117 protein-coding genes, 2 pseudogenes and 1 riboswitch (2 of these 120 cut by a window edge) are annotated in these 115343 nt (G+C 39.5%); of the genes and pseudogenes, 98 read left to right on the top strand and 21 right to left on the bottom strand.

Features of this window, described 5'->3' with window-relative positions; all coding sequences use genetic code 11:
• Window positions 1-348, top strand: the 3' portion of a protein-coding gene (locus tag ACFQZ9_RS27795; RefSeq protein WP_198311789.1) for a hypothetical protein. Its footprint begins 279 nt before the window's first position; only the last 348 of its 627 coding nucleotides appear in the window; its start codon lies beyond the left edge, outside the window; its stop codon occupies window positions 346-348.
• A 38-nt stretch (window positions 349-386) separates the two neighbouring features.
• Window positions 387-773, top strand: a complete 387-nt coding sequence (locus tag ACFQZ9_RS27790; protein ID WP_198311788.1) for a VOC family protein — start codon at window positions 387-389, stop codon at window positions 771-773.
• A gap of 177 nt (window positions 774-950) precedes the next feature.
• Here ACFQZ9_RS27790 and ACFQZ9_RS27785 read toward each other — a convergent pair whose 3' ends face one another.
• Window positions 951-1514 (bottom strand): hypothetical protein, encoded by a 564-nt coding sequence (locus tag ACFQZ9_RS27785; protein ID WP_198311787.1) that lies wholly within the window; start codon window positions 1512-1514, stop codon window positions 951-953.
• Between the two features lie 307 nt (window positions 1515-1821).
• On the opposite strand from ACFQZ9_RS27785, the gene ACFQZ9_RS27780 reads away from it, so the two are divergent.
• The 30 genes from ACFQZ9_RS27780 to ACFQZ9_RS27635 all read left to right on the top strand — a co-directional run bounded on the left by ACFQZ9_RS27780 (window position 1822) and on the right by ACFQZ9_RS27635 (window position 31114).
• Entirely contained in the window at window positions 1822-2811 is a 990-nt protein-coding gene (locus ACFQZ9_RS27780) for a LacI family DNA-binding transcriptional regulator (RefSeq protein ID WP_498946594.1), read from the top strand.
• Window positions 2804-3682, top strand: coding sequence for a ribokinase (gene rbsK, locus ACFQZ9_RS27775; RefSeq protein ID WP_498946593.1), 879 nt, complete (start codon window positions 2804-2806; stop codon window positions 3680-3682). The genes ACFQZ9_RS27780 and rbsK overlap by 8 nt, the downstream gene beginning before the upstream one ends.
• A 1-nt stretch (window position 3683) precedes the next feature.
• Window positions 3684-4079, top strand: coding sequence for a D-ribose pyranase (gene rbsD, locus ACFQZ9_RS27770; protein WP_498946592.1), 396 nt, complete (start codon window positions 3684-3686; stop codon window positions 4077-4079).
• Between the two features lie 71 nt (window positions 4080-4150).
• Window positions 4151-5632 carry a sugar ABC transporter ATP-binding protein gene (locus ACFQZ9_RS27765; protein ID WP_498946591.1) on the top strand — a complete coding sequence of 494 codons (1482 nt, stop codon included), beginning with the start codon at window positions 4151-4153 and terminating at the stop codon, window positions 5630-5632.
• Between the two features lie 46 nt (window positions 5633-5678).
• Window positions 5679-6605, top strand: coding sequence for a ribose ABC transporter permease RbsC (rbsC, locus tag ACFQZ9_RS27760; protein ID WP_286180198.1), 927 nt, complete (start codon window positions 5679-5681; stop codon window positions 6603-6605).
• A 13-nt stretch (window positions 6606-6618) separates the two neighbouring features.
• A complete protein-coding gene (gene rbsB, locus ACFQZ9_RS27755; RefSeq protein WP_498946590.1) occupies window positions 6619-7536 on the top strand; it encodes a ribose ABC transporter substrate-binding protein RbsB in 918 nt (305 codons plus the stop codon).
• A gap of 189 nt (window positions 7537-7725) precedes the next feature.
• Window positions 7726-10080, top strand: coding sequence for a polyprenyl synthetase family protein (locus ACFQZ9_RS27750; RefSeq protein WP_498946589.1), 2355 nt, complete (start codon window positions 7726-7728; stop codon window positions 10078-10080).
• Window positions 10081-10173: 93 nt separating this feature from the next.
• Window positions 10174-10428, top strand: coding sequence for an autorepressor SdpR family transcription factor (locus tag ACFQZ9_RS27745; protein ID WP_026576224.1), 255 nt, complete (start codon window positions 10174-10176; stop codon window positions 10426-10428).
• 13 nt (window positions 10429-10441) lie between these two features.
• Window positions 10442-11089: an SdpI family protein gene (locus ACFQZ9_RS27740; RefSeq protein WP_198311779.1), complete on the top strand. Its 648-nt coding sequence runs from the start codon at window positions 10442-10444 to the stop codon at window positions 11087-11089.
• A gap of 129 nt (window positions 11090-11218) precedes the next feature.
• Window positions 11219-12685 carry a protein adenylyltransferase SelO gene (locus ACFQZ9_RS27735; RefSeq protein WP_498946588.1) on the top strand — a complete coding sequence of 489 codons (1467 nt, stop codon included), beginning with the start codon at window positions 11219-11221 and terminating at the stop codon, window positions 12683-12685.
• Between the two features lie 406 nt (window positions 12686-13091).
• Window positions 13092-13685, top strand: coding sequence for a class I SAM-dependent methyltransferase (locus ACFQZ9_RS27730; protein WP_198311777.1), 594 nt, complete (start codon window positions 13092-13094; stop codon window positions 13683-13685).
• Window positions 13666-14229: a Uma2 family endonuclease gene (locus ACFQZ9_RS27725; RefSeq protein ID WP_498946587.1), complete on the top strand. Its 564-nt coding sequence runs from the start codon at window positions 13666-13668 to the stop codon at window positions 14227-14229. Before ACFQZ9_RS27730 ends, ACFQZ9_RS27725 begins: the two co-directional genes overlap by 20 nt.
• Before the next feature lie 32 nt (window positions 14230-14261).
• Complete coding sequence (locus tag ACFQZ9_RS27720; protein ID WP_498946586.1) at window positions 14262-14984, top strand: hypothetical protein; 723 nt, start codon at window positions 14262-14264, stop codon at window positions 14982-14984.
• A 261-nt stretch (window positions 14985-15245) separates the two neighbouring features.
• Window positions 15246-15427, top strand: a riboswitch (cobalamin riboswitch).
• A gap of 130 nt (window positions 15428-15557) precedes the next feature.
• Window positions 15558-15944, top strand: a complete 387-nt coding sequence (locus ACFQZ9_RS27715; protein ID WP_498946585.1) for a (2Fe-2S) ferredoxin domain-containing protein — start codon at window positions 15558-15560, stop codon at window positions 15942-15944.
• Between the two features lie 52 nt (window positions 15945-15996).
• Entirely contained in the window at window positions 15997-17613 is a 1617-nt protein-coding gene (gene cobJ / locus ACFQZ9_RS27710; protein WP_498946583.1) for a precorrin-3B C(17)-methyltransferase, read from the top strand.
• Between the two features lie 48 nt (window positions 17614-17661).
• Entirely contained in the window at window positions 17662-18567 is a 906-nt protein-coding gene (locus tag ACFQZ9_RS27705; protein WP_498946581.1) for a sirohydrochlorin chelatase, read from the top strand.
• Window positions 18564-19343: a precorrin-6A/cobalt-precorrin-6A reductase gene (gene cobK, locus ACFQZ9_RS27700; protein ID WP_498946580.1), complete on the top strand. Its 780-nt coding sequence runs from the start codon at window positions 18564-18566 to the stop codon at window positions 19341-19343. The genes ACFQZ9_RS27705 and cobK overlap by 4 nt, the downstream gene beginning before the upstream one ends.
• A 34-nt stretch (window positions 19344-19377) precedes the next feature.
• Window positions 19378-20025 carry a precorrin-8X methylmutase gene (locus ACFQZ9_RS27695; RefSeq protein ID WP_498946578.1) on the top strand — a complete coding sequence of 216 codons (648 nt, stop codon included), beginning with the start codon at window positions 19378-19380 and terminating at the stop codon, window positions 20023-20025.
• A 3-nt stretch (window positions 20026-20028) separates the two neighbouring features.
• Window positions 20029-21132, top strand: a complete 1104-nt coding sequence (locus ACFQZ9_RS27690; protein WP_198311769.1) for a cobalt-precorrin-5B (C(1))-methyltransferase — start codon at window positions 20029-20031, stop codon at window positions 21130-21132.
• Window positions 21119-22324: a precorrin-6y C5,15-methyltransferase (decarboxylating) subunit CbiE gene (gene cbiE / locus ACFQZ9_RS27685; RefSeq protein ID WP_498946576.1), complete on the top strand. Its 1206-nt coding sequence runs from the start codon at window positions 21119-21121 to the stop codon at window positions 22322-22324. Before ACFQZ9_RS27690 ends, cbiE begins: the two co-directional genes overlap by 14 nt.
• A 2-nt stretch (window positions 22325-22326) precedes the next feature.
• On the top strand, window positions 22327-23028 hold the full coding sequence (cobI, locus tag ACFQZ9_RS27680; protein WP_198311767.1) for a precorrin-2 C(20)-methyltransferase: 702 nt from the start codon (window positions 22327-22329) through the stop codon (window positions 23026-23028).
• Window positions 23025-23801: a precorrin-4 C(11)-methyltransferase gene (gene cobM, locus ACFQZ9_RS27675; protein ID WP_198311766.1), complete on the top strand. Its 777-nt coding sequence runs from the start codon at window positions 23025-23027 to the stop codon at window positions 23799-23801. Before cobI ends, cobM begins: the two co-directional genes overlap by 4 nt.
• Window positions 23798-24919 (top strand): cobalt-precorrin 5A hydrolase, encoded by a 1122-nt coding sequence (locus ACFQZ9_RS27670; protein ID WP_498946575.1) that lies wholly within the window; start codon window positions 23798-23800, stop codon window positions 24917-24919. Before cobM ends, ACFQZ9_RS27670 begins: the two co-directional genes overlap by 4 nt.
• An 18-nt stretch (window positions 24920-24937) precedes the next feature.
• Window positions 24938-26317, top strand: coding sequence for a cobyrinic acid a,c-diamide synthase CobB (locus tag ACFQZ9_RS27665; protein WP_198311764.1), 1380 nt, complete (start codon window positions 24938-24940; stop codon window positions 26315-26317).
• A complete protein-coding gene (cobT, locus tag ACFQZ9_RS27660; RefSeq protein ID WP_498946574.1) occupies window positions 26314-27351 on the top strand; it encodes a nicotinate-nucleotide--dimethylbenzimidazole phosphoribosyltransferase in 1038 nt (345 codons plus the stop codon). Before ACFQZ9_RS27665 ends, cobT begins: the two co-directional genes overlap by 4 nt.
• Window positions 27352-27373: 22 nt before the next feature.
• Window positions 27374-28159 carry a uroporphyrinogen-III C-methyltransferase gene (cobA, locus tag ACFQZ9_RS27655; protein WP_198311762.1) on the top strand — a complete coding sequence of 262 codons (786 nt, stop codon included), beginning with the start codon at window positions 27374-27376 and terminating at the stop codon, window positions 28157-28159.
• A gap of 1 nt (window position 28160) precedes the next feature.
• Entirely contained in the window at window positions 28161-28730 is a 570-nt protein-coding gene (locus tag ACFQZ9_RS27650; protein ID WP_198311761.1) for a nitroreductase family protein, read from the top strand.
• A gap of 46 nt (window positions 28731-28776) precedes the next feature.
• The gene (locus ACFQZ9_RS27645) at window positions 28777-29631 is read left to right on the top strand and encodes a GHMP family kinase ATP-binding protein (RefSeq protein WP_198311760.1); all 855 of its coding nucleotides are present in this window, start codon (window positions 28777-28779) and stop codon (window positions 29629-29631) included.
• A 16-nt stretch (window positions 29632-29647) separates the two neighbouring features.
• The gene (gene bluB / locus ACFQZ9_RS27640; protein WP_198311759.1) at window positions 29648-30283 is read left to right on the top strand and encodes a 5,6-dimethylbenzimidazole synthase; all 636 of its coding nucleotides are present in this window, start codon (window positions 29648-29650) and stop codon (window positions 30281-30283) included.
• Between the two features lie 30 nt (window positions 30284-30313).
• Window positions 30314-31114 carry a HoxN/HupN/NixA family nickel/cobalt transporter gene (locus tag ACFQZ9_RS27635; RefSeq protein ID WP_498946573.1) on the top strand — a complete coding sequence of 267 codons (801 nt, stop codon included), beginning with the start codon at window positions 30314-30316 and terminating at the stop codon, window positions 31112-31114.
• Window positions 31115-31203: 89 nt separating this feature from the next.
• On the opposite strand, the gene ACFQZ9_RS27630 is transcribed toward ACFQZ9_RS27635, so the two are convergent.
• Window positions 31204-31686: a helical membrane plugin domain-containing protein gene (locus ACFQZ9_RS27630; RefSeq protein ID WP_498946572.1), complete on the bottom strand. Its 483-nt coding sequence runs from the start codon at window positions 31684-31686 to the stop codon at window positions 31204-31206.
• 16 nt (window positions 31687-31702) lie between these two features.
• On the bottom strand, window positions 31703-34639 hold the full coding sequence (gene fdhF, locus ACFQZ9_RS27625; protein WP_498946571.1) for a formate dehydrogenase subunit alpha: 2937 nt from the start codon (window positions 34637-34639) through the stop codon (window positions 31703-31705).
• Between the two features lie 310 nt (window positions 34640-34949).
• Between fdhF and ACFQZ9_RS27620 the strand changes: the two genes are divergently transcribed.
• Together ACFQZ9_RS27620 and fdhD are read left to right on the top strand one after the other, a co-directional pair.
• Window positions 34950-35297: a Na-translocating system protein MpsC family protein gene (locus ACFQZ9_RS27620; RefSeq protein ID WP_198311755.1), complete on the top strand. Its 348-nt coding sequence runs from the start codon at window positions 34950-34952 to the stop codon at window positions 35295-35297.
• Window positions 35298-35309: 12 nt separating this feature from the next.
• The gene (fdhD, locus tag ACFQZ9_RS27615) at window positions 35310-36107 is read left to right on the top strand and encodes a formate dehydrogenase accessory sulfurtransferase FdhD (RefSeq protein ID WP_498946569.1); all 798 of its coding nucleotides are present in this window, start codon (window positions 35310-35312) and stop codon (window positions 36105-36107) included.
• 91 nt (window positions 36108-36198) lie between these two features.
• Here the strand turns inward: fdhD and ACFQZ9_RS27610 are convergent, their stop codons facing one another.
• Window positions 36199-37035: an SDR family oxidoreductase gene (locus ACFQZ9_RS27610; RefSeq protein WP_498946568.1), complete on the bottom strand. Its 837-nt coding sequence runs from the start codon at window positions 37033-37035 to the stop codon at window positions 36199-36201.
• Between the two features lie 130 nt (window positions 37036-37165).
• Between ACFQZ9_RS27610 and ACFQZ9_RS27605 the strand changes: the two genes are divergently transcribed.
• Window positions 37166-38410: an aminopeptidase P family protein gene (locus tag ACFQZ9_RS27605; RefSeq protein WP_498946566.1), complete on the top strand. Its 1245-nt coding sequence runs from the start codon at window positions 37166-37168 to the stop codon at window positions 38408-38410.
• A gap of 71 nt (window positions 38411-38481) precedes the next feature.
• Complete coding sequence (locus ACFQZ9_RS27600; RefSeq protein WP_498946565.1) at window positions 38482-38958, top strand: hypothetical protein; 477 nt, start codon at window positions 38482-38484, stop codon at window positions 38956-38958.
• A 47-nt stretch (window positions 38959-39005) separates the two neighbouring features.
• Here ACFQZ9_RS27600 and ACFQZ9_RS27595 read toward each other — a convergent pair whose 3' ends face one another.
• Window positions 39006-39320: a DMT family transporter gene (locus ACFQZ9_RS27595; protein WP_198311750.1), complete on the bottom strand. Its 315-nt coding sequence runs from the start codon at window positions 39318-39320 to the stop codon at window positions 39006-39008.
• Window positions 39321-39322: 2 nt separating this feature from the next.
• Window positions 39323-39691, bottom strand: coding sequence for a DMT family transporter (locus ACFQZ9_RS27590; protein ID WP_198311749.1), 369 nt, complete (start codon window positions 39689-39691; stop codon window positions 39323-39325).
• 193 nt (window positions 39692-39884) lie between these two features.
• Between ACFQZ9_RS27590 and ACFQZ9_RS27585 the strand changes: the two genes are divergently transcribed.
• On the top strand, window positions 39885-40478 hold the full coding sequence (locus ACFQZ9_RS27585; RefSeq protein WP_498946563.1) for a class I SAM-dependent methyltransferase: 594 nt from the start codon (window positions 39885-39887) through the stop codon (window positions 40476-40478).
• A gap of 79 nt (window positions 40479-40557) precedes the next feature.
• Here the strand turns inward: ACFQZ9_RS27585 and ACFQZ9_RS27580 are convergent, their stop codons facing one another.
• A complete protein-coding gene (locus ACFQZ9_RS27580; RefSeq protein ID WP_198311747.1) occupies window positions 40558-40755 on the bottom strand; it encodes a cysteine-rich CWC family protein in 198 nt (65 codons plus the stop codon).
• Between the two features lie 153 nt (window positions 40756-40908).
• On the bottom strand, window positions 40909-42354 hold the full coding sequence (locus tag ACFQZ9_RS27575; RefSeq protein ID WP_498946562.1) for a DEAD/DEAH box helicase: 1446 nt from the start codon (window positions 42352-42354) through the stop codon (window positions 40909-40911).
• 434 nt (window positions 42355-42788) lie between these two features.
• On the opposite strand from ACFQZ9_RS27575, the gene desA reads away from it, so the two are divergent.
• The 7 genes from desA (at window position 42789) to ACFQZ9_RS27540 (ending at window position 50595) form a co-directional block, all read left to right on the top strand.
• Window positions 42789-43820: a fatty acid desaturase gene (gene desA / locus ACFQZ9_RS27570; RefSeq protein ID WP_498946561.1), complete on the top strand. Its 1032-nt coding sequence runs from the start codon at window positions 42789-42791 to the stop codon at window positions 43818-43820.
• Between the two features lie 70 nt (window positions 43821-43890).
• Window positions 43891-44403 (top strand): response regulator, encoded by a 513-nt coding sequence (locus ACFQZ9_RS27565; RefSeq protein ID WP_498946560.1) that lies wholly within the window; start codon window positions 43891-43893, stop codon window positions 44401-44403.
• Between the two features lie 150 nt (window positions 44404-44553).
• Window positions 44554-45885, top strand: coding sequence for a hypothetical protein (locus ACFQZ9_RS27560; protein ID WP_498946559.1), 1332 nt, complete (start codon window positions 44554-44556; stop codon window positions 45883-45885).
• Window positions 45886-45983: 98 nt separating this feature from the next.
• Entirely contained in the window at window positions 45984-47099 is a 1116-nt protein-coding gene (locus ACFQZ9_RS27555) for a mandelate racemase/muconate lactonizing enzyme family protein (RefSeq protein ID WP_498946558.1), read from the top strand.
• Window positions 47100-47112: 13 nt separating this feature from the next.
• Entirely contained in the window at window positions 47113-48237 is a 1125-nt protein-coding gene (locus ACFQZ9_RS27550; protein ID WP_498946556.1) for a M20 peptidase aminoacylase family protein, read from the top strand.
• 32 nt (window positions 48238-48269) lie between these two features.
• A complete protein-coding gene (locus tag ACFQZ9_RS27545) occupies window positions 48270-49748 on the top strand; it encodes an amino acid permease (protein ID WP_498946555.1) in 1479 nt (492 codons plus the stop codon).
• A gap of 37 nt (window positions 49749-49785) precedes the next feature.
• Window positions 49786-50595 carry a GNAT family N-acetyltransferase gene (locus tag ACFQZ9_RS27540; protein ID WP_498946553.1) on the top strand — a complete coding sequence of 270 codons (810 nt, stop codon included), beginning with the start codon at window positions 49786-49788 and terminating at the stop codon, window positions 50593-50595.
• A gap of 52 nt (window positions 50596-50647) precedes the next feature.
• Here ACFQZ9_RS27540 and ACFQZ9_RS27535 read toward each other — a convergent pair whose 3' ends face one another.
• Window positions 50648-50842, bottom strand: a complete 195-nt coding sequence (locus ACFQZ9_RS27535) for an alpha/beta-type small acid-soluble spore protein (protein ID WP_198311738.1) — start codon at window positions 50840-50842, stop codon at window positions 50648-50650.
• A gap of 140 nt (window positions 50843-50982) precedes the next feature.
• Between ACFQZ9_RS27535 and ACFQZ9_RS27530 the strand changes: the two genes are divergently transcribed.
• The 5 genes from ACFQZ9_RS27530 to ACFQZ9_RS27510 all read left to right on the top strand — a co-directional run bounded on the left by ACFQZ9_RS27530 (window position 50983) and on the right by ACFQZ9_RS27510 (window position 55900).
• Complete coding sequence (locus ACFQZ9_RS27530; protein ID WP_498946750.1) at window positions 50983-52098, top strand: NAD(P)/FAD-dependent oxidoreductase; 1116 nt, start codon at window positions 50983-50985, stop codon at window positions 52096-52098.
• Window positions 52099-52232: 134 nt separating this feature from the next.
• Window positions 52233-52487 (top strand): FeoA family protein, encoded by a 255-nt coding sequence (locus ACFQZ9_RS27525; RefSeq protein WP_198311737.1) that lies wholly within the window; start codon window positions 52233-52235, stop codon window positions 52485-52487.
• On the top strand, window positions 52477-53196 hold the full coding sequence (locus ACFQZ9_RS27520) for a FeoB small GTPase domain-containing protein (RefSeq protein WP_498946552.1): 720 nt from the start codon (window positions 52477-52479) through the stop codon (window positions 53194-53196). Before ACFQZ9_RS27525 ends, ACFQZ9_RS27520 begins: the two co-directional genes overlap by 11 nt.
• A complete protein-coding gene (locus ACFQZ9_RS27515; protein ID WP_498946551.1) occupies window positions 53171-54547 on the top strand; it encodes a nucleoside recognition domain-containing protein in 1377 nt (458 codons plus the stop codon). Before ACFQZ9_RS27520 ends, ACFQZ9_RS27515 begins: the two co-directional genes overlap by 26 nt.
• Window positions 54548-54709: 162 nt before the next feature.
• Window positions 54710-55900, top strand: a complete 1191-nt coding sequence (locus tag ACFQZ9_RS27510) for a MalY/PatB family protein (protein ID WP_498946550.1) — start codon at window positions 54710-54712, stop codon at window positions 55898-55900.
• Between the two features lie 113 nt (window positions 55901-56013).
• Here ACFQZ9_RS27510 and ACFQZ9_RS27505 read toward each other — a convergent pair whose 3' ends face one another.
• Entirely contained in the window at window positions 56014-56685 is a 672-nt protein-coding gene (locus tag ACFQZ9_RS27505) for a YdeI/OmpD-associated family protein (RefSeq protein WP_498946549.1), read from the bottom strand.
• Between the two features lie 58 nt (window positions 56686-56743).
• The gene (locus ACFQZ9_RS27500) at window positions 56744-57886 is read right to left on the bottom strand and encodes an SLC13 family permease (protein ID WP_198311732.1); all 1143 of its coding nucleotides are present in this window, start codon (window positions 57884-57886) and stop codon (window positions 56744-56746) included.
• A 315-nt stretch (window positions 57887-58201) separates the two neighbouring features.
• On the opposite strand from ACFQZ9_RS27500, the gene ACFQZ9_RS27495 reads away from it, so the two are divergent.
• Complete coding sequence (locus tag ACFQZ9_RS27495; protein WP_198311731.1) at window positions 58202-58366, top strand: aspartyl-phosphate phosphatase Spo0E family protein; 165 nt, start codon at window positions 58202-58204, stop codon at window positions 58364-58366.
• Window positions 58367-58456: 90 nt separating this feature from the next.
• On the opposite strand, the gene ACFQZ9_RS27490 is transcribed toward ACFQZ9_RS27495, so the two are convergent.
• Entirely contained in the window at window positions 58457-58855 is a 399-nt protein-coding gene (locus ACFQZ9_RS27490; RefSeq protein ID WP_498946548.1) for a hypothetical protein, read from the bottom strand.
• 170 nt (window positions 58856-59025) lie between these two features.
• Here ACFQZ9_RS27490 and ACFQZ9_RS27485 point away from each other — a divergent pair, with 170 nt between their 5' ends.
• On the top strand, window positions 59026-61509 hold the full coding sequence (locus ACFQZ9_RS27485; RefSeq protein WP_498946547.1) for a sensor domain-containing protein: 2484 nt from the start codon (window positions 59026-59028) through the stop codon (window positions 61507-61509).
• Window positions 61510-61566: 57 nt separating this feature from the next.
• Here the strand turns inward: ACFQZ9_RS27485 and ACFQZ9_RS27480 are convergent, their stop codons facing one another.
• The gene (locus ACFQZ9_RS27480; RefSeq protein ID WP_198311728.1) at window positions 61567-61707 is read right to left on the bottom strand and encodes a hypothetical protein; all 141 of its coding nucleotides are present in this window, start codon (window positions 61705-61707) and stop codon (window positions 61567-61569) included.
• A gap of 177 nt (window positions 61708-61884) precedes the next feature.
• On the opposite strand from ACFQZ9_RS27480, the gene ACFQZ9_RS27475 reads away from it, so the two are divergent.
• The 3 genes from ACFQZ9_RS27475 (at window position 61885) to ACFQZ9_RS27465 (ending at window position 64031) form a co-directional block, all read left to right on the top strand.
• On the top strand, window positions 61885-62388 hold the full coding sequence (locus ACFQZ9_RS27475; RefSeq protein WP_498946546.1) for a DinB family protein: 504 nt from the start codon (window positions 61885-61887) through the stop codon (window positions 62386-62388).
• A 121-nt stretch (window positions 62389-62509) separates the two neighbouring features.
• Window positions 62510-63283, top strand: a complete 774-nt coding sequence (locus ACFQZ9_RS27470; RefSeq protein ID WP_498946545.1) for an NAD-dependent protein deacylase — start codon at window positions 62510-62512, stop codon at window positions 63281-63283.
• Window positions 63284-63296: 13 nt separating this feature from the next.
• Complete coding sequence (locus ACFQZ9_RS27465) at window positions 63297-64031, top strand: SIS domain-containing protein (RefSeq protein WP_498946544.1); 735 nt, start codon at window positions 63297-63299, stop codon at window positions 64029-64031.
• A gap of 58 nt (window positions 64032-64089) precedes the next feature.
• Here the strand turns inward: ACFQZ9_RS27465 and ACFQZ9_RS27460 are convergent, their stop codons facing one another.
• From ACFQZ9_RS27460 to ACFQZ9_RS27450, 3 genes are all read right to left on the bottom strand, one after another.
• On the bottom strand, window positions 64090-64890 hold the full coding sequence (locus ACFQZ9_RS27460; protein ID WP_498946543.1) for a cytochrome c oxidase assembly protein: 801 nt from the start codon (window positions 64888-64890) through the stop codon (window positions 64090-64092).
• Complete coding sequence (locus ACFQZ9_RS27455) at window positions 64877-65371, bottom strand: DUF2243 domain-containing protein (protein WP_498946542.1); 495 nt, start codon at window positions 65369-65371, stop codon at window positions 64877-64879. Before ACFQZ9_RS27455 ends, ACFQZ9_RS27460 begins: the two co-directional genes overlap by 14 nt.
• Before the next feature lie 123 nt (window positions 65372-65494).
• On the bottom strand, window positions 65495-66394 hold the full coding sequence (locus ACFQZ9_RS27450; protein WP_498946541.1) for a DMT family transporter: 900 nt from the start codon (window positions 66392-66394) through the stop codon (window positions 65495-65497).
• A 510-nt stretch (window positions 66395-66904) separates the two neighbouring features.
• Between ACFQZ9_RS27450 and ACFQZ9_RS27445 the strand changes: the two genes are divergently transcribed.
• The 6 genes from ACFQZ9_RS27445 to ACFQZ9_RS27420 all read left to right on the top strand — a co-directional run bounded on the left by ACFQZ9_RS27445 (window position 66905) and on the right by ACFQZ9_RS27420 (window position 72933).
• Window positions 66905-67360: a hypothetical protein gene (locus ACFQZ9_RS27445; RefSeq protein ID WP_498946540.1), complete on the top strand. Its 456-nt coding sequence runs from the start codon at window positions 66905-66907 to the stop codon at window positions 67358-67360.
• Window positions 67361-67543: 183 nt separating this feature from the next.
• A complete protein-coding gene (gene ftsZ, locus ACFQZ9_RS27440) occupies window positions 67544-68767 on the top strand; it encodes a cell division protein FtsZ (RefSeq protein WP_498946539.1) in 1224 nt (407 codons plus the stop codon).
• A gap of 178 nt (window positions 68768-68945) precedes the next feature.
• Window positions 68946-70196 carry a flavin-dependent oxidoreductase gene (locus tag ACFQZ9_RS27435; protein WP_498946538.1) on the top strand — a complete coding sequence of 417 codons (1251 nt, stop codon included), beginning with the start codon at window positions 68946-68948 and terminating at the stop codon, window positions 70194-70196.
• 11 nt (window positions 70197-70207) lie between these two features.
• Complete coding sequence (locus tag ACFQZ9_RS27430; protein ID WP_198311719.1) at window positions 70208-70501, top strand: Dabb family protein; 294 nt, start codon at window positions 70208-70210, stop codon at window positions 70499-70501.
• Between the two features lie 111 nt (window positions 70502-70612).
• The gene (locus ACFQZ9_RS27425) at window positions 70613-71119 is read left to right on the top strand and encodes a hypothetical protein (protein ID WP_498946537.1); all 507 of its coding nucleotides are present in this window, start codon (window positions 70613-70615) and stop codon (window positions 71117-71119) included.
• A gap of 341 nt (window positions 71120-71460) precedes the next feature.
• Window positions 71461-72933: an efflux MFS transporter permease gene (locus ACFQZ9_RS27420; protein ID WP_498946749.1), complete on the top strand. Its 1473-nt coding sequence runs from the start codon at window positions 71461-71463 to the stop codon at window positions 72931-72933.
• A gap of 46 nt (window positions 72934-72979) precedes the next feature.
• On the opposite strand, the gene ACFQZ9_RS27415 is transcribed toward ACFQZ9_RS27420, so the two are convergent.
• Both ACFQZ9_RS27415 and ACFQZ9_RS27410 read right to left on the bottom strand, forming a co-directional pair.
• Window positions 72980-73399: a hypothetical protein gene (locus tag ACFQZ9_RS27415; protein WP_498946536.1), complete on the bottom strand. Its 420-nt coding sequence runs from the start codon at window positions 73397-73399 to the stop codon at window positions 72980-72982.
• A 22-nt stretch (window positions 73400-73421) separates the two neighbouring features.
• Window positions 73422-73994: a helix-turn-helix domain-containing protein gene (locus tag ACFQZ9_RS27410; protein WP_498946535.1), complete on the bottom strand. Its 573-nt coding sequence runs from the start codon at window positions 73992-73994 to the stop codon at window positions 73422-73424.
• A 228-nt stretch (window positions 73995-74222) separates the two neighbouring features.
• Between ACFQZ9_RS27410 and ACFQZ9_RS27405 the strand changes: the two genes are divergently transcribed.
• The 4 genes from ACFQZ9_RS27405 (at window position 74223) to ACFQZ9_RS27390 (ending at window position 79094) form a co-directional block, all read left to right on the top strand.
• Entirely contained in the window at window positions 74223-75422 is a 1200-nt protein-coding gene (locus tag ACFQZ9_RS27405) for an aminotransferase-like domain-containing protein (RefSeq protein ID WP_498946534.1), read from the top strand.
• Window positions 75423-75952: 530 nt separating this feature from the next.
• Complete coding sequence (locus ACFQZ9_RS27400; protein ID WP_498946533.1) at window positions 75953-77488, top strand: NCS1 family nucleobase:cation symporter-1; 1536 nt, start codon at window positions 75953-75955, stop codon at window positions 77486-77488.
• A 202-nt stretch (window positions 77489-77690) separates the two neighbouring features.
• Window positions 77691-78266, top strand: coding sequence for a spore protease YyaC (gene yyaC, locus ACFQZ9_RS27395; RefSeq protein ID WP_498946748.1), 576 nt, complete (start codon window positions 77691-77693; stop codon window positions 78264-78266).
• 150 nt (window positions 78267-78416) lie between these two features.
• Complete coding sequence (locus ACFQZ9_RS27390; RefSeq protein WP_498946532.1) at window positions 78417-79094, top strand: GntR family transcriptional regulator; 678 nt, start codon at window positions 78417-78419, stop codon at window positions 79092-79094.
• 71 nt (window positions 79095-79165) lie between these two features.
• On the opposite strand, the gene nadX is transcribed toward ACFQZ9_RS27390, so the two are convergent.
• On the bottom strand, window positions 79166-79972 hold the full coding sequence (gene nadX / locus ACFQZ9_RS27385; protein ID WP_498946531.1) for an aspartate dehydrogenase: 807 nt from the start codon (window positions 79970-79972) through the stop codon (window positions 79166-79168).
• Between the two features lie 609 nt (window positions 79973-80581).
• On the opposite strand from nadX, the gene ACFQZ9_RS27380 reads away from it, so the two are divergent.
• The 3 genes and pseudogenes from ACFQZ9_RS27380 to ACFQZ9_RS27370 form a co-directional block, all read left to right on the top strand.
• Window positions 80582-82030, top strand: a complete 1449-nt coding sequence (locus tag ACFQZ9_RS27380; protein WP_498946530.1) for a hypothetical protein — start codon at window positions 80582-80584, stop codon at window positions 82028-82030.
• Between the two features lie 130 nt (window positions 82031-82160).
• Window positions 82161-82856, top strand: coding sequence for an NAD(P)-binding domain-containing protein (locus ACFQZ9_RS27375; RefSeq protein WP_498946529.1), 696 nt, complete (start codon window positions 82161-82163; stop codon window positions 82854-82856).
• A 351-nt stretch (window positions 82857-83207) separates the two neighbouring features.
• Window positions 83208-83591, top strand: a pseudogene (locus ACFQZ9_RS27370) (transposase); the annotation flags it as partial.
• A gap of 394 nt (window positions 83592-83985) precedes the next feature.
• On the opposite strand, the gene ACFQZ9_RS27365 reads toward ACFQZ9_RS27370, so the two are convergent.
• Window positions 83986-85368 carry a hypothetical protein gene (locus ACFQZ9_RS27365; protein WP_498946528.1) on the bottom strand — a complete coding sequence of 461 codons (1383 nt, stop codon included), beginning with the start codon at window positions 85366-85368 and terminating at the stop codon, window positions 83986-83988.
• A gap of 424 nt (window positions 85369-85792) precedes the next feature.
• The gene (locus ACFQZ9_RS27360) at window positions 85793-86137 is read right to left on the bottom strand and encodes a hypothetical protein (protein WP_308913690.1); all 345 of its coding nucleotides are present in this window, start codon (window positions 86135-86137) and stop codon (window positions 85793-85795) included.
• Between the two features lie 325 nt (window positions 86138-86462).
• On the opposite strand from ACFQZ9_RS27360, the gene ACFQZ9_RS27355 reads away from it, so the two are divergent.
• The 31 genes and pseudogenes from ACFQZ9_RS27355 to ACFQZ9_RS27205 form a co-directional block, all read left to right on the top strand.
• Window positions 86463-86792: a 2Fe-2S iron-sulfur cluster-binding protein gene (locus tag ACFQZ9_RS27355; protein WP_198311708.1), complete on the top strand. Its 330-nt coding sequence runs from the start codon at window positions 86463-86465 to the stop codon at window positions 86790-86792.
• Between the two features lie 67 nt (window positions 86793-86859).
• Entirely contained in the window at window positions 86860-87630 is a 771-nt protein-coding gene (locus ACFQZ9_RS27350; protein ID WP_498946527.1) for a creatininase family protein, read from the top strand.
• Window positions 87631-87866: 236 nt separating this feature from the next.
• Window positions 87867-88598 carry an iron-containing redox enzyme family protein gene (locus ACFQZ9_RS27345; protein WP_498946526.1) on the top strand — a complete coding sequence of 244 codons (732 nt, stop codon included), beginning with the start codon at window positions 87867-87869 and terminating at the stop codon, window positions 88596-88598.
• A gap of 118 nt (window positions 88599-88716) precedes the next feature.
• A complete protein-coding gene (locus ACFQZ9_RS27340; RefSeq protein WP_498946525.1) occupies window positions 88717-90198 on the top strand; it encodes an aldehyde dehydrogenase family protein in 1482 nt (493 codons plus the stop codon).
• A 23-nt stretch (window positions 90199-90221) separates the two neighbouring features.
• Window positions 90222-90701: a GlcG/HbpS family heme-binding protein gene (locus ACFQZ9_RS27335; protein ID WP_498946524.1), complete on the top strand. Its 480-nt coding sequence runs from the start codon at window positions 90222-90224 to the stop codon at window positions 90699-90701.
• A 39-nt stretch (window positions 90702-90740) separates the two neighbouring features.
• A complete protein-coding gene (locus tag ACFQZ9_RS27330; RefSeq protein ID WP_498946523.1) occupies window positions 90741-91406 on the top strand; it encodes a chromate transporter in 666 nt (221 codons plus the stop codon).
• The gene (locus ACFQZ9_RS27325; protein WP_198311703.1) at window positions 91403-91933 is read left to right on the top strand and encodes a chromate transporter; all 531 of its coding nucleotides are present in this window, start codon (window positions 91403-91405) and stop codon (window positions 91931-91933) included. Before ACFQZ9_RS27330 ends, ACFQZ9_RS27325 begins: the two co-directional genes overlap by 4 nt.
• A 47-nt stretch (window positions 91934-91980) precedes the next feature.
• A complete protein-coding gene (locus ACFQZ9_RS27320) occupies window positions 91981-92685 on the top strand; it encodes a GntR family transcriptional regulator (RefSeq protein WP_498946522.1) in 705 nt (234 codons plus the stop codon).
• Window positions 92686-92723: 38 nt separating this feature from the next.
• The gene (locus ACFQZ9_RS27315) at window positions 92724-93071 is read left to right on the top strand and encodes a 2Fe-2S iron-sulfur cluster-binding protein (RefSeq protein ID WP_198311702.1); all 348 of its coding nucleotides are present in this window, start codon (window positions 92724-92726) and stop codon (window positions 93069-93071) included.
• A gap of 430 nt (window positions 93072-93501) precedes the next feature.
• Window positions 93502-93879, top strand: a complete 378-nt coding sequence (locus ACFQZ9_RS27310; protein ID WP_498946747.1) for a CidA/LrgA family protein — start codon at window positions 93502-93504, stop codon at window positions 93877-93879.
• Window positions 93863-94555 (top strand): LrgB family protein, encoded by a 693-nt coding sequence (locus tag ACFQZ9_RS27305; protein ID WP_498946521.1) that lies wholly within the window; start codon window positions 93863-93865, stop codon window positions 94553-94555. Before ACFQZ9_RS27310 ends, ACFQZ9_RS27305 begins: the two co-directional genes overlap by 17 nt.
• Window positions 94556-94624: 69 nt before the next feature.
• The gene (locus tag ACFQZ9_RS27300; RefSeq protein WP_498946520.1) at window positions 94625-95098 is read left to right on the top strand and encodes a DinB family protein; all 474 of its coding nucleotides are present in this window, start codon (window positions 94625-94627) and stop codon (window positions 95096-95098) included.
• Window positions 95099-95412: 314 nt separating this feature from the next.
• Complete coding sequence (gene gabP, locus ACFQZ9_RS27295) at window positions 95413-96822, top strand: amino acid permease (protein WP_498946519.1); 1410 nt, start codon at window positions 95413-95415, stop codon at window positions 96820-96822.
• A gap of 245 nt (window positions 96823-97067) precedes the next feature.
• Window positions 97068-98168 (top strand): ABC transporter substrate-binding protein, encoded by a 1101-nt coding sequence (locus ACFQZ9_RS27290; RefSeq protein ID WP_498946518.1) that lies wholly within the window; start codon window positions 97068-97070, stop codon window positions 98166-98168.
• Window positions 98158-98991, top strand: a complete 834-nt coding sequence (locus ACFQZ9_RS27285; RefSeq protein ID WP_498946516.1) for an alkaline phosphatase family protein — start codon at window positions 98158-98160, stop codon at window positions 98989-98991. Before ACFQZ9_RS27290 ends, ACFQZ9_RS27285 begins: the two co-directional genes overlap by 11 nt.
• Before the next feature lie 73 nt (window positions 98992-99064).
• Entirely contained in the window at window positions 99065-99910 is an 846-nt protein-coding gene (locus ACFQZ9_RS27280) for an ABC transporter permease (RefSeq protein WP_498946515.1), read from the top strand.
• Window positions 99907-100686, top strand: a complete 780-nt coding sequence (locus tag ACFQZ9_RS27275) for an ABC transporter permease (protein ID WP_198311694.1) — start codon at window positions 99907-99909, stop codon at window positions 100684-100686. Before ACFQZ9_RS27280 ends, ACFQZ9_RS27275 begins: the two co-directional genes overlap by 4 nt.
• A 2-nt stretch (window positions 100687-100688) precedes the next feature.
• Window positions 100689-101693: an ABC transporter ATP-binding protein gene (locus ACFQZ9_RS27270; protein ID WP_498946514.1), complete on the top strand. Its 1005-nt coding sequence runs from the start codon at window positions 100689-100691 to the stop codon at window positions 101691-101693.
• Complete coding sequence (locus tag ACFQZ9_RS27265; protein ID WP_498946513.1) at window positions 101690-102493, top strand: DeoR/GlpR family DNA-binding transcription regulator; 804 nt, start codon at window positions 101690-101692, stop codon at window positions 102491-102493. Before ACFQZ9_RS27270 ends, ACFQZ9_RS27265 begins: the two co-directional genes overlap by 4 nt.
• Window positions 102483-103481: a PHP domain-containing protein gene (locus ACFQZ9_RS27260; RefSeq protein WP_498946512.1), complete on the top strand. Its 999-nt coding sequence runs from the start codon at window positions 102483-102485 to the stop codon at window positions 103479-103481. Before ACFQZ9_RS27265 ends, ACFQZ9_RS27260 begins: the two co-directional genes overlap by 11 nt.
• A 250-nt stretch (window positions 103482-103731) precedes the next feature.
• Entirely contained in the window at window positions 103732-104745 is a 1014-nt protein-coding gene (locus ACFQZ9_RS27255) for a LacI family DNA-binding transcriptional regulator (RefSeq protein ID WP_498946511.1), read from the top strand.
• Window positions 104746-104755: 10 nt separating this feature from the next.
• Window positions 104756-106072 (top strand): ABC transporter substrate-binding protein, encoded by a 1317-nt coding sequence (locus ACFQZ9_RS27250; protein ID WP_498946510.1) that lies wholly within the window; start codon window positions 104756-104758, stop codon window positions 106070-106072.
• A 149-nt stretch (window positions 106073-106221) separates the two neighbouring features.
• A complete protein-coding gene (locus ACFQZ9_RS27245) occupies window positions 106222-107496 on the top strand; it encodes a carbohydrate ABC transporter permease (RefSeq protein ID WP_498946746.1) in 1275 nt (424 codons plus the stop codon).
• A 44-nt stretch (window positions 107497-107540) separates the two neighbouring features.
• Window positions 107541-108368 carry a carbohydrate ABC transporter permease gene (locus tag ACFQZ9_RS27240; RefSeq protein ID WP_498946509.1) on the top strand — a complete coding sequence of 276 codons (828 nt, stop codon included), beginning with the start codon at window positions 107541-107543 and terminating at the stop codon, window positions 108366-108368.
• A gap of 20 nt (window positions 108369-108388) precedes the next feature.
• Window positions 108389-109111 (top strand): ThuA domain-containing protein, encoded by a 723-nt coding sequence (locus ACFQZ9_RS27235; RefSeq protein WP_498946508.1) that lies wholly within the window; start codon window positions 108389-108391, stop codon window positions 109109-109111.
• 19 nt (window positions 109112-109130) lie between these two features.
• Complete coding sequence (locus ACFQZ9_RS27230) at window positions 109131-110177, top strand: Gfo/Idh/MocA family protein (protein ID WP_498946507.1); 1047 nt, start codon at window positions 109131-109133, stop codon at window positions 110175-110177.
• A 10-nt stretch (window positions 110178-110187) separates the two neighbouring features.
• Complete coding sequence (locus ACFQZ9_RS27225; protein ID WP_498946506.1) at window positions 110188-111210, top strand: Gfo/Idh/MocA family protein; 1023 nt, start codon at window positions 110188-110190, stop codon at window positions 111208-111210.
• Window positions 111211-111249: 39 nt separating this feature from the next.
• Window positions 111250-112218, top strand: coding sequence for a sugar phosphate isomerase/epimerase family protein (locus ACFQZ9_RS27220; protein WP_498946745.1), 969 nt, complete (start codon window positions 111250-111252; stop codon window positions 112216-112218).
• Window positions 112219-112278: 60 nt separating this feature from the next.
• Window positions 112279-113035: pseudogene (locus tag ACFQZ9_RS27215) on the top strand (SDR family oxidoreductase).
• A 486-nt stretch (window positions 113036-113521) separates the two neighbouring features.
• On the top strand, window positions 113522-114571 hold the full coding sequence (locus tag ACFQZ9_RS27210; protein ID WP_498946505.1) for a type 2 periplasmic-binding domain-containing protein: 1050 nt from the start codon (window positions 113522-113524) through the stop codon (window positions 114569-114571).
• Between the two features lie 109 nt (window positions 114572-114680).
• Window positions 114681-115343, top strand: the 5' portion of a protein-coding gene (locus ACFQZ9_RS27205; RefSeq protein WP_498946504.1) for an ATP-binding cassette domain-containing protein. 336 nt of this gene lie beyond the right edge of the window; 663 of the gene's 999 nt are visible here — the first part of the coding sequence; the start codon lies at window positions 114681-114683; its stop codon lies off the right edge, out of view.

Here is a 115343-nt window from a genome sequence, read left to right as displayed (position 1 = left end):
ACGACTGAACAATTTTTGGATATCGTAAGCCAAGAAAATGGTGGAATTGAATTTGATATTGATCTGAATGAAGTAATCGAGAACAGGTCGACTACTTTTCGATCATCTTGGTACGGAAATATTGTTTACCTTGGCGAGGATAAGGGCTATCCGATTTTCACTTTTACGGCTCCTTGGAATCTAGACGAAGTGGAATGGGAGAAACCTTCGCAATCCTATTTATCCACCATTATAAAAGGCCTGCGAAGTAATTATTCAAATAAGGAGATCTACGATTACATCCAAAATAAACCAGGCATAAAGGGTTTATATACTGGAGAAGAATTAATCAGTATTGTTTTTAAATAAGCCAAGGGGTCTGAACTCATAATAAGGGGAGATAGGCAATGATTAGTAAAATGGAACATGTGGCGATAATTGTTACGGATATGGATCGGTCGATTCAGTTTTACTCTGATATTTTTGGATTTAAAGTTCGCCTCCGGGGGACTAATCCAAATCGGGAAATGGCTTTTATCTATCTAGAATCGCAACCGGATATGGAGATTGAATTGATCCGTGATATTAAATTTTTAGGAGAATATAGTGACAAGGGAATTGTTAATCATCTTGCCTTCACAGTAACAAATATTGATGAGACGATTCAGTATTTAAAGAAAAAGGGAATCGAGTTTCCTGCTGATGAAGTCAAATCAACGCTTGAAGGCGGCCGGATGATTTTGTTCCCCGGCCCGGATCAGGAACTATTACAGCTTGTTGAGCGAGCAAAATAAATGTTTTTTTATATAAATAGAGGAGCCATTTCGTTATCGAAGGGGCTCCTCTTTTATTTTTCCTTTATAATAATTTGTTTACATACTTTATCCCATTTTTCAAGTAATTAAAAAGAATCCAATCGGGTCCATAAAATTAGTTTAGGCTTGGCGTATAAAACAGCCATTCCTACTTTGTTATTCAGCGTCTTTTTCTGTCGCCGATGGATCCATTTCTGTTGAAGGATTAATAAGAATGCCATTAATTTCATCTCTTAATACATCTCTGAACACAAAGGCTGCAACTTCATTAAAATTATTATAGAGGTCGGATATGTCGTCGTTAAAAAATTGAATGACACTCTGTGTGAATACAGGATACACCGAAGGAGTATCTGGAGAAAAAAGTTTTGTTTCAGCAAATTTAAAATAGCGATTTGAAGATAATGCATCATCAAATAAATCGACAAGACCCTCCGCAGTAAAGTTACGTCCATATGGTCTGACGATGGATTTTTCATAAATGACGATTGTATTCACCAAGATATTTCCTAATTCTTTTTGCAAGTTTAGAATCGTCGCCAATGCCCGAGCTTTTTTCCGACTGCTAAAAACAATGATAGGGATTAAATATCCTCCCTCTTGTGGAAACTCAATTAAATTAAGCACCTGTAAATTTGGATCATTGCCAATTGAATTTTTTAGTTCGTTAAAATAAGTATACTGTGGGGGGCTTAATTGAGGCAAATCTGATTGTGTCATTTGTATTCCTCCTTTTCATTCATTCGTATAGTATGAGACCGGTTTTTTTCTGAAACGGACAAATAACCATTTTGAAGAATTTTAATAGTTATTTCTTCCCGAGGTACAAATGTAGGGGTAGTCCCCCTGCGGAGTTCACCTTTTACCATACCAGGATACTGACCCAAGCCTTTAATTATTTTCAATGATGGGCACATTAAAGGTGATTGAAAAGATAACAAATTAAAAAGAATTTCTTTATTGCATATCTAAAATATCTGTGCTAATCTAAATGTGTAATCGGTTACACATAAGAGGTGAAACAAAAATGGCTACAATACGAGATGTCGCGAAAAAAGCTGGAGTATCTGTAGCGACGGTTTCAAGAGCCTTGAATGATAAAGGTTATATCCATGAAGATACGAGAAAGCTTGTCGAGAAAGCGATTCAAGAATTAAATTACAAACCAAATGAAGTAGCAAGATCGCTCTATAAGAAAAAATCTAGATTAATCGGCCTATTGCTTCCGGATATTCGAAATCCGTTCTTTCCCGAGCTAGCGCGCGGGGTAGAGGATGAGATGCAGGAACATGGTCTAAGGCTGATCATTGGCAACGCTGATGAAAAGCCCAAGAAAGAAATTGATTATATCGATACCTTTAAACAAAATAATGTAATCGGTATCATATCTGCAACCAATCAGACCGAAATGAGCTATTATGAAAATTTAGATTTTCCAGTCGTATTTATGGATCGGACAGCTAATGAACATCCATCCGTTTATGCAGATGGCTTGGCCGGTGGAAAACTGGCCGCACAGGAAATGATTAAAAGAGGTAGCAAGCGAATTACGCTGCTTCGGGGACCGATTGAATTAAGGACAGCACAAGACCGGTTTAAAGGCGCAATCAATGAGCTTTGTAATTATAATGTTAATTTTAATGTGATGACTACGGCTTCTTTTACCTTTGACGATGCAGATAAAATAGCGAAAGAATTATTTGAAAAGTTTCCGGAGACAGACGGAGTGATTGCCAGTAATGATCTTGGTGCAGCGGCAATTTTGCATGAGGCATTAAGAAGAGGGATTTCTGTTCCGGACGAATTGCAAATTATCGGATATGATGATATCCCGCTCAGCAGCTTATTGTACCCGGCTTTGTCGACGATTCGCCAGCCTGCCTATGATATGGGAAGAGAAGCAGCAAAATTATTGATTCAAATCATAGACGAAAAAAAAATGGAACATAAAAATATTCAATTGCCTGTTACATTTATTGAAAGGCAAACAACAAGAAAGGTTGAAGAAAATGGCTAAAATAACCGTTATTGGAAGTTCATCGATGGATTTAGTTGTTACAGCCCCAAGACGTCCAAATAAGGGTGAAACGATTCTTGGTGAATCTTTTAAAACTGTGCCTGGCGGGAAAGGAGCCAACCAGGCAGTTGCTGCTGCAAGATTAGGAGCAGAGGTTTATATGGTTGGATGTATTGGTGGCGATGTATTTGGAAAAACCATTCTTGATAATTTTAAAGAAAATGGCGTTTTTACCACTTATGTGGAACCGGTTACACATTTAGAAAGTGGAACAGCTCATATTACCCTTGCTGATGGTGACAACAGCATTATTGTTGTTAAGGGTGCAAACAATTATGTAACACCTGATTTCGTCGAAAAAGCGCTCGATGTCATTCGTAAATCAGATATTGTTTTGATTCAGCAAGAGATTCCTGAAGAAACAGTTGAATATGTTTGCGAAAAATGCCATGAATTCGGTGTTCCTCTTTTGGTAAATCCTGCACCGGCAAGGCCAATCTCTAAGGAGGTCATTGAAAAGGCAGCCTATCTTACACCAAATGAATCTGAGGCTTCCATTCTTTTTGAAAATCAAGACCTTCATACTGCCTTAAAACAATATCCAAACAAAGTGTTCATCACAGAAGGTAAAAACGGCGTTCGCTTCCACGATGGGGAAAAAGAAGTAGTCGTTCCTTCCTTTCCAGTAGAAGCAATTGATACCACAGGAGCAGGCGATACGTTCAATGCTGCCTTTGCCGTCGCGTTAGCGGAAGGAAAGAGCGTTGAAGAAAGTGTCCGTTTTGCCAATCGCGCAGCCTCTCTTTCAGTGACTAAATTTGGGGCGCAGGGCGGTATGCCAACAAGAAAAGCAGTAGAGGGGAGTTTGTAACATGAAACGCCATGGAATTTTAAATAGTCATATTTCCAAGGTTTTAACCGACCTCGGTCATACTGATTATATTGTCATCGCCGATGCCGGGTTGCCAATACCCGAAGGTGTAACAAAAATCGATTTAGCGATTAAACCCGGGGTGCCAACTTTTAAGGAGATTACCGATGCAGTTGCGGATGACATGGTGATTGAAAAATGTATCATCGCCACCGAAATCGAACAAGGCAATCCAGAAATAGAGCAATTTTTAAAAAGAAAATTTACCGGTATTGAAATGGCAAAGGTTTCGCATGAAGAGTTTAAGCAATTAACCAACAAGGCAAAAGCCATTATCCGAACAGGCGAAGTTACACCCTATGCCAATTGTATATTACAATCAGGTGTATTTTTTTAAGAGCTAAGATCGGGTTGGACGTTTTTGAAATGTCTCTCTCCATTTTTTCCAAATCGAATGAGGTGATATGAATGCGCATTTCGATGCAGAACATCTATAAAGCATTTGGTACCAATCAAGTCTTAACAGGTGTTGATTTTGAACTAATAGACGGGGAAGTCCACGCATTAATGGGCGAAAATGGGGCCGGAAAATCAACTATGATGAATGTGCTGACAGGACTTCATACGCATGACCAAGGCACCATCACCATTGATGGCAAGGAAACCTATTTTAAGAGCCCAAAAGAAGCCGAACAAAACGGGATTACCTTCATCCATCAGGAACTAAATATTTGGCCGGACATGACCGTTTTAGAAAATTTGTTTATCGGCAAAGAATTGAAGTCCCCGCTTGGTTTGTTAAAAACAAAAGAAATGAAAGCGTTAGCTAAACAGCAGTTTGACCGATTAGCCGTTTCGATTCCTCTCGATCAAGAGGCTAGTGGCTGCTCTGTAGGAGAACAGCAGATGATTGAAATCGCTAAGGCGTTAATGACGGATGCCAAGGTCATTATCATGGACGAACCAACGGCCGCTTTGACAGAAAGAGAAATCAGCAAGCTTTTTGATGTGATTGCTTCCTTGAAAAAAGAAGGAGTATCAATTGTCTATATTTCTCACCGTATGGAAGAAATCTTTGCCATTTGTGATCGAATTACTGTCATGCGCGATGGCAAGACCGTTGATACAAAGGCTATTCCCGATACAAATTTTGATGAAGTCGTGAGGAAAATGGTCGGAAGGGAATTAACAGACAGGTTTCCAAAAAGAACATCAAAACCAGGCGAAACGGTACTGGAAGTAAAAGGGCTAACCAAAAATGGAGTATTCCATGATGTGAATTTTTCTGTTCGATCTGGCGAAATCGTTGGGATTTCTGGATTAATGGGAGCAGGGAGAACGGAAATCATGCGGGCAATCTTTGGACTGGATTCCTTTAACAGCGGCGAAATTTGGCTGAATGGTAAGAAAACGGCCATCAAATCTCCTGACCAGGCTATGAAAGCAGGTATAGGTTTTATCACAGAGGACCGAAAAGATGAAGGGCTGATCTTAGATTTTTCGATCAAGGAAAATATGGTTTTGCCCTCCCTTTATAGTTTTGCTCCGAAAGGGATTATTAAAGAAAAAAGTGAAAAAGACTTTGTCAATCTGCTGATCAAACGCTTGACTGTAAAAACGGAATCAGCTGATATTGCAGTTGGAAGTTTATCTGGGGGGAATCAGCAAAAAGTAGTCATTGCCAAATGGGTTGGAATTGGGCCGAAGGTACTGATATTGGATGAACCAACGAGAGGTGTAGACGTTGGGGCAAAAAGAGAAATCTATCAACTGATGAACGAGCTGACGGATCGGGGAGTCGCCATTATCATGGTTTCATCGGAGCTTCCTGAGATTCTTGGAATGAGCGACCGAATTCTCGTGGTTCATGAAGGAAAAATAAGCGGTGAATTGAAAAGTGATGAAGCAACCCAGGAAAAAATTATGACATTGGCAACGGGAGGTCAGTGAGATGAACGCAATCAATGAAGGGACAAAAGCTGGCAAGGCAAATTTTATGAATACGATTACGCAGAAACTTGGACCGCTTCTCGGACTTATTATTTTAATTGTGATTGTTTCCATATTAAATCCAAGTTTTCTAGAACCTTTAAATATACTAAACTTATTGCGCCAAGTGGCCATCAATGCGTTAATCGCATTCGGTATGACCTTTGTTATTTTAACAGGAGGAATTGATTTATCAGTCGGTGCGATTCTAGCCCTATCCAGTTCTTTAACGGCAGGTATGATTGTATCGGGTCTTGATCCGATCTTGGCGATTATTGTCGGTTGTATTCTTGGCGGAATCATGGGAATGGTCAATGGTCTCTTGATTACAAAAGGAAAAATGGCTCCATTCATTGCCACATTGGCGACCATGACAGCCTTTAGAGGTTTGACACTTGTTTATACAAAAGGAAACCCAATCACAGGGTTAGGCGATAATTACTTATTCCAGTTATTTGGCCGTGGTTATTTTCTGGGAATTCCTGTTCCAGCGATTACGATGATTGTAACGTTTGTATTATTATATATTGTTCTTCATAAAACCCCATTTGGCCGAAAAACCTATGCCATCGGAGGAAATGAAAAGGCCGCGCTAATTTCGGGTATTAAAGTACCAAATGTGAAGCTGATCATTTACGGTCTTTCCGGTTTACTTGCTGCGTTAGCAGGAGCGATTTTAACATCACGATTGAATTCAGCGCAGCCGACAGCCGGTACTTCCTATGAACTCGATGCCATCGCGGCAGTTGTATTAGGAGGGACAAGCCTTTCAGGAGGGAAAGGAAGAATTTTTGGAACGCTGATCGGTGCGTTAATTATTGGTACATTAAACAATGGTTTAAATCTTCTTGGTGTATCTTCATTCTATCAACAAGTAGTAAAAGGGATTGTAATCATCATTGCTGTATTACTTGATCGGAAGAAATCAGCATAAGGAGAGAATTTTTATGAAAAAATTAGCTGTACTATTGATATCATTATCGCTCTTGCTTTTGGGCGCCTGTTCGATGCAGCCGCCTGAATGGGCTAAGCCGGCGAAAAAGGAAAATTTAAAAGATGTGAAGATTGGCCTATCCGTTTCCACCTTAAACAATCCGTTTTTCGTTTCTTTAAAAAATGGGGTCCAAAAAGAAGCGAAGGTATTGGGAATGGAAGTAAAGGTTGTTGATGCACAAAATGACTCTGCAAAGCAAATAAATGATGTAGAAGATTTAATTCAGCAGGGTGTTGACGTTTTGCTAATTAACCCGACAGATTCTGCCGCAATCTCAACAGCTGTTCAATCTGCAAACAATATTGGAATTCCTGTTATTACGCTTGACCGTTCTGCTGATAAAGGGAAAGTTGCAGCATTAGTCGCTTCAGATAATATCAAAGGCGGAGAAATGGCAGGGAATTACATTGTGAAAGAGCTTGGGGAGAAAGCAAAAGTTGCTGAACTTGAAGGTGTACCAGGTGCCTCCGCCACACGTGAACGAGGAAAAGGGTTTCATAATATCGCCGATCAGAAATTGAATGTAGTAGAGCAACAATCTGCTGATTTTGACCGGACCAAGGGATTAACGGTAATGGAAAATTTACTTCAAGCAAATCCGGATATTCAAGCAGTCTTTGCCCATAATGATGAAATGGCATTGGGGGCGATTGAAGCAATCAATAGTTCTGGTAAAAATATTATGGTCATTGGATTTGACGGGAATGATGATGCACTGAAAGCCATTAAAGCTGGAAAAATGGAAGCAACGGTTGCTCAACAGCCGGAATTAATCGGAAAACTTGCTGTTGATGCCGGCAGAGATGTGGTTCAGGGTAAAAAGGTAGCAAAAAAGATTCCAGCACCATTAAAATTTGTGACAAAAAACTAAATGAGTTCTTTCAAAAAGACCTGTTCCTGTAATGAGGGACAGGTCTTTTCAATTTCCTTTAAGGAAAAATGTATAAAGCCGTTGTTTTAGGACTATATATAAATATATTTTAATAGTTTAGAATGAAAACTTTTGTATAATTACTAGATATAGGATATTTTTTAAAAATAGAAAAATAAACTAGAGGGAATGTTTTCGATGAATAAGGACTTAATTTTTGATACAGATGCATGCTACCGACAAGCTGAAGAAAAGGCTGCGCAATATTTTCAATCACTGTTTATCCAGGTTCAGCAAAAGACTTTTGTCTCTGTCTTATCAAAAGACATTCAGTCCTGGAAACATAATCATATTCATCGTTATCCATCCCTCTCTTTTTTTTCACGTAAAAAAGAAAGAACAGGATATTACAATCATATCCGATGGCTTGATTATACAGGAAAACTAGATCCGTATTTAGATCGAAGTATCTCATATATATTTATGCGGGATTTGGGTAAAGCCTTGGATTCTCCTGACACACAAAAGAGAATCCGTCAGGTAGTTGATCACTTGAAAAATCAACTGACACAGCCTCTCAAAACAGAAATGTTTAGTTTGGCCGGAATGTATCGGTGGGGCCAGAAGGAGCGTATTGAATCTACGATTATCTGGTTGATCAATAAACTTAAGACGGTTTCCGAAACAATTCCAAAGGGGATGGACGCGGAGAATGCCCAGCGAAAATTAATAAAAATCATTGGCGGCGTCGTCATGCACGTGACGGAGGAGATGGACAAGGAGATTTCGCCGAAAGAACGTGCCCACAAACTGGATGAAGCGATTCGGTTGGGATATTCGTATGGGCTGACCTACCCTTTTATTGACGACCTTCTCGATGCCAAAGTCTTATCCGATGAAGAGAAAAAACAATATTCCAATCTAATCCGGACCACCCTTATTACTGGTAATGTGCCTGAGCTGGGGGAGTGGGCTTTTGCGATTGAAGACATGATTCGCCCGATTCATGCAGAACTTCGAGAAGCCTTTGAATATATTAAGGCCCATCAACGACCTAAAACATGTAAAAATTTTTTTGAGCAATCCTTTGTATTCTTTCATGCTCAGGAAGTGGACCGTGAAAAGAATCTATCCAATCCAAACTATACCAATGAAGAACTTTATCTTCCTATCATTTTAAAATCTTCTTTTTCCCGATTGATTGCCAGGTATGTTATTAGTGCCCCTGAGGACGAGGGTTTTGACAACCGTACCTTCTTTTACGGCATTTATAATCAGTTGGCGGATGATTTTGCTGATATGTTTAATGATTGGGAGGATGCTGCGGTAACTCCCTATACCTATTATCTAAAATATCATCAGAAGCGTAAGGATTTGATCAACCCCTTCGAGTTATACTGGACGGTTATTGCCAATTTAATTCATAACGTGTATCACTCGGATCTAAAGACCTGCGAAGTGATACTCGATCGCGCCATTAATGGCCTGAAACGTTTTAAAAAACGAATGGGTACAGAAAAATACAATGAAGTGTTGGGGCTATTTGCTTCCGGTGTACCAAAATTCAATCGACTGATTCAAAAAATGGTCCGAAAAGCAGCGGATGTAGATTTCTTTGATAAACTTCTTCGAGATCATGTAATTACGATTTTGAAAAATGAACGGAAAGAGCAGGATGAATTTTCTAATACGATTGAGAGTATACGTGAGCAGATGAATCGACTTTTGCCGATTCCCAAAGTTGAATTTCACGATTCAATCATTGAGGCTGCAAATTACAGTTTGAAAGGTGATGGAAAGCGGCTGAGACCCATTATTACTTGGGTGATGGGGGTTAACGCCTATGGATTTCATCCGCAAGCGATGGTACCGCTGTTAAAATCTTTGGAATATATGCATACTGCCTCGCTTATTTTTGATGATTTGCCATCCCAGGATAATGCATCTACCCGCAGGGGGCGTCCTACACTCCATCAGACATATAATGCGGCTATTGCTGAATTATCCGGCATCTTCTTAATTCAAAAGGCGACAGAAGAACAAGCCTCTCTTGACCAGTTTGATGCGAAAACAGTGCTGCAGTTGATTCAGTATTCTTCTCGTGTTACAGAGAGTATGTGTATGGGACAGGCGATGGACTTAGAGTCTAAAGGGAAACCAATGACACTCGAACAATTGAATACGATGTGCTTTTATAAAACGGGAATAGCCTTTGAGGCGTCACTCATCATGCCAGCGATTCTAGCCCAGGTTGAGGAAGATGAAATGACGGCCTTGAAAAATTTTGCCCGCCATGCCGGCATTGCTTTTCAGATTAAGGATGATCTGCTAGATGTGGAAGGGGATCGGGTCTTACTTGGAAAACCAGTCGGAATAGATGCTGAAAATAACCGCTCGACTTTCGTGTCTATTCTTGGGGCGGAGGGCGCTCGAAAAGCGATGTGGGAACATTATTGTCTGGCAATCGAGGCGCTGCAAGAAGTGCCGCGCAATATCACTTTTTTGAAGCATTTATTGAATTATATGGTAAACCGGGAACGTTGATTGAATGAAAAAGGCCATTTTGGTCTTTTTTTATTTCAAAAATATGGTATTTTATATTTAGATAATTAACTAAATATAAAAGGAGAGGCTTAAATGAACGAAGTTTTTAAGGCACTAGCCGATCCAACAAGAAGAAAAATTCTTGATTTGTTGAAAGAGCAGGATTTAACAGCGGGTGAAATTGCCGACCAATTCGATATGAGCAAGCCATCCATCAGTAATCATCTGAAAATCCTTAAATCTGCAGGATTAGTTCTTGATGAAAAAAAGGGCCAGTTTATCCTTTACTCGTTAAATTCCACTATTTTGCAGGATGTCATCAAGTGGCTGCTAGATAAAAAAAGTTAAGGGGGAGAAGCGCGTGAGGAAAAATAAGCTTTATTATATAACAATGGGAATTGCAATCATTACATTGCTGCTAAATCTCTTAGCCTATCCAAATTTACCGGCCAAAGTGCCTGTGCATTGGGGCATCAATGGCGACGTTAACCGCTATGGACCAAAACTGGAACTTGTCAGCCTTGGTGCATTGCCTATTATCTTATTCTTTTTCCTAAACTATTTACCAGCAATAGATCCGAAAAAGCAATCCTATAAATTGCATAAAAACGCCTACTCAATTATGAATCTGGTGATTATCCTGTTTTTATCCTGTATGAACCTAATTGCCATTGCAAGTGCACTTGGGCTTCATGTCCCTTTTCAAAAGGTAGTACCCATACTTTTTGGAATACTTTTCATTGTCCTAGGTAATTACATGGCGCAAATTCGCCATAATTATTTTATTGGTTTTCGATCACCATGGACACTTGCCTCCGAATATGTGTGGAAAAAAACGCATAGATTTGGTGGCTATGTTTTAGTCGCTATTGGACTTATATCTCTTATAGCAGGCTTGCTTGGTTCAATTGGAATGCAGCTATTCTTTGCGGCGTTAGTTTTTGGGATTGCGGGGATCTACTTATATTCGTTTTTGTTATTTAAAAAGAATTCTAACAGGGACGTGTAGGTATATTGGTTTTTGAGGAAGCGGACAATAAAAGTGTATTATAAATAAAGATGATTTAAATACACTTAAAAGAGGTGTGAAATCCACCTAATCAGCGAATGAAAAAACAATCTATTAAAAGGAGTTACCATGACAAATCAAAATGAAACAGGCTGGAATTTTGACAATAGTTATGCGCGGTTGCCAGAATCATTTTTTACCAGTCAAAATCTAAACCCAGTACGCTCACCTAATTTAATTATTCTTAACGGTCCATTATCGGCATCACTAGGGCTGGATGCCGATAAACTTCAATCAGGGGATGGCATCGCAGTACTTGCCGGCAATAGAATTCCCGAAGGCGGTTCCCCCCTTGCTCAAGCCTATGCCGGACATCAATTTGGGCATTTTACTATGTTAGGTGATGGCCGTGCGCTGCTGATTGGTGAACAGATTACCCCTCAAGGGGAACGCTATGATATTCAACTCAAGGGTTCAGGCAGGACTCGGTATTCCCGAGGGGGAGATGGCCGGGCAGCGCTTGGTCCAATGCTTCGTGAATATATCATCAGTGAATCCATGAATGCACTTGGGATTCCGACCACCAGAAGTTTGGCAGTGGTGGAAACGGGCGAGACCATTGCCCGCGAAACTTATTTGCCTGGAGCTATCTTGACTCGTGTGGCTGCCAGCCATATCCGAGTCGGCACTTTTCAATATGTGGCAAAATGGGGAACGGTTGAGGAACTCCGCACCCTCGCTGACTATGCAATAAAACGCCATTACCCAGACATCGAGGCGAATGAAAATCGATACCTCTCTCTGCTTCAGGAAGTAATTAAACGTCAAGCGTCGCTTGTTGCGAAATGGCAGTTAGTTGGCTTTATTCACGGTATAATGAACACTGACAACATGACAATTAGCGGGGAAACGATTGATTATGGTCCTTGTGCCTTCATGGATACATATGATCCAGAAACCGTCTTCAGTTCGATCGATGTTCAAGGACGCTATGCTTATGGCAATCAGCCATATATGGCTGGTTGGAATCTTGCGCGATTTGCAGAAACGCTTTTGCCACTGTTGCATGAGAATCAAGAAGAAGCTGTAAAAATTGCTCAAGATGCCATTTCCGGTTATATGGATTTATATCAGAAGAATTGGCTTGCAGGAATGAGAGAAAAGTTGGGGATTTTTAGCGAGGAAGAGCAGGATGCAACCCTTGTGGAAGAACTCCTCAGTATAATGCAGCAATACCATGCGGACTATACGAATACCTTCCGCGGACTAACGATCGATAAAATGAAAGATATGCCTCTCAATGGGACTCCAGAATTTACGCAATGGCATGAAAAATGGCAGGCAAGACTAGGGAGGCAGGAGGAATCCAGAGAATCTTCCCTAGAGTTAATGCGAAACAGCAATCCTGCAGTTATTCCGCGGAATCACCGGGTAGAAGAGGCGCTCGAGGCTGCGGTAAATGAGGGAGACCTAAGTGTGATGGAAAAACTGCTTAATGTTCTTTCAAGTCCTTATGTATACAGCACTGAACAAGAAGAGTTCTGTACATTGCCAGCACCATCAAATCTCCCTTACCGAACTTTTTGTGGTACATGATGGTGTTAGTTAAAAAACTAGGAGCAAAATAGTGATCCTGATAAGCCTTATTTCGTGAATCTTTTTAGTTAGCTAGCCAATAGTCGGTCAATGCAATAGGAAAAGAGAACAAGTGTAACAATCTCTTTTCATTTCGGCCGGCTATTTTTTTACCCGATACGAGAAATTAAGAACATATTTATCCATATAATCGGAAGGAGCAGTAAAATATATTACAATTTTGTGAAGGATTAAACGACTTGAACATTCTACAAAATGGGATGTTATAATTAAACAGTAATCTTATTAAATTCTACTCGACGTTCAACTTCCATTTACTTTCCTCAAATCTCCTGGATTTTCACCCTACTGTTTATTCCTATTTCTATCATTTATTCTTAAATCAGTTATAAGGAGCCATTTTTCCATGGACACTAGAACAAAATGGAATATTAAACATCAAGATCGCCTAAAAAAATTAGATGTGCACGCGCCAAATCCAAGATTAAAAAATCTATATCCCTATCTTCATGGCGGAACGGCCCTTGATCTTGCCTGCGGTCTAGGAGGAAACAGCTTATATCTCGCAAGTTTGAACTATCAGGTTCAAGCCATTGACATATCTGAGGTTGCGATTAACTATCTTCAAGAACAGGCTGCAAAGGATAAACGCAATATCATACCACAAGTATGTGATTTGACGGAATTGAACAATCTTAGATGGGAAGACAATTCCATTGATTTAGCGGTCATTACCTATTATCTAGATAGATCGTTATTTCCCATGTTGAAGAAGTTTATAAAAGAAGAAGGTTATTTGTTTTTTGAAACCTATTATCTTAAATCGCAAAACGAGAATCAGGGGATATCAAAACAATATAAACTAGAGCCTCAAGAGCTGCTAGAAGAATTTCGAGGCTGGAAAGTGCTTTTATTTGAGGAAAATGAACAAGAGGGACGGCAAACCATCTTTGCTAGAAAAGTAAAAGGAGTGGTAAATCATGACCCTATATCGGAATGATTCTATACCTGTAGAGGATTATTTTAAAATTCGAGAAAATTCAGAGGGAATTTTAGAATATATTGACAGATTTGTCTATATGTCACCTTCCCCTACGACAAAACATCAACGATTATCAAGAAAACTTCTTATCAAATTGGATCATTTCTTGGAAGGGAAGCCTTGTGAGGTATTTCATGCCCCATTTGATATCGAATTAAATAAGGAAGGGGTGGAAGGAACGAACATTGTTATCCCAGATCTCAGTGTTATATGTGATAAAAGTGGTTTTACAGAAGCACGCTATATTGGAGTTCCCAACCTCCTTGTCGAAATATTAAGCCCCTCTAATCAATCCCATGATTTAATTACCAAATTAAATATTTACATGAATTACGGTGTCAAAGAGTATTGGATTGTTAATCCAATGCTGAATTCTGTAACGGTTTATTCTCTTAATAGTGAAGGTATGTATGACCAGCACGATTTGAAAACGGAGCGCGGAACAGTTACATCGAAATTTTTAGATGGTTTTAGCGTGGATTTAAAAGATCTATTTTATTGAAAGGATTGGTTTACATGATGGAGATGAAAACTGTGGAGAAGATTATTGAGTTTGCACAGTCAGGAACAAATACAAAAAGTTTTCGGCCGGATTATCCTGTTTCTGAGGAGTTAAGGGAAAAGATGTTGGATACCTTTAGCGATTTTATGGACTTTACGCTAGATGCCTATTTTCATGAGGTTGCTCCCTTTTTAGAGGAATATGTAGAAGAACTTAAAACGAGGGAAGAGAAAAAAGATATTTTGCTGCATAATTTATTTTGGTGGCGAATTGTGTATGATGCCAACTACAATTATAGTGAAAGCTGCATTGCTGAATATTTAGCTGAAAAGGATCGAGGGTTGGATAGGGGACCTGTGATTGAATCATGGTTAAGGGAATATTGGAAGGCAATCCCTAAATTCTATTATGTTGGCTATAAATATAATGATCGTTTCTTTGTTGTAGTTGATATTTTAACAGAAAAAACAATTGATGTACTTGTGTGTGACCCGCTTGCAATCCCTCCTGAAAATGGGGAAGTTGTTGTGGGGACGCTAATCCCGTTAGGAGAAGGTTTACATGCTCCGATTGTTGATTTTTACCATTTTGATTATGAAGCAAGAATCGATATAGCCAGACATGTACACTACTATTATGAAAGATTTTCAAAAAATTCGACTCCACACGAAACTTTTCTTCACGTACTTTCCGCTATGCTGCAAATCGAAAGACTTATTTTCATAGAAACTCATGAAAAAAAACCTCCAAAATAATTCTTCTATTCCATAAAACTTTTTTGTTTTTTTTGTGAAAATTTATCCATCCAATTATAATCATCGGAAATTTATTGATGTTTTTTTAGGATAATATATCTATTTTGAGAAAATTTTGCTAAAAAAATCCTTGGAAAACTTGATATAGGGTGATTGATAGTCTATTATAAAAAATGTCCTTAAACAATCAAAATAAAAATTAATATCTTTTTTATTACAACCTCTTTTGTGAAATAAAGGGAAAAAGTTTTTTATAAAAATTGAATAGTAATAGGAAAAGGTGCGCTAAAACAGCGCTTAAAAGGGAAGTACGGTTAGAATCCGTCACGGTACCCGCCACTGTTATGAGGAGTTTCATTGCAAATGTCACTGAAGTTTTTTCGGGAAGACGTAATGAAATGATGAACCTGAGTCAGGAGACCTGCCTTGTCCTATTTGCTTCATGAAACCTACGGGAATATAGGTAGTAGTGCTGAAAAATACCAACATTATACTTTATTGTGTGTATTTAATCTGCACCCCTATATTCATAGGGGTGCTTTTTTGTCTTAAAAATCAAAGGGAGAGTGTTTTATGACGACCTGGAATTTAAATGGAACGAAACACCATGTACTTATTTGTAACGGCAGCAGCTGCATGAGAAAAGGGGGGGAGGAAGCAACAGTGGCCATTCGCAACGAGATTAGCAATCTGGATTTGGACGCATTCATACATACAACAAGAACAAGATGCAATGGTAGATGCAAGGATGCTCCAGTTGCCGTTGTTTATCCGGATGGAACCTGGTACAAGGATGTTACACCGGAAGTAGGCAGTAGAATTGTTAAGCAACATCTATTAGGTGGAGCCTTAATGCAAGATCATATCATTTATCAATTTGATGGGGAAGGATTTAAACAACCGGAGAATTCAGAATGCATTGAAGGAATCGTAAAGCCTGTAAAAAAGACAGTGTCATGAATTAGATTGAACGATTTCTAGGTCTTGAATTATGGAAAGGAGGAAGATCAGGATGAAAGGGAAATTGTTGGTTATCGGTTTTGGCCCGGGAGATTACAAACATATAACCGAACGAGCACGAGAAGCAATACAAGAAAGCGATATCATCATTGGATATAAAACATATGTGGATTTAATCAAGGGGTTATTAACAGGGCAACAACTTATTAGTACGGGAATGACAGAAGAAGTAAGCAGGGCTCAAGAAGCGCTCAAACAAGCAGAACAGGGAAAGAAAGTAGCCGTGATTTCGAGTGGTGATGCCGGTGTTTATGGAATGGCAGGACTCGTTTATGAAGTATTGATTGAAAAAGGGTGGAAAAAGGATTCAGGGGTGGAAGTCGAAGTCATACCAGGAATTTCCGCCATTAACTCCTGTGCGGCTTTACTAGGAGCTCCAATCATGCATGATGCTTGCACCATTAGTTTAAGTGACCATTTAACACCGTGGAAATTAATTGAGAAAAGAATTGAAGCAGCTGCACAAGCGGATTTTGTAATCGCTCTTTACAATCCAAAAAGCGGGAGAAGAACAAGACAAATCGTTGAAGCGCAAAGGATTCTATTAAAATATCGCTTGCCGGAAACCCCGGTAGGATTAGTGAAAAGTGCGTACCGAGACAGTCAAAATATTGTAATGACCAATTTACAAGACATGCTTGACCATGAAATTGGGATGTTAACCACTGTGATCATTGGAAACTCTTCTACTTTTTTCTATGATGACTTAATGGTTACCCCGCGCGGTTATCAACGGAAATATACATTAAATCAGGCTATTCAGCCCTTAAAACCGCATCAGCGTTTACAAAAAGAAGCTGAACCATGGGCGCTGGAACAAACTGATAATGTAAAACTAAAAAAGAAGGATCCCGTATTACTGTCTGACATAGAAACCTCGAGAGCATTGGCAGAAGAAGCACTACAATTGATTACTGGCGTGGGTGAAAACATTTCTCCTATTGTTAATCAGCCCATCCAGTCTATTTTTGAATTGGCAGTAAGTCCTGGTGTCACAAATAAAAAATTTACGCAAAAACAGATGCTTACTCTAGCCGAAATCACGGGGGAAGAAGGTGTGATGGAATACACGCCGGATCATTCTATTAAACTGCAGATTCTAACCTCCCAGCCAGATGAAATTGTGCAGAAATTAAAAGATGCAAACTTTTTGATTTCTCCGATTGGCGATGTTTTAAGTGTAAAAGCCTGCGATTTTTGTGATGGCGAAAAGAAGGACTCGATTCCATATGCCGAGGAACTGCATGAAAGGCTTGGAGGAATGGAACTTCCTAAGGAATTAAAACTCGGGGTAAACGGCTGTGGCATGGCATGTTACGGAGCGGTAAAAGAAGATATCGGTCTTGTATACCGTAATGGTGCCTTTGATTTATTTTTAGGGGCAAAAACAGTCGGAAGAAGTGCACACCCAGGTCAAATCGTCGCGGAAGGAATTGGACCTGATGAAATAGTCGGCTTGGTTGAAAGGATTGTTCAAGAATACAAGCAAAAGGCTCATCCAAATGAGCGCTTCTATAAATTCTTTAAACGTGTAAAGCAGGTTCAAGGCTTCACCTATCAAGATATTACACCGAAAATCAAAATTGAAGAAGCGGTATGCGGAGAATAGATTTGGAAATCTAGGGGTCCATTCTTTAAACAAAGGGGAGAAAATATTTTGAAAGCAATTTTATTTGTAGGTCATGGAAGTAAGGATCGCGAAGGAAATGATCAAGTTCGTCAGTTTATAGAATCAATGAGAAGTTATTGGGACAAGAGCATCCTCGTTCAGACGAGTTTTTTGGAATTTGAAAAACCTACAGTAAATCAGGGAATTGATGTATGTGTCGAAAAAGGGGCCGACCATATTGTGGTCATTCCGATTATGCTTTTGCAAGCAGGACATTCCAAAATTCATATTCCAGCTGCTATCGATGAGGCAAAGAAAAAATATCCGGTAGTACAGTTTACCTATGGCCGACCTATTGGTGTTCATGAGGAAACGTTTGAAATCTTAAAAACGAGATTAATCGAAATTGGCGAGAATCTGAATCAACCTGATCCCGATACGGCTGTACTACTGTTAGGACGTGGCGGAAGTGACCCGGATGCTAATAGCGATTTATACAAGATTTCTAGATTACTGTGGGAAAAAACCAACTACCAAATTGTTGAACCGGCTTTCATGGGGGTAACCAATCCTCTTGTAGATGAAGGAATTGGTAGGTGCTTAAAGCTTGGTGCGAAGAAAGTTATTATTTTGCCATACTTTTTGTTCACGGGAATTTTAATCAAACGATTAGAAGAGATGGTGGTGCCATTTCAACAACAATATCCAGATGTTGAATTTAAATTGGCAGGGTATTTTGGCTATCACCCTAAATTGCAGAATATTCTAGTTGACCGTGTAGAAGAAGCTCTTCAGGACGAAGTGAAAATGAACTGTGATACCTGCCAATATCGTGTGAATGCAATGGAGTATGTTCATCATCACCATCATCATGACCATGACCATGATCACCATCATCACGATCATGACCATCATCATGAACACGAAGTACAAAAGGCAGGAGAACGAAGATGATTTTAGTATTAGCTGGTACAAGTGATGCCCGAGCACTGGCTTTAGAAATCATGAAAGATGGCTATGATCTCCTTGCTACCGTTGTAACCGACAATGCTGCACATGAACTTGGGGAATCAGGTATTTCTGTCCAAACAGGAAGATTAACGGACGATAAAATGGTGAGCTTGATTGAAACTAAAGGAATTCAAGCGGTCGTCGATGCGAGTCACCCTTTTGCGGAAGAGGCATCCAAAAATGCGATAAATGCGGCAAAACAAGCGGGTGTCCCTTACATTCGTTATGAGCGTGAATCCCAAATCTTTCAATACGAGAAGATGACGGTTGTAGAAAGCTACGACGAAGCAGCCGAAATTGCTGCAAGCAAAAAAGGAGTGGTGATGCTGACTACGGGAAGCAAAACACTCCAGATTTTTACGGAGAAATTATTAGGAAAACCGGATATTCGGCTAATCGCTCGTATGCTGCCACGGGTTGATAATATGGAAAAATGCGAACAGCTCGGGCTGCCGCAAAAAAATATTGTCGCGATTCAAGGCCCGTTTACTAAGGAGTTTGACCAAGCGCTTTATAAACAATATGGTGTAACCTTAATGATTACCAAGGAGAGCGGCAAGGTCGGGTCGGTTGATGAAAAAGTTGAAGCGGCAAAGGATCTTGGGATAGAAGTTATCATGATTGGACGTCCAAAAATCAATTATGGGACGGTCTATTCTAATTTTTCAGATGTGGTTCAAGAACTACATAAAAAGATTGTTCCACAATTGGCCAATTAAAATTAAAACCTACATTTTAAAAGGAGTGAAGGAAATGGATTTTCATACCGAATTTAAACCATTAACGATTCAGCCAGAGCAAATTGAAGGAAGAAGTTTTGAAATGATTACTGAAGAAATTGGTGAGCATCCCTTTACTGAGGAGCAATATCCGATTGTTCAGCGGATTATTCATGCATCCGCCGACTTTGAATTGGGAAAAAGCGTACTTTTTCATCCGGATGCCATCCAGGCTGGAATACATTCAATTCGCAGCGGAAAAAAAGTCGTTGCCGATGTTCAAATGATTCAAAGCGGGGCAAATAAAGCCAGAATTGAAAAATACGGGGGAGAAATTAAAGTTTATATTTCTGATCCGGATGTTGTACAAGAGGCGAAACGATTAAATACAACAAGAGCGATCATTTCGATGAGAAAAGCGGTTAAAGAAGCGGAAGGCGGAATCTATGCGATTGGTAACGCCCCGACAGCATTACTTGAACTCATCCGCTTGATTAAAGAGGGGGAAGCGAAACCGGATCTTGTGATTGGGCTGCCGGTTGGCTTTGTATCAGCGGCTGAATCGAAAGAAGAATTAGCCAAACTGGACATCCCCTTTATCACGAATATAGGCAGAAAGGGCGGCAGTACGGTTACCGTCGCGGCGCTAAATGCCATTTCTATTCTTGCAGACCGGGTGTAGAACATGCAGGAAGTACCTAAAGGTAAGTTGCGTGAAGGATATACGACTGGGGCTTGCGCGACTGCAGCAACAAGTGCTGCACTAACAGCATTAATTACGGGTGAACCCCAAACAGAGTCAACCATCTTTTTGCCGGTTAAAAGATTTGCAACGTTTCAAACCGAAAGCTGTGAAGTCACTGGGAACATGGCAACCGCAAGTATCATTAAAGATGCCGGAGATGACCCGGATGCAACCCATGGGGCATTGATCATTTCTTCAGTTTCCTGGTCTGAAGAGCCGGGGATCATTCTCGACGGTGGTGTCGGGGTTGGCCGGGTTACAAAGGAAGGATTGCCCGTTCCAGTGGGGGAAGCTGCCATCAACCCGGTCCCTCGAAAGATGATCCGAAAGACAGCGGAAGGGATTTTAAGCGAGTTTGGCATCGAAAAAGGGATAAAAATCGTGATATCAGTACCAGCCGGTGAAGAAATAGCCAAAAAAACGCTGAACGGACGCTTGGGTATTATTGGAGGGATCTCAATCCTTGGTACGCGTGGTATTGTTGTTCCTTTTTCAACAGCAGCCTATAAAGCCAGTATTATTCAGGCCATCAGTGTAGCACGTGCAAGCGGGTGCGAGCATCTTGTCATAACCACTGGCGGCCGAAGTGAAAAATGTGCCATCAAACAATTTCCGGAACTTCCCGAGGAAGCCTTTGTCGAGATGGGCGACTTTGTGGGTTTTACACTGAAACAATGCAAAAAGCAAGGTATGAAAAGAGTTTCAATGGTCGGAATGATGGGGAAATTTTCAAAGGTTGCGATGGGGACGATGATGGTTCATTCAAAAAGTGCCCCTGTTAATTTTGAGTTTTTAGCGGAAGTAGCAGGCAGTGCGGGCGCAGATGCTGTTTTGATCGAGGAAATTAAACAGGCAAATACCGCTTCCCAGGTAGGTGACATGATGGCTGCCCGTGGTTATACTTCATTTTTTGAACAACTGAGTCGTAATTGTTGTCTCGCCGCGCTTAAGGAAGTGGATGGCGGGATTATGGTAGACACCTCCTTATATACGATGAAGGGGGAGTTTTTAGGAAAGGCGGAAGTAATGGATGGCATCGGTTAAAATGATTGGCATTGGGGATGAAGGGAAGTTAAGTCTGCTTCCCATGTATGAAAAGTGGATTGATGAGAGTGATATTTTAATAGGAGGAAAGCGTCAACTTGGCTTTTTTCCGGAATACCAAGGCGAAAAAATCGTAATTGAGGGCGGCCTTTCTTCGCTTGTTGACCGTTTGAAAACGGAGATGAAAAATGTTGTCCTTCTGGCATCTGGAGATCCGTTATTTTTTGGAATCGGCGGCTACTTATCTTCAAAAATCGATTTGGAAATTTATCCTCATTTAAGCTCTGTCCAGCTTGCGTTTGCCAAAATACGAGAAAGATGGCAAGACGCATACTTTACGAGTGTTCATGGAAGAAGCATGAAAGGGCTGGCACAACGGATTGATGGAAAAGAAAAAGTCGCCATTTTAACCGATATGGAAAATTCACCGAATAAAATCGCACAGTACTTGCTATCTTTTGCGATGGATGAATATAAGGCGTTTGTAGGAGAGAACCTGGGCGGCCAAAATGAACGATGCCGTTGGTTTAGCTTGGAGGAAATGCAGGATGCCGAGTTTTCACCGCTAAATGTCTTGGTTTTAAAGAAAACAGGTAAAACTCCACAATGGTCCATCGGTATAAACGATGAAGAATTTTTTCAACGAAAGCCGGATAAAGGCTTAATCACGAAAAAAGAGATTCGAACTTTAAGCATCAGTGCCCTTCATTTAAAAGAAGACAGTATTGTTTGGGATATTGGTACCTGTACTGGCTCAGTTGCGATTGAAGCAGCTAAAATCGCCAGGGAAGGACAAATCTTTGCGATTGAGAAAAACGAAGGAGATTTGGAAAACTGCACACAAAATCTAGTTAAGTTTCGTGTCGATGCAACGCTCATCCATGCGAAGGCCCCCGAAGGTTTGGACACGTTCCCAGATCCGGATGCCGTATTTATCGGCGGAACCGCAGGAGGGATGGGAGATATCCTTGATATTTGCTGCAGAAGACTTCGAGCGGACGGGCGCATCGTCCTGAATGCCGTTACAATTGAAAATCTATCGGAAGCCATGCATGCATTCAAGAAGCGGGGATTTGATACAGCGATAACTCTTGCACAAATTTCAAGAAGTAAGCCAATCTTGAATCTTACTAGATTTGATGCGTTAAATCCAATTTATATCATAGAAGCATGGCGCAAGGAAGGGGAATAAAGATGCTTGGTACATTATACGGCTTAGGAGTTGGCCCGGGGGACCCGGAGCTCATCACCGTGAAGGCATTTCGAAAATTAAAGGAATCACCTGTTATTGCCTATCCAAAGAAACAAAAAGGCAGTAAAAGTTATGCACATCGCATTATCGATGTTTATTTTCAGCCGCATGAAAAAGAAATGCTGGGACTTGTGTTCCCGATGACAAAAGATGCTAGTACATTGGAAAGAAAATGGACTGAAACCGTGGAAAGTGTTTGGGAGAAGCTTCAGGAAGGAAAAGATGTAGCCTTTGTAACGGAAGGAGATCCACTTTTATACAGTACCTTTATACATATGATGCGGTTAATGCAAGAGACACATCCGGAAGTACCCATTGAAGTGGTCCCGGGAATCTCTTCGATAAATGGAGCGGCTTCAAGGCTGGGAATTCCTTTAGCCGACGGTGACGAGCATGTGGCAATCGTTCCGGCTCGTGATGACTATGAAACCATGAAAAAAGTAATTGAGGACAATGATTGTGTTATTTTTATTAAAGTAGCAAAAGTAATCGATCTAATGCTTGAGGTATTACGAGATTTGGACTTAGTTCACAAAGCCTCCGTTGTCACAAAGGTAACATCAAATGAAGAGATTATTTGGCGGGCTGACGAGCTTGAAGGAGCAGAGCTTGAATACTTAACATTAATGGTGGTGAGAAAATGAAGCTATACATCATTGGGGCAGGACCCGGAGATCCGGATTTAATCACAGTAAAAGGACTTCAACACCTTCTGGAAGCAGATGTGGTTCTATATGCGGATTCATTAGTCAACGAAGAATTAATTGCCAAAGCAAAACCTTCTGCAGAAGTGATGAAAACGGCAGGTATGCATTTGGAGGAAATGGTTGATATCATGGTGAGTCGAATTCATCAAGGCAAAAAGGTGGTTCGTGTTCACACCGGGGACCCGGCTGTATATGGTGCCATAATGGAGCAAATGGTGCTTTTGAAAAAGAAAGGAATTGACGTTGAGATTGTTCCCGGTGTCAGCTCCGTGTTTGCAGCAGCGGCAGCGGCGCAGGCCGAATTGACCATTCCTGATTTAACGCAAACCCTCATTTTAACAAGGGCCGAAGGCAGGACTCCTGTACCGGAACGTGAAAAGCTTGCCGATTTGGCAAAACATCATTGTACAATCGCTCTTTTCTTAAGTGCGACCTTAACGAAAAAGCTGGTAAAGGAATTGACAGAGGCAGGTTGGAGCAAGGATACTCCGGTTGCTGTCGTTTATAAGGCATCGTGGCCGGATGAAAAAATTGTCAGGTCCACCTTGGAACGTTTAGATGAAGATATGCGGGCAAACGGGATTCGAAAACAGGCAATGATTTTAGCGGGTTGGGCACTTGATGAAAACATTCATGACCAAAATTACCGTTCGAAGCTCTACGATAAAACCTTTACGCACGGATTCCGCCGGGGGGTGGAGTCTAAATGATTGAGCTTCAAGAAGAAAAAGTGTCTGCAATTGAGCAGAAGGGTAATTATGCGATTGTTGCCATCACGAAGCATGGAGTTGAACTGGCACGAAAGCTTGGGTCTTCTTTTCAAAATGCAGATGTCTACTATATGAGCAAATTTGAAAAAGGGGATGAAGCGGCGAAGGACATTCAAATGTTTACCGGAAGTGTCCGCCTGCTGCTGCCATCCCTTTTCCAAGCTTATCAGGGACTGATTATTATTATTTCGCTTGGTGCAGTTGTCCGAATGATTGCGCCACTATTAAAGGATAAGAAAACCGATCCCGGTGTGGTTGTCATTGACGATAAAGGGGAACATGTAATCAGCGTCTTGTCGGGGCACATTGGCGGTGCCAATGAATTAACCAAAGAGGTAGCTGCCGCTCTTAAAGCACGTCCGATTATAACCACCGCTTCTGATGTACAGGGAACAATTCCAGTTGATTTGTTTGGGAAACGGTTTGGCTGGGTATGGGACTCCTCAGAAAAGCTGACCCCTGTAAGTGCTGCAGTCGTGAATGAAGAAAAGATTGCAGTCGTCCAAGAGTCAGGGGAAAAAGAATGGTGGCATTATGGACCTTCCATTCCGGAAAATATTAAGGTTTACGATTCAATTGATGGAGCCTTGGAAGCGGGACCGGATGCCGCTCTGGTCATTACACATCGGAAGCTTTCGGAAGAAGAACATGAGATTTTACATAATGGAGTGTTATATCGCCCGAAGGTAATTGTCCTTGGTATCGGCTGTAACCGCGGGACAACAACAGAGGAAATAGAAGCGGTTATTGAAGAAACATTGAAGGAATTACAGTTTTCAAAAAAAAGTGTTAAAGCCATTTGCACGATTGATATAAAAAAAGATGAACCCGGGTTGCTTCAAGTTGCTAGTAAAAACAATTGGGAGTTTATCTATTTCACAACAGCAGAACTAAATTCAGTTAAAATGGAAATGCCATCAGAAACTGTTTTTAAATATACAGGTGCATATGGAGTGAGTGAACCCGCTGCATTATTGTATAGCGGTGCAGAAAAATTAGAGCTGGTCAAAAAGATATCAGGAAATGTGACGATTTCCGTTGCAATCATTCCAAATTAAGTTAAGGGAGGGGATTTCATGTCTAGTTGCAGACTTGTCATTGCCGGAACAGGCAGCGGGGTTGGAAAAACAACCTTAACAATCGGGCTGATGTCGGCATTAAGAAAAAAGGGTTATATTGTTCAGGGGTTTAAATGTGGACCCGATTATATTGACCCGACATACCATACGGCTGTTACCGGGAGAATATCCAGAAATATTGATAGCTGGATGCTGGATCAAGAGATGGTAAAGGAGATTGTGATCCGGGCAAGTGATGGAGCGGACATTTCGATTATTGAAGGTGTAATGGGTTTTTATGACGGTAAAAACCCAATGAATAATCGTGGTTCGACTGCAGAAATCAGTATCATTTCGGAAAGTCCAGTAGTGCTTGTCGTCAATTGTTCCAGTATGGCCCGAAGCGCTGCCGCCATTGTAAAGGGATTTCAAGTATTTTTAGGAGAAGCTAATATTGTCGGTGTGATCGCCAATCGGGTTGGCAGTGAGGGGCATTACAAAATCGTTAAAACAGCCATCGAACAAGAATGCGGCATACCGGTCCTTGGGTATTTACAAAAGGATTCCAATCTTGCCATCCCCGAGCGGCATCTTGGCTTGATCCCCTCAGTGGAACGAGGAGAACTAGATTCGTTTTTTAATCAACTGGGTGACTTGGTTCTTGAAACAATCGATGTGGACTCCCTCTATGAAGTGGCGAAGGCTTCACCTTTGGAAATAAAAGAATCCCAGTTTAAGAGAAGGGGAAAGAATAAAGTACGAATCGCCGTTGCAAGAGATGCGGCATTCAATTTTTATTATCAGGAAAACTTTGAATTGTTAGAGGCATTCGGAGCAGAGTTAATAGAATTCTCTCCGTTAAAGGGTGAAACGATTCCGGACAATGTGGATGGTTTGTACATCGGCGGCGGCTTTCCAGAAGAATTTGCAGCAGTTCTTCAAGAAAAAACAAAGGTCAAACAATCGATTCGGACAGCGATTGAAAAGGGCACACCAACATTGGCTGAATGCGGCGGCTTTATGTATTTAACCGAGTCGATTGAAACTACGGATGAAAAAAACTATGAAATGGTTGGAATCATCCCGGGCAAAGTGAAAATGCAATCAAGGTTGGCTGCCTTAGGATATCGTGAAATCACACCGGAAGAAGGAAATTTCCTATTAGAGGGGAATTTGACAGCCAGGGGCCATGAGTTTCATTATTCAACCTTTCAGCCAACAAAGGAAATTCAGCATGCCTATCAAACAAAGGCAATGCGCGGCTTCAAACAAGAGGGGTATATGCACGGGAATTTAATTGCGGGTTATACTCACTTCCATTTTGGATCTTGTCCTCGCCTGGTAGAAAACTGGATTAAGAAATGTAAGGAGTTTCAAAACAGGAGGATATCACAATGATTGATACCATTTCCAAGACTCAGCCGTTAGATCAAGAAGCGGGTCAAAAGGTTCGTGAATATATTGATACGTTAACGAAACCTCCGGGGAGTTTAGGGAGATTAGAAGAAATGGCAGTTCTGCTGGCAGAAATGACCTCCGAACCATTTCCTAGTGTATCACCGCCAGGGGTGATTGTGTTTGCGGCGGACCACGGTGTAGTTGAAGAAAGGGTATCCGCTTTTCCGCAGGAAGTTACTTTACAAATGGTTATGAACTTTTTAAACAGCGGTGCGGCTATCAATGTCTTTAGCAAACAAATCGGCGCTGCCTTTGAAGTGGTGGATATCGGAGTTGCAGCAGATATTGAAGCAGAAGGTGTAGTAAATCGGAAAGTGAGGTATGGCACAGCGAATTTTTGCAAACAGGATGCCATGACAAGAATAGAGGTAGAAAAAGCGATTGCGGTTGGTTTTGAAAGAGCCGAAAACATGATTCAAAAAGGAAGCAAATGCTTAATTCTAGGTGAAATGGGAATTGGTAATACGACTCCAAGCAGTGCGATTTTAGCGGTATTAAGCGGTGAAGATGTCAGAGAACTTGTCGGCAGGGGTACTGGAATTGCAGCAGAAAAGGTTATCCATAAGCAAGATGTGATTGAACAAGCATTAAAAGAAAGAAAACCTGACCGGAACGATCCCATTGATATTTTGGCAAAATTGGGTGGATTGGAAATCGCAGGAATGACGGGTGCGATGTTAGCAGCAGCAGCAAATCGGGTTCCGATTCTTTTAGATGGGTTTATCTGTACGATATCAGCACTATTGGCAAAAGAAATTTGCAGCACAGCGAGTGATTATATGATTGCCGGGCATCGTTCAGTTGAACCAGGACACAAAAAAGCCCTTCAGTTACTGGGAAAGGAGCCTATTCTTGATCTTGATTTACGTTTAGGCGAAGGAAGCGGGGCAGCTGTTGCCTTTCCAATTTTACAATCAGCCACTTTGATGCTGAAAGAAATGGCCACTTTTACATCTGCAGGAATTTCTAAATAGTAACGGTAAAAGGAGATAGAACATGACAAAAGGAAAAGTGTATCTTGTTGGAGCGGGACCAGGAGACCCGAAGCTCATTACCGTTTATGGGGTGGAGTGCATCCAAAAAGCGGATGTTATTTTATATGACCGTTTAGTGAATGAGGCCCTGCTGCAATATGCCAAAGATGGGGCAGAGCTCATTTTTTGCGGAAAGCTTCCAGGAAAACATCAACTCATTCAAGACCAAATTCATGAGCTCTTGATTGAAAAAGCATCTGAAGGAAAGGTTGTTACTAGATTAAAGGGTGGCGACCCTTGTATATTTGGCCGTGTTGGGGAAGAGGCGGAAGTGTTAGCTAATCATGAAATACAATACGAAATTGTGCCAGGAATTACTTCTGGAATCGCTGCCCCTGCCTATGCAGGAATTCCCGTTACCCATCGCGATTATGCATCTTCGTTTGCAATCGTTACCGGTCACGGCCGGGCTGAAAAGGAAGAAGACCATTTAAATTGGAAAGCTCTTGCCCAAGGAATCGATACGATTGCTTTTTATATGGGAATTGGAAATTTAAATTATATTTGTTCTCAATTAATCGATCATGGAAAAAACCCTCTTACTCCAGCAGCCATTATTCAATGGGGAACAACTGCACAGCAAAAGACGATTACCGGAAATTTAATTAATATAGAGGAACTTGCTTCAAAAGCGGGTATCACCCATCCGGCTATTGTTTTAGTCGGTGATGTAGTTAAGGTTCGGGAAAAAATAAAATGGTTTCAAGAACAGGAAGAAAAAATCGAAGTGATTGCTGGGAGAGAGTAGAATGTCGATAATTGCAGAAATTAAAAATCGGAGAGCCATTCGGGATTATGCCCAAAAAGAAGTCGAAGATGAAAAAATTAACACACTATTAGATGCAGCAACATGGGCTCCAAATGATCGAATGAGAGAACCGTGGAGCTTTTATGTAATAAAAGGAGAAGCCAAAAAACGTTATGAAATTATGGCCACTGAATATTTGCAAGGGCGGTTTCCAACCAAACCCCATTTAGTAGAGAGTTCTTTAAAGGTATTGAAAACGACACCAGTTCACATCGTTGTGACAGCCGACATGGTACCAGGGGATGAGGAGGCATCACGGGACAATGAGTACGCGGTATGCTGTGCGATTCATTCCATGTGGCTTGCTGCAAGAGAATTGGGATTGGGTTTTGTTTGGAGAACAAGGGGCGTAGGACTGGTAGGGGATCACCGGATGTATGACTTTATTGGTTCACCGAAAAACAAAAAAATAATCGGAAATCTTTTTATTGGGTACCCGGATGATGAAGCCGTTAAAAAAATCAAGGTACCAGCTCGAACATCCTATCAAGAAAAGACAGTTTGGTTGTAAGAAAAATTGGAAGAATTAGTAGATTAGGTGTATGGGAGCTTTCTAAATGAGAATAGGCATAGGAAGTTGTCACGGAACGTTCGGAGAACTTGTTCAAGGAATGATCGATGAAAGGCCATTTTTAATTACGCTTCCCATCTCGCATTTGAAAAGTGAGGCTGTTTTTATCCCGAGTCTTACCGCTACTGAGATAACGGTGGTGGATTCAAAAGGAAAGGCTTTGAAAGCGGGAAAACTGCTGACTCAACAGTTTGATTTGCCTATCGGCGGCAGCCTAGAGATTCGTTCCAATATTCCTTCCGGCAAAGGAATGGCGAGCAGTTCCGCTGATATTGTCGCGGCTATAAGGGCTATTGCTGATAGTTACTCACTCCCAATAACAAAAGAAATGATCTCAGCAATAGCGGTGCAAATCGAGCCAACCGATGGAGTCATGTATGATGAGGTCGTTGCTTATGACTATATTCATGGAGAACTGATTGAAGGCTTTGGGACGCATCCTTCATTTCATCTCGTTGGAATCTATTTTGGGGGAGAAGTTGATACAGTTCAATTTAATCAATTAGAAAAAAAATATAAACGACAAGATCATGCGATTTTTATACAAGCATACGAATTGATTCGGGAAGGGTTTAGGAGGCGAGATTTTTCCTTGATTAGTAAAGCAATAACTCTGAGCGCACGTGTGAATCAAAAAATCTTACCAAAACCATTTTTTTATGAATTTGAAAAACTAGCTCAAGACTATCAGGGTGGGATTGTTGTTGCCCATAGTGGAACAGTAATGGGAATTTTACTAGATGGAAATCTACCAAATCAAAACGAGGTAATTTCACAAATATCAAGTCGAATTTCTAATATTGTTAAAAAAACAAAAATAGGAGTTTTTAAATTTGTATAAGGAGGGAGGAGCGTTTATGCAAAATGAAGAAAAAAGTGCAATTTATAATGTGATTTTTAAAAGAAGAGATGTTCGGAGTTTTCTTCCTGACCCTATTTCTCCTGAAATTATCGATCGTGTACTTACAGCGGCACATTATGCCCCATCAGTAGGATTTATGCAACCATGGAATTTTATCTTAGTAAGCTCAAAAGAAATAAAAGAAAGACTTGCCTGGGCAGCAGAAAAAGAGCGAAAAGCATTGGCCATTCACTATGAGGAAGAACGTGCCGGGCATTTTTTAAGTTTAAAGGTTGAGGGGATAAAACAAGCGCCATTGACTATTTGTGTCACATGTGATCCTACACGAGGCGGTTCTCATGTATTAGGAAGGAATTCAATACCGGAAACGGATATTCTTTCCGTTGCGTGTGCCATTGAAAATATGTGGCTTGCGACTTGTGCGGAAGGATTGGCTATGGGATGGGTTAGTTTTTATAAAAAAAATGATGTAAGAGACATCCTGCAAATTCCCCCGCATATCGATCCTGTTGCCTTAATTTCAATTGGCTACACAAATGAATACCCATCCTCCCCGATACTAGAGCAAGTGAAATGGGAAAAAAGGCGATCCCTTCAGCAATTAATCTTCCATGAAACATGGGGAAATTGAGGAAAAAGGAATAATCATTTGGAGGAAAATATGGAGACCTTTTCATTAATTCTATTAGTATTTGTACTGGGGCTTCGGCATGGACTGGATGCCGACCACCTGGCCTGTATTGATGGGTTAACACGGTATAATCTGCGTATGAATAGTCCGATTGCCCGCTGGGTAGGGACACTATTTTCTTTTGGGCATGGATTTGTTGTGGCAAGTGTGGCTGTTCTTTTAGGTGTATTTATCAAGGATTTTAAGATCCCTGCTTATGTAGATACATTTGTGACCTGGATATCGGTGTTGTCACTTTTTAGTATTGGTACATTAAATGTCTATAATTTATTGAAGACAAACAGAAAAGCGGATCAATATTTTCAGGTTAGTGGATTAAAAGGGAGGTTTCTCCCGCGCGCTGTAAAAGAAACGACGAATCCCTTTATTGTTATCCTTATTGGCGGATTATTTGCATTGGCTGCGGATACAGTTAGCCAAACATCCATGTGGGCCATCGCAGCAGGAAATTCAGGAAAATATATGCCTTTTATCCTCGGAATTGTTTTTATGGTTGGCATGATGGTAACCGATACGATTGACTCATTCGTTGCCTTCCGTATGGTCAACCAATCGAATCGGTTGGGGCAGAGAGCTTCCAGCGTGATGGGATGGATTATTGTTGCCCTGGCCTATGGTGTTTCCTTTTATGAAGCCTATACGTTTTTCTTCCCATTGGTGGAACTGGATTTTGAAATTGTAGGGATCATCATCTTTGTTTCAATGGTTCTATGTCTTGGGGTGATTACCATTAGAGTAAAAAGAAATGTAAACCTTACAATAAAAAATTAATGATTGGAAAAGAAAAAACTTGCAGCATGAAGTCATTTTGGACGGTTGCAGCAAGTTTTTTCATTAAAAATAAGCTAAATTCTATTATTTTACGATTCCTTTAAACTCTTTCCCATTCCTTTTAAAAAGTGAATCCCAAATCCAACCGCACGATTGATATCCGGGTCATTAAGAGCCTTCATGAGATCAAAAACTCCAACTTTTTTATTGCTCTGAACAAACTCCGTTCCTTCATCAATCCCCATTGCTAAACCGCTAATCAGCTTCTTTGTCTGTTCCGGCTGAAAATCGGTAAACGCCATCGACGCGCTCATAAAGTTATTAATAAAATTTGTCACCGGCTCACGGTTCACTTGGTGGAGCGCTATTTCAGCGATTTTTTCTTTTGCCTGAAGCATGGCATTAGCAGAATCTAGCATTCCGCTCTCATGCAGCTCACCGACTAAATCCATAAGCTTATTCAAAGCTTCTTCTTTTTCAGCTAACTGCGCTTGCAAGTTTGCTAATTTTTCACTTTCACGCTCTTCTTTCGTAGGAATCTCTTTTTTTATCATCGTAATGGGCTGTGCCACCTAAAATACCTCCTTGTTAATCGGTTAAATGAACATACCCTGGGCGATTCCATTTACGCTGAACTTCGACCCCAGCTTGCGGATTCCGTTGTTTATTTCGCGGGTTTGTATTTGGAAGCGGATTTTTTCCCTCTTCACGAATAAGCTCCATCCGCACCTTCATTTGTTTATAAGCAGGTGTATTCGTTCGTAAATCGGTTGTTGTACCGATTAAAAAGTTAATGGCCGAGTCCTTTTCCGTTGAATTCATCGGCAAATATAGTTCGTTTGCTTTCACGCGGTCCGTAACAAGCGCCGGTAATTTTAGTGCACCAAAAGGTGAAACAAGGCGGACAATGGAACCGTCCTGAACCCCTCGGTCTTTCGCAAGCTCCGGTGATACTTCTACAAAAATTTGAGGGACTTTTGCCTGGATTCCAAAAGATTTATTTGTTAAATTCCCTTCATGGAAATGCTCAAGCATCCGGCCATTGTTGATATGAAGATCATATTCATCCGGAAACTCCTCAGGAGCAACCCACTCGGAAAGCGAGAAACGAGCTTTTTTATCTGGAAAATTAAAACCATCTACATACAGAAGCGGTGTGCTAACCCCATCATTGCTTCCCCAAAGGAAACTGTTCCAGCCATCAAGGTCATTATAATTTGCTTGACTGAAAAGTGGGGAGAGGCTGGCCATCTCGGCAAAAATTTCACTTGGATGATTGTAGTTCCAATTGGCTCCTAAGTGATTGGCGATTTCTTTGATAATCCACCAATCTGGCTTTGATTCGCCAAGTGTTGGTAATGCTTGGTATAAACGTTGAACACGCCGTTCGGTATTCGTGAAGGTTCCTTCTTTTTCAAGAGAAGGCGCAGCTGGTAAAATAACATCCGCATATTGAGCCGTTCTGGAGAAAAATAGATCCTGCACTACAAAGAAGTCAAGGCTTGCTAACGCTTCGTGAACATGATTCGCATTTGCATCCACTAGTGCCATATCTTCACCAACCAGATACATTGCTTTTATTCTACCTTGTTTAACGGCTTTCAACATTTGAATGCTGTCAAGGCCTGGTAATCCATCAATCATGACACCGTAGGCTTTTTCAAATTTCGTCCGTGCAGCCTCATCGGTTACATGCTGATATCCTGGAAGCCAGCCTGGAAGTGTTCCCATATCACAGGCTCCTTGAACATTGTTGTGTCCGCGGAGAGGGTAGGCACCAGCGCCAGGACGGCGGTAGTTACCTGTTGCAAGAAGCAGATTAGAAATCGCAGCGGATGTTTCAGAACCGCCTTTGTTTTGGGTAACACCCATTCCCCAAAGAATGCAGGTACCGTCTGCGTCACGAATCATTTCAGCTACTTGAATGAGTGTTTCCTGAGTAATTCCAGTGATTTTTTCTGCATATTCCAAAGTGTACCTTTCAAGGACCGTTTTGAAGTCTTCAAAGAAATTGACGTTTTCTTCAATGAATTTTTGGTCATTCCAGCCCTGGTCAATTAAATATTTTGTTACAGCCATAAGCCATACTTGGTCCGTACCTTGCTTTGGACTGATGAAAATATCGGAACGCTCGGCCATTTCGTTTTTACGCAGATCGGCCACGATTAATTTTTGACCATGAAGTTTATGGGCACGCTTTATTCGGGTTGCCAAGACTGGATGTCCTTCTGCTGGATTAGCGCCAACAATGATGACCAGGCCTGCTTTTGCGATATCCTGAATTGTTCCGGCATCACCGCCCATCCCAACAGTTCGAAATAAACCGTCCGTTGCAGGAGATTGGCAATAGCGGGAGCAATTATCGACATTGTTTGTCTCAAATACTTGCCGCGCCAGCTTTTGCATTAAATAATTTTCTTCGTTGGTTATTTTGGAAGAGGAGACAAAACCAATGGAACCTTGCCCATTTTCTTCTTGAATGGATCCTAGCCTGTTGGCCACGAGGGCGAGTGCTTCCTCCCAAGTAGATTCAACAAATTCGCCATTTTTACGAATTAATGGTTTTGTAATCCGTTCGTTGCTATTGACGAAATCCCAGCCGAATTTCCCTTTAATACAGGTTGAAATGGCGTTAACGGGCGCATCATGAGAAGGCTGGATTTTAAGAATCTTTCGGTCTTTCGTCCAGACCTCAAACGTACAGCCCACCCCGCAAAAGGTACAAACGGTTTTGGTCTTTTTTGTGCGCGTTTCGCGCATGGAAGCTTCTGCTTCTGAGACAGCTAGAATACCAGAGTAACCCGGTTCCACTTCTTTTACTAAATCAATCATCGATGTCAGCAGTCCTTGGTTCATTCCGCTCATAAAACCGGCCTCACCGAGCATCGATTTTTCCATTAAGGCATTACAAGGACAAATGGTCACGCATTGACCACAACTGACACAGGAGGAGTCATTGATATTGACGCCATTGTCCCAAAGAACACGAGGCCGTTCTGCCTCCCAATCAATGGAAAGGGTTTCATTTACTTGGAGGTTTTGACAAACCTCAACACATTGCCCGCAGGCAATACATTGATTCGGGTCATAGCGATAAAATGGGTGGGACATATCCACTGCATTCGTATCTGTCTTTGGAGTGTAGGGATACTTTTGGTGCTCGATTTCCATTAAATCAACGGTGTTATGTACCTTACAGTTACCATTATTGTTATCGCACACGGTACAGTAGAGCAGGTGGTTTTCTAACAATCGATCCATTGCCTCCGTTTGCACATTCTTCGCACGCGGGGAAGAAAGTGAAATGTCCATCCCATTTGAAATTGTAGTTGAACAAGAGCGAACTAGCATTCCATCGACTTCGACGATACAGGTATCGCAGGTTTGAATCGGATCTACCTCTGGAACATAGCAAACTTGCGGATGGGGAATTTCATTTTGATTGATGATTTCTAGAATGGTTGAACCTTGCTTTGCTGTATAGCTATGATTATTTATTTTGACGGTAATCATTTTGTCGTTCATGTTTGACCTCCTTATAAAGAAATATAAAAAACTCCACCACGAACACAGCTGCCTTTTCGTTCCAGGCAGTATGTTTTGCATGGTGGAGTAGTTTAATAGCAGTCCTTGCAATTAGACCAATCCAATTTTTAAAATAAATAGAAAGACTCTATACAATCAATATATCGAGTCCATCAATGACACTATAATTATAGTGGTAATCATAAAAAATCGCAATATTTTAATTTCTCTCCAGTAAGTTTCTCTTTATTTTTAAAAACGAATCATTTAATATTTTAATAAAAGTTTGGAAGCACCGGAGGATTGTAAAATGTCAAAAGTAATTCATGAATTTAATGATATTATTCGCAAGCTTCGTAAAGATTTATTCGGAAAAGGGCCGGAAAGAATTCATACGGTATTTACGGAAAACATGGCGATTTCTACACTATACGGCAATTTGACTCCAACCGAAAAGTTTATTTGCCAATCAACGGATGGAACAGAAATGGTGCATATGGCTCGAACAAAAATGATTCAAAAAGTTTATTCTGAGAACCTTCCAGAAGGCTTAGAAGAGGTCGTTGGCGCGAAATTAATCCATCTTTTTTCTGACATAAAGGTAAAAGAAGACATTGCTGTTTCCGTTTTTGTATTTGATAAAAACATATCTTCATAGGGGGGAGTGTTCATGAATCTAGTTAAAAATAAGCGGGAGATTCTCCAGTTTAAGAATGGGCGTTTCACGAATGTATCGGACAGCATCGTAACGGAATTTCCCGTAACGGTAAAAATTAATGGCGAGGAGTTTGTGACACTTGTGTGTACCCCGGAGTACATCGAGGATATGGTGGTTGGTTTTCTCGCGGCTGAAGGAGTTATTCGCCAATATGAAGAGATTGACAACATGTGGATTCAGGAAAAAGAGGGAATCGTCCACATCGAAACCTCAAAAATAAATCCTTTTTATCAAAAGCTTCAAGGAAAGCGCTTTATTACTTCCTGTTGCGGGAATAGCCGGCAAGGGTTTGTTTTCGTGAATGATGCGATGACAGCGAAGAAAATGGATGACCACTATCATGTTAAAGTATCTGTTCACGATTGTTTTCGGCTTATTGAGGAATTGGAGAATGCTGCAGTTATTTTTCAAGAAACAGGTGGAGCACACACGGCTGCATTATGTGATGCAGGTGGCATTGTTTTAAGCCGGACTGACATCGGGAGGCATAATGCTCTGGATAAAATTTATGGATATTGTTTGAAGAATAATATTTCTGTTGCTGATAAAATCATTGTTTTTAGCGGCCGGATCTCTTCGGAAATTTTGTTAAAGGTTGCAAAAATTGGCTGTGAGGTGATTCTTTCAAAATCAGCACCAACAGAACTTGCCCTCCAGCTGGCCGAGGATTTGGGCATTACCACAATCGGGTTTATCCGCAATGAGTCTTTGAATGTGTATACACATCCGGGACGAATTGTTGGGGAATGATGATTTTTTAGAAGGACAAAATAAACTGGGATCCCTTTTATGGACGTTTTCTAAGTCCCTCACAAATTTTGTCCTTCAAAAAGGCAAGCTTCTACTGTTTAAGTTTTTTGATAATAAACGTTTCAAGTTTTTCCCATGGAAGAATATTCTTTAAAAACAAGTTTGATTTTACTCCTTTCCCAATAGGGTACCTTAGTTTAGGCGGCTTGACCTGGGTAGCAATTTCCGCCACTAATTTTGCTACTTCTATTGGATCTCCATAACCTGTTTTTCCATTATCAATTTCTTTCAAGATGCTTTTCATATAGTCAGTATAAGGGGAATCAGTATCGACCACCATGTCATCCACACTTGTCCAAATATTGGTTTGATAGGAACCTGGCTCTATTAAGGATACATCAATTCCTAAAGGTTTAAGCTCGAGCCTTAAACTTTCGCTATATCCTTCAAGCGCATGCTTTGAGGCAGAATAGGCAGATAACCCGGGGAATCCAAACCTTCCACTAATGCTGCTCATATTAATAATTCTTCCTCGGCCATTTGCCCTCATAAACGGAAGAACGGCATTTGTCAGAGAAATTACACCAAAGAAATTGGTTTCAAATTGCTTCTGATAGTCTTCGATTGAGAGTTCCTCACTAAATCCCCCGACAGCAAAACCCGCATTGTTAACTAACACATCGACCGATGGACACACAGATAGAAAACTTTTAAACTCATCAATTGACTCAGGTGAAGTCACATCAAGGTGATGGACATGAATGAAATCCACTACCTGCTTTTCTTTTGCCAATTCTAAAAGCTGCTCAGATTTAGTTAAATCCCTCATCGTTGCAATTACCGTAAATCCCTTTAAGGCTAATTCGATCACAGTCAATAAACCAAAACCGCTCGAGGAACCCGTTACAATTGCTGTTTTTTTCTCCATATATTTCTCCTTTAAGAGCCTTTTCATTTATTAAAACGTATTGTGAGAAGGGTTGTATAGAAAAAAGTATGAATTTTTTAATAGTATAGTATATTTATCTATATATACCTTTTAGAAAAGAGGGAATTTCATGAACAAAGATTTTTATGTGAAAAATCGCAATCATTTATATGAAAAGCTTGAAGATCGTTCACTGCTTGTTTTGTTTGCCGGGAAAGCCCCGCAAAAATCCGCTGATGAAGACTATAGGTTCATTCCGAACCGCAATTTTCTATATTTAACAGGTATTGATGAGCCAAATATTATTTTTTTCGCACATAAAACAAATGACGTCATACAAGAATATCTTTTTATCGAAAAATCAGATCCTTTATGGGAAAAATGGATCGGGAAGGCTATTACTAAAGAAGAGGCGGCAAAGGTCTCAGGAATCAGCAATATCCAATTCATCGAACAATTTGAATCCTTCCTATCGCGGACTCTTTTAACAAATGTCCTTTCAAATATTTATCTTGATCTGGAAAGAAGAGAGCTCGATAAAATTACGACAAAAGCACAGCAATTTGCTCAAAAAATTCAGGCGAATTATCCATACATACAAATGAAGAATGTTTACCCGGATATTTGCGAATTGCGTGTTTATAAAACACCGGAAGAAATCGAAGAAATTAAAAAAGCGATTGAGATTACGAATGAAGGAATTAAAAACTTAATGAGCCACGCAAAAGCAGGTATGAAGGAATACCAGCTTGAAGCCTATTTTGATTTTACGCTTAAATCGGAAGGGGTAAGGGATTATGCCTTTCCAACGATTGTTGCTAGTGGAAAGAATGGCACCATCCTTCACTATGAAAAAAATAATGCAACGGTTGAGGACGGGAGCCTTGTCCTGCTTGATTTAGGTGCTCAATATCATTATTATAACGGGGATATCAGCTACACCTTTCCGGTAAACGGTAAATTCACGGAAAAGCAAAAAACATTTTACAATATTGTTTTAAAAGCTTTAAGAGAAACTACTGCGCTAATCAAACCAGGTGTGCCACATGCAAAACTGAATGAACATACAAAGAAGGTTTTAGCCGAAGAGTGCATCAAAGTAGGGCTGATTAAAGAAGAAAGTGAAATCATAAAATATTATTATCATGGTGTGAGTCATTTTCTTGGTCTTGATACCCATGATGTGGGCGATTACAAGGATTTGATCTTAAAACCGGGAATGGTGTTAACAGTTGAGCCAGGTTTATATATTGAGGAAGAAGAAATAGGAATCCGCATCGAAGACGATGTTTTAGTAACAGAAGACGGCTGCGAAGTACTTTCAAAAGATATTTTTCGTTCGGTAGAAGAAATAGAAGCGTTTATGAGGAAATAATTTGAAGAGTTGCCTATGTTTTTTATAACATTATGATAAAATAATGTTTATCTAAACATATGGAGGCAACTATGCTAACTTTTGAAGAAAAACTTGCGATTATTCAGACATACCCTGAATTGGAGAGGGTGAATGTTTCTCTTGGACGAGTGAATTTCCAATTTAATGAAAGTGTTTATGACAAGAAAAACGTCGTTTATCACCTGCACCCAAATGGAAATGGCTTTGTCTATGCTGGTCGTATTTCAAATTGCAAAACCGATGATAAAGGGATGGTCAATATTCGTGACTATTCTGCTGAGGACTTAAAACAATTGATTAAAGATGCAATCACCAGCCTATCTGCTGTTGAAAAACCAATCGCAGAAGAAGCGATTATTGGCGACCTAGAAGAAGAACGCTGGGTGAATAAAGAGAATGAAACTCTTCTTTTAATCAATGAAGATGAAACCTGGAATATATATTTTGGTCTAAATCTAGAGGAAACCTTCAGTACCTATGAAGAAGCAGAAGTGTTTTTAGTAGAGGAAGGCTTTAGAAGGGCTTAATTTTTAAAACAACTCCGAACGAAAAATTGTTCGGAGTTGTTTTTTTCTCACGACAAGACCCGAAGCCCGATGACTCCGATAATAATTAATATGACACTTAGCATTCGCCCGACGTTTTTCGATTCACCAAATAAATACATGTTGATAGTCACAGCACCTGCCGTTCCAATTCCTACCCAAACGATATAGGCAATACTCAGTTGCAAAAAATGGAAAGAGGTATATAAAAAAGCAAAGGAAGTACAAAAACCGCCTATGTATAACACTCCATTTTTTAAAGATTTCTGTTGACTATACAATTTTAGCCCCGCTGCACCTGTGACCTCGCATGCTGCAGCTAAAAAAACAAACAACCAGCCCATGCTCAGGCAGCTCCTTTCGCAGATTCTTTTTCCTCTGATTTGTTATCTGCCAGATTGAGCCCGATGACCCCGATAATAATTAGAAGGATGAACAAAATCATACCTGTATTAAAGCTTCCCCCAAAAAGGAAGACATCCATTAATACGGTTCCAATTGCTCCGACCCCAGAAAAGATGGCATAAACCGTGCCTGTCGGAAGAGTGGCACATGCATTCGGGAGAAAATGGAAATCAGTAAAAATCACTGCCAAAACAAGAGCCCATTCCCACCAGGTATCAGCTGTATTAAATCCATAAACCCATATTAATTCAAACAAACAAGTTAAACCCACATAAAGCCAGGCTTTATTCAAACCACTCACCTCTAGCATAATGCCTGTATTCTATTTTATAATGCCCGATATTTACTGCACACATTAAAATAGGATACCACTTTGAGGTGCATGTCACCACCCGGTTTTTGCGGTTTTTTGTCAAATGCGAAGAGAAACCATGAAGAATTTTATTCTTTTATATATAATGTAAGGGAAGAATTTTGAGATTTTCTGTTTGGAGTGGAGTATTTTGAGTCGATCTTTTGCAAAATGGTACGATTTTTTTATGAGTCCGTTAGAAAATAAAAAATTTAATGGGATTCGAAAGGAACTTCTCTCAAAGGCAGGGGGGAGTGTTCTTGAATTAGGTTCAGGGACAGGAATTAATTTTCCTTTATATACGGAAGCTGAAAAGGTAACTGCCATTGAACCGAGTCCATATATGATTGAGCAATCCTTAGAAAAGAAAAAACAATCGGTTGTCCCGATTGAACTGGTCCAGGCAAGTGCTGAAGAAATACCATTTGCAGATCATACCTTTGATACAGTTGTAGCCACTCTTGTATTTTGCACGATTCCCAACGCGGAAAAAGCCATGCTAGAAATGAAACGGGTGTCAAAGCCGGATGGGAAAATCCTTTTATTTGAACATGTGAAAATGGAAAATCGTGTTCTTGCGGCGCTTCAGGAGGGCTTAACTCCTGTTTGGAAAAAAATTTGTGATGGATGCTGTTTAAATAGGGACACTTTGGAGTTATTAATCGCCAATGGATTTGATGTAACCGAGGTCAAAAAATATTATCGTGATTTATTTATTTTTGCTGAAGCAATCAATAGAAAGTAAATGGGGGGTTCAAGAAAGGTATTTGTAATTTATAAATTAATGATATCATGAGAAAACGCAAGGAGTGCCCTCGCGTTTTTTAGCTTATTTTATGATCTTCCTTATACTTATCTAAACAATTTTTGCAGATACAATGTTTTCTTAAACTTTCTGCAGGAACCAACTCTAAAATTTCATTCGGAAATACCTCTAAGTCACACCAGCAGTTACCATGCTCCCCGGACCCAGACATACACTTATTTTCTTCTCCACATATAGGACAATATTTATTAGACATTTACAACTCCTCCTCAACCCTTGGTGCAACATGCGTTAATTGCACTCTTTTTTTCTAATTTTAACTCATCTGAAGTTGTTTTGTTGAAAAATTATTGCGATTAATCTTACATGAAGAAACTAAGCACCGACCGTCGTAATCTTCCAAATTCCATTATTTAAGTGCCTTGCTCACTTTCAGCGTTTTTCCTTTAATCGTTGTATTCTCCATGGCTTGAAGCACGAGCGAGCCCTTTCCGTTAAGAATATCAACATAAGACAAATGATCCTGAATCGTAATAATGCCGATATCTTCTGCTGTTACCCCGGGAATTTTTGCAATCGTCCCAACAAAATCAACAGCGCGAAGCTTTTTCTTTTTTCCTCCGCTAAAATGGAGTTTCATAATGCCTTGGTTGATCCGGGCTGTTTTGTTATTTCTTACGACACGGCGACCGCAAATTTTTTCATCAAAATCAGCTTTTCCGGCTTCAACCTCCTGTGATGACGGGGCTTCCATTGTCGGAATCTCAAAGCCAATGTATTTTTCAATTGCCTTAACGAATTTTCCCTCGAAAGGGGTAGCAAAAGTAATGGCTTTTCCCTTATTGCCGGCACGGCCGGTTCGTCCTGTTCGGTGTACATAGCTCTCTTTTTCCATGGGAACATCATAGTTAATGACAAGTGTCACATTATCAATATCAATTCCTCGTGCTGCCACATCTGTAGCTATTAGATAACGGAAATTCCCCATTTTAAAACCGTCCATAACTGCAAATCGATCCTGTTGTTCTAATCCTCCATGAAGTCTTTCACAAGAATAATTGGCCTCGTCCAATTCAGTATAAACGTTATCAACGTGCTCTTTTGTTCTGCAAAAAATAAGACAGCTATCTGGATTTTCAAGAACTGTAACGTCTTTTAGAAGGGAAATCTTGTCGCCTTCCTTTACCTCGATTAACCGGTGCTCTATTGTATCAGTGGTAATTCCTGAAGCTGCAATCTCGATATTCACGGGATCCTTCATATATCTATAGCAGAGATTTTCAACATCTTTAGGCAATGTAGCAGAAAATACCATGGTTACCCTGTTTGAAGGAAGTTCATTTATGATGTCTTCTACCTCGTCAATGAACCCCATATTTAGCATTTCATCCGTTTCATCGATGATTAGATATTTTATTTTTTCTAAAGCTAAAGTACCTCTTTCAATATGGTCCATGACACGTCCAGGTGTCCCGACGACGACATGCGTTTTTTGATGTAATTCTTCTTTTTGTTTTGTAAAAGGTTCTTTTCCATAAACGGCTAAGGCTTTTATCCGTTTAAATCTTCCAATATTCGTAACATCTTCTTGAACTTGAACCGCAAGCTCTCTAGTTGGTGTCAGAATTAATGCTTGTGGCTTTTTTTCTTCCCATTCTATTCTCTCGCAAAGAGGGATTGCAAAGGATGCAGTCTTTCCGCTCCCGGTTTGGGATTTTACTACCAGGTCCTGATTTTTCATAGCTAATGGGATAACTTTACTCTGAACCTCTGTAGGAGTATCATATTTTAAAATAGCAAGTGCTCGTGTTATTTCTTTGCTTAACTGGAAATCGTCAAAATTTCTATCACACATGTGGTAACCTCGTTTTTTTATATTATCCGATCGTTATTTAGGATTTCTATTAAAGAAATTTCATATGCAAATCGAATATGTTTCATTATACTTGAAACCCATTCAAATTACCCATTATTTAAAATAATCTACTTTAACATGACACCTGCAACTAACCAGTCTAATTTTCTTCCTATATACCTTATATACCCAAAATAAGAAGGGAATTACAAAATGCAGTAATTTCATTCTTTTCTCGTATTGTAACTCATAAGAAGTAATTTTGTTGAAAAAAATAAACACGGAAATTATCGCGAACTAAGATTGGCAGGTATATAAAAAGTCAGCTTGTATATGACATTTGTCATATCGTGTACATGACACCTGCTACTAACAAGTCCAATTTTCTTCCTATATACTTTAAATAACGACAGAACAAGAAGGGAATTACAAAAATGACCCTAGAAAACACGAAAAATTTAAAAAAACAAGTTGCCCCCTTTGAAAAATCAACGACAAAAGAAAGTGTCTGGCAGCTCATCAACACAGTCGTACCATTTATTCTGTTATGGTACCTTGCCTATATAAGCCTTTCCGTTTCTTATTGGTTAGCATTGGTTCCTATTGTGTTAGCCTCAGGCTTTTTGACACGAATTTTTATTATTTTTCATGATTGTACCCATCATTCCTTTTTTAAAAATCGCAGTGTCAACCGGATCATTGGAACCTCAATGGGAGTATTAACTCTATTCCCGTTTGATCAATGGGGACATGAGCATTCTGTTCATCATGCGACAAGCGGTAACTTGGATAAGCGCGGTACAGGAGATATATGGACACTTACAGTGGAGGAATATTTAGCTGCACCACTTAGACTCCGTTTAGCCTATCGTTTTTATCGTAATCCATTTGTTATGTTTGGATTAGGACCGATTTATGTTTTTCTCCTTAAAAATAGATTTAACCGTAAAGGTGCCAAAAAGAAAGAACGCTTGAACACTTATTTAACGAATGTTTTAATCGTTGCTATCATTGGATTGCTTATTTGGGCAATCGGCTGGCAGTCGTTTTTATTGGTAGAAGGTTCTATTTTCTTACTATCTGGTGCCGTTGGAATTTGGTTGTTTTATGTACAACACACATTTGAAGATTCTTATTTTGAAGAAGATAAAGATTGGGAATATGTAAAGGCAGCGGTTGAAGGAAGTTCTTATTATAAGCTTCCGAAGATTATCCAATTTCTTACGGGTAATATTGGTTATCACCATGTTCACCATCTAAGTCCAAGGGTTCCAAACTATAAACTTGAAGAAGCACATAATCAGACGCTTCCATTACAAAACGTACCAACCATTACCCTTGCTACAAGTTTGCGCTCACTAAAGTTCCGCCTATGGGATGAGGAAAGCAAGAATTTTGTAAGCTTTCGGGAGATTAAATATTTAGCAAAACGCAATATTACAGTTCAAGTAAAACCTGAACATTAATTTTTCAGAGACTCTCCTTCATATAAGGGGAGTCTCCTTATTAGACACGCCAGATAAGGAGAGAACCTAGATGATTCGAATTGTCATTGCCGAGGATCAAGAAATGCTGTTAGGGGCAATTGGTTCCCTGCTTAATTTGGAAGAGGATATGGAAGTGGTTGGGCAAGCCTGCAATGGGGAAGAGGCTCTTGCACTTGTAAAGCAACTACAACCGGATATTTGCTTGATGGATATCGAGATGCCTAAAAAGAGCGGACTTGAGGCAGCTGAAGCTTTAAGGTCAACTGGTTGTAAAGTGATTATTTTTACAACCTTTGCGAGGACTGGATATTTTGAGCGGGCCTTGAAAGCGGATGTTAGAGGTTATTTATTAAAGGACAGCCCGAGCGAAGAGTTAGCTTGCTCGATCCGCCGCATTATGGCTGGAGAGCGGAGTTATTCCCCAGAGTTAATAGAAGATGATGATCGTGTATTTGAACCTTTATCCGCCAATCAACCCTCTACCCAAAGAAGGGATACGATTGGAACGGTTAGAAATTACATTTCAACTATTATGGAAAAAATGAAGTTACCGACTGGTTGAGGAATGGCTATTTGAAAGATATTCGGGCTTGCCTAGATGGCAAGTCCATTTTGTATTTAGGGCGGGGAAAGAACGACCCAAAGATATACAAAACCATGGTATACTAGAAATTGGTATAACTTATTTAAAATTACTGTGGGAGTTGTCAAAATGGTCGCGATAGGTGTGTTAGGTTCAAACCTTTATATTGATGCTATTTCTCCATATTATCATTTATTTCCGGAAATCTCGTTTATCAACTATACATATGATTCGCCCTGGGAAATTGACCATTTGATAGATCAGGCTGGGAAAGAGGTTGATTTTTTACTTTTCTCGGGGGCAATTGCTTATTATTTCGGGCAGAAAAAAACAAATGAAAACCAATTGATGGCTACCTATGTTCCATTTAATGAATTCGTTGTTTCGCTTTCATTGTTTTCAATTTACTTTCATGAAAAAATCCCGTTGGAAAAGATTTCGATTGATTTACCCAAGCAGGAATTTTTAGAGAATGTCTTAAAAGAAATCCATATAACGGATCCAACTTTATTTGTGAAAGACTACCCATGGGTTTATCAAGTAGAAGAAAAGAAGGCAGCCTTCGATATTACTCAATTCGTTCACTTCCATGCAGATTTATATAAAGAGAAAAAAACACAATTTGCTTTAACAAGTATTCATGCCGTATATGAAGAGTTGCAGAAATTGTCTATTCCTTCCATTTATATGGTTCAGCCGAAGCAATCCCTGAAAGAAGGATTGGAAAGGGCAGTGACGTTAACCAGATTAAAGAAAACAAAGGACTCACAGATCGCTGTCATCTCGATAAAAATAGGAAATTATCCAGTACAACAGGAAGAACAAGTTTTTCGCCTGCAGATCCTGCAGCATTTACACCAAATGGCAAGGCAATTAAATGCAAGAGTATCACTGGACCAACATCAGCCGTTTCTTATTTATACGAATCGCGGCTCAATGGAAGTTGCTCTAAAAGAACAAAATCTGCAAAAAATTCTTGAACTTGAAGGAAAAATAAATTCGCCTTTACAAATCGGAATCGGTTATGGATATACGATGAATGAGGCCGAAAACCATGCAACAGAAGCCTTATATTTTACCGAAAAACAAATAACAGAAAAAACAACTATTTTTATATTAGATGAAGACAAAAAACTGATTGGCCCTTTGTTTGAAAATGAAAAACAGTATGTCTTAAAAAATGAAAATCAACATATCCAATCTTTAGCGGATCAACTTAAAATGACCGCGAAAAATCTAATCCGCTTTTTTGATTTCGTTCGGCTTCATCAATTTCGTTCATTCTCAGCACAGGAATTGGCAGATTACTTAGCGGTAAGCAGGCGTTCGGCTGAGAGGTTAATTAAAAGATTTCTTGAAAGAGAATTACTTACGATTACGGGGGAAGAACAGCCATATGACCAAGGACGTCCGCGGGCACTTTATAATATTTCGGAAAAGCTAAAAAAATATTTCTCCTAAAAGGATTGTTTTTTGAAAATTTACAGTATATTATAAAAATAACCTATTAGCGACAGCAAAACGACGGTGTCGCAAAATACAGAGGAGGAAAAAGCACCATGAAAATTATTAAAGCAGATATTATTGGAATCCATTTACCATTACAATCCCCATTTATTATTTCCTACCAGACCTATGAATATATGCCATCGATTATTGTAAAACTCGAAACGGAAGATGGTCTTGTCGGATTTGGAGAAGGAGTTCCGGATGAACATGTAACAGGGGAATCATTTTTTAGCGGAATTGAAATTTTAAAACATCAGTTACTGCCTTTTATCATGGGAGAAAGTCCTTTTGAAATTGAAAAAATTCACCATATTATGGATAGCCGAATTCATGGCAACCCGGCAGCAAAGGCTGCGATTGATATCGCGTGCTATGACCTGATGGGTAAATATGCGGACAAGCCAGTCTACGATTTAATTGGCGGAAAATTTCATAATGAACTTACCTTTGCAAAGGTATTAAGTATTGAAGAACCGGAAGTGATGGCTGAGAAGGCAAAACAGGCGCTTGCTCTCGGATACAGTTCCTTGAAACTAAAGGTTGGATTTGATCTTTTTAAAGATTTAGAACGAGTTAAAGCCGTTCGAGAGGCAGTTGGCTATGGGGTGCCGATTCGAGTCGATGTTAACCAAGGCTGGAAGGATTATTCGACTGCAGCCCAGGCACTTCCATTACTAGAACCGCTCAGAATTTCCTGGCTGGAACAACCGATCAAGATGGGAGATATTGACGGACTTGCAGAGCTTCGAAAGAAAACGGTGATTCCGATTATGGCGGATGAAAGTGTTCATGACGGTTCCGACCTAAATGAAATTATCAAGAAAAATGCCGCTGACAAAATCAATATTAAATTAATGAAATCAGCGGGGATTTATCCTGCGATTCATATGGCTAAAACAGCTGAATATGCAGGTCTTTCCTGCCAAGTCGGATCCATGGTTGAATCCTCGATTGGCTCTGCTGCTGGATATCATACTGCAATGGCCAGAAAAAATATCACCAGCACAGAATTAACCGGGCCGTTGTTATTCAGTAAAGATATTGGTGACCTTGAATATCAAATTCCTTTTGTGGTACTAAGCGAAAAACCTGGTTTAGGTGTTGAAGTGAATGAGGAAACGCTTCAAGAATTAACGATTAAAAAAGAAACGGTTCAATCCAAGTAATGAGGGAATACAGATGAAAAAAACATTAGAAAAATTGAGCCCAATCATTTTTGAACTATTTGAGCATTTACATCAAAATCCGGAGGTCAGCTGGAAAGAAGTTAACACCACGAGCTTCATAGCAAATTTTTTAAAGAGCAATGGGTGGGAGGTTAGAACGTTTCCGGACCATACAGGAGTAATAGGGGAACTAGGAAATGGTCCCCTAACGGTTGGGGTTCGCGCGGATATGGATTCATTATGGCAGGAAGTGAATGGGAGATTTCAAGCCAATCACTCCTGTGGCCATGATGCGCATATGACGATGGTGTTAGGTACGCTGCTTCTTTTAAAAGAAATGCAATTAGAACTGCCGGGACGGCTAAAATTAATTTTTCAACCGGCAGAGGAAGTGGGGGATGGCGCCTTAAAAATGATTGAAAAACAAGTAATCGATGATATTGACTTTTTGTATGGTGTTCATTTACGGCCTATTCAGGAACTTTCGATGGGGACGGCATCACCGGGTATTATTCACGGGGCCGCTGAAACCGTTTCCGCTAAAATTATTGGTTTTGATGCGCATGGTGCTCGCCCTGACTTAGGGGTGAATGCCATAGAAGTGGTTTCCGCAATCGTCGAGCAATTAAAAGGGATCCGTTTGAACCCGTTTGAATCCTTCTCTGTAAAAATGACTCAAGTCAGTGCAGGGGGAGATAACACGAATGTCATTCCCGGATCTGCCCAATTTCATTTAGATTTACGGGCGCAAAAAAATGAAACGATGGATATGCTAGTTCAAAAAGTTGACCATATTTTACAGCAAGTTGCCTCACTTTTTGAGGTGAAGATTGAATTTGAACATAAAGAAAAGGTTTATGCTGCAGTGGTAAATCCTGAGGCGCAGAAAATTATGGCGAAGGCGATTGCAGAATCCATTGGTGCTGAAAATGTTATACCTGCAGTCATCACACCTGGTGCGGAGGATTTTCATTTTTACACAAAGGAGCGCCCGGATTTGAAAGCGGCGATGCTGGGTTTAGGCTGTGATTTAGCACCTGGATTGCATCACCCATATATGTCGTTTAATCGAGATGCACTTTTGAATGGAATTGAAATTTTAACACGAACTGTTCTTGCGACTTTTGAACAATATTAATTAGTTTTATCATTGAGAAAAGAGGTGCATATATGGGTAATACTGCATTACAAACCGAAAAAGAAACTGATTTTTCCGAACACCACCATCTAAAAAGGAATCTCCAGGCAAGGCATCTCACCATGATTGCCATCGGTGGTACGATCGGGACAGGATTATTTCTTGCAAGCGGCTCCACAATCTCTCAAGCGGGCCCGGGGGGAGCTATTTTAGCTTATATCCTAAGTGGTATAATGATGTTTTTTCTAATGACAAGTTTAGGTGAAATGGCCACGCTTTTGCCGATTTCCGGGACCTTTAGCACTTATTCATCCAAGTTTGTCGATCCTGCCTTTGGTTTTGCTCAGGGCTGGAATTACTGGTATTATTCAGCCATGATTATCGCACTTGAATTATCAGCAGCGGGTTTAATCATGAAATTTTGGCTGCCAGATGTTCCGTCCATTTTTTGGAGCGTTCCTTCCCTTACTTTAATTTTTTTATTGAACTTTTTATCTGTAAGAGGCTATGGGGAAGCGGAATATTGGTTTTCGATTATTAAGGTAGCAACGATCATTCTTTTTTTGGCCATTGGTGTCCTGATGATCTTTGGGATTATGGGAGGGCATTCTGTCGGATTTAAAAATCTTACTACGGGAGAAGCTCCTTTTAAGGGAGGATTTTCTTCAATTATTAGCGTTTTCATGATTGTTGGTTTTTCGTTTCAAGGGACAGAAATGGTCGGTTTTTCTGCCGGGGAAAGTGAAAATCCTAGAGAAAATATGCCCAAAGCCATTCGCCAGATTTTTTGGAGAATCTTGCTATTTTTTATCTTTTCCATTATTATCATAGGATTCCTTGTACCTTATAATGATCCAAGACTATTAAACTCTGATAATGTTTCAGAAAGTCCGTTTACATTAGTTTTTGAACGAGCAGGGCTGGCTTTTGCAGCTTCTGTAATGAATGCAGTTGTCCTAACGGCTGTACTCTCCACCGCTAATTCTCAAATGTATGCCGGCTCACGGCTTTTATGGACAATGGCGAAGGAAGGAAATGCTCCAAAATTTTTAACAAAGGTAAATTCACGCGGAATTCCCGCCAACGCACTTTATGTAACAACAGCTGTCGGGATGCTTGCATTTTTATCATCGATCTTTGGTGATGGAAAGGTCTTTTTCTGGCTGTTGAATGCCTGCAGCTTATCAGGATTTCTTGCCTGGATTGGGATCGCTGTCAGCCATTACCGTTTCCGTAAAGGCTATGTGGCTCAAGGAAGAGATTTAAACGAATTACCATATAAAGCAAAGTGGTTTCCCGTTGGTCCTATCCTGACATTGGCTTTATGTATGGTGGCGATCCTTGGACAAGACTATAAGGCATTTTTAGGAGATAAAATTGACTGGAATGGCTTGCTTGTTACCTATTTGGGGATTCCAATCTTTTTAGCGGCTTGGTTAGGCTATAAATATATTAAAAAAACAAAGGTTGTCACATTGAAAGATATGGATTTCGAGCATGAAGATGTATAATCATTTTAGCACAATTTAAAAGAAGGAGGTATGTTGGATGACCGAAAAAAACATCGTAATTCGTACTCTTGAAACAATCGATGAGCTGGAAGAGTTGAGAAGGTTGGAATCGCTGATTTGGAGTGAATATGAGTCCATCCCAAGCAGTCAAACCATTACGGCCATTAAAAATGGCGGCATGGCATTGGGCGCTTTTTTGGAAGACGTACTGATTGGTTTTCAATATAGTTTTCCAGGCTTTAAAAATAATAAGATTTATCTCTGTTCTCATACACTAGGAATTCATCCCGAATACCGTAAACTGGGGATTGGCGAAAAACTAAAGCTTGCCCAAAAGAAAGAGTCTTTAAAAATGGGATATGATTTAGTTACATGGACATATGATCCTCTTGAATCAGTCAATGGCTATTTGAATCTTCATAAGCTTGGAGCAAGATGTTCAACTTATGTAAAGAATTGTTATGGGGAAATGCAGGACGATTTAAATCAGGGCATGCCGTCCGACCGCTTTACGGTTGAATGGTGGGTTATGGAGGATTTGGTTGAAAGGCCAAGCGAGTATGAAGTAGAGGGCCGTTTGTTACTCAAGGTGGACCGTGATTCAGAAGAAAACTTGAACCCGACTGAAACGGATCTGGAGCGGGATACAGCGGAAGGCTTCCTTTTTGTTCCGGTACCGAGTAATTTTCAAACACTGAAGAAAAAGAATCCTGAGCTTGCGATAGCATGGAGAATGAAAACCCGTGAGGTATTTTTTCATTATTTTAAAAATGGCTGGACTGCAATCGATTTGTTAAGAACAAAGTCTGACCCGGATTTGTGTTACTATGTTTTGAAAAAATTATAACCCCTTTGTGGAGGCTGCCCCAAATTTGGGACAGCCTTTTTGAAATCAAAGGTTATTGACCTTGTTGATTTCGTAAGGTTTGTTCAGCGTATGCAACGAGACGCTTTGTCATTTCGCCGCCCACTGAACCGTTTGCTCGCGCGGTCGTATCAGCACCAAGTTGAACTCCAAACTCGTTGGCGATTTCCTCCTTCATTTGATCCAGAACATTGCCTGCACCAGGAACCAAAAGTTTGTTTCTAGCCATGATTCATCACTCCCGCCGAAGTTTTTGAGCAATTAGAATTGCTCGTATATAATGTAACCTATATAGAAATCCTGATTCGTATTGAATGGGATATGCAAATGGATAAATTTATAATTTATATTGAAAGAAAAGGTGTCATGATGCAAAAAATTATTATAATCGGAACAGGGATCCTTGGAGCTTCTACCGCCTACCACCTGACTAAACTAGGTGCACAAGTTACTATGGTTGACCGGGAAGATCCTGGCCAAGCAACAGATGCGGCAGCCGGAATAGTTTGTCCATGGCTATCACAGCGGAGGAACAAAATATGGTATCAATTAGCAAAAGGCGGCGCCCGTTACTATCCCGAATTAATCGCAAAATTAGAAGCCGACGGTGAAACAGAAACCGGATATAAACGGGTGGGAGCTTTAAGTTTACACAACGATCCAAATAAACTCGAACAGATGGCAGAACGGGCACGAAAACGGAGAAAAGATGCCCCGGAAATCGGTGAAATCAAGATTCTGTCACCAGCAGAAACAAAAAAACTTTTTCCACCTTTATCAGAGGAATTCGGTTCTGTTTATGTTAGCGGAGGAGCACGTGTTAATGGACGAGCACTTCGTGATGCATTAAAACGTACAGCGATTAAGAATGGAGCGACTTTTTTAAAAGGGGATGCATCAATCCTCCTAAAAGAAAACCGGGTAATTGGGATTATCATGGAAGAAAAAAGTTTACTTGCTGACCAAGTAATTGTTACTTCAGGAGCATGGGCGAAAGAACTTTTGCAGCCTTTAGGCCTTGAGTTTTCCGTAAAACCGCAAAAAGCACAAATCATTCATTTACAGCTACCTAAAACGGATACAAGTTCATGGCCGGTTGTCATGCCGCCACACACCCAATACATCCTTTCTTTTGAAAATGGACGTGTGGTCGTGGGTTCCACGCACGAAAATGATAAAGGGTTTGATACCCGAGTTACTGCGGGAGGAATCAATGAAATCTTAAGTCAAGCCTTAGAATCAGCACCGGGATTAGCAGACAGTACCGTGCTAGAAACAAGAGTTGGTTTCCGCCCTTTTACTCCAGGGTTTTTACCGGTAGCAGGTCCTTTGCCTGATTGGAATGGAATTTATGTTGCAAATGGGTTAGGTTCATCTGGTTTAACTAGCGGCCCATATCTCGGAGCAGAACTCGCTAAATTAGTCACAGGACAGGAAACAGAGATTGATTTAAATAACTATAGTGTTAAAAATGCAATTTTGTAGAAGAGCACGTTGGCCAGTTAGGCGAACGTGCTTTTTTAAATTTCTTTGCCAAATTAGGTGACAAATTTATGACCACAACATATAATTAGTAAAAAGTTGCACTCGGTAAAAACTTTAAGGAGTGTGAAAAAAAAATGGAGACAACTAATGTTATTAAACTTGAGGATGGAAAAAAAGGAGATATTATTAAAATTACTTCGATTCAACTGGAAGGTGTAATGAGAAGAAGATTATTAGATTTAGGCTTTGTAAAAGATGCATTAGTTGAGGTAGTGCGGAAAAGCCCGTTGGGAGACCCTATCGCTTTTCGTGTAAGTCAAACAACCATTGCATTAAGAAAAGAGGAGAGTTCAAAAATTGAAGGGGAGCTGGTGAACGATGAGAAATGAATATCGGATTGCTTTAGCGGGAAATCCTAACACAGGTAAAAGTACATTGTTTAACGCTTTAACTGGTTTAAAGCAGCATACGGGTAATTGGGCCGGAAAAACGGTTGCACTTGCAAAGGGAAGCATTGCATTTAAAGATACTCAATTTCAATTGATTGATCTCCCAGGAACCTATTCCCTTTTTTCAAATTCCAAGGATGAAGAGGTGGCACGAAACTACATTGTCTTTGAAAAACCAGATGTAACACTCGTTGTCCTTGATGCCACATCCTTGGAACGGAATTTTAATCTTGCCCTGCAGGTTTTGGAAATGACAAAGAATGTAGTCATTTGTATTAATTTAATCGATGTAGCGGAAGAACAAGGAATCCGCATTAACGAATATCTGCTTACAAATCGGCTTGGGGTTCCGGTCCTCAAAATTTCTGCAAGAAACAAAAAAGGGTTTCCCATGCTTCTTGATACCATTCATCGGATTGTAACTGGGGAAATAGCTTGCCATCCTATTCCAGTGAAATATCCACAGGAGATCGAAGAAAAGATTGAAAAAATCGAACCGAAAGTACGTGAGATTGTCGGTGATCATATATCTTCCCGCTGGGTTTCCCTCCGTTTATTGGATGGTGATGAGTCTTTACTAGGTGAAATTAATAATTACCTGAGCCTTAAAGGGGGGGACGTAAATGAATATCGAACAGCTTTACAATGAAGCTCAAAAGATGTCGACAGCGAGTTTAAGAGATGAAATTGTACAGAATTTGTACGATCGGAGTCATCAACTTTGCAAGACGGGTGTCTCCTATACAAAATCAAAGAGGGATACTCGGACAGAAAAACTAGATGCGATTTTTACATCGCCCATTTTGGGATTTCCAATTATGTTAATTATGTTGGGAACGGTCTTCTATATCACCATCGCTGGAGCCAACATCCCTTCTTCCTTAATAGCTGACTTTTTTGGATGGTTAGAGCAGTATATAACAGGTGCATTTACCTTTTTAAACGCACCCGATTGGCTTCATGGGATGTTGGTCCTTGGTTTATATCGGGGAACAACCTGGGTCATTGCTGTAATGCTGCCGCCAATGGCAATCTTTTTTCCAACCTTTGCCCTTTTAGAAAACTACGGATATCTTCCCCGGGTTGCTTTTAATATGGATCGCTTGTTTAAAAAAGTCGGTGCCCACGGGAAGCAGTCACTAACGATGGCAATGGGGTTTGGCTGTAATGCGGCTGCTGTTATTTCGACTAGAATTATAGAATCACCTCGTGAGCGGATGCTGGCAATTCTGACTAATAATTTTGTCCCTTGTAATGGACGTTGGGGCACCCTGATTGTCTTTTCTTCGTTATTTATGGCTGCGGGATTTACCGGCGGAATGAAATTATTTGTTTCGACTGCGTCTCTTGTCGGGATTGTCTTATTTGGAGTCCTTGTTACCTTCTTCGTTTCATGGGTACTTTCCAAAACAGCCCTTAAAGGCGTCCCGACTCATTATACGCTAGAACTGCCGCCATACCGGAAACCCAAAATCCTGGATACGGTCATTCGCTCTTCCTTGACAAAATCCTGGTCCGTCTTAATGAGAGCAGTGAAAGTTGCAGCACCAGCAGCTATTTTAACCTGGGTATTTGCAAATCTCTATATTGGTGATACAAGTATTTTAATGTATGCCGTTCAGTTTTTGGACCCATTTGGAAAATTACTTGGCTTAGACGGATTCATTATGATGGCTTTTATCTTGGGGTTGCCGGCGAATGAAATTGTCCTGCCAATCCTTTTAATGGGATATTTATCAACAGGTTCTTTGACTGAAGTTGATAGTCTTGTTGATCTAAAAGCCATTCTTATTGAGCACGGCTGGACTTGGTTGACAGCATTAAATATGATGCTATTTTCATTATTGCATTATCCTTGTGGTACAACATTACTCAATATCTATAAGGAAACCAAAAGTAAAAAGTGGACTTTCATGGCATTCCTTATTCCTACTGTCATTGCCATTCTTGTCCCGCTTGTCATCACTCAGTCTGTAAAATGGTTTGGCTGGGTTATATAATTTGAACTTTAAGAGAGGGTCCTCAGAAATGAGGACCTTTATTGCTAGAAAAGTAATTTCTTTCGGTTTAAAATATGTAGTATAATTGGCTCTATATCAAAAATGGAATATTTGCCAAAATTTGTTTGTTTATATTGCTTTTTTTAAAAAGGAGTGTTGTTCATGAAATACAACTTCGATGAAGTAGTGAATCGCCGCGGCACCTATTCGTTAAAATGGGATGGGGAAAAGCTAATTAAAGGGATTGGTCTTACATCCAGATATGATGAAGAGACGATTCCTTTGTTTACAGCTGACATGGATTTGCCTGTACCTCAGCCTTTGCTTGATGCCTTACATAAAACAGTTGATCACCGAATTTTTGGATACTCCATTTTTCCAGAAGAGTATTTTGCGGCTATCCAGCATTGGTTTAAAAAGCGCCATGATTGGGACATTCAAAAGGAAGAAATTATCTACAGTCCGGGAACAGTCCATGCTTTGAATATTGCCGTAAGAGCTTTTACAAATCCAGAAGATGGGATTATCATCCAACGCCCGGTTTACCCTCCATTTACAGCAGCGATTGAAGCTAACCATCGAGAGGTACTGAATAATGCGCTAAAACCGGATGCGGACGGATATTATCAAATTGATTTTGAAGATTTCGAAGAGAAAGCGAAACAAGAAAAGACGAAGATGTTCATTTTGTGCAACCCGCATAATCCAACAGGAATAATTTTTAATCAGGAAGAATTACAAAAATTAGCCGATATTTGTGAAAGACATAATGTTCTGATTGTCGCTGATGAGATTCACGGGGACCTTGTCCGGTCAAATCAAACGTTTATTCCAATTGCTAAAGCAGTTGAAAATGTGGACCATATTATTACTTTTACTGCGATTAATAAAACCTTTAATGTAGCAGGGCTTCATTGTACCAATGTAATCATTTCAAATCCGGAGCTTAGAAAAACGATGAATAATGTGATGGGGATGCATTTGCCCTCACCGTTTACCGTTTCTGCACTTATCGCTGTTTATACTGAAGGGGAAGATTGGTTAGAACAGCTAAAAGAATATATTGATGGGACGATGGATTGGGTTGTGAAGTTTATAGCAGAAAAAATGCCGAAAGTAAAGGTGAAAATCCCAGAAGGAACCTATATTATGTGGATGGACTTCAGTGGATATGACCTAACACCAGAACAGGTTCATGAACGGATTTATAATAAAGCAAATGTTATTCTCGAAGATGGTAAAATGTTTGGTGAAGAAGGACTTGCCTTTCAAAGGATTTGCATCCCGTCACCAAGACCGCTAATAAAGGAAGCATTTGAAAGAATTGCAAGAGAATTTGAAGATGTCATTTAAAGTTCGTTTGGTAAGGTATAATAATATTATGTAAACCAAAAAAACAATCTCATCAAAAGCAAATACTAAAAATAGGGTCACGATAAGAAAATCGTGACCCTATCTCTGAAAATTTATTTTTTACTTTGCCGGTACAATTCCATTGATTTAAATCCTTCGCCCAATACCTTCTCCATTTCCAGTAGCCGTTTTTCCTGGGTTTCTTTCCTTTTTGCACTGTAAACATAACGGGCCCAATCTTTTTGATAGCCAAAGGTTAATTGGTTATATTTTTCAAGCAAATCCCTACTTTTGCTCAAATATTGCTTTAGATCTTCGACATGTACGATGTAATCATCCACGCATTGACTGTTTTTCGTACTGGAAGCTTTTTTAGGTGCTGATTTTAAACCCACAACGGTAAAAACATCATTTAAGCTAACCATTCTTGCAAACTTAATGTTGCTTCCCAAAACATATCCTTCTTCATCGGAAGGAAGCGCCTGAATTAAACGATCACGGTCAATGTATTCATCATACTTCGGATTGTTCTTTTTAGGATAGGCAAAAAATAAGTAACCATTATCTTCAAGTAAATTTTGCTTAATTACTGATTGAAGTTGTTCTGCAAATTCCTCTAATCCAAATACAAAGGTAATGATTAAATCATATTTATCCTTTTGAATTGAAGAATCAAATTCCAATTCATCAAAATCCTTCAAATCATCGGGCTTTTGAAGGATTAATTTATTTGAATATTTATTAAGGTTCAGTTTTTCAACAACCGTTTTTGTCGAATTTGCCATATTAATCTCCCTCTTTTTCTAATATTCTATAATTCACATGGGATATTTCCAACAGGTATTAAAATATTTTTAGGATTAAAAACTGTATCAAAGATAAGAAAAATAAGAACGAAAAGTTATAAAGGCTGAATTTGATTAAATACCTTTTGCTCTTATCAGGGTTTGATTGAATATATAGCTTATAAGAGATCACACTTGCGAGTGAAGCAATGATGGTACCAAGACCGCCAATATTGACTCCTAATAATAAGGACTGCCAATCCATCGTAAAGTTTGATAAAAGGATGGAAGCAGGGACATTGCTGATCAATTGGCTGGCTAAAATTGAACTAAAATAGACAGAAGTGGAGTTTTTTAAGCTTTCATTAGCAAAATCCCGGAGTACTTCGATATTTGATATATTTCCGATAAAAATAAAAAAACAGATAAATGTGATCAGTAGAAGATAATCAATTTTTCCTAATAATTTAAAATCTAAAACACAGGCTGTAAGTAAAGTAATAATCGCAGCAAGCTGGTAACTCATTCCTTCAAAAATGGAAACAATAATGATACAAAATACAATTCCCCAAACCGCTGCTTTTTTTCGATTTTTCATTGGAATAGGTTCTAAGTCGACATTAAGTTTTTTGCCCTTAAGTCGGTAAATGGAAAAATAGAGCGAACTTCCTCCTAAGATGGCCAACAAAAGGATTGTTGTAAAAAATTGAGCCGGACTTATTCCATAATGGGAGAATATAAATAAATTTTGCGGATTTCCCATCGGTGTTAAACTGCTGCCGATATTCGCCGCAATGGTTTGAAGGATAATGGTCTCCATTATGTTAATATTTGCCTTTTTACTGATGGTAAGGCTTAATGGGACAAACGTGATGAGTGCCACATCGTTTGTTACGAACATTGAGATAAAAAAGCATAATAATATTAGAATTGCAGAAACCTGTTTACTAGATTTGCATTTATTCAAAATCCCAATTGCGAATTTGTCTAATATTTTTAGTTCTTCAAAGGCCTTAATCGCTAGCATCAGGTTAAATAAGCTAACTAACACTTTGAAATTGATATACTCCAGTCTTGGCGGATGAATAAAGCAGCTCACCATTGCTAAGATAAGGGAGATTGTGAATACCAGGTCTTTTTTTAAAAAGGCAAATTTCAGCCAGGTATTTTTGGCATTTTGCGTTAAAACATATTCCTTCATGAACATCACCAGAAATTTTAGTAAGTTTAATACGAGAAATAATAAGTAGAACATAGATAACGATAAAATCAATGCCAGAGGATGTCAATCATTTTTCAAACGTTTACTGAGTCGTTTTTGTGGGAAAAGAACTGTTTTTGTTGAATATTGAAAGGATGTTCGATCATTTTCATTTGAGAAAGTTATGGGAAAATGTGGCATGGAATAGGTGGTTAACGGATTATGTCGATATTTGATGATAAATACTGTTTCTCTGAATGCGTTTTCAATTGGTAAACTTAATCTTGTAGTTGGAAATAGAAGGAGTTACTAGATATGACAAATGATGACTTAATTTACCAAATCGAAATGGTACGAAATACAATGATAACCGTCGGAATGACCAAAGGATTATCCTCGTCAGAAACGATTCTACTAAGTAAAAAACTTGACCGACTATTAAATTTGCAATTCCGCAGACAGAAAGTACGGTCGGCCTAATTGACTGGGGAGTTTATCTATTTAGAATGTATTGATAGTATAAAAAAATCCCCGAAACTGGGGATTTTTTTATGAATTCTATTTTTTAAATTAGGATTTTAATAGTCTTCTAGCCATAAATAACACAAATGCAATCACAACAAATACTAGGAAAAACGCGAAAAAACCTAAAAGCCCTACGATTGCATCTTCAAATTCCATATTTCCTCGATTAGTCAATGCCTGTTGAATTTCGATTGCGAATACTAATACAAACATAAAAGTTGTTGTATATAAGAAAGATAGAATCGTAATTCCAAAAGGCATTTTTACAATAATTTTTGAGATGACCAGCACGAAAAGAAAAACAACGATTCCGATCATGCCCATGATCCAGAAATGCAGGTCCTTATCCGTTAATTGAAGATTTAACGAGCTACTTACATATATTTGTATAAAATCATGAAGATTATTGACAATGTCCGCTAATAATTGAATAGTTTCTTTCAAATCATCACATCCTTATCAGTTAAGATTATAACAGATTTTAAATAAAGAGTCTTAAAGTCCATACATACTGGGCGGATTATTATAGAACCGACGCTGATAAAAATTTTGTCGATTTTCGTGAAGTGACCATATATAATATTTATACTAATGGGATTAAGGAGAAACCCAATATGGAAACTTTATATCAGCAGGAAAATCCTTTATTCACTCTAATAGATAACTACCAGGATCTCATTGCTTTGAATCGCGAACTCTCGGAACTTAAATATGCACTAGATGTATCTTCTATTCTTGCCATAACTGACCAGCGGGGCATTATCCAGGTTGTGAATAAAAAATTTTGTGAACTTTCTAAGTACACCAGAGAAGAATTAATTGGGCAAGATCATCGAATGATTAATTCTGGATATCATTCAAAAGAGTTTTTTCGCGAAATGTGGAAAACAATCGGTTCTGGAGAAGTCTGGAAAGGCGAAATTCAAAATCGAACAAAGGATGGAAAACTATATTGGGTCCATACCACCATTGTTCCCATTCTGAATGAAAAGGGGAAACCGTATCGGTATATTTCTTTTCGCGTTGATATTACTGAGCAAAAGCAGATGGAAGCTGAATTTCAGAAGTCCCTTAAGGATGATTTTAATCAAACCGTAAATACTCTTGAGAATGGTATTTTTAAAATGAAAAGGGATGCAGACGGGAATATTGTTTATACATTGGCCGAGGGAAAACTTCTTCAAAGTATGGGCTTTAATACTGAATCCCATCATAATAAAAGTCCATATGAAGTTTTTCCAAAAGATATTGCCAGCATTAAACTATTACACTATCAAAAGGCTTTTACCGGACAAAGCGTCCAGTATGAAATCGACTTATTCGGTAGATTAGTATACGTCGATGTTACGCCGATTAAACAGGGAGACAAGGTCGTTGAACTTGTCGGGACAGTTTATGATATTACTGAGTTGAGAAATACACAAAAACAGCTTCAGGAAAATAGGCTGCTCTATCAATCCCTATTTCAGCACAGCCAAGATGCGGTGTTCACCTTTGATACAAAAGCAAAGATTGTTACTATAAATCCTGCGACGGAAAGGGTATTAGGGTATTCCTTAGAGAATTTTAAAAAGAAATCAGGCGCGGAACTGATTGTAAAAGAATATCTATCTATTCATCGCTCATGCTTTGAAAAAGCCCTTAAAGGAGAGCCACAGAATTTTGAAATGGCTGTCTATCACCAGAATGGACATCAAATTTTTCTAAATGTAACCTATCTTCCAATTATTGTCGATCAGAAGATTACCGGGATCTATTCGATTGGGAAGGATATTACGGAGCAAAAAAAAATACAGGAATTAAACGCCTTTTTAGCGACCCATGATGAGTTAACTGAGCTCCTTAATCGGAGAGGGTTTGAAGAAAAGCTAAAAAATGTGATTACTTATTCTCAAAGTTCTAAACAAAAGCTTGCGGTTATGTATATTGATTTGGATCGCTTTAAAAATGTTAATGATACATTAGGGCATATGATTGGCGACCAGTTATTAGAGCAGATCTCCCGGCGGTTAAACATACAAATTGGCGATGACAATTATATTGCCAGAATGGGCGGGGATGAATTTATGGTTCTTTGTCCTTCGATTGACATGGATGAAGAGGCCGCCAATGTTGCTACGAATATTCTAACCTGTTTGAAAGATCCTTTTTTTATTGAAGGATACGAGCTTTTTATGACAGCCAGTATTGGAATTAGTATCTATCCAACGGCCGGTGATAATGTCATAGATTTAATGAAACATGCTGACATTGCTCTTTACAAAGCTAAAGATCAAGGGAGAAACAATTTTCAGATTTATTCTGCAGTTATGGATAAAATGAGTTATCAGTCTTTTTTTCTTGAACGGGATCTTCGAAAAGCATTGCTGAACCATGAATTTATAGTCCATTTGCAGCCAAGGGTTGATTCAAGAACAAGAAAAATAACAAGTGCAGAGGCTTTAATCCGCTGGAATCACCCAAGATTGGGGTTAATTCCGCCATCTGATTTTATCCCATTGGCAGAAGAGACAGGCTTGATTATCCCAATGGGCAAATGGATAAAAAAGAGGGTTTGTGACCTTTTGGTGCAATGGAAAGAAGCAGGAATTCCGCTGATTCCCATCAGTATTAATATCAGTGCCCAGCGCTTTTTGCAAAAGGATTTTGCGAAAAGTGTAAGGGAGACATTGGAAGAGTACGGGGTAGATGGCGAATTCCTTGAGATAGAAATTACGGAAAATTCATTAATGCGAAATGAAGCAGATGTTGTGCAAACGATTCAGGATTTAAAGAAATTGGGGATTAAGATTTATATTGATGATTTTGGAACAGGATATTCTTCGTTTTCTTATTTGAAATCCTTTAAATTAGATGGAATTAAGATAGACCGCTCATTTATTCATAATATTTCTTCTCAATCCGAAAATGCCGGGATTACTTCTGCTATGATCCATTTGGCCCGAATTTTAAAAATGGATGTCATTGCAGAAGGGGTTGAAACGGAAGCGGAATTAAAGTTTTTACATGATCACCGCTGCAACCAAGTTCAGGGATATCTGTTTAGTAAGCCAACGACAATTGGGGCATTTGAAAAAATGTTGGTCGAGGGGATTTAAAAAGAATAAGTGCCAGTAATCTTTTTATGGAAGGATGCTGGCACTTTTTTTGATTCTTTAGAAAAACGATTTAACAATCTCCTGTTGATTGTTACATTCTTTGCAAGTATATTCAATCTCTAATGCATCTTCTCTCACTTTGTGTTCTGTCTCTTTTTTACAATGTTCACAATAGAGGCTTTTTGGTAATTCGATCATTGCCCCAAGCACCTCCTATTTTCATTTTTTGATTGTAATATACCCTCAGTAGAATATTTCATTCAATCTTTCCAGAAGAGGAAAAAATTTAAATGTAAATTTTGTAAATTGGTTCGCTAATGCTATACTTTAAATCGCCATATTTTGGTGTAAGAAATTAAACGGAGGAATGTAAAAATGTATACTTCTATTAATGAATTTATCGGGGAATGGAACCAGGAAATGGAATCCACTCAAAAGGTCTTGGATCCATTAACTGATAGCTCGCTTCAACAAGCGGTATCACAAGAAGATCGTACATTAGGCAGAATTGCCTGGCATATTGTAACAAGTACTCCTGAAATGCTTAATGAATTCGGAATTCAGGTTGCTGCTGTGGAAAACGCTACGACCGTGCCGACTTCTGCAAAAGTAATTGCTGATCGTTTTCGAAAGGTTACAGCTGATACAAGCAACGCGGTAAAAGAGCAGTGGACAGACCCATCCTTAACGGAAATGGTAAATGTATTTGGTATGGATATGCCCAAAGCAGTTACACTTTCACTCCTTATCAAGCATATTATCCATCACCGTGGGCAGCTTACAGTCCTTATGCGCCAAGCTGGCTTGAAGGTTCCTGGTGTTTATGGCCCAGCTCGGGAAGAGTGGAGCCTGATGGGGATGGAAGCTCCTGCACTATAAATGGTACACTTACGAACACATTGAATACAGTGTGTTCTTTTTTAATTGGTATGCTGGGGAAGAATGGCTGCTTGATGCCTTTAGGAAGTATTTAGTAAAATACAATTTTAGGAGGTTATAAATGGAGAAACATACTATTCAAACCTGCACTGGCTTTTTAAGGGATGCTAATAATATTGTTGTGCTCACAGGTGCGGGTATTAGTACAGAATCGGGGATAAAGGATTTTCGCTCAAGATCTGGAATTTACAAACTGGCACCTGAATACATACTTTCACTCGATTATTTTTATAAGCATCCGAAGGAATTTTATCAATTTGCAATGGAGAATCTTTACCATCCTAATGCTGCCCCAAATAAAGGGCATGAAATTCTTGCGAAATGGGAAAAGGAAGGAAAAGTTTCACAAATTATAACGCAAAATATTGATGGGCTGCATCAAAAAGCAGGAAGTAAAAGGATCATAGAGTTTCACGGAACGATGAAAACGGCTTCATGTTTAAATTGTGGAAAAAGCTATCTGACTGAAGAGATGGTCCGCAAGCTCGAAACAATGGATGAGTTTTATGTTTGTGATCATTGTGAAACGAAAAATAAGAAGAATCGTTATATTAAACCAGATGTTGTTTTGTTCGGTGATTCCGGGGAATGGTTTTCGGTGGATGGTTTTAATACGATCTTGAACCTCATCTCTCAATCAGATTGCATTTTGGTATTAGGTACAAGCTTGAAAGTAACACCGTTTTCTACCTTTCCGCATTATAGAAGACCTGGTATTCCCCTGTTGATTGTAAATCAAGGCGATACCCCTTTTGATTTTGCTCAAGATACACATGTCATTCGGGATTCTATTGGGAAAACATTGTCACAAATAGATGTAATGATTGGAAATTAGGGGGCAGTAAATAGTGTTAAACCAATATTTTGAAAAAGCAAAAGAAAAGATTCAACTAGTGGAAAAGTATGAAATGGAAAAGCTTAAGAAGGCAGCGGAAAAGGTTGCAGAAGCAATTCAAAACGGAGGGATTGTCCAACTGTTTGGCTGCGGCCATTCACATATTTTAGCAGAAGAGGTTTTTTACCGCGCCGGAGGACTTGTTCCCATTAAACCGATACTTGTGGAACCTTTGATGCTTCACGAGGGGGCATTAAGATCCTCACAGTTAGAACGACAAAACGATTATGCTCTGGAATTTATAAAAGACCAAGAAATCCTTCCGGAAGACGTTTTCTTTGTTTTATCGACATCCGGACGCAATCCTGTACCAGTTGACGTGGCACAGGAAGCCAAGAAAAAGGGAGCTTTTGTGATTGGACTTACTTCATTGGAATATTCGAAAAGTCAGCCTTCTAAACATAAGAGTGGAAAACACCTCTTCAATTCTGTTGATCTAGTGATTGATAACCACTCCACAAAAGGTGATGCCGCTCTTACCTATGAAAAAGTAGCAGTTCCTTTCGGCTCAACTTCCACGGTGGTGGGGGCGGTTATTTTAAATGCGATTTTTGCAGAGGCGATTAAAATGATGGCGGATAATGGATTCGAACCACCAGTATTCCTAAGCGGTAATATCGATGGGGCAGATGACCACAACCATCGCTTGGTAGAGAGGTATCGGGGCAGGATTCCGTTGTTGTCTTAATTTGATTTATTGAAAATGCTTGAATACAAAAAGCCGCAGGTGCTGCGGCTTTTCAAAATTAACCAAAGTCCGTATTCATATTGGCTCGGGGCCGGGATGCTTTGAACCATTGAAAACAAAAGATGATTATTAAAATAAGGTCAATAATATCCCCGCCGTAATACATCAGCACTCCGCCCGTTTCGGCCTGTCTAACGGGAACATTAGCAGGAGGGTGAGTGTAAATATATTTTGCAAGGATATCATGTCCGGCTATTGTGATAACTAAAACCATTGCACGGTAAAGGTAACTTTTTCGGTGCGGTGTAGGATCCATATAAATAATGGCTGCAGTAAAAAGATATCCAGCAAGGAACACATGGATATGAACTAGCACATGAATAAGAATACTATGCCTCATAGCGGAATAAAGGGTGCTTGTATAGAGAATCCAAAGCCCTCCGATGTTGAGAATTGAAGCAATGATTGGGTTGCTTAAAATTGCAAAAAGCTTCCATCTTAAAATTTTTGTTAGGGAACGGGCGGCTTCCACCTTAAGAGTCCGTAAGAGTAACGTTATTGGGCTAGCGAGAACCACTAGGAGCGGTGCGAGCATTCCAAGCAATAAATGAACAAGCATATGGGCAGTAAAATCTGTATGTGCCTGAGAGGCTAGTGGTCCGAAGGTGGCGGCAATTATACAACAAATCCCCAAAACCAAAAAAATGGATCGGTAGAGTGGATATGAAAGGTTACGTTGTCTATAACCAAAAAATAGGATATAAAAAAATAGCCCCAAGATAAGGGACAGGATTAAAAGTAAAAGTGGATCCTCCAGGAAGGGGAATTTGCTTTCAAATTTATGGTTATTCAAGTGCATTTTTTTGATTTACCCCCGCCTGATTAGATTCCCTTCTACTTTGAACAAGAAGGGCAATACCGATCATTAGTAAGCAAATGGCAATGATATTCCATGCCATGTCATAGGGGAGGATATCCACATTATAACGAATCTGATGCAATCTCATCAATTTATGCTGAACGGTGCCATCATAAAAATTGAAAACACCTGCCCCTAGTAATATGCCGCCAAGCCACCTTTTAAAAATAAAAGCCTTTCTGCGGCGAAGGTCTGCCACCATATACAATGCCCCAACAGTAGCAAACCAGCTGAATGCATGAAAAATTCCATCTGATACCAAACCAACAGTGGTTGTGGATTTGTCATAAAAATGATGCCAATGCAAGAGTTGATGAAAAACAGCCTCATCCAAAAAAGCGACCAGCCCTACACCAAACATTATTCCTGACCATAAATTACGATTTTTATATAATGAAACATGTTTTGTATTCCCAATCATCTAATATTTCTCCTAGTTTTTCAGTTCTCTTATACAAGAATTCACAAAAACCATTATTCCCCATTTTAAGCATAAGTAGTCGTGTGAATGGCAGTCCTTTTTTTTGATATACTTGAAAACTCATTATGACGCTTTGGCATGATTTTTTAAATTCTTCTTGACTGGTCGCCTATATGTTGCCAATATGGCTCCGATAATCGTAATGATCCCTCCTGCAAGTGTTAATATGGAGAAGCGCTCATCTAAAAGCAGGACACCAAAAACAACGGTCCAAACCGGAAGCAGGTTGATAAATGGTGCAGAAAGAGCAGGACCGACAATTTTTACCCCTGCATTCCAAGCAAAGAAGGCTAAAACAGATGCTAGTGTACTTACATATGCCACAGCAAGCCATGCAGTGGTATTCATATGAATCATGTCAGGATGGACTGTACCGATACAACTAATGGCACTAAGAATAGTACCGTAAAAGGATGCTCCTGCGGTCATTGTCAATGGGTCGATTTTATTTCCATACTTTTTACCAAGAACTGTGTAGATCCCCCAAGCCAAACACGATAGAAGAATTTCAACAATACCAATAATGGATGCGTACGTTGCCCCAGCATGTTTCCCTTGTACTAAAAGAATAACGCCAATAATGGAAACGAGAGCACCTAACCAGGATTTTGCTTTAATTTCTTCTTTTAAAAAAAGGGGTGTAAATAACAAGATAGCGATTGGAATCCCAGCTGAAATCATTCCTGCATAGGAAGCACTAAGAGAACGTAATCCTAAATAATTTAACGTTGAAAATGCAAAAATACCAAAAAAACCAAGCATCAATAACTCTTTCCACTTTGAAAAAATAGGAAATTCCTTTTTATTTAATGCTAATAGCCCCCAAAGAATGATCGTAGAAATTGCCCAGCGAATCGTATTCAGTAGTGTTGCTGGTAGGGCAGGTGCTAAGTAGCGACCGCAAATATAGTTGCCTCCCCAAAGGATTGTAGCAAGTACAAGAAGTAAAACTCCTTTTTTCATAAAAAATTCCCCCATTTTTGAAAACTTGTCCGTAGCCTAAAAGGCTCTTGAACACTACTTCTTTTCAGTCCGTTATCACCCTAGAAAAATAAACAGGAAAGCTTTAATTTTATCGTATATCGGAGACTTTCATGCTTTACTAGATAAAAGGAACTATTTCTATCATATCTAATTTTGTTTGTATCCTACAAGTTTTTGAAAAATCCACTAGAATGGATTGTATATTAATTAGAAAATTGAGATAATAGAATTGTAACTCTTTCACAATTTTATTCATAAAAGAATGAATATTTATGGTAAAATATTCAAAGGAAATAATTTTTAAAGGATAAGGGGAAATTAAGAATTATAACTAATTTTGTATTTACCGTTATTTTTCTACTTAGTGTCATTTATTTAATCCGGTATCGGTTAAATTTAAAGAAAGCTGCTGAAATTTCACAAGATGCCCTTTATCCGTTAAAAGAGAGTGAGTTTGCTAGTCTTTTGGTACCGGTTGAATGGAAAGAGATGACCCCACTTACGAAACATACGAGGTCGTATCAGTATGTTAAATGGGGAACTGTGTTTTCCCTTTTGACTTTAGTGGTAATATTAGCAATAGTGATTACAACTGAATTCCTAGGTTCTTCATTTTTCAGTTTGGACTATTTGTTCTATTTAATTATTAGTCTTGTTCGTCATCAAGGCAATCTGTATATCCTGCCAAATGGGATTATTCTAAATGGAAAATACTATTCGGCAAGCCAAATTCATCATTATGAAACCGAACAAATAGTTCGTTGGCATGAGTTGTATGGTTATCATTCCCGTGTCGACAACGGCTTTAAATTGACTTTTGATATTAAAAAGAAGCCATTTCAACCAGATTATATGATTGTAGAGGACTCATCCCATCTTCGACAGATTACTGCCTTACTTGACCAACAAGGGATTAAAGGAGTCCGAAAAACAGAAAAAAATTAGTCTTGGTCTATGCTAGTCGTAATAGGTGAGGAATACCTACCGTTTTTGAGTGACCACAGGACTATATAAAAAATCACATTATCTTGATAAAATATTAGATAACTATAAAATACATATAAAATACTCTTGAAAATAGATACATGCCATTTTCATTACTAGAGTGGTTCAATAGGAGGAACAAACATGTGGGATTTCGATTTAAATATAGATCAGGTAGCAAGAATTAAAGTAATTGGTGTCGGCGGAGGCGGTAATAACGCTGTTAACCGAATGATTGAAGATGGAGTTCAAGGTGTCGAATTTATTGCAGTCAATACAGATGCACAAGCTCTTAAACTCTCAAAAGCGGAAATTAAAATGCAAATTGGGGGCTCTTTAACAAGAGGACTTGGTGCAGGAGCGAATCCAGAGGTAGGCAGAAAAGCCGTTGAAGAAAGCCGTCAGCAGCTTGAAGAGGTTTTAAAAGGAGCGGACATGGTGTTCGTTACCTGTGGAATGGGCGGCGGAACTGGAACAGGTGCCGCACCGGCGATTGCGCAAATCGCCCATCGGTTAGGCGCCCTGACAATTGGTGTAGTCACTCGCCCATTCGGATTTGAAGGCCATAAACGAGCAAAAAATGCAGCAAGCGGGATTGAGCAGATGAGGGAAGCGGTGGATACCCTGATTATTGTTCCAAACGATCGCTTATTACAGATTGTTGATAAAAAAACACCGATGGTACAGGCATTCCGTGAAGCGGATAATGTCCTTCGCCAAGGGGTTCAAGGTATTTCGGATCTCATTGCCGTTCCGGGGCTTATCAACCTAGACTTTGCTGACGTAAAAACGATTATGACCAACCAGGGAACAGCTCTGATGGGAATTGGTGTGGCTAAGGGAGATGGCCGTGCAGTTGAAGCTGCCAAAAAGGCGATTTCGAGCCCGTTATTAGAAACCTCAATTGATGGTGCTCAGGGGATTTTAATGAATATTACCGGAGGCACTGATTTAAGTTTATATGAGGTACAAGAGGCTGCTGATATCGTTGCTTCTGCGGCAGACCAGGAATTGAATATGATTTTTGGTTCTATTATTAATGAACATCTTAAGGATGAAATCATGATTACCGTGATTGCAACAGGCTTTGATGATAAAGAAGCGGCGCCGTCAAATCCAGCTTCTAATCAATCGAGAGAAGTCCATTCCCATCGGCCTGCTCCAACGCTGCACAGACGTGAACATGTAATCCGTGAAGACCGGGTTCAAGATTACACTCGAAAACATGAAGAAGAGGCTCCTGCTCGGAATAGGAATCGGCAGCAGAAAGAAGAAACAGGATATGGACATAACCGAGAAAGTCAACAATCTGAAGATACACTAGATATTCCAGCGTTTTTACGAAATCGGAATAACAGGAATCGATAACGAGGTGCCTGTCATCACCTGATTTTTGTTGAAAGGTGTCGAAAATACAAAAAACTACGGAGTTTACTTTACTCCGTAGTTTTTTACTATACCCCTGAGCAATTAATGCATTTCTGTTGATAAATTTATATATTGTGCAATAATTAAGAATAATTTAAAGTGTCTGCGAGGGATTCAGATGGCTAGAAAAAAAACAGCAATTATCGTTGGCGGGGGTATTGGCGGGCTTGTTACTGCCCTTAAACTTCATCGCACAAACGCGTCAGTGCGTGTGTTTGAAAGTGTTGAGAACATTCAGGCTTTAGGAGTAGGAATCAACCTCTTGCCACATGCAGTCCGTGTCCTTACTGAATTAGGATTAACGGATAAATTAAATAAAATAGGCTTGCCAACGGCTGAACTCATTTATGTGAATCAATTTGGCCAGAAAATTTGGGAGGAAGCAAGAGGGATCGATGCGGGATATCGCTGGCCGCAATATTCGATTCACCGCGGGCGCTTGCAAATGCTTTTATTAGAAGCAGTGAAGGAGCAACTAGGCGAGGAGGCCGTGATCACCGGGCACCATCTTTCTTCGTTTGAAACAGTGGGTGATGAAGTGGTTGCTCATTTTGTCAATCGAAAAACAGGAGAGTCACTTGGCTCTTATCGTGCAGATATGATTATTGCGGCTGACGGCATACATTCCGTTGTTCGAAAACATTTTTATCCAAATGAAGGATTACCGAAATTCAGTGGTCGGATATTATGGAGGGGAATATCTGAATTTACCCCATTTCTAACGGGTAAAACGATGATTATGGCAGGTTATCAGGATCAGAAATTTGTTGCGTATCCTGTTTGTCCTAAAACAGCGGATAAAGGAAGTTCTTTAGTGAACTGGATTGCTGAACTTACGGTTGGCGGGGATTTACCGTCACGTGCTGATTGGAACAAGAAAATTGATAAAGATATATTTGCCCCTGCATTTGCTTCATGGGATTTTGGCTGGTTAAATGTACCAAAGCTAATCGAGCAAACAGATGCCGTTTACGAATTTCCAATGGTTGATCGCGACCCACTGCCGCAATGGACATTCGGAAGAGTGACACTCCTAGGGGATGCAGCCCATCCAATGTACCCGATTGGTTCAAACGGTGCTTCTCAAGCCATTTTGGATGCCGATGCATTAGGACAAGCTCTAATGGAACAATCCGATATTGAACTTGCCTTAAAAGCTTATGAAACAGCACGGTTAGCTCCAACTGCGAATATTGTTTTAAGTAATCGGAAAAATGGTCCGGAAGTCGTCATGCAAATTGTAAAAGAACGAGCACCAAATGGATTTGAGCATTTACATGATGTGATTTCTCAACAGGAACTCGAGAATATAGCCAATCGATATAAGCAAATCGCAGGGTTTGACAAGGAAACTTTAAATACAAAATAGGAGCGGGAACCATGGTTGAACACATCGTATTACTTAAATTTTCAGATTTGACAACAAGTGAACAAAAAGATGATGCCATCCGCATGACATTAGCACTAAAAGATGAGATTCCGGGAATTATTGATATCCGGCAGGGCTATAATTTTTCTGAGCGGAATAAAGGGTATGAAGTAGGTTTGACGGTCCGCTTTGATCATCGTGATTCTTTAGAGAATTATGGTCCCCATCCAAAACATCAGGAAGTCTTTACTTTTTTAAAAGAAATTGGCTTGGAGGATTTGATTGCAGTTGATTTTGAGTTTTAGAAAAGGATAGGATTCGTATTTGTTTGCGCATAATAAAATGACTGACTTTAGAAATCTTTTTTAACTACTGCATCATATCTATGCGTATTAAAAGAAGGAAGGAAAAAGAATATGTCCTTTATCGGCATTGTCATTATTATCGTGTTAATCTATTTTCTTATTATTCGCCCGCTAACCCGACGGAATCGCCCGCCAATTTACGAGCCAAGAAGGGATCAATATGACCAAAGAGGCTATAATGGTCCAAGGAACTACTATGATTCTTCGCCTGGCCGAGGCTTTGGAGGATTCGGAGGAATTGCAGGAGGAATGGCAGCCGGAGCCTTGCTAACCTATCTGTTTGAGCAGGGACGAATCGGCTTCGATCAATACCATTCCCTGCAGAATCTAGAGGATCATGAAATTATGAGAGAATTAACGGACCAAAATATTCTCCAAGAACATGAAATTGATCAACTACAAGAACAATTAGGGCGCAAAGACGATAATGGTGATTGGGATGGAGATCGAAATGGCGATGGCCCTAATAACGTTGACTATAATGACCAGGATAACCAACAAGACAACAATGATAATGACTTTAGTGACTGGGATAACGGCGACGACAATTGGGTTTGAAAATTAAAAAAAGTTCCATATATAAGCCTGCTTCCTTTAACAAATAAAGAATGCAGGCTTTTTTGGTTCGACAGAATTCGGGTGGTGACAGGCACCACCTGAATTCTGTCGAATTATACTCACTGTATAAAAATCTAAATTGAATGATTTTTTTGTATTGGTAAATCCTATTTGTAGCTTGAATTTTTTTGGTTGCAATTTTTATACTGATGGTATATGATGTTTTTTATGCGCAATAAGGGGTGCAGGAAAATATATACAGAACAACTAAGGGGGATACAAATTTGGATCATTCGATAAATAAGGCCGCTCGCCCACCGTATGGGGTCATCGCAATATTGATGATCGGGGCCTTTATTGCTTTTTTAAATAATACATTATTAAATATAGCCCTTCCATCGATCATGAAGGATTTAGATGTAGAGGCCTCAACGGTTCAGTGGCTGACTACAGGGTTTATGCTCGTAAACGGGATATTAATCCCAACCACTGCCTACTTAATCCAAAAATATACGGTTCGCAGACTATTCTTAGTCGCTATGGGGCTATTCACCGTTGGGACAATTCTTTCTGGATTTGCACATGTTTTTATTATGTTATTAGCTGGCCGTATGATACAAGCTTCTGGCTCGGCCATCTTAATGCCGTTATTGATGAATGTTATGCTCGTAAGCTTCCCAGTGGAAAAAAGGGGAACAGCGATGGGGGTATTCGGGTTAATTTTAATGTTTGCACCGGCAATTGGTCCTACGTTATCCGGTTGGATTATTGAACATTATGATTGGAGAATGCTTTTTCATTTTGTTACACCCATTGCCATTATCGTTCTTTTGATTGGCTTTTTCAAGCTTAAGGATAAAAAAGAGAAAATGGATATGCGCTTGGATTTCATTGCACTTCTTCTATCAAGCCTGGGTTTTGGTGGAATTCTTTATGGGTTTAGTTCAGCAGGAAAAAAGGGCTGGGATAGCCCTGAGGTTTATGGAACGATTATTGTCGGAGTTATTTCATTAACTGTTTTTATCATCCGTCAATTAAAGCAAGAACGACCAATGCTGAATTTCAAGGTCTATCAGTACCCAATGTTTTCGCTATCATCGGCTATTTCAATGATTTTGTATATGGCATTATTTTCAGGGATGCTGCTTCTTCCAATTTATGTTCAAACCTTGAGGGGAATTTCTCCGATGGATGCTGGGCTATTACTACTGCCAGGGGCACTTCTAATGTCTATCATGTCGCCGATTACAGGGAAATTATTTGATAAGATCGGGGGACGCATCTTAGCTATCATTGGATTAAGTATTGTTACAGTTACCACTTATGGATTTAGCCAATTAACGTTGCATACAACCTATACACATCTCATTCTATTATATTCAATTCGAAGTCTTGGGATTTCTATGGTGATGATGCCGGTTTCGACCAATGGTTTGAACCAATTACCGAAATCACTTTATCCGCATGGAACAGCAATGAATAATACATTAAACCAAGTAGCCGGAGCAATTGGGACGGCATTACTTGTAACGATTATGACAAACCGCACAGCATCACAGGCCAAAGAAATTGGTGCTGAGGCGATGAAGCATCTTACAGCGAAGCCAACTCCGGCAGCACTTGCTGAAATGAAGCAGCAGGTAATGATGAAGGCGATGTTAAATGGAATCAACTATTCTTTCCTAGTCGCTACTTTTATTGCAGCTTTGGCACTCGTTCTATCCTTCTTTATCAAGCGGGCCAAACAAGCCGAGGAACCCATTGAAGGTAACTCACCAAGTAAAAAAATTAGAACCAAGTTAGCAGAAAATTAAAATCGAAAAAGGGTGACCATTGAGTCACCCTTTTTCATTAGGTATTTTATGCACTTGTTTTTAAATCATAAGAAAAATCGCAGTCATTCCATTCGAAAATGCCTTCCTGTAAACGAATGGTGGGATTAAACGGACATGGAATTGAAACTACTTCTTCTGAGTAACTCTTTATTTCGTCCCGAGATTTTTCAACCAATTGTGTTTTCAATAGAAGGAGTTCGTCTTTTGAGGCTACACGGATTAGTCTGTTAATCGAAATTTTACTCTCATTTATCCCATACTTTTCGCAAATACTATCATGAAAACCTTTATTAAACTGGATCATCATAGGAAGGTCTTGGATAGATGCCACTCCATATACTTCTTTAATGACATCCTCATATCTAATTTGACTGCCGGTAGCAAATCTTGTTATCTTCTTTTCAGGGTTTTCCAATATATAAACAGTTTCAATTGAATTATTCATAAAAATCTGCATCTCCTAATAATTAAAGTTGGATGTTTGGACTGGAATAGTAAATGACCACGCTAATTTCACAAATTTCTTTTTCTCTATTTTCAAAAATCTGATATACATCGGTTGAAAAAGAGACGGAGTCTCCTTGATCCAATGAATAATGATCTTCATCACCAATAGTAATAGTGAAGGTCCCGGAATGGACTGTAATCGATTTAATGGCACCAATCCCGTTCGGTTCGGTAAAGTGTCTACAGTCTGGATGTAGACGGACACGGTAACTTTCAATTGGTATACCTGGTGATGCAAATGTATTATAAACCTCATATAAGTCATTATCCTCTTTGAAAAAAGGCTGTTCAGCCTGCCGAATCATTTTAACAGAAGGATTCATTGCTAAGAAGGATGCGAAAGGAATTTGCAGGCCTGCAGCAATTTTCCAAAGAATCGAAACAGTTGGGTTAGAGGCTCCACGCTCAATTTGACCAAGCATTGGTTTACTAACTCCAGTCAAGTCAGCCAGCTCGTCCAAAGTTAATTTCCGTTGCTGCCGGAAGTACCGCAACCGCTGGCCTATTTGAGCCGTTAAGATATCCTTATCCATGATATAACCCCTTTTGTTGGATACAGTAAATTACTTTATAAATATATTATAACATATTTCGACAATGCTTTAGTGCTATAAAATAGAAACAAAATTAATTTTGCGAAATATTTCTAAATATTTTGCAAAATTAATTTTATTATCTTATAATATACTATAAATCTAATATATTATATTTTTTTACATCAAAAGAAAGAATCTAATATAAATAAAAGGAAGCGACCTTATATGAATTATCCATTTGCACCCCAAACTAAAAACTATGAATCATCTGCCGTAAGGGACATCTTAAAGGTTACACAGCAAGGGCATGTTATTTCTTTCGCAGGGGGTCTGCCAGCAGAAGACATTTTTCCAATCGAACAGGTTCAAATTGCCTATGAGAAAGTATTTGCTTCAGGGAAATCTTCTTTGCAATATGGACTAACAGAAGGATTTATTCCCCTTCGAGAAGCGGTTCAAGCGAAAATGGAAAAGAGAGGAATTTTGTCACATCCCGATAACATTCTGCTTACAACTGGATCACAGCAAGTAATCGACTTGTTTTCACGAATTATGCTTGCACCGGGAGATGTTGTCCTCACAGAGGATCCTACATATCTAGCAGCATTACAGGTCTTTAGATCGTACGGTGCGAATGTGGTGGCTGTAAAGAGTGATGATCAGGGAATGATCACGGAAGATTTAAAAGAAAAAATCGAAAATTTCCAACCGAAATTTGTCTATACCATCCCAACCTTTGCAAACCCAGATGGAAAAGTGTGGAGCCAGGAACGACGTCAGGAGTTATTCAATCTTTGCTCCGAAAAGAATGTTCTGATTCTTGAAGATGATCCATATGGAGATATTCAATTTCATCAAGATGAGGTTTATCAGCCGGTGGCTGCTTTAGATACAGAAAAAAGGATTGTTTTGTACACCAGTACTTTTTCGAAGTCTGTTGTCCCTGCGTTGAGAACTGGTTGGGTAACCGGGCCTTCGGAAGTAATCAAGCTGATGACACAAGCGAAGCAAATGAATGATTTACATTCAAGTTCACTCGACCAACAGGCACTCTATTATTTATTACGCGATTTTAATCTTGATTCTCATATTGCTTTAATTAGAAGCGTTTATTATGAGCGGATGAAATTAATGAAGGAATATTTTGATAAAGTGGGTTCAGGATTGTTCACATGTAAGGAGCCGAAAGGTGGAATGTTCATGTGGGTAGAAGGAAATGAGGAGTTAAACACAACTGCCTTGCTTGGCGAAGCCGTTAAAAAGGGAGTTGCATTTGTTCCGGGTGCACCATTCTATGTCAACGAGCCAAAGCACAATACCTTCCGTGTAAACTATAGCCATTCTACTCCTGAAAAAATTAAGCTTGGAATGGAACGATTAGTGGATGTGTTAACGTCAGTTCCAGTTGCCGCGAAAACAATTTAATTAGGTATGCATCGAAAAGAGTACCGTGTTCAGGCGCAGTACTCTTTTTATGCAATGTAGTTTTTTGTTGGAAATTGAGGACAGGTTCTCATTGAATAGAGGATTAGAAATGTTACGATAATGATAGTTGATCATTGACCGTTTTTTTACAAAACATAAAAAATACGGTCTAAATTATTTTACCTTTTGTCCAATGACAGCCTAATTTGGTGCTATATAATATAAGTTAGGTAGTTGTGATTTGTTCCAAAGCCGTTCTCTTATGTATTTGGGACGATTTTTAGATTGATTGGAGGGTGATGCGATGAATGAAGTTGTAACATTATTTTAAAGCGCTTACATTCTTGGAAAAACCAAAAGGTAATAAAAGTTTATTGGTAAAAAACTGCAAAACAGGAAATCGGAATATTCACATTTATCATTAGCGAAGCGGCAATATTATCATGGTGATCATAAATATTCTCTAGCGAATGCACAGCATTGGTTTTACTCGGAAAGTTCTTTGAAAAACCAAACAAGGGGGAATTTTATTGAAAACGCAAATTGAGCAAAATGGCATTGTCATTTTGACACAAGAAGCGGCGGACAGCTTAAGCAATAGTGAGATGTGGAATGACGATCTCCGTCCGACCACTATGAAGGAACATTCTTGGAAAGGTCTAAATTTCGCTACTCTTTGGATTGGAATGTGTTTATGTATCCCAGCCTATACAATGGCAAGCGGGATGATCTCATTAGGAATGAACTGGTGGCAGGCAATTGGAACCATCTTTATTGGAAACGTTATTGTCCTTATTCCTATTTTATTGAACTCGCATGCTGGGACAAAATTCGGTATTCCGTACCCGGTTTTTGCACGACTTTGGTTTGGCTCAAAGGGTGCACACATCCCTGCTTTAGCAAGAGCACTTGTTGCAGCAGGCTGGTTCGGGATTAACACCTGGATTGGAACAGGTGCAATTGATACATTGTTATCCGCTTCTTTCTCTTTTTGGAGCTTCCCAGGACATACAGCAATTGTTTTTGCACTTTTTTGGGTCTTAAACGTAGCTGTTGCCTATAAAGGTCCACAAGCCATGAAGTATTTAAGTTTGATTGCGACTCCTGTCGTTGGGGTCTCTGCAATTATTCTCCTAATCTGGGCATTCACCAATTCCGGAGGTTGGGGGCCTATTTTATCGACTCCATCTAAATTCCAAACCACTAGCGAATTTTTAAAAGTATTTTTTCCCGCCGTTACTGGGGTAATTGCTTTCTGGGCTACTCTTGCCTTAAATATCCCAGATTTCTGCCGTTATGCTAAAAGTCAAAAATCGCAAATGGTCGCACAAAGCTTTTCACTTCCACTTACTATGACCATTTTCTCTTTTATTGGAATTGCTGTAACCTCTGCAACAGTAGTCATTTTCGGGCAGGCCCTTTGGGATCCGGTAGCCTTGCTTGCGAAATTCCCGCCTTTTATTATTTTTCTCGGTACTTTAGTCATTGTTCTTTCTTCTTTAACCATTAATGTTGGAGCAAACGTGGTTGCGCCTGCCCGTGCGATTGAGAATTTAAATCCAAGGCGGATTACGTTTGGAATCGGAGCACTTGTTACCGGTTTATTTGCCATCTTAATTCAGCCATGGTATATCATGGAGAACTTTGGTAACTATATTTTTGGCTGGCTGGGAACATACGGTGCCTTACTCGGCCCAATTGATGGAATTGCCATCGCGGATTACTGGCTTGTCCGTAAACGGCAGATGGCTCTCCACGAGTTGTATGATGTTAACGGCCGCTACAGTTATACAGGCGGCTTTAATAAAAATGGTGTATATGCGCTTATCATTGGGGTTGCAATCCCTGTTCTTGGCCTCTTGATTCCAGGACTTCGCTTCTTATGGGATAATGCCTGGACATTTGGATTATTGATCTCCATCCTTGCCTACACCTATTTAATGAAAGGTGATAAAAGCGTTCTACAAAAAGGCGAGTACGAAAAAATTACAAGCTTCAAAACTGCTGTTCCCGGCCAAATCTCAGACTCGGTTGATGGCAGTAACCCAAATGTAGATTTGTATTAGTGTCATTGAATGAAAGGAAGCTGCCCAAAATCATTGGGCAGCTTTTTTGTTACAATTTTACGAACTTTTTTGCGTGCAAATTAAAATTCTAAATAATTATATGGTGAAGTTAACACTATCTATAATAAAATAAAAGAAATGGGTAATGAAAAGTGCCAAAGAAGGTCAGCAAATAAAACACCGGCAGGGGGAGTTATAGGTGATGTGGCCTTTTAAGAAAAAGTTCTTAGAAAAATGTGAAAGGCCAGGTTTACTTTCCGTACAAGAAACGACTGAGGAAAGAGAAATTGAGAAAATGGCAAAAAAATTAAAACTAGTTCTGGATAGTACGAAAGATGAAATCATTTTTTTATGCATAGGATCCGATCGTTCCACAGGGGACTCTTTTGGACCATTGGTTGGAACAATGTTAAAGGATAGAAAGATTCCTTTTCCTGTATATGGTACATTAGAAGAACCGGTTCACGCACTGAATTTCAAGAAGATTCTGAAAGGTATTAAACAAACGCATAATGAACCGTTTATTGTAGCAATCGATGCTGCTTTAGGGGAAGCAAGTCAAATTGGATTAATTGTTTTGAAAGAAGGGGCTATTTTTCCAGGAAAGGCACTTAATAAAGGATTGCCAAGTGTTGGTGACTATCACCTGAAGGCGATTGTCAATTATCTTGATCCCTATAATCCAATGGAGTCCTTGAACACCACAAGATTAAATACGGTTATGAAGCTGGCAGATATCGTAACCAGGATTATTTCTCGCGCTATCGAAGATTATTAGATTACGAGGATTTATCGCATAATTACATTTATTTGTAAATGGAAAATTCAAAAATTTTAGTGGTAATTTGAACCATATCATTTGATGTTTTTTTATCGGGTACGATATAATTGGTTTAATGTATACAAAAAGTTGAAGGGAGGAGATCTAATGAGTACTAATTGGGCGGCGGAGGATTTAATTTCCTTAAGGGAAAGGGTCTATTTACACATAAAAGACCTCATTTTAGAAGGTGAATTTAAAACCGGTGATCGGTTGGTGGAAAGGGAGCTAGCTGACCGTTTAAATATTAGTAGAACGCCAATTCGTGAGGCTTTATTTCGATTGGAGTCACAAGGGTTTGTAAAAACCGTACCTAGAAAAGGGGTAATTGTTGCGGACATTTCTGAGAAGGAAATTATTGAAGTTTTTACGATTCTTTCTTCTCTTGAAGTTTTAGCAGCAAAATTGGCTGTTCAAAAGTTAGACGAAGAAACAAAAAGCAATATTGATGCCTATATAAAAAAGGTTGAAGAAAGCTTAGTCAATGAAGAGGCTTTTTCTGATTTACATGGGGAATACAATCAACTTTTATATAGTGCTGCTAAAAATTCTAAACTTCAAGAAATACTTACCGGTTTATCTGATTATATTCGTGCCTTCGCCAAAATTGGTTATAAGAACCCAGGAAGAGCCGTACAATCGATGGAAGAACATGTTAAAATTATGGAAGCCATTATGAATCAAGAGAGCGAAATGACTGAATATTTGACAAAAATCCATATAGAAAATTCAAAAAAGGCGTATATTGAAGCGGTTAATCAAAGCAAGGAAAAAAGGAAAGGGTAAAAGGTTGTCCAAAAAGTCCAGGATAAAAAAGACTTTTGGACAACCTTTTTTATAGGGTCATAACTTTCAGATTAAAGGCCAACCATAACGGATTCTGTTAGGTTTCTTAACACTTTTGCTACACTCATTGCTACAATTGGACTAGATTTAGGATTTTGTTTAAAAGGGGTATTTTGTACTTTTATTTCAACCTGACCAAAAGAGCCCCTTGCTAAAATGGTATGGAAATTTGCCTGAATGGTTGGGTCCACAAATACTTGAACTTTTGTTTTTTCGAAACCAACCCCGGCAATACTTAATGCGGCCGACACATTCACGTTTTCAGGGAATAATTTTGCAGCATTCCTGGCATTGCCTTCATATATACAATAAGGCTCAGTGATTGTCTCTAAATTTACTTTTTCCTCAGCGATCGTCCCAAACCAGCTTTTTGGCTGTTTCCTCGTGATAAGCGTTATTTCTTCTATTTCCCCCAATACCCCTGCAGCTATTCGGTCTAATCCAGCAATGGCGGCAGAAGGAAGTATGATTTGCTTATTGTATTTTTTTGTAGCAGCTTTCAGTGTTTCATAAAACTCATGCTCTGCGAAAGCCCCGACAGAGAGTACGATCAAATTACTCCCAGTGGAAAGGGCCTTTTCCCCGTAAAGCTGTAGCGCTTTATGACCCGCCGCTTCAATAATAATATCCAAATCTTGATTAAAAAACAGATTTTCGTCGGTCGTGACAACGCAATTTTGCGGAATAGATTCGTTTATACCAGGCTTCCTTCTAACAAGAATCGATTTGACTTCAACCTCGCCTGCTCGATTGAAAACGATTAAATCGCTAATCGCTTTGCCAAGCGTACCATAACCTATGATCCCAGCTTTAAGCATTTTTTTATCACCTCAATAATTTATTAATTTTTTTCGATTCCATTTATGGTATACCGTATACCTAAAAGCTTTGTTTCATTTTATCGAATTAGCCTTTTAAAAGCAAGAGATAATTACGAAAATAAAAAAACATCAAAATTTTCAAAATTATTTGCTATTTAACCTCTTTTAATGGTATATTAAATTCATTCTATATAGTTTACAACCTCTATATAGTGAAAAATGTGAAAGGAGGGTACATAAATAGGCTTCTGGGTTTAATCTTGTCTCCGTTGTATAATTGAAAGGGCTTACAATAAGAGAGGTATGAGGATCTTATTGTATAAACTCAGCAGGTTTGGAAACATCACCAAAAAATTGGCTTTTCATTTTTATTTTTTAAAACATCTTGGTATACAATCCACAATCCACAAAGTGCAAAAAACCCTTGGAATTTCAGGATAACAATTTTGACTCATGAAAAAAACTGAATAGTTAAGTTAAGCAAAGAAAATTTGATTGAATATTCTTTTGGTTGATAATCTATATTTCTTCGCTTAAAAGCCAAATGCTATGAAAACCTTGCAAGATTAATTCGATTAATATCTTATAAAGCAACGGAGGAAAGATATGGAATTAACATTAGCTCACTGGGTTTATCTAGTTGTAACTGCAGCTGTCATTGTGATTATGCTTTTTAGAAAAGGTGTTGTTTTACCTCTTATTATTGGGACCTTTTTAGTCGCAGCAGTATATAAAGGGAGTCTTATTGCAGGGTTTCAAGCGGTCTTTAATGCAAATCTAGTTGCCGCAAAGGAGCTATTCAGTATTTTCCTAATTATTTCCATCATGATTGGCCTTCTTAATTCGTTGAAGGATCTTGGGGCGGATAAAAGGATGGTTGTACCGATTCAAAAAATAATGGTAAACGGACATATCTCTTTTATCGTTTTAATGGTCACTACTTATGTAATCTCTCTCTTTTTCTGGCCAACCCCCGCAGTTCCATTAATTTGTGCATTATTGGTTCCAGCAGCCGTGAGTGCAGGGTTGCCTGTTATGACATCCGCAATGGTCATCGTCATTGCTGGACAAGGTATGGCGCTTTCTTCAGATTATATTATGCAAGTAGCACCAATGCTTAGTGCGAAAGCAGCGGGAATTGATAAATCTGCAGTTTCAGATAAGGCATTCATTCTTTCTCTTATTACAGGGGTAACCTCCTTAGCCATTGTCTATGTGAGATCTCGAAAAGCAATTAGGAAAAAATCCGGGTCTGTAAATAACTTAAATAATGAAGAAAAAGCTTTCTTTGATGTGGCCAATGAACTTGCTGCTACGGCAGAAGAGAGTCCTGAACTTATCAAAAGAAAAGAAACATGGGGAAGATTATTTGCCATTATAGTTCCTTTGGCAATGTTAGGTGTTATGATTTTTATGTTCCAAACTAAAATTGGCGGCGGTTCAGGATTTGAAGGGGGCGACGGAGCAGCTTTTATTGGTGGAGTAGCAACCATTCTCTTAGTGCTAGCGACCATTGCCTTCAACCGAATTCATGCCCTTGATAAAATTAGTGAACATATCACTGAAGGATTTGTTTTTGCCTTTAAGGCAATGGCACCGGTAATTCCGATTGCTGGATACTTTTTCATGGGAAGCGGGGATTTTTCGGGTTCTATCCTATCATTAGGTGATACCGCAGCAAAGCCGGCCTTTCTATTTGATTTAATCCAAGCAGGGCAAAATTATATCCCACATAGTCCATTATTTGCTGCAATTAGTATATTAATTGTTGGCATCATTACGGGATTGGATGGTTCAGGGTTTGCAGGGCTACCGTTAACGGGTGCGTTGTCTGGAGCCATTGCGCCAGGAAGTCACATTGATCCTGCTGTTATGGCGGCGATTGGACAAATGGGTTCAGTTTGGAGCGGTGGTGGAACGCTGATTGCCTGGTCATCTCTTGTAGCAGTAGCCGGGTTCTTGCAAGTTTCTCCGTTGGAATTGGCCAGGAAAAACTTCGTCCCAGTCGTTTCCGGGCTTCTGCTTGCGACGATACTAGCCGTGTTTATTTGGTAAAAGTGTGTTCAAGTTTGCGAATTTCTTAGTAAAATAGAAAATATAATTTTAGAATTAGGGGTTTTCCAAAGCTGCTATAACCTTTGGGAACTCCTTTTTTTCATTATGGTTTGAAATGGGGGATCGATCGATGGAACAAGTTAAAGTGGGGCTTGTAGGACTTGGTAAATTAGGGTCCGCGATGATGACGCATTGGAATAAAATGAATATGAAGATCGGGGTGTACCATCCTTTAAAAACCAAGGCTGAACAGTTTGTGGAGCAGTTTCCAAACGGGTATATAGTAATAGAACAAGAATTAAAGGAATTAGATGTGTTAATTTTAGCTTTACCAGCAGCGACTATTATTCCATTTATTACAAATTTAAAGCATAAAGGTAATTTACTTCCTACTGTCACGATCATTAATATGGCAACGTCCTTAGATACGAAAGAAATAAAAGCAAAGTATCCTGCATTAAACATTGCTGGGGTTAAGTTTATGGGGCACTGGAAGGATTTAATGGAGCACGGCAATGGTTTATTTATTACTGAAAATACTCTGCAGAAGCCCTTTGAGGAACTATATCAACGCCTTGGGCAGGTAAAAATAGAGAAGGAAAGCCATTTGACCGAGATCAACAAATTAGCAACCTATTATGCTGTAAAAACAGCCGTTGAATTGGAAAGTGAGTTTGAAAGAAGAGGATTTCCGCCGGAATATGTACAAAGAGCACTTATGTCCCTTGCCCCTGAAGTTATAAGAGGATATTGTGAAGGAAGTCTCGGCCATTTCGCAAAGGAAATCGTTAAAGAAATTAAACAGAAGACTACGAAGGATCTATAAAAATAAGTGCCAGGATTTGCCGCCTCAGGCTTTCGAAAAACTTTCAATAGCCTTTATTCATTTATTTTTTTTAACAAATCTATTTTGTTAATATATAGGCTTCTCAACAGGTCTGTTGATTTCCGCTTCAGGCACTTCGCTTTCCGCGGGCGTGCAGGGGAGCCTCCTCGTCGCTTCGCTCCTGCGGGGTCTCCCCTGCCCCGTACTCCCGCAGGAGTCTTCGTGCCTTCCGCTCCAATCAACAGGTGTATTAATTACAGACTACAACTCTCAATAAATAAAAATAAGAGTAAATTTAATGTTTAAGCCAAAAGAGTATAGCCAAATGAATTTGAATTTGTATTTGTTTCTATTGATGAATTATTTCAGGACAACTACCATCTTCGCCTAATTGAAAAGTATATATATATACTTTTCCTTTCTACTTGTAAAAATTAGACCCTTTTATAACATGGAAAGTGACCGCCTGTCCGAACCCCTTATTCTATTTAAAATGAAGCTTAATGGGTATCTTTTTGGTATTCGTTCTGAAAGGCAACTAGAGAGAGATTAAAATAAACATTGCCTACCGTTGGTTTTTGAGGATTAAAGTTTCACGATCCAGTTTTTACATCATTCTACGATTAGTTGGAATCGTCAACATCGTTTTAAAGATACAAATATAATTCAGGATTTATTTTTGATGACATTGTTCTCCTAGTAATAAATCACAAAATAGTTGGGGGAACATGCCTTATAAATTTAGAAGGGAAAAAATTGAGCGAAGCTTTGCAGACTCAAAAGAGCTGCATGGGCTTCGCTACTGTTTGGTTATGGGAATTTAAAAAGTCTGCCAAAATAATAGAAGATTGCAACACACTCAGCAGATTTGAAAAAGTGTGTGTAATACTTTAGGTTGAATTGCTCGCCTGTTGATTGGAGCGGAGGGCACCGACTCCTGCGGGATAAAGAGGTCACTGGAGACCCCACAGGCGCAAGCGCCGAGGAGGCTCCAGGACCTCCCCGCGGAAAGCGAGTGACCGGAGCGGAAATCAACAGGCCCTTTTGCAGCAGGGATAATCAATAAATTGCCGAGAAAAACATCCTTCCTCGACAATCTGAGGTGCCATGATTGGCACCTTTTCTTAATTTAGTTTAGTAGTAATTCAAGTAAGAACAAATACGCCATCACGATGCCGATGTATAGGGCTGCGAAGGAAAGATTCCAATTTGATACTTTATAAGAGCTTTCCTTTACGATATTGGACATCAGTCCTAAAGTTGCATTATATGGACCAACTAAAAAGGAAGAAACAGCCCCCGCTAACATCGCAACGGTTAAGATGTGAGGTGAAATCCCCATTGCTTGTGGATTTAACCCTTCAATCATTAAAGCAAGCGAGACAGCCGGGTGCAACCCTAGAAAAGCCATCGCTAAAGGAACAAAGGGAAGCAAAATCAAGAAAACTTCAACACCAGCTAGGTGAATAAATTTCATGACCCAGCCATATAGCAGCTCATTTGTGTGCGATACATTGATGGCAGAGATGAAAAATCCAGTTGATAAAAATATAAAGAATTGATCTTTCATACTAACGGAAAAAGATTGGAAATGATTTAGCAGTTGAACACCAAACTCTTTTCCTTGCTTCAAAAATAAAGACCATGTAAGGGCAAATGGGATAACCAATAAAGAAATAAGAATCAAAAACGGATAAGGAAACCTAGTTTCAACTAGCGAAATCACGACATTGAAAATGATGATGGCCAATAAAATTTGAAAGACTCTTCCAGAACGATTGATATGACCGGATTCAACCGTTACTGCTAATTCATTCACTGTCACATTATTTTGAGTTTGAAGCATTCTTTTAGATTTTCGAGCACCTATGAACCAATCAAGTCCCATTCCGATAATACTTAATGGTATAACATAAGGAAGTATGGATACCCAAGTAACTCCCGTCATCGTAATTACAATTCCGACAATCGGTGTAACCGGTGCCCAAATTAATGGCATCGCAAAGCCCCTTGTAATTGCCCTGCTCATGAATCGCTCTTTGTTATTCACCGTATACAGTCCGAGTGCAGGTCTGATCGAGAAATAAGTCATTGGCAATGTTGCAAGATTCATAAAAATACTGAAAAAGTAAGAAATCCCCGAAGTAATCATATATAATTGTCCAGAACTCTTTACACTTTTTTGAATAATGGTTTGTATCCCCCCGCTGTAGCCGCCAATTTTGATTGGAATTCCTAAAATCGGAATAAGGGTAAACATCGTGAGCAAATCCAGCATTGGACCGAAGGAAAGGATATATTGCTTCCAATGGGCTCCGCTCGAAGCAAGTAAAAATACACCAAGGATTAAAAACGTACTACCTAATATTTGCACAAAACGTTTGGCTTGAAAAAACGTGCAGAAGACAATAACAAGGCACAAGCTGGATAAAAGAAATCCAATATGCAAGTGGGGCTGAAGCACTGAAACTAAGTACAAGACGATCACAAAGAAAAGCAGATATCTGAGCATACCAACACCCTATCTATAAGGAAATGTAATAATTCGATAAATGAGTACCGAAAAATGTTATTGATTGTATACCAAATCTTCAAATTCCATAAAGATTAAGTCACAAATCCGCCATAATTACTTAAATTTTTGGTATTTGGTATACAAAACCCTTGAGTTTATTTAATTTCCAATATAAAATAAAACTAACAAATAACCTACAAAACAGGGGGAACTAACATGCTAAATTTTTTATTTAATTCCAAGAAAGCGGCTGAAAAAGCCGAGAGAAAATTAGCATCATTGAGAAAAACACTTAAGTTTTAAAATTTTTATTGGTGAACCGTCACATAGCAGCAGTGGCGGTTTTTTTGCGTTTGTATCATATAATGCAAAAACCGGAGAGACGTTGCCATCTCTCCGGCTGTAAGCCTTTATAAAATGTCTATACTGCAACTTCACTTGATTTTACAAGTTTAGAGTTTACAGAATCCACACTGTTACCGGAGGCTTTTACGATCTCGTTTAATTCCTCGCGTGCTGCTTCAATTGTTTCAAACCTTTCAAAAAACTTTACACCAATATGGTTTACATATTCTTTTCCTTCAAATTCTTCGAATAACTTAATCTTAATTTTTTCATCTAATACTTTTGCAATCGTATACTTCGCCTTTAATTTATCAAAGAAATAGAAATGGTAGGTTTCGACAGGCTCTAGACCATCGTTCTCGAGACTTGTTTGAAAGGTATCTTTATTCGTTAATACAATATATTTTCCCAATTTCTTCACTCCTATAAATGAATTCAATAGTTTTAAACGCTTACATATTGAAGAGTAGTAATGTGTCCAAACACCTCCTCGGAACATTGTATACCAAAACTACTTAATTTGTATTTTATATCAAGGAGACAAAATATTCAACAATATATTCTAAATATTTAAATAATTACTCTTTAAAAAACTCATGGAAGATAGATTTTCAGAGGAAAATTCGGATCAAAATTTTATGAAACGAGATAAAAATAAAAAAATTTTAGTTTACTTATCTACCAAAAAGATTGTATACTTCAGAAAAGTATCGAAATTTTTAGAAAAAACAGAAAGGGGCAATTTTATGCCGAAAGTTATCTTGCATGTTGATGGAACTACAGTGGAGCAAGAAGTGAAAGATAATGCAAACTTGGTCGTTTTAGCAGCAACACGTCTTTTACCAAAGTTAAAATATGGCTGTGGAATGGGGCGTTGTACAAAGTGTACATGTCAGGTGATTAACGGGGCAGAAGATTTAGCACCGCCGAATTGGAAAGAAGTAAAAATGCTTGGAGATAAAGTGAACGAGGGGTACCGTTTAACTTGCCAATTAACGATCCAGCGGGATATTGAAATCTCTCAAGAAAATATTTCAGTCCAGGCTCCTAAAAAACAATCAGCTATTCAAAATTAATTGATGGTTATTTTTTTAGTTAATTAAATGGTATACAAAATACATTAATGCTCAAAGGAGAGTTGAGATGGAGTGTTATGATTTAACCAGGATGACATGGAAAGAGGTTGAAGAAGCATTAAAAAGTGTTCAAGTTGCAATAATTCCGGTCGGTGCCCATGAACAGCATGGACCCCATATGGTGGAAAGCTGTGATGCTGTTTTAGCTGAAAAGATGGCAAAGCGGCTTGGTGAGAGGATGTTTCCTTATGCGGTGGTTACGCCAACGGTGAATATGGGTGTTTCGGAACATCATATGAATTTTCCCGGAACCATTTCACTGAAGCCATCCACACTCATTGCGATTTTAAAAGATATGATCTCCTCTTTGAAGCATCATGGAATTAACAAGTTCTTATTATTAAATTCACATGGAGGAAACCAATCTACACTTAATGTTGCATCACTAACCATAACGAATGAACTAGATGTAGAAGTTTACTATGCCAAAACCACTGCATCTGCAAAAAACTCCATTCAAAACAATATTGGTTCAAGATTATTTGGTCACAGCTGTGAACGTGAAGTATCGGAAGCATTATATTTAGCGCCAGATATGGTGCGTCTTGAACAACTAGAAAAAGGAGATATACAGGAAGAAGGCAGATGGAAGCAGCTAAGACCTGGCAAAGCAATACAAGGGTTTTATCGTTATGAAGAAATGACCAAAAATGGATGTATTGGGGATGCAACAAAAGCCAGTTTTGCAATAGGCCGTGAGATCGTAGAGGAGTCCCTGGATAATCTTTCAGCAGAGCTCTTTAAATTATTAAACATCCATGTGGATGTCCATTCTTAATAGAGATAAGGCAAAATATTATTTTATACTAATCTTTAAAAAATTCTAAAAATTGTGTTTACAAGTAGTCGTTTATCGGTTACTATTAAATCAAGGTATACCAAATACGCTATTACCACAGTGGAAACGGTAAAAAACTAGTAAAATTTATTTTTTTATCGTAGTTTGGTATACAAAATATCAAATGCCAATAGCAGCATTGAAAATCTACATAAAAACTAAGGAGGAGATTTAAAATGGCAGAATTATTATCAAAAGATGAGTTTCGCAAGGAATTAGAGGAAGCAATTAAAGGAAATCATAGCCAAAAGGCTCCGTTCACTTTAGCTTGGGCTGAAGGTAAATTGGAAAGAAAACACTTTGCTAGATGGGCAGAAAACCATTATCACTACGTTGGCCCATTCGCTGATTACTTAGCGTATATTTATCACAATACTCCAACCGATCCAAAATTCGAAGCTGCAAAAGATTTCACCTTACAAAATATGTATGAAGAAGAAATCGCAGCTGACCGCCACACAGATCTCCTTATTCGTTTTGCTGAGGCATGTGGAACGACTCGTGAACGTGTAATGAATCCTGAAAATATGGCTCCAACTACATTAGGATTACAGAGCTGGTGTTTCGCGGTTGCAGCACGTGAGAATTTCGTTGTTGCCACTGCTGCATTAGTAGTTGGACTTGAGTCGCAAGTTCCAGATATTTACCGAAAACAAGCTCCGGCTTTACGTGAGCAATACAACTTTACAGATGAAGAAATTGAATTCTTCGATCTACACATTGTTTCAGATGAAATTCATGGTGAGCGCGGTTATAAAATTGTCCTTGACCACGCAGACACACCAGAATTACAACAGCGCTGCCTAGAAATTGTAAGGACTGGAGCAAAAATGCGCCGCATGTACATGGATGGATTATGGAAGGAATATTTAGAACAAGACCTAGGTGCTTTAGTAGAAACAAAATAATATCTGTATATGAAAATATAAATAAGTAATTTTCTTCCTAATTGTGGGCCGTCAGAATAATCTTGTAGTTAAAGGTTTAATTGACGGCCGCTTTTATTAGAAAATTTTAATTAAATAAATGAAAAAGGTGATCGTAGTGATAACTACAAAAGTGGAAACATTTAATAACTATATAGATGGGATTTGGCAGGAATCGGTAAGCAAAAAAACGTTTAATAGTTTAAATCCTGCCAATAAAGAAGAAGTAGTCGGGGTTTTCCAGGCTTCCAATGAAGATGACGTAAATTTAGCCATTGAAGCTGCCCAAAAAGCATTCACAGGTTGGGCTAAAACAGCGCCATCCAAACGAGCTGCCATTTTAAATCAAGCAGCAAGTATTCTAGAGCAAAAAGCTGATCAGTTAGCTGAAGAGTTAACCCGTGAAGAAGGTAAACATGTTACTGATGCTAAGAATGAAGTGTTACGCTCTGCTCAAACACTCCGATACTATGCTGTTGAGGGGCAAAGTTTTACAGGTGAAACATTTCCAAACGATGATCCAAATATGAAGGTATCCACGGAAAGAGAACCGCTTGGAGTGGTGAGCGTCATAACTCCTTGGAACTTTCCTCTATCGATTCCTGCCCGAAAAATCGCTCCCGCTTTAATCACAGGTAATACGGTGGTTTTTAAGCCTTCTTCTGATACACCACTCATTGCCGTACGCCTTGTTGAAGCACTTTACGAAGCAGGCATTCCAAAAGGTGTTATTAATTTCGTAACGGGCAAGGCAAGTGACATTGGTGACCGATTGGTAACCCATCCGTCCGTAAGGGCTGTCACGTTTACAGGCTCAACTGCAGCCGGTGAAGACATTCATCGTAAAGCTGCTATTACAACACGAACGCAGATGGAACTTGGTGGGAAAAACCCATTAATTGTCATGGATGATGCTGACCTTGATTTAGCTGCAACCCTGACCGTTAATGGTGGTTTCTCTCTAACAGGGCAGGCTTGTACCGGAACGAGCAGGGTCATTGTAATGAAGGAAGTAATAGAGGATTATATTCAAAAGCTTGTCGAAAAGACCAGTGCCCTAAAAATCGGAAATGGTTTTGAAGCAGGTGTAAAAATAGGACCACTTGCAAACGAAAAACAAATGAAAAATGTTTTAAAGTATATCGAGTTTGGTAAAGAAGATGGTGCCGAATTGGTTTATGGCGGCGAGCCATTAACAACAGGGGAATTCGAAAAGGGCTACTTTGTAAGACCTGCCATTTTTACAAATGTAAAGCCGAATCATCGAATTGCAAAAGAAGAAATCTTTGGACCTGTCGTGGCCGTTATTGAAGTGGATACATATGAAGAGGCCATCGCTGTTGCCAATGATGTTGAGTACGGATTATCTGCTTCCATCGTGACCAATAATCTGAAGATTGCCAACCAATTTACCAAAGATATTCAAGCCGGAACGGTAAAAGTAAATCGGACGACGACTGGTAATTTAATGAATGCGCCTTTTGGTGGTTTGAAAAAATCCAGCACTTCAACATTCCGTGAATCTGGAAGAGTGGGTCTTGAATTCTTTACACAATTGAAAACGGTATATATCGGTTATTAAAAAAATGAAAAGGAGAACATAAAATGAAAACAGTATTAAAATTAGAATTAGAAGAAGCAAAATTAATGATTGAGGCGGCTAAGAAAAAATCAGAAGAAATCAATGTTCTTGAGACGATTGCTGTTGTGGATGACGGAGGAAATCTCATTGCATTAGAGCGAATGAATGGAGCTCGAATCACTGGTCCCGAAATTTCCATTGCCAAAGCCTATACTGCAGCAGGGCATAAACGATCTACTCACCTATTTAATAAAGAACCAAATGGTCCTGCACTTCCGGGGAATGAGGCATTTGGTATCAACCAAATTATTCCGGGGAAATTTGCAATTTTTGTAGGTGGATTCCCGATTGTGGTTAACGGTGAAGTAATTGGCGGCATTGGGGTAAGCGGTGGAAATGGTGAACAAGATACAGCAGTTGGAACGGCAGCCCTTCAAGCATTACAAAACTATGTAGAAAAAGATGGACTTGAAGTCATTACTACAGCAGATATTAAAAAATAGTGAGCTCATTCAATTAAAAGCTTAGACAGAATGAGGCCCATGTTCATTCAACCGGAAGGGATTGTTATCAAAGAAATAGATGTTTGGTTGAAGAAAGGGGATACACATGTGAAACCGTATGTTGATTTAGCGATTGGGTTTGCCCGCACTGGTGTAACAGGCTACGGGGGCGGGCCCTCTACAATTCCGTTGATTGAATATGAAGCGGTCAAAAAATATCATTGGACATCTGAAGAAGAATTTTCCGAGATTTTGGCGATGGCCAATACATTGCCAGGGCCAATTGCGACAAAAATGGCGGCCTATATTGGATTTAAAGTGAAGGGTACATTAGGAGCAACCGTGGCCATTCTTGCTCATATCCTGCCATCAATCATTGCAATGTTAGCCTTATTAACTGCACTTTATTCGTTTCGGAATTCCCCGATTGTGAGTGGAATGGTGCAAGGGGTTACGCCTGTAATTGGATTTATGCTCGCGGAAATGGCTTACCGGTTTTTCCAAAATGGTCGAAAAGGACTTGGTTTATCGAAAATGGTAAGCCTATCTGTCCTATCATTAATCGTAGTCCAGTTCCTAGGATTACATCCAGGAATCTTAATCGCTATTTTTCTAATTACTGCCTTTATTATTGCAGACCGTAAAGAAAAAGCTACCGTCAAACAGGCCGAAGTTGTTGTTAAAAGAAAGGAAAAAAGTTCATGATCTATTTGCATATTTTTTGGGCATTTTTAATTTCGAATTTACTGGGCTATGGGGGCGGTCCTGCTACAATTCCATTATACCAAAATGAAGTCGTTAATCATTATCATTGGATGTCAGCATCCGAATTCGGGAATATATTAGCGATTGCGAATGCCCTGCCTGGTCCAATTGCAACCAAAATTGGCGGGTTTATCGGCTATCAAGTGGGTGGTCCGATTGGCGCAATTATTGGGCTGGCAGCTACAATCCTTCCCTCTGCCATAGCTGTAATAATATTGTTTAAATTTGTAAATTTATTTAAAGATAATGCAAGAGTCAAGCTTATGACCAAGTCTGTACAGCCCATTATCGCTATCTTGTTAGGTGTAATGGCTTATCAATTTTTCTTAACGGCTTTTGAAAAAAGCGGGGTCTTTCATTTAGTTTTGTTAGCTGTAGTGAGCTATTTCGCCTTAATTAAAATCAAGCTCCATCCGTCATTACTGATTCTTGGAGCGCTGATCTATGGCGGGGTATTTTTATCATAATGGATAAAAGGGAATGAAAATACTTAAGAAATAAGCGGGTGTGATGAATGGATATTAGATGGGAGGAAAACAATCTTTTATCAGTACGAGAACATGCATATTTATACTTAAAAGAAATGATTCTTGAAGGTGAATATAAAGCCGGTGATCGTTTGATTGAAAGAGAACTCGCAGGGAAACTGAATATTAGCCGCACCCCAATCCGAGAGGCTCTGTTCCGTTTGGAATCTCAAGGATTTGTAAAAACAGTACCCAGAAAAGGGGTAGTCGTTTCCAATATTTCAGAAAATGAAGTTATCGAAGTGTTTACGATTCTTTCTTCTTTAGAAGTTCTCGCTGTCAAATTAGCCGCAGAAAAAATGGATGAGGATACCAAAGTAGAACTTGATCAAAAAATCCAAGAACTGATGGAACTCGAATCAGGAGCGGAAGAAAATTATAATCTTGAACATATTCAAATGAACCGTCTTATCAACAAAGCATCGAAAAGTCCAAAATTGTTTGAAATTCTTTCCAGTTTGATTGATTTTATTCATATGGCTGCCAATATGGGATACGAAACACCAGGGAGACGTAAAGATTCTCTAAGGGAACATATTGAAATCATGAAAGCATTGCGTAATCAAGAAACAGAATTAGCAGAGTATTTTATGAGAATTCATATCGAAAACTCAAAAAAAGCGTATATCACCTATATACAGAACCGGAAAGAGAAGCTAAATAAAAGGAAAACGGAAATCCCCTCTAAATGAATTACTAATAAGAAGATAAAAAAGGGAGGACTTGGGAGATGCCGAAAATTCATTTTGTTAACAATGATAAACAATTAGAGGTGCCGGAAAATTCGAATATTTTAAGAATGTCTCTTCGCTATGACGGAGAACTTCCAAACCGTTGCGGCGGAGGAATTTGCGGAACATGTGTTTTTAAAGCGATTGAAGGAGCAGAATACCTGGATAAAGTAAAAATTCAAGAAAAAAGAAAATTAGGGGAAGAATGGCTTGAAAAAGGCTATCGCCTTGGGTGCCAAACCTTTGTAACCAACGGAGATGTCTCCCTATCCTGGGATGAAGAGGTGACAAAGCAGGTAATTAAAAGAAAGCCAGATAAACTTCAAAAAGAAGTAACTTCGGTTTAGCTATTACTCTAAAATTTGTATTCTAGTAGATTAATATTATGAGGATTGGCGGGTGATCTTATGTGGGTGTGTAACAGTCATATGAAGGAAATTATTGCATTAATGGATACTCCCCATATTAGTAAAGCATCATATCAAATAAAATGCTCGGCTTGTGATAACCGTGCTATTGCAAAGGTGTATTTTGCGCATAAACCATTCCGTCTTCAAAAAAACCAGAAGGAACTTGTAAAATGATTCATAAAAGAAAACAAGGCGCATATTGCGCCTTTTTATTATTTTAATTAGGTTATCTTACATACTTTTGCTCAGAAATGAAATTTCCATGTTATGAAAGCTTCCATAATTTAAGATTCACATCCTCCGATATGGCATACTTAAATCAAATTAAACGAATTTAATCATGTGGCTTAAAGGAGGTATTAGGTTGATGATTCGTTATTTTGTTCAATTCTTCACACTATTACTGTTCTATTCAATTGGGAATGGTATTGTATCATGGTTGCAACTTCCAATGCCAGGAAGCGTTGCGGGATTATTTCTTTTATTTCTCGCCCTGAACTTTAAAGTTTGTGAACTCAAGTGGGTAGAAGCAATTGCCCAATTGCATATTAAGCACATTACACTGCTATTTATTCCATTTACTGTCGGCATATGGAAAAGTATTGGGATTTTCCAATTGGAGGGAGCAAAGCTTGCCGTGGTTCTGGCAATAAGCAGTTTGGTTGTCCTGCTTGCAACTGCAGTTATTGCAGAAACCATAGAAACAAGAACAAAAAGGAGGAAACAAGGTGGAAAAATGGATTGAAAGTTTATTCATATGTACTGGGATCACGTTACTAAGTTATATTGTAGGTGTACGTGTTTTTCAAAAATTTAGTAAGCCTTGGCTAAATCCATTATATACAGTGACAGTTTTTATTATTAGTGTATTGTCTTTGCTTCACATGAATATGAAGATTTATACTTCCGGGACGGGGATTTTTTCACTTCTATTAGGAACAGCCACTGTTTCTCTTGCCGTACCTTTATATAAGCAGATTCTTCTCATAAAAAAATATCTACCGGTTATTCTTTCGGCTGTGTTTCCTGGAACGGTATTGGGCGTTGCTTCAATTGTTCTTTTAACAAAAGCACTCCATTTAAACCAAAAAATCATGGTTTCCTTACTACCCAAATCAGTTACCGCTCCTATTGCCCTGTCGATTTCCAACTCACTTGGAGGAATTCCATCACTAACAGTCCTTTTTGTTTTCACCTCAGCCATTTTTTCACTGATCATCGGTCCACTCCTTTTAAAACACGCCCGGATCAAAAGTGGTGTTGCAAAAGGACTAGCATTAGGGACATCAGCACAGGCAATAGGAGCCAACCGTGCCTTTGAGTGGGGGGAATTTGAGGGTGCGATGGGAAGTATTGCGATGATCATTGCAGGTGTGGTGATGTCACTATTAACACCTCTTCTTATAATGCTATATCTTTAAAGATTGCATAAACCATGATTTCCCATATACAATTAGGTTAGTCTATTTCCTGATGAAGGAGGGGAAACGATGTTATTATCAATGGAAACAAAACTTCAATACCACCACTGGGCCAACCGTACACTATTAGAACATATTAATCAATTAGATGAGGAGGTTTTTATTAAAGAAGTTAACAGCATTTTTCCGTCACTTGCAGCCATTTTTGAACATATTTATTCTGTTGATTCTATGTGGCTGAAACGAATTTCCGGTGAAAAAACACCCGTTTTAGAAGCGATAAAATTTGATATTCCGTCCATGGCCATTCAAGCATTTGATCAACTTCATCACCAATTCAACCAACTTTATATAATAGAAGGAAAAATTTCGTATCAAAATTCAAAAGGTGAATTTTTTCAAAATGAGCTTTACGAAATCATTGAACACCTCAGCAATCATGGGACCTACCATCGCGGGAATGCCTCAGCAGTGCTCCATCAACTCGGACATAATAGTGTTTCTACCGATTTAATCTTTTTCCTTAGAATGGTTAACAAATGATTAATAGTAAATTCTATTCAATTAATAATAAATTACAAACAAAAGGGCATCAGACATTGATGCCCTTTTTCCATTTTGTCATATCTTCCTGCAGAATTATTTTACAATTTGTCTAATGAATGCGCTTTCTCACTTGGATATAATATTTAAAAAGAATAACAATTTGGAATGTTGGGATATTTGTCGCATTCCAAATGATTCCACCGTTGGTAAAATAATATTGTAGTAGAAAGTAGGTGATACTTCCCGATTTATATTTGTCGAAATAAAGGAAACATAAAAGTTTTAAATTTCGGACAAAGGGTGTGTTGAATTTGAGTCAAAACCAAGAGAATTTGAAAAAAGAGTTAAAAATTCGCCATATTACGATGATTTCCATCGGGGGAGTAATCGGTGCTGGCCTTTTTATGGGAAGTGGTGCCGTTATCCACTCTGCTGGCCCTGGTTCGATTATCTCTTACGGACTAGCCGGGCTGCTTGTCATTTTCATCATGAGGATGCTTGGGGAAATGGCTACTGTTAATCCGACAAGTGGATCTTTTTCTACATATGCACGTGAAGCGATCGGCCCATGGGCCGGATATACCATAGGTTGGCTTTATTGGTTCTTCTGGGTGATCGTAATTGCGATCGAAGCAACAGCAGGAGCAGCCAATATACAGTACTGGTTCCCAAATATCCCAGCCTGGCTATTAAGCTTAGTTTTAACGATTTTATTAACCCTCACCAATGTTTACTCTGTAAAATCTTTTGGTGAATTTGAATATTGGTTTTCTTTCATCAAAGTTGCAACCATCACTTTGTTTCTAATCGTTGGTCTCGCGGTTATATCTGGTCTTATGCCCGGCGTGACAGCTCCAGGGGCTTCTAACTTAACTGGCTTAGGTGGATTTATGCCGCACGGGATCAGTTCCATTCTTCTTGGAATTACGGTGGTCATTTTCTCGTTTATGGGTACCGAGATTGTTGCTGTTGCCGCAGGGGAATCCGCAGAACCTGCAAAAGCCGTTCGAATTGCCACAAATAGTGTTATTTGGCGGATTCTTATCTTTTATATCGGATCGATTGCAGTTGTTGTTACCTTGCTTCCTTGGAATTCTGCTAATCTTTTAAAAAGTCCATTCGTTGCCGTCCTTGAGCATGTTGGAATTCCTGCGGCAGCACAAATAATGAATTTTGTTGTCTTAACGGCAGTCCTTTCCTGTTTAAATTCAGGCCTTTATACCAATTCACGGATGTTGTATGGAATGGCGAAAACAGGGGATGCACCAAAAGCGTTCTTAAAGCTTAGTAAAAAAGGTGTTCCGGCAAATGCAGTGCTTTTTGGAACGGTTTTTGCTTACATTGGTGTCATCTTCAATTATTTTTCACCTGATAAAGTCTTCCTCTTTCTAGTAAATGCTTCAGGGGGAATAGCCCTATTAGTTTACCTTGTAATTGCTGTTTCCCATTTAAAAATGCGACGTAAAGTCCAGCGCGAGAATCCTGAGCTTCTTAAGGTAAAAATGTGGTTATTCCCTTATTTAACCTATGTGACCATCGCAGGGATTATCGCCATTTTAGTCGCAATGGTCTTTATTGACTCCATGCGTTCACAAGTACTGTTAACCTTACTTATTGCTGTACTCGTAGTTGCATCTTATTTCTTCATTCGCGGCAAAAAAGGCGATGCTGCTGAAATCGATGACAGCGACATTTCTACCTCTAAGACAATTAAAACATAAATCCTACTCGTATAAATGTTAATGGCTCAGGTATTTTCTTCCTGAGCCTTTTTCCCCTTTCTTAAGCTCATTCATTCTTGATTTGGTTATTTTATTTTTAAGAGTTTGAATATTCTTTGCAATCTCTTAATAAAGTATTACAAAATATTCATGTTTGTTTCATATCGGCTTTATTTTGTTTCGGTACGATTTAAAGTGCAAAACAAAACCAAAAAGGCATAGAAAAACATGAGGGGGGATTGATTATGGGGAAAAGGTCACTGTTTAAGATGGCTGCGGTTGGATTACTATCCGTTTCACTTATTGCAGGATGTTCTAGTTCATCATCATCGGGGACAAAAAAGGATGACAGCAGCAAGAATCTTTCCATTGAGGAGATTACGAAAAAGGCACAAAAAGAAGGAGAAGTAAATTCAGTTGGAATGCCAGATGCATGGGCAAACTGGAAACAAACTTGGGACGATTTAAAATCGAAATACAAAATTAACCACACCGATACCGATATGTCGAGCGCAGAGGAACTTGCAAAATTTGAATCAGAAAAGGATAATGCCACCGCTGATATTGGTGATGTAGGGATTAACTTCGGTCCGCTTGCAAAAGAAAAGGGCTTGACGCTTCCATACAAAACCTCTTATTGGAATGATGTCCCAGATTGGGCCAAAGATGATGAGGGACACTGGATGGTGGGCTATACGGGTACCATCGCTTTCATTACAGATAAAACAAACGTCAAAAACCCACCAAAAACCTGGAAGGATTTAGTGGATGGCGATTATAAAGTAACGGTTGGAGATGTGTTGAAAGCAAGCCAGGCCCAATTTGCTGTATTGGCTGCTGCCTTTGCTAATGGTGGAGATGAAAAAAACATCCAGCCGGGTGTAGATTTCTTTAAAGATTTAGCTAAAAAGGGCCGCTTAGTCACAACGGATCCTAAGTTAACCGCGTTAGAAAAAGGAGAGGTCGACGTTGCTTTAGTTTGGGACTTTAATGGTCTTGGATACCGTGACCAAATTGATCCGAATCGTTTTGATGTGGTCATTCCAGAAGAAACATCCGTGATGTCAGGTTATGCTTCTGTTATTAATAAATATGCCAAACATCCTAATGCCGCCAAACTTGCTAGAGAATATATTTTCTCAGATGCAGGGCAGGCAAATCTAGCACGAGGATACGCACGACCAATTCGTCAAAATGTAAAACTTCCGGAGGATGCCAAGGCAAAGCTTCTACCGGATGAAATGTACAAAAATGTAAGACCGGTAAAAGATATGAAGGCGTGGGAACAAACAGTTCAACAATTATTAGATTTATGGCAAAGTCAGGTGCTTGTTAATGTCAAATAAGCTTATTTTTATCATGTTGGATGGGTTACGCTATGATACTGCTAGCAGCCAGATGGGCTATATGCATCATCTGATAGAAAAAGGAAACGCTTCACGGTTTAAGGTGAAGTCGGAGTTACCGAGTCTATCACGCCCGTTATATGAGGTGTTACTAACCGGGACTCCTGTCGTTAAAAATGGAATTACCACCAATCAAACAGTCAGGTTGTCACATGAAGAAAGTTTATTCCACTTAACAAAGAAAAATGGACTGAAAAATGCAACGGCATCTTATTATTGGGTAAGTGAACTTTATAATTCAGCTCCTTTTAATCCAAGTACTGATCGGATTCAATTAGATGGCCAGAAACCGATTGAAAGAGGAATTTTCTACTGGGAGGACCATTATCCTGATTCGCATTTATTTGCCGATGCTAATTATCTTCTTCAATCATATGGACCAGATTTCCTCTATGTTCATTCGATGAATATTGATGATGAGGGCCATAAATTTACGGCCGATTCTCCGCAGTATCGAAATCGGGCGATTGCCGTTGATATGATTTTAGCAAGTGTCCTGCCAAAATGGCTGGAAGCAGGATACCAAATTATCGTTACGGCTGATCATGGGATGAATGATGACGGCCAGCATGGGGGAACGACTGCGGCCGATCGTGATGTACCTTTGTTTATTGTTAGTCAAAGAGTAAAAGCAGGAATATATGAAGAGGAATTACCACAATTGCAGATTGCGCCTTTAGCATGTGAATTGTTGTCGATTCAACCGTCTGCGGCGATGCAAAAGCTATCCATACCAATCCTAAAAGGGGCGCCTTCTTTGTAAGAAGGCGTTTCTTCGTAAAAATGAGTTCCCTTAAAATCACCGTGCTTGCGGTTTTTAGAAAGGAGTTTTCCGATTGAAACGTGTTAATGGCATGTTGATTGCCAGTATCATTCCTTTTTTTCTCATCATTCTTCTCTTTTTATTTGTCCCGCTAATTTTTATGATTTTAAGCAGCTTTCAGGGGAATGGGGGAACAGGTTTTACCTTTGATCAATATAAAGAAATTATTAAAAATGTTTATTATCATCAAGCCTTTAAAAATAGTATTTTAATATCACTTTTTTCGAGTCTAATAGCCATTATTCTAGCTGTGCTCGCAACCTATTCGATCACTCTTTTTTCTAAAAGTATCCAGGATCGTATTTTAGTTTTTGCCAATATGACCGCAAATTTTGCGGGGATTCCACTCGCATTTGCATTTATTGTTTTATTAGGAAACAGCGGATTATTTACCTTGCTATTTAAATATTTTGGCTGGGACATGCTGAGTCACTTTAATTTATATTCGTGGTCGGGAATGGTCCTTATTTATGTTTATTTCCAATTGCCTCTAGCGGTTATGATGCTTTATCCCATCTATCAAGGAATTCAAGCCCAGTGGAAAGAGGCTGCCTTCCTGCTCGGAGCCTCACCCGCACAATTTTGGCTGAAAATTGGGGTTCCAATTATCAGCCCAAGTATCGCCGGAACTTTTAGTATTCTGTTTGCCAATGCCATGGGTGCTTATGCCTCAGCCTATGCCCTGGCTGGAAGTACGTATAATCTCGTTACCATTAGAATTGGTGCCTTAACAACCGGTGATATTTTTGCAAAACCGGAGCTGGGGAGCGCAGTTGCCTGTATTTTAGGAGTTACCTTAGTGATTGCCTTGCTAATTAATGAATGGTTAACCAGAAAAATACGGAGGGATTTATCATGAAAAAACCATTCTATCATTATATTACAATTACAATCGTCCTCCTGTATTTATTGGTCCCGCTATTAGGAACGTTTCTCTATTCATTTGCTACTTCCTGGCACAAAACAATTCTTCCTGAAGGAATGACCTTTAAATGGTATCTCGATCTATTTGGCGATGTTCGTTTTTTAAGCTCGTTAGGCCGGTCCCTGATCATATCTTTAGGTTCAACGATTATTACACTAGTGATTATGGTTCCCGCGATATTTTCGATTGTTCTTTATGCGCCAAAATTAGAAAAATTAATTCAGTCACTGATTGTAATGACGTATGCCATGCCGGGAATTATTTTGGCGGTAGGTTTAATCCGCGCTTACTCAAATAGCGGTATTTCGATGGTAGTTGTGACCATGGGGGCCTATTTTGTAGGGATTCTTCCTTATATGTACCAGGGGACGCGGAATTCCTTGCGAAACATTCACGCTGAATCTTTAATGGAAGCAGCAGAAATGCTGGGTGCAAGCCGTTTAACGGCATTTTTGAAAGTAATTGTACCAAACATCATGTCGGGAATACTTGTATCCGCTTTGCTTTCGTTTTCCATCCTGTTCGGGGAATTCGTCCTGGTGAATCTATTAGTGGGAGGCAGCTTCGAAACAGTCCAAGTCTATTTATATCAAAAATTAAACCAAAGCGGGCATATCGCAAGTGCTATAGTCGTTTGTTACTTTGTGTTAATTAGTATTCTTTCTGCGATTATGGTGAAAGCGACTCGTACCAAAAAGGAGACTGTCTAAATATGAGTTTTGTAACGATCGAAAATCTAAAAAAATCGTTTCATCAAGAAACTGTGTTACATTCGATCAACCTTTCGATTAATGAGGGGGAATTCGTTACCTTGCTAGGTCCGAGCGGCTGCGGAAAAAGTACACTATTACGTTCGATTGCCGGTCTGTTAACGCCTGAAGAAGGGTTGATTTATATTGACCGTAAGAATGTGACAAATGCAAAACCTAAAGACCGGCAAGTGGGGATGGTTTTTCAATCGTATGCATTGTTTCCTAATATGACAGTTCAAGAGAATATCGAATTTGGCTTAAAAATGAAGAAGCTTGATCAGCAGACGATTACAAGGAAAGTGGCACGTATTGTTGAATTAGTAGAATTGGGTGGAAAGGAAGCATCCTATCCGCGTGAGTTGTCAGGGGGACAGCAGCAGCGGGTGGCACTCGCACGTTCCCTTGTGACCGAACCGAAAGTTTTGTTGCTCGATGAGCCTCTCAGTGCCCTTGATGCACAAATTCGGAAAAATTTACAAAAACAGCTGCGGACGATTCAGCAGGAGCTTAATATGACTACTGTTCTTGTCACCCATGACCAGGAAGAAGCGATGGCAGTAAGTGACTATATTTATATTTTAAATAATGGAGTAATTGCTCAAAGCGGTACTCCGCATGAAATTTATACCCGCCCGGCAAACGAATTTGTTGCAAGATTTATTGGAAATTACAATGTTCTAACAGGTGAGCAATTATCAAAATTATTTGGGAATATGGAGACTTTTTCAAATAATTTGTATGCGATTAGACCGGAAGCATTCAGTACAGACCCTTTGCACGAGGCCTATGAAATTTCAGGTGAAATTAAAGCTGCCATGATGCTCGGAAATATAACACGTTACGAACTTGATGCCAATGGAGTAACGGTTACGGCGGATCATTTACACAAAAATGATGCGAGTCTGCAAAGAAATCAACTCCAAAAACTCTATCTTCATAGAAAGGATGTGATTCCATTATCATGAGCGTTATGTTAAATGAACGGCAGCAATACATTTTGGAGCAGCTGGACCGTGAAAAAAAGGTTCTTGTAGCCTCGCTTGCAGAGAAATTGGGAGTTGCTCCTGAGACCATTCGACGGGATTTAGATACATTGGAAAAAGAGAAGAAATTAAAAAGGGTACACGGTGGAGCAATAAAATATCATCAAAACAATCAGGAACCTCACTTTGCAAAAAAAATGAAGGTTAAAACGGGTGCGAAAGAGGCAATTGGCAGAAAAGCCGCTGAGTTCATCGAAGATGGGGATACGATAATGATTGATGTCGGTACCACCACGATTCATCTTGCAAAAGCGATTTCTGGTGTGAAAGACGTAACAATTGTGACGAATTCCTTGGCAGCGGCAGAAGAGTTAAATACCCGTTTAGAGAACCAAGAATTTGATGGGAAAATTATTGTTCTTGGCGGTATTACCAATCCAACCCAAAAATCAATTGTCGGAGCTATGACTTGTAAAATGTTGAAGGGGTTCCGATTTGACAAATTATTTTTATCGTGTGGCGGCATTACAATGGATGATGTAAGTGATTTTGATTTTGAAGAATGTTTGGTTTCATCAACGATGATTGAACGGGCCAATCAAGTATTTCTTCTTCTAGATTCCTCAAAAGTAGATCACGAGTCCTTTTATAAGATTTGTTCGTTATCAACGGTCGATTGTATCATTTGTGATAAAGAGATGCCCACAGCATGGAAACAAAACAAATTGGATCAGAGGTTACAATGGGTGCGTGTAGAAGGTGGGGACTTGGATGAAGGTTGATTATCATTTGCATTTAGAAGAGGGGCCTTATTCATTTCGCTGGCTTGACAGGACAAATAGGGCCATGAATTATTTCTCCCCCATTGATGGGAAGGCTCACACAATTGAGTGGCTGCATCAAAGTATGGCGCGTTTAACTGAGCGTGTCCAAAAGGGATCGTATGACTCCTCTTGGATTGATTTATATTTAAAAGAAGCGAAAACAAAAGGATTGCGGGAAGTAGGGATTGTCGATCACTTGTATCGTTTTAAAGAAACAAGGCCGTATTTTGAAAAGTATTTGGATTTAGGGGAAACCGCCCTTGGAAAGATGCAGCGAAAATGGCTGGACCAAGTGATGACAGAATCAATGGAGGATTTTGTTCGGGCGATTGCGGATGCGAAACAACGCTGGGAAGCAGAAGGGATTACTCTTCGTTTAGGAATTGAAGCGGATTATTTTCCCGGGGGAGAGGAGTGGCTGCAGGAACTGCTTGGGTCTAACGAATGGGATTATGTGATTGGTTCCGTTCATTATCTGTATGGTTGGGGCTTCGACAATCCAGAAACGCAGCAGCGATTTTCTGAGTTTCATTTGGAAGCCCTTTATGAGGATTTTTTCAATGTAGTAGAGAAGGCAATCCGCAGTAAGCTTTTTTCCTTTGTTGCTCATTTGGATAACTTAAAGGTGTTCAATTATCGTCCGGAGGAAAGCCTTCTATTGGGTCATTACGAAAAAATCGCCAAAGCTCTGGTGGAAACGGATACAGCAACAGAAATAAATGCCGGTTTATATTATCGCTATCCTGTTAAGGAAATGTGTCCTAGTCGAACCTTTTTAGATGTATTAATTCAAAAAGGTGTTCGCTTTACCACCTCATCTGATTCGCATTTTCCAGATGATATCGGTGCCTATATTGATTTGAACACAAAAACACTTTTGGAGAAAGGGATAAAAGAAATTGCTACTTTTGAAAAAGGGAAAAGAATTATGAAACAACTAGGCTGATGACACAGTGCCTGGCACCATGTGAAAAATTCACATTGGTGCCAGGCACTGTGTTCAATTTTTCACTAAGTAATTTTCCGATATCAATGAATTATTTTGGATTACTAAACAATTATGAATTTATAAATTTTTCTGAAAAATATATTGAAATCGATTTCAAAATGGATTAAAGTGGAGTTGTATCGATTGGTTGAAATCGATTTCAACGCTCAAACCAACTTGAATAAAGGGGGGAGAAGGGGGGATTTGTTTGGCAACAATTGCCGATGTAGCAAAGAGAGCAGGGCTTTCACGAGCGACCGTTTCAAGGGTGCTCAACAATCATCCAAATGTAACGGAGGATAAAAAGAGATTGGTTCGTGAGGCAATGGAGGCATTAAATTATGTCCCAAACACAACTGCTCAGCGACTGCGAAATCAAAAAACAGATACCATTGCCATTTTAGTTCCAGTTCTGACAAACCCGTTTTTTGCGTACCTGCTGGAAGCGATGGATATGGTCGCAACTCAGAATCATCTTCAGTTACTGATTTGCCAAACGAGATACAGCAAACAGAAGGAACTAGATTTTCTCGAGTTATTACGAACAAAACAGGTGGATGGATTAATCTTAACCTCGTACGAAAATGAATGGAAAAAAATTGAGCCATATGCAGAACTTGGTCCTATGGTGTTATGTAATGAATATGAAAGACAAACAAAGGTGCCGGTAGTCCGAATGGATCAAGTGGAGGCAAGTTACATAGGGACACGGCATTTAATTGAGCAAGGTCATGAACGAATTGCTTGTACAAACGGTGATAAAAGTAATCTTGGAAAGGACCGCCAAGCGGGTTATCGGAGAGCGTTGGAGGAATATGGTCTTCCGATCCACCAAGAATGGGTATTTTCCAATGTTTACGATATTGAGGATGGAAAAAGGACCTTGAGAACCATCATGAATATGAAGGACAGGCCAACAGCCGTATTTACTGGCAGTGATCAAGTAGCAGCGGGAATGATCATGGCAGCGAAGGCGCTTGGAAAAAAGGTTCCGGACGATATCGCAATAATTGGTTTTGATGATCAACCCATTGCCCATGTTGTCGAACCCGCGTTGACAACCATCCGACAGCCCATTGAAGAGATGGGAAAAACAGCAATGGATGTGATGATAGATGCCATTGCCCATAAAAATCAAGATAACCACCTAGAGATTCTATTACCTTTTGATTTGGTAATCAGAGATTCAACCATGTCAAAATTGAAATCGATTTCAAAATAGGGGGAAAAACATGAAAAAGTCGAAAAAAGCCAAACTGTTAGCTGTATTTGCCACATTATCACTGGCCCTAGCTGCTTGTAGTTCAGACTCCGCATCAACTACAAAGGAAAAGCCGGCTAATGACAAAAATAAACCGGCTTCTGAGCAAAAAGTGAAATTGATCTATGCTCGTGGAAAGGATGTTACACAGGGAACAGCCAAAATGGTGGAAGCCTTTGAAGCATCCCATCCTAATATTGATGTAGAGTTCCGGGAAATGCCTTCCGATACCGGTCAGCAACATGATGCCTATATTACGGCTTTTAACGCAAAATCTTCTGAAATTGATGTCATTGATATGGACGTTATTTGGCCTGCCGAATTCGCCCAGGCAGGATATGTCCTTCCACTCGACCGCTTTATCCAGCAGGATGGAATTGATTTAAATGAATACAATCAGGGTGCTTTAGGTGCTGCCCAGTTTAATGGGAAGCAATGGGCATTGCCAAAATTTGTCGATGCTGGCCTATTATTCTATCGAAAAGATCTTGTAAAACCAAATGAAGTCCCAAAAACATGGGATGATTTATTGAAACAAGCTAAGGCCAAAAAAGGTCAAGGGAACACGAAATTTGGTTACGTGTTTCAATCCAAGCAATATGAGGGACTTGTTTGTAATGCTGTAGAATTTGTTGGATCTTACGGTGGTGCCTTCATTGATAAAGACGGTAAAGTTGCCGTAAATAGCCCTCAGGCCATTAAAGGTTTGAAAAAACTAGTTGAGATTGCTAAATCAGATGCTGTACCTGGAAACGTAACGACTTTTACTGAAATTGAGTCTGACCAAGCCTTTATCGAAGGTCAAACAGTATTTTTACGCAACTGGCCATATGAATATGCCAGTGCAAACGATAAAACAAAATCTAAAATTGCGGGTAAAGTTGGCGTAGCGCCGCTTCCGGCAGGTGACAAAGGCTCTGCAGCAGCATTAGGCGGCTGGATGGCTGGGATTAACAAGTATTCCAAACATCCGAAAGAAGCATGGGAATTCTTGAAGTTTATGGCAGGTGCAGAAGGACAAAAAATTGACGCGATATACGGCGGTCATGCACCAACGATCACCAAGCTATACCAAGATCCGGAAATTTTAAAAGCCAATCCTACATTTGCAGACAAAGGGTTTGTTGATGGCCTAAGTGCTGCGATTTCACGTCCAGTTGCACCAAACTATCCTGAAATATCTGAGATTATCCAAGTTAATGTTTCAAAAGCTATTGCCGGCGAGTTAACAGTTGAACAAGCAGTGAAGAATATGGAAAAAGAGATGAAGGAAAAGATGGGACAATAAGTTTTTTTAGAAGTAGGATTAGCCTTCAGGAGCGAAGGCTAATCCCTTTCCTCAAAAAGCCAAAGGAGGGATAAGCCCTGAGAATGAATCCTGAATCCCAAAATAGACCAGCGATAAAATCAGTTGCATCACCAAAGAAACGTAAAGGCATGTTTACAGAAAAAACAGCAGGCTATTATCTCGTTGCACCTGCTTTGATCTTAATATTTCTAATCGCCATCTGGCCGGTAATCCAATCCTTTTACTTCAGCTTGTTCGATTTAAAATTAAACAATCCTGCTAAATCAGAAGTACATTTAAGTTATCAGGTGGATCTTGAACGATATCTTAATAACTTTCCATTTTTTATTGGGGCACTTAATACTGAAATTACGAAGGGAAATGCTTCCGATAAACTTACAGCCATTAAAGAAAACCTGCAAAAACTAGACCAAAAACTCCAAAGTGATTCCAACCTCAAAAAGCAATATAAAACTGTAAATGATAAACTCATGAATTTTGAGCAAGTACCAAGCGAGCTTAGTTTAGCCAAGATAGACAAGAAAACGGCCGAAGAGTTGAATAAAACAGCTAAGTCCGTAAGCAGTGAGTTACTCAAAATCTCTAAAACTGTAAATTTCACACAAGAGAAAAAACTCCTTGGTTTAGCCTCAGGGTATGGGGATGCAATCATTGAACCGAATTTTATCGGCTTAAAACATTATAAGGACGATCTAACAAGTCCACGCATGTGGAAGGCAATGGGAAATACAACTATCTTTACCGTCATTTCTGTTTTTGTGGAATTAGTCTTAGGACTTGCCATTGCCCTTTTAATTAATAAAGCGTTTTTTGGAAGAGGGCTCATTCGCGCTAGTATTTTGATTCCATGGGCGATTCCAACTGCCGTATCTGCTCTCATGTGGAAGTTTTTATATGATGGTCAAAATGGTATCGTTGCGAAACTTTTTGAAACCTTCGGGTTGGTAGATAAAATGGAAAAGCTGCTTGTAACCGATACAGGAGCGATGTTTTCCGTGATTTTTTCAGATGTATGGAAGACCACTCCTTATATGGCCTTGCTGCTATTGGCTGGTTTGCAGACGATTCCGTCATCCCTCTATGAAGCAGCTTCGATTGATGGTGCTGGAAGATGGAAGCAGTTTTTCAAAATTACCTTACCGCTTTTAAAGTCTAGTATTCTTGTTGCTCTTTTGTTTAGAACGCTCGATGCGTTCCGTGTTTTTGACTTAGTCTATGTTCTTACCGGCGGTGGACCTGCTAACTCTACAGAAACGATTTCAATTCTCGCTTATAAAGTCATGTTCTCTCAAACGAATTTTGGTCACGGTTCAGCCCTCTCTGTCATTGTATTTATCTGCGTAGCAATTATTTCGATGATTTATATCAAGTTTTTAGGCAGGGATTTATTAAATGACAGGTAAGGGAGATTTAATTGAACAGCAAATTTTAAGGGAGGAAGTTTAACATGGAGAAAAAAGCGAGTCCATTCTTTTATGTGTTTCTTGTTGGGTTTGTATTTGTTGTCATGTTTCCGTTTTTATGGATGCTGATCAGCTCCGTAAAACCGCCTTCGGAGTTATTTGGAGACAAAGCATTTACTCCCTACACGGCACACCCGACCTTGGAGAATTACATATCTGTTTTTGCAAAGCACCCATTTTTACATTATTTATGGAACAGTACCGTTGTTGCAACCGTTACAACCGTTTATACCATTATTGTGGCTTCGTTTGCAGCCTATGCGATTGCCAGACTACAGTTTAAAGGAAAAACCGTAATCCTTGGAATCGTTTTGTCCGTATCCATGTTTCCGCAAATCGCAACCATTTCACCGATCTATATTTTCTTGAAAAATGTTGGTCTTACAAACTCTTACTTAGGGTTAATTATTCCCTACACGACCTTTACACTTCCGCTTTCGATTTGGATTTTAGTGACTTTTTTTAGAAAGATACCGCTGGATCTAGAGGAGGCAGCTAAAATTGACGGTGCTTCCTTAATGCAAACCTTTTGGAAAGTGATCATGCCGCTTGCCGTACCGGGAATCTTTACAACTGCTATCCTTGTCTTTATCGCAGCCTGGAATGAGTTTTTATTTGCGCTAACCATCAATACGGATGAAAAATATAAAACTGTGCCGATTGGAATTGCGATGTTCCAAGGCCAGTTTACGATTCCATGGGGCGAGATTGCCGCTGCAACAGTAATTGTAACCATTCCGCTTGTGATCATGGTCCTTGTTTTCCAAAGGAGAATTGTCTCCGGGCTAACGAGTGGATCTGTGAAAGAATAGTAGATTAGGAGATGAATAAAATGGTGAATGTGACAGTTTGGAATGAAAATCGCCATGAACAAAAAAATCCTGTAGTCAAAGAAATTTATCCGAAAGGAATTCACGGTGCGATTGCCGGATTCTTATCTGATGCTGGGTTTGATGTGAAAACCGCAACATTGGATGAGCCGGAACATGGTTTAACGGATGAGGTTCTAGGAAGTACGGATGTCCTTGTTTGGTGGGGGCATCTTGCCCATCATGAAGTAGCCGATGAGATTGTTGAAAAAGTGCATCTGCGTGTACTGGATGGCATGGGCTTAATTATCCTTCATTCCGGACATTTCTCAAAGATTTTCAAAAAATTAATGGGTACCTCTTGTGATTTAAAGTGGCGGGAAGCAGATGATAAGGAACGAATCTGGGTGGTCGACCCTAGCCATCCCATTGTAGATGGTTTAGGTGAAACGATTGAACTTGAAAAGGAAGAAATGTACGGGGAACATTTCGATATTCCCGCGCCAGACCAATTAGTTTTCATCAGCTGGTTCGAAGGCGGGGAGGTATTCCGCAGCGGCTGTACCTATCATCGTGGGAATGGCAGGATTTTTTATTTTCGACCTGGTCATGAAACCTATCCAACCTACCATCATCCTGATATTCAAAAAGTGATCACAAATGCGGTGAAATGGGCAGAGCCGGTGAAACGAAATCGACCTGTTTATGGGAGTGCCAAACCATTAGAAACGATTTCAGTAAAATAACGAAAGAGGAGGAAAGCAAATGAGTAAATTAAGAATTGCCGTTATTGGTTGCGGAAGTATTGCCAGGCACCGTCATTTACCGGAATATGGTGCCAATTCAAAGGTTCAGATTGTTGCAGTGTGTGACATTGTCAAGGGAAGGGCAGAAGAAATAGGTGGTCAATATGGGGCGAAGGCTTTTACTAATTTTGAGGAATTGCTTTTAGAATCCGAGATTGATGCTGTATCCGTTTGCACCCCTAATTACCTACATGCTCCGATTTCCATCGCTGCATTAAATGCAGGCAAGCATGTTCTTTGTGAAAAGCCAATGGCTACATCGAACGAAGAAGCGCTAGCGATGATTGCTGCCTCAAAGTCTAGCGGAAAAAAACTTATGATTGCTCATAATCAACGTTTTGTTCCTTCACATGTAAAAGCCAGAAAACTAATTGAGACCGGGGAAGTTGGAAAAATCTACAGCTTTAGAACGGCATTTGGCCATCCAGGTCCTGAAAAATGGAGTGCAGATGGAGCGCGCAGCTGGTTTTTCAAAAAAGAACAGGCATTTATTGGTGCGATGGGTGACCTCGGTGTCCATAAAACAGATTTAATCCGCTATTTACTTGGCGAGGAAATCGTTGAGGTTGCCTCATTCGTCGAAACAAGTGCAAAAACGAATATCGATGTTGACGATAATGCGGTTTGTATTTTGAAAACAGAATCTGGAATCGTCGGGACACTTGCGGCAAGCTGGTCCTATGTGTCTAAGGAAGATAATTCTACGATTATCTATGGAGAAAATGCGATTCTAAGATTGGAGGAGGATCCTAATTTCTCATTGATTGTTCAATATAAGAATGGAGAAACCGTTAAATATGAACTAGGGAAAATCCAATCAAATGAGGAAGGAGGACAGAATAGCTCACATGTAATTGAGAATTTTGTTAACAGTATAGTAAAAGATACTGAGCCGGCGATTTCGGGTGAGGAGGGAATGAAATCTTTACAGGTCATTTTAGCTGCCCTTAAATCCAATGAAACGAAACAATTCGTGAAGCTTGGCACAAAGTCCGTGGCTAAATGAGGTGTTTTAGATGAGTAAACTACGAATTGGGATTATCGGTACCGGCGGAATTGCGGTCACCCGCCATATTCCAACCTTCCTGCAATTAAGTGAAACGACCACGATCGTGGGAGTCTATGATGTTGATCATGCACGAGCCGAACAGATTGCTTCGCAGTTTAATAGTTTTAAAGTGTATCGATCCTATCAAGAAATGCTTGGCGATGTTGATGCTATTGTAATTTGTACACCAAATAAGTTCCATGCAGAAATTACCATTGCAGCTCTTGAGGCTGGAAAGCATGTCCTATGTGAAAAACCAATGGCGCTGACCGTTGCAGAATGCCAGCAAATGGAATCAGCCGCAAAAAAGTCAGGAAAGGTTTTAGCTGTTGCCTATCATTACCGTTTTATGAAAGAAGCTCTCGCTGCTAAAAATATCATCGAAGCAGGTGAAATTGGCAACCCTCTAGTAGTTCGCGTTCAGGCATTACGCCGCCGTAAAGTGCCGGGCTGGGGTGTTTTTACCAATAAAGAATTACAAGGGGGTGGCAGCTTAATTGATTATGGCTGTCATCTCCTTGATTTGGCACTTTGGTTAATGGGGGATGTAGAACCGATAGAGGTTTCTGGGACTGTATACAATGCTTTAAGTAAAACCGCTGGACAGGTAAACCAGTGGGGGTCATTTGATCATCAAACTTTCAATGTCGATGATCATGTTTCTGCCTATATCAAATTTGCAAACGGTGCATCAATGCTTTTTGAAACATCATGGTCGAATAATATTAAGGAAGATGTTGTTGAAAATGTCAGCATATCCGGTGACAAAGGCGGCTTAGAAGTTTTTCCTCTTCGTTTGAACTATGCCAAACATGGAATGTTGTTTAATAGTCAAGCTGTTTGGATTCCTGGAGAAGATAAGCCAGATCGCCCTCAAGCAGAGAATTTTATTGCGGCCTGTCTTGGGCACGCTGAGCTGGTGGTAAAACCTGAGCAAGCAGTTAGAGTATCCCAAGTCATAGAAGAAATCTATAGGAGCAGTCAGATATAGGGCAGGATTTATTTTTAATTGAAAGGTAGTGAGTACAGTATGCAGCTTGGTGTATTTACGGTATTGTTTGCCGAAAAGAAATTTGAAGAAATGCTTGATTATGTGAAAGATTCCGGTCTAAATGCAGTAGAAATTGGGACCGGGAACTATCCCGGTAACGCCCATTGCGACCTTGATGGGTTGCTTGAAAGCAAGGAGAAGCGTGAAGACTATCTGAAAGAGATCGATAAACGAGGCTTAACGATTAGTGCCTTTAGCTGTCACGGTAATCCGCTCTCGCCTGATAGGGAATTTGCTAAAACATCACATGAAACGTATGTAAAGACCGTACAACTGGCAGAATTAATGGGGGTTCCCGTTGTAAATTGTTTTTCCGGCACTGCTGGTGACCATGAAGGTGCAAAATATCCAAACTGGCCAGTTGCCCCGTGGCCAAGTGAATATGGTGAAGTATTAAAATGGCAATGGGAAGAAAAGCTTATCCCCTATTGGAAGGAATGGGGGAAATTTGCTGAGGATCGAAATGTGAAAATTGGTCTTGAGCTCCATGGCGGTTTTCTCGTCCATACCCCCTATACGCTGTTAAAGCTAAGGGAACACACCTGTGAAGCGATTGGTGCGAATTTGGATCCGAGTCATTTGTGGTGGCAAGGGATTGATCCGGTTGCCGCGATTAAAATCCTTGGTAAAGAAAAGGCCATTCATCATTTTCATGCAAAAGATACGTATATTGATCAGGAAAATGTCAATATGTACGGTCTTACTGATATGCAACCGTATGGAAGTGTGCAAACAAGGGCCTGGTCCTTCCGTTCAGTTGGCTGCGGTCACAGTCTGCAGGATTGGTCCGACATGATGAGTGCACTCAGAACATTTGGTTATGATTATGTTGTCAGTATTGAACATGAAGATCCATTAATGTCCATTGAAGAGGGATTCAGGCGGGCTGTTCGCAACTTAAAAGCTGTTTTGATTGAAGAAAAACCATCTTCTATGTGGTGGGTATAAGATTGTTTTGGCTCGCTATAGTTAAAGCGGGCCTGTTATTTTTTAAAGAGGAGGTTTGTTATGTCAAAACTAAAAGGCCAAATTGCTATTGTTACGGGAATAAGTCACGAATTGGGCATTGGTGCTGCGATTTGCCGTAAGCTTGCCGCTGGCGGGGCCGATCTATTTTTTTACTCATTGGAGAGCAGCATGGGATTGGACAAATAGGTTTCAGGAAGAAATGCGTGGGTTGGGAGTCAACTCTAAACATAAGGAGATTGATTTAGCAAAAGCAAATGCTGCTTCCGAAATAATGGACAGTGTCCTTGAGGAACTAGGGTGCCCGACTATTCTCGTAAATAATGCGGCGCATTCTGAGAGGGATGGGTATAAGAGCTTAACTGCAAAATGTCTTGATGAGCACTATGCAGTGAACATGAGGAGTACCTTCCTGCTTTGCTGCGAATTTGCCCGACATTTCGAACTGAATGGAAAGTCTTTTGGCCGGATAATTAACATTACATCCGGTCAAGGATTAGGACCGATGCCCGGTGAGCTGGCATATGCTGCGACGAAAGGTGCCATCTCTGCCTTTACAATCACCCTGTCTGCAGAGTTAGCACCACTGGGAATTACCGTGAATGCCGTTAATCCCGGTCCAACCGATACGGGTTGGATGACAGAAGATATAAAAGCGATTCTAACGGGAAAATTTTTAATGGGCCGGATTGGCCATCCCGAGGATGCGGCCCAAATAGTTGCCTTTCTGGCATCAAAAGAAGCAGCCTGGATTACCGGCCAAGTCATCCATTCAGAAGGAGGTTTTTTGAGAAATTAATCATAATAGAGTAGAAAGTGCCAGGCGCTATGTGAAAAATTCACATGGTGCCTGGCACTTTGCTCATTATTTCACTTAGTATCTAGACAATACCTATTAAATTATTAGTAGAGCAGAAAAAGTATGACAGAACAAAAAGAAAAAAGGAAAAACAAATAAAATGTGTTGCAATTACTTGTTTTTCGTTTTATATTTAGTTTAAATATTAAGAATATTTAAACATCTATTAATAGAAAGAGGGATGAACATGTTTAGCAAACTAACAGAAGTTAGGCAATTTGACGCACCAGGTTAAGATTTTAGTAGGAATTTGTAAGCGCTCACACCTTCTGTCTACCAGAAGAAATCAAGTAATTCCAACCACTGCATGAATCCCAATCACGAAACTATTCATCTAAAAAACTCATTTCTTCCAGATCCTTCATTTTCCCAATAATGGGTGCACTTCTCTTTTAAACCATAAAAAATTAAAAAGGGGTTGTTTAAATGAAAAAATTGGCTCTACTTATGAGTGCGATTCTGATCTTTTCCATTTTTGCTGCCGGATGCAGTTCGAAAAGTTCATCAGGAGGGAAAAAGGAGGAAATCACGGTGTACACGGCAATTGAAGATAACCAAATTCCTGCCTATATCGAGTTATTCAACAAGGTCCATCCGAATATTGAGGTAAAGCTGGTTAGAGACTCAACCGGTATTATTGCTGCGAAGCTGTTAGCGGAAAAAGATAATCCTGTTGCCGATGTAGTCTGGGGTCAAGGAATCACCAGCTTAATTCCACTCGATGAGGCTGGTTTGCTAGAAGCATATAACCCGAAAAATATCGACCAAATTATGCCGACCTTTAAGGATACAGCAAATCCTGTACACTGGGTCGGAATGGATGGATATATGGCTACTTTTGCGGTTAATACCGTTGAATTAAAGAAAAAGGGCCTGCCAATCCCACAATCTTATCAAGACTTATTAGATCCAAAATATAAGGGACTCATTTCCATGCCAAATCCGGCTTCAAGTGGTACTGGATTTTTAACAGTATCAGCACTTTTACAGCTAATGGGCGAAGACCAAGCCTGGGATTATATGAATAAGCTCCATGAGAATATCGGTATTTATACTCATTCCGGTTCAAAGCCGGCGAAACAAGCAGGAGAGGGAGAATTTCCAATCGGGATTTCATTTGACTACCCAAGCTTTAAGGAAAAAGAGTCAGGTGCACCAGTCGAAGTGGTATTCCCTAAAGAAGGTTCAGGTTGGGAAATGGAAGCAACCGCACTCATTAAGAAGCCAAAAATCAAAAAGGCAGCTAAAACCTTTATGGATTGGGTAACAACAAAGGATTTCTTGCAGCTGGTGAATAAAAACTTTGCCGTTGTCTCAGAGGACCTAGGTAACCCGCTGCCAAATGGTTATCCTCAAGATCTACTAGATAAACAATTAATTAAAAACAACTTCCAATGGGCAGGGAAACAGCGGGAGGCTATTTTAGCAGAATGGACGAAACGTTATGATTCCAAGAGTGAACCGAAAGAAGAGTAACGTTTAACCATCTTTAAAAGCAAAGAAAACTTTGCAAAGTTGGATTATTCATATACTTTGCGAAGTTTTCTTTTCCGATTTGAATCTAAAAACAGAAAGGGGTCATTAAATGGAACAGCTGCTGGATATCCAAGATGTAACGAAAACCTTCGGGAAATTTGTGGCGCTTGACCATGTTAATTTTTCAGTTAGCAAAAAAGAATTTGTCTGTTTACTAGGGCCGAGCGGCTGTGGGAAAACGACGTTGCTGCGGATTATTGCCGGCCTCGAGGAACCAAATTTTGGTTCGAAAATTTTACTAGAAGGAAAGGATATTACTTCATCCCCTCCTTCAAAAAGAAATTTTGGAATTGTTTTTCAATCCTATGCCTTATTTCCCAATTTGACAGCCTACCAAAATATTGCTTATGGACTTAAAAACAAGAAGCTATCGAAAAAAGTGATTGACGAAAAAGTTCGTGAAGCACTTTCTCTTGTTCATTTAGAGCATATTAAGGACCGTTATCCAGCGCAATTATCCGGAGGTCAGCAGCAGCGGATTGCCTTAGCAAGAGCGCTGGCGTTATCCCCAACCTTCCTGCTCTTAGATGAGCCATTGTCAGCTCTTGATGCAAAGGTTCGACTAAAATTGCGAATTGAGATTCGTAAATTACAAGAAAAGCTGGGAATCACCACCATTATGGTAACGCATGATCAAGACGAAGCATTGACAATGGCGGATAAAATTGTCGTGATGAACAATGCGAGATTAGAGCAAATCGGCACACCACAG

Origin of the sequence: Neobacillus sp. GCM10027624, assembly GCF_042675345.1 — a bacterium.
Lineage (GTDB): Bacteria > Bacillota > Bacilli > Bacillales > Cytobacillaceae > Neobacillus > Neobacillus cucumis_D.
The sequence above is the reverse complement of the archived record's forward strand: the minus strand, read 5'-3'. Positions and strand labels throughout refer to the sequence as shown.

Excerpts from the sequence above, each read along its gene's own strand:
- ACFQZ9_RS27595 (WP_198311750.1), bottom strand. The coding sequence starts at position 39,320 with ATGGGCTGGTTGTTTGTTTTTTTAGCTGCAGCATGCGAGGTCACAGGT.
- ACFQZ9_RS27530 (WP_498946750.1), top strand. The coding sequence starts at position 50,983 with ATGCAAAAAATTATTATAATCGGAACAGGGATCCTTGGAGCTTCTACC.
- ACFQZ9_RS27505 (WP_498946549.1), bottom strand. The coding sequence starts at position 56,685 with ATGGCAAATTCGACAAAAACGGTTGTTGAAAAACTGAACCTTAATAAA.
- desA (WP_498946561.1), top strand. The coding sequence starts at position 42,789 with ATGACCCTAGAAAACACGAAAAATTTAAAAAAACAAGTTGCCCCCTTT.
- ACFQZ9_RS27220 (WP_498946745.1), top strand. The coding sequence starts at position 111,250 with ATGCAGCTTGGTGTATTTACGGTATTGTTTGCCGAAAAGAAATTTGAA.
- rbsD (WP_498946592.1), top strand. The coding sequence starts at position 3,684 with ATGAAACGCCATGGAATTTTAAATAGTCATATTTCCAAGGTTTTAACC.
- ACFQZ9_RS27330 (WP_498946523.1), top strand. The coding sequence starts at position 90,741 with ATGTTCATTCAACCGGAAGGGATTGTTATCAAAGAAATAGATGTTTGG.
- ACFQZ9_RS27670 (WP_498946575.1), top strand. The coding sequence starts at position 23,798 with ATGATTGAGCTTCAAGAAGAAAAAGTGTCTGCAATTGAGCAGAAGGGT.
- ACFQZ9_RS27290 (WP_498946518.1), top strand. The coding sequence starts at position 97,068 with ATGGGGAAAAGGTCACTGTTTAAGATGGCTGCGGTTGGATTACTATCC.
- ACFQZ9_RS27270 (WP_498946514.1), top strand. The coding sequence starts at position 100,689 with ATGAGTTTTGTAACGATCGAAAATCTAAAAAAATCGTTTCATCAAGAA.
- ACFQZ9_RS27340 (WP_498946525.1), top strand. The coding sequence starts at position 88,717 with ATGAAAAAGGTGATCGTAGTGATAACTACAAAAGTGGAAACATTTAAT.
- ACFQZ9_RS27380 (WP_498946530.1), top strand. The coding sequence starts at position 80,582 with ATGGAATTAACATTAGCTCACTGGGTTTATCTAGTTGTAACTGCAGCT.
- ACFQZ9_RS27515 (WP_498946551.1), top strand. The coding sequence starts at position 53,171 with ATGAATATCGAACAGCTTTACAATGAAGCTCAAAAGATGTCGACAGCG.
- ACFQZ9_RS27235 (WP_498946508.1), top strand. The coding sequence starts at position 108,389 with ATGGTGAATGTGACAGTTTGGAATGAAAATCGCCATGAACAAAAAAAT.
- ACFQZ9_RS27735 (WP_498946588.1), top strand. The coding sequence starts at position 11,219 with ATGACAAATCAAAATGAAACAGGCTGGAATTTTGACAATAGTTATGCG.
- ACFQZ9_RS27230 (WP_498946507.1), top strand. The coding sequence starts at position 109,131 with ATGAGTAAATTAAGAATTGCCGTTATTGGTTGCGGAAGTATTGCCAGG.
- ACFQZ9_RS27275 (WP_198311694.1), top strand. The coding sequence starts at position 99,907 with ATGAAAAAACCATTCTATCATTATATTACAATTACAATCGTCCTCCTG.
- cobM (WP_198311766.1), top strand. The coding sequence starts at position 23,025 with ATGAAGCTATACATCATTGGGGCAGGACCCGGAGATCCGGATTTAATC.
- fdhF (WP_498946571.1), bottom strand. The coding sequence starts at position 34,639 with ATGAACGACAAAATGATTACCGTCAAAATAAATAATCATAGCTATACA.
- ACFQZ9_RS27565 (WP_498946560.1), top strand. The coding sequence starts at position 43,891 with ATGATTCGAATTGTCATTGCCGAGGATCAAGAAATGCTGTTAGGGGCA.
- ACFQZ9_RS27210 (WP_498946505.1), top strand. The coding sequence starts at position 113,522 with ATGAAAAAATTGGCTCTACTTATGAGTGCGATTCTGATCTTTTCCATT.
- cobT (WP_498946574.1), top strand. The coding sequence starts at position 26,314 with ATGATTGATACCATTTCCAAGACTCAGCCGTTAGATCAAGAAGCGGGT.
- ACFQZ9_RS27520 (WP_498946552.1), top strand. The coding sequence starts at position 52,477 with ATGAGAAATGAATATCGGATTGCTTTAGCGGGAAATCCTAACACAGGT.
- ACFQZ9_RS27315 (WP_198311702.1), top strand. The coding sequence starts at position 92,724 with ATGCCGAAAATTCATTTTGTTAACAATGATAAACAATTAGAGGTGCCG.
- ACFQZ9_RS27450 (WP_498946541.1), bottom strand. The coding sequence starts at position 66,394 with ATGAAAAAAGGAGTTTTACTTCTTGTACTTGCTACAATCCTTTGGGGA.
- ACFQZ9_RS27355 (WP_198311708.1), top strand. The coding sequence starts at position 86,463 with ATGCCGAAAGTTATCTTGCATGTTGATGGAACTACAGTGGAGCAAGAA.
- ACFQZ9_RS27580 (WP_198311747.1), bottom strand. The coding sequence starts at position 40,755 with ATGTCTAATAAATATTGTCCTATATGTGGAGAAGAAAATAAGTGTATG.
- ACFQZ9_RS27500 (WP_198311732.1), bottom strand. The coding sequence starts at position 57,886 with ATGAAGGAATATGTTTTAACGCAAAATGCCAAAAATACCTGGCTGAAA.
- ACFQZ9_RS27555 (WP_498946558.1), top strand. The coding sequence starts at position 45,984 with ATGAAAATTATTAAAGCAGATATTATTGGAATCCATTTACCATTACAA.
- ACFQZ9_RS27560 (WP_498946559.1), top strand. The coding sequence starts at position 44,554 with ATGGTCGCGATAGGTGTGTTAGGTTCAAACCTTTATATTGATGCTATT.
- ACFQZ9_RS27645 (WP_198311760.1), top strand. The coding sequence starts at position 28,777 with ATGAGAATAGGCATAGGAAGTTGTCACGGAACGTTCGGAGAACTTGTT.
- ACFQZ9_RS27240 (WP_498946509.1), top strand. The coding sequence starts at position 107,541 with ATGGAGAAAAAAGCGAGTCCATTCTTTTATGTGTTTCTTGTTGGGTTT.
- ACFQZ9_RS27790 (WP_198311788.1), top strand. The coding sequence starts at position 387 with ATGATTAGTAAAATGGAACATGTGGCGATAATTGTTACGGATATGGAT.
- ACFQZ9_RS27285 (WP_498946516.1), top strand. The coding sequence starts at position 98,158 with ATGTCAAATAAGCTTATTTTTATCATGTTGGATGGGTTACGCTATGAT.
- ACFQZ9_RS27780 (WP_498946594.1), top strand. The coding sequence starts at position 1,822 with ATGGCTACAATACGAGATGTCGCGAAAAAAGCTGGAGTATCTGTAGCG.
- ACFQZ9_RS27375 (WP_498946529.1), top strand. The coding sequence starts at position 82,161 with ATGGAACAAGTTAAAGTGGGGCTTGTAGGACTTGGTAAATTAGGGTCC.
- rbsK (WP_498946593.1), top strand. The coding sequence starts at position 2,804 with ATGGCTAAAATAACCGTTATTGGAAGTTCATCGATGGATTTAGTTGTT.
- ACFQZ9_RS27730 (WP_198311777.1), top strand. The coding sequence starts at position 13,092 with ATGGACACTAGAACAAAATGGAATATTAAACATCAAGATCGCCTAAAA.
- ACFQZ9_RS27485 (WP_498946547.1), top strand. The coding sequence starts at position 59,026 with ATGGAAACTTTATATCAGCAGGAAAATCCTTTATTCACTCTAATAGAT.
- ACFQZ9_RS27250 (WP_498946510.1), top strand. The coding sequence starts at position 104,756 with ATGAAAAAGTCGAAAAAAGCCAAACTGTTAGCTGTATTTGCCACATTA.
- ACFQZ9_RS27365 (WP_498946528.1), bottom strand. The coding sequence starts at position 85,368 with ATGCTCAGATATCTGCTTTTCTTTGTGATCGTCTTGTACTTAGTTTCA.
- ACFQZ9_RS27405 (WP_498946534.1), top strand. The coding sequence starts at position 74,223 with ATGAATTATCCATTTGCACCCCAAACTAAAAACTATGAATCATCTGCC.
- ACFQZ9_RS27460 (WP_498946543.1), bottom strand. The coding sequence starts at position 64,890 with ATGCACTTGAATAACCATAAATTTGAAAGCAAATTCCCCTTCCTGGAG.
- ACFQZ9_RS27590 (WP_198311749.1), bottom strand. The coding sequence starts at position 39,691 with ATGCTAGAGGTGAGTGGTTTGAATAAAGCCTGGCTTTATGTGGGTTTA.
- ACFQZ9_RS27480 (WP_198311728.1), bottom strand. The coding sequence starts at position 61,707 with ATGATCGAATTACCAAAAAGCCTCTATTGTGAACATTGTAAAAAAGAG.
- nadX (WP_498946531.1), bottom strand. The coding sequence starts at position 79,972 with ATGCTTAAAGCTGGGATCATAGGTTATGGTACGCTTGGCAAAGCGATT.
- ACFQZ9_RS27350 (WP_498946527.1), top strand. The coding sequence starts at position 86,860 with ATGGAGTGTTATGATTTAACCAGGATGACATGGAAAGAGGTTGAAGAA.
- ACFQZ9_RS27635 (WP_498946573.1), top strand. The coding sequence starts at position 30,314 with ATGGAGACCTTTTCATTAATTCTATTAGTATTTGTACTGGGGCTTCGG.
- ACFQZ9_RS27575 (WP_498946562.1), bottom strand. The coding sequence starts at position 42,354 with ATGTGTGATAGAAATTTTGACGATTTCCAGTTAAGCAAAGAAATAACA.
- ACFQZ9_RS27325 (WP_198311703.1), top strand. The coding sequence starts at position 91,403 with ATGATCTATTTGCATATTTTTTGGGCATTTTTAATTTCGAATTTACTG.
- fdhD (WP_498946569.1), top strand. The coding sequence starts at position 35,310 with ATGAATCTAGTTAAAAATAAGCGGGAGATTCTCCAGTTTAAGAATGGG.
- ACFQZ9_RS27750 (WP_498946589.1), top strand. The coding sequence starts at position 7,726 with ATGTTTTCGATGAATAAGGACTTAATTTTTGATACAGATGCATGCTAC.
- ACFQZ9_RS27245 (WP_498946746.1), top strand. The coding sequence starts at position 106,222 with ATGTTTACAGAAAAAACAGCAGGCTATTATCTCGTTGCACCTGCTTTG.
- ACFQZ9_RS27695 (WP_498946578.1), top strand. The coding sequence starts at position 19,378 with ATGGATTTTCATACCGAATTTAAACCATTAACGATTCAGCCAGAGCAA.
- ACFQZ9_RS27430 (WP_198311719.1), top strand. The coding sequence starts at position 70,208 with ATGGTTGAACACATCGTATTACTTAAATTTTCAGATTTGACAACAAGT.
- bluB (WP_198311759.1), top strand. The coding sequence starts at position 29,648 with ATGCAAAATGAAGAAAAAAGTGCAATTTATAATGTGATTTTTAAAAGA.
- ACFQZ9_RS27425 (WP_498946537.1), top strand. The coding sequence starts at position 70,613 with ATGTCCTTTATCGGCATTGTCATTATTATCGTGTTAATCTATTTTCTT.
- ftsZ (WP_498946539.1), top strand. The coding sequence starts at position 67,544 with ATGTGGGATTTCGATTTAAATATAGATCAGGTAGCAAGAATTAAAGTA.
- rbsC (WP_286180198.1), top strand. The coding sequence starts at position 5,679 with ATGAATACGATTACGCAGAAACTTGGACCGCTTCTCGGACTTATTATT.
- ACFQZ9_RS27335 (WP_498946524.1), top strand. The coding sequence starts at position 90,222 with ATGAAAACAGTATTAAAATTAGAATTAGAAGAAGCAAAATTAATGATT.
- ACFQZ9_RS27260 (WP_498946512.1), top strand. The coding sequence starts at position 102,483 with ATGAAGGTTGATTATCATTTGCATTTAGAAGAGGGGCCTTATTCATTT.
- cbiE (WP_498946576.1), top strand. The coding sequence starts at position 21,119 with ATGGCATCGGTTAAAATGATTGGCATTGGGGATGAAGGGAAGTTAAGT.
- cobA (WP_198311762.1), top strand. The coding sequence starts at position 27,374 with ATGACAAAAGGAAAAGTGTATCTTGTTGGAGCGGGACCAGGAGACCCG.
- ACFQZ9_RS27510 (WP_498946550.1), top strand. The coding sequence starts at position 54,710 with ATGAAATACAACTTCGATGAAGTAGTGAATCGCCGCGGCACCTATTCG.
- ACFQZ9_RS27300 (WP_498946520.1), top strand. The coding sequence starts at position 94,625 with ATGTTATTATCAATGGAAACAAAACTTCAATACCACCACTGGGCCAAC.
- ACFQZ9_RS27535 (WP_198311738.1), bottom strand. The coding sequence starts at position 50,842 with ATGGCTAGAAACAAACTTTTGGTTCCTGGTGCAGGCAATGTTCTGGAT.
- cobK (WP_498946580.1), top strand. The coding sequence starts at position 18,564 with ATGATTTTAGTATTAGCTGGTACAAGTGATGCCCGAGCACTGGCTTTA.
- ACFQZ9_RS27320 (WP_498946522.1), top strand. The coding sequence starts at position 91,981 with ATGGATATTAGATGGGAGGAAAACAATCTTTTATCAGTACGAGAACAT.
- ACFQZ9_RS27620 (WP_198311755.1), top strand. The coding sequence starts at position 34,950 with ATGTCAAAAGTAATTCATGAATTTAATGATATTATTCGCAAGCTTCGT.
- ACFQZ9_RS27390 (WP_498946532.1), top strand. The coding sequence starts at position 78,417 with ATGAGTACTAATTGGGCGGCGGAGGATTTAATTTCCTTAAGGGAAAGG.
- ACFQZ9_RS27420 (WP_498946749.1), top strand. The coding sequence starts at position 71,461 with ATGATCGGGGCCTTTATTGCTTTTTTAAATAATACATTATTAAATATA.
- ACFQZ9_RS27765 (WP_498946591.1), top strand. The coding sequence starts at position 4,151 with ATGCGCATTTCGATGCAGAACATCTATAAAGCATTTGGTACCAATCAA.
- ACFQZ9_RS27445 (WP_498946540.1), top strand. The coding sequence starts at position 66,905 with ATGACCCCACTTACGAAACATACGAGGTCGTATCAGTATGTTAAATGG.
- ACFQZ9_RS27745 (WP_026576224.1), top strand. The coding sequence starts at position 10,174 with ATGAACGAAGTTTTTAAGGCACTAGCCGATCCAACAAGAAGAAAAATT.
- ACFQZ9_RS27525 (WP_198311737.1), top strand. The coding sequence starts at position 52,233 with ATGGAGACAACTAATGTTATTAAACTTGAGGATGGAAAAAAAGGAGAT.
- ACFQZ9_RS27455 (WP_498946542.1), bottom strand. The coding sequence starts at position 65,371 with ATGATTGGGAATACAAAACATGTTTCATTATATAAAAATCGTAATTTA.
- yyaC (WP_498946748.1), top strand. The coding sequence starts at position 77,691 with ATGTGGCCTTTTAAGAAAAAGTTCTTAGAAAAATGTGAAAGGCCAGGT.
- cobI (WP_198311767.1), top strand. The coding sequence starts at position 22,327 with ATGCTTGGTACATTATACGGCTTAGGAGTTGGCCCGGGGGACCCGGAG.
- ACFQZ9_RS27690 (WP_198311769.1), top strand. The coding sequence starts at position 20,029 with ATGCAGGAAGTACCTAAAGGTAAGTTGCGTGAAGGATATACGACTGGG.
- ACFQZ9_RS27610 (WP_498946568.1), bottom strand. The coding sequence starts at position 37,035 with ATGGAGAAAAAAACAGCAATTGTAACGGGTTCCTCGAGCGGTTTTGGT.
- ACFQZ9_RS27475 (WP_498946546.1), top strand. The coding sequence starts at position 61,885 with ATGTATACTTCTATTAATGAATTTATCGGGGAATGGAACCAGGAAATG.
- ACFQZ9_RS27665 (WP_198311764.1), top strand. The coding sequence starts at position 24,938 with ATGTCTAGTTGCAGACTTGTCATTGCCGGAACAGGCAGCGGGGTTGGA.
- ACFQZ9_RS27415 (WP_498946536.1), bottom strand. The coding sequence starts at position 73,399 with ATGAATAATTCAATTGAAACTGTTTATATATTGGAAAACCCTGAAAAG.
- ACFQZ9_RS27600 (WP_498946565.1), top strand. The coding sequence starts at position 38,482 with ATGCTAACTTTTGAAGAAAAACTTGCGATTATTCAGACATACCCTGAA.
- ACFQZ9_RS27495 (WP_198311731.1), top strand. The coding sequence starts at position 58,202 with ATGACAAATGATGACTTAATTTACCAAATCGAAATGGTACGAAATACA.
- ACFQZ9_RS27225 (WP_498946506.1), top strand. The coding sequence starts at position 110,188 with ATGAGTAAACTACGAATTGGGATTATCGGTACCGGCGGAATTGCGGTC.
- ACFQZ9_RS27265 (WP_498946513.1), top strand. The coding sequence starts at position 101,690 with ATGAGCGTTATGTTAAATGAACGGCAGCAATACATTTTGGAGCAGCTG.
- ACFQZ9_RS27725 (WP_498946587.1), top strand. The coding sequence starts at position 13,666 with ATGACCCTATATCGGAATGATTCTATACCTGTAGAGGATTATTTTAAA.
- ACFQZ9_RS27310 (WP_498946747.1), top strand. The coding sequence starts at position 93,502 with ATGATTCGTTATTTTGTTCAATTCTTCACACTATTACTGTTCTATTCA.
- ACFQZ9_RS27545 (WP_498946555.1), top strand. The coding sequence starts at position 48,270 with ATGGGTAATACTGCATTACAAACCGAAAAAGAAACTGATTTTTCCGAA.
- rbsB (WP_498946590.1), top strand. The coding sequence starts at position 6,619 with ATGAAAAAATTAGCTGTACTATTGATATCATTATCGCTCTTGCTTTTG.
- ACFQZ9_RS27410 (WP_498946535.1), bottom strand. The coding sequence starts at position 73,994 with ATGGATAAGGATATCTTAACGGCTCAAATAGGCCAGCGGTTGCGGTAC.
- ACFQZ9_RS27650 (WP_198311761.1), top strand. The coding sequence starts at position 28,161 with ATGTCGATAATTGCAGAAATTAAAAATCGGAGAGCCATTCGGGATTAT.
- ACFQZ9_RS27785 (WP_198311787.1), bottom strand. The coding sequence starts at position 1,514 with ATGACACAATCAGATTTGCCTCAATTAAGCCCCCCACAGTATACTTAT.
- ACFQZ9_RS27435 (WP_498946538.1), top strand. The coding sequence starts at position 68,946 with ATGGCTAGAAAAAAAACAGCAATTATCGTTGGCGGGGGTATTGGCGGG.
- ACFQZ9_RS27470 (WP_498946545.1), top strand. The coding sequence starts at position 62,510 with ATGGAGAAACATACTATTCAAACCTGCACTGGCTTTTTAAGGGATGCT.
- ACFQZ9_RS27715 (WP_498946585.1), top strand. The coding sequence starts at position 15,558 with ATGACGACCTGGAATTTAAATGGAACGAAACACCATGTACTTATTTGT.
- ACFQZ9_RS27605 (WP_498946566.1), top strand. The coding sequence starts at position 37,166 with ATGAACAAAGATTTTTATGTGAAAAATCGCAATCATTTATATGAAAAG.
- cobJ (WP_498946583.1), top strand. The coding sequence starts at position 15,997 with ATGAAAGGGAAATTGTTGGTTATCGGTTTTGGCCCGGGAGATTACAAA.
- ACFQZ9_RS27550 (WP_498946556.1), top strand. The coding sequence starts at position 47,113 with ATGAAAAAAACATTAGAAAAATTGAGCCCAATCATTTTTGAACTATTT.
- ACFQZ9_RS27345 (WP_498946526.1), top strand. The coding sequence starts at position 87,867 with ATGGCAGAATTATTATCAAAAGATGAGTTTCGCAAGGAATTAGAGGAA.
- ACFQZ9_RS27540 (WP_498946553.1), top strand. The coding sequence starts at position 49,786 with ATGACCGAAAAAAACATCGTAATTCGTACTCTTGAAACAATCGATGAG.